This window comes from Bradyrhizobium sp. HKCCYLRH3061 (assembly GCF_051168015.1).
Classification (GTDB): Bacteria; Pseudomonadota; Alphaproteobacteria; order Rhizobiales; family Xanthobacteraceae; genus Bradyrhizobium.
This window is the reverse complement of record NZ_JBNPUE010000016.1, coordinates 1-113,617: the sequence shown is the minus strand read 5'-3', so window position 1 is coordinate 113,617 and position 113,617 is coordinate 1. Positions and strand designations below refer to the sequence as shown.

Genomic DNA, 113,617 nt, shown 5'->3' with positions numbered 1-113,617 from the left:
CCGCCGCACCGACCACAGCGTCACCTTCGCGGTCACCGATTCCGGCCCCGGCATTCCGCCCGAGGTGAAGGACAAGGTGTTCGAATGGTTCGAGAGCCATTCGCAGGGCTCGCGCCATCGCGGCGCCGGCCTCGGCCTGTCGCTGGTGCGCTCCTTCGTCGAGCTGCATGGCGGCAGGGTGCGGATGGATTCGGTGGTCGGCAAGGGCACCACGGTCACCTGTGACTTCCCGACCGACCACGTCGCGCAACGCAACGCCGCGGAATGACGGACCAGCTGACATTCACCACCGCGCTCGCGGACGAAGCCGCCACCGCCGCTCTCATGGCCGACCTCGCGCTGCTGATCGGCCCGGGCGCGCTGATCACGCTCACCGGCGATCTCGGCGCCGGCAAAACCGCGGCGGCGCGGGCGATGATCCGCTACCTCGCCGGCGACGACGAGCTGGAGGTGCCCAGTCCGACCTTCACTCTGGCGCAGAGCTACGACCTGCCGAGCTTCCCGCTGGTGCATGCCGATCTCTATCGCATCAGCGATGCATCGGAGCTCGAGGAGATCGGCCTGTCGCCGCTGCCGGAGGCGACCGTCGTGCTGATCGAATGGCCGGAGCGCGCCGGCAACGCTCTGCCGCTGGACCGCGTCGACATCGCGCTGCGCCACGATCCATCGCAGGGCGACACCGCCCGCAGCGCCGAGGTCACCGGCAGCGGCAAGGCGGCCGCGGTGGTTGCGCGGCTGAAAGCCTTGCGCGAATTCCTCGCCGAGGCCGGGCACGCCAAATCGCGCCGCGAGCGCATGGCCGGCGATGCCTCGACCCGCTCCTATGCGCGGCTCCACAAGGGCGAGCGCGTCTCAATCCTGATGAACTCGCCGAAACGCCCTGACGGCCCGGCGACCTACAACGGCAAGCCCTATAGCGGCGCCGTGCATCTCGCGGAGGACGTCCGCCCCTTTGTCGCGATCGCCGCGGCCTTGCGCGGGCGCGGCATCTCGGCGCCGAAGATCAACGACGCCGATCTCGGCCAAGGCTTTCTCATCACCGAGGATCTGGGACGCGAGGGCGTGATCGAGGGCGACCCGCCACGGCCGATCGTGGAGCGCTACGAGGCCGCGACCGATCTGTTGGCCACGCTGCACGCGCAGGACGTCCCCTCGGTGCTGCCGCTGGCGCCGCAGGTGACCTACGAGGTTCCGACCTTCGACGCCGAAGCCATGCTGATCGAGATCGGCCTGATGCTCGAATGGTACCTGCCCGACCGTGGCGTGGAGCTGTCGCAGGTGCTGCGGGCCGAATTCCTGGAAATATGGCGGGAGATGCTGGAGGCGCAGCTCGCGGCCAAGCCGACATCTAGGCCGACCTGGGTGATCCGCGACTACCACTCGCCCAACCTGCTCTGGCTGCCCGCGCGCGACGGCATCGCCCGCGTGGGCGTGATCGACTTCCAGGACGCGGTGATGGGACCACCGGCCTACGACGTGGTCTCCCTGGCGCAGGACGCCCGGATCGACGTGTCGCCCGAGATCGAGCGGGCGCTCCGAGAGCGCTACATCGCCGCGCGCCAAGCTGCGTCGACGGAGTTCGACGCCGACGAATTCAGCGCGCACTACGCGATCATGTCGGCCCAGCGCAACACCCGCCTGCTCGGCACCTTCGCCCGCCTCAACCGCCGCGACGGCAAGCCGCATTACCTCAAGCACCAGCCCCGCATCTGGGACTATCTCCACCGGTCGCTGGCCCATCCCGCACTGGAGCCGCTGCGCGACTGGTACGCGGCGAACGTGCCGCCGCCAGCGGGCATAGCTTGAAGCATCCTCTCATGGCACCGACGGTCCACTCCCCTCCCCCATGCGGGCAGGGGAGCCGACCGTCGCCATGGCAAGCTCGCACCATCGCTCTCACACCGTAGCTTTACCGGTTCTTAGCCATCCCCCCTTACCTTGCGCCCGCGGCGCCGGTTGCGCGCCGCGCGTGAATGGAGGTTGCGATGGCAGAGCGGATGAAGGGCGAACGCGTCGTCTTCGAGCGCGGCATCCCGGCTTTCATGATGGGCATCGACGGCACCTGGCGCCGCAACTGCACCATCGAGGACGTCTCGGAGACCGGGGCGAAGCTGACGGTCGAGGGCTCGGTCGAAGGCCTGCACCTGAAGGAGTTCTTCCTGCTGTTGTCGTCGACCGGCTTGGCCTACCGGCGCTGCGAGTTGGCCTGGGTCAATGGCGACCAGATCGGCGTCACCTTCCTGAAGCAGGGCAAGAAGAAGACCAACAAGCGCGCCACGGCCGAAGCCTGACCGAGCCACGACAGCCTGCGGCATCTTGCATCACGACGGCCGGGCAGCCGTCGCATATTCGTCATCGGCCCAGGCTATCGCAACCGGCCGAGACGATAGATGTTCTTGCGTGGTATGATTCGCACCACCGTTGATCGAGATGCCCTGAAGATGCCCGTCAAGCCGCACAAAGCCATGGTCCTCGCCGCCGGTCTCGGATTGCGCATGCGCCCACTGACCGAGACGATGCCCAAACCGCTGGTGCGCGTCGCCGGCCGCCCGCTGCTCGACCATGTGCTCGACCGCCTCGCCGAAGCCGGCGTCACCGAAGCCGTCGTCAACGTCCACTATCTCGCCGACCAGATCATCGAGCACACGGCCGCGCGCAGCACGCCCCGCGTGATCATCTCCGACGAGCGCGACCAGGTGCTCGGCACCGGCGGCGGCGTCGTCAAGGCGCTGCCGCTGCTCGGCCATGAGCCGTTCTTCCACGTCAACTCCGACACGATGTGGATCGAGGGCGTGCGCCAAAACCTGTCCCGGCTCGCCGACGCGTTCGATCCCGAACGCATGGACATCATGCTGCTGATGGCGCCGACCGCGACCTCGATCGGCTACGCGGGTCAAGGCGACTACGCGATGCTCGCCGACGGCACCTTGCGCAAGCGGCGGGAGCATCAGGTGGTGCCGTTCGTCTATGCGGGCGCCGCGATCATCTCGCCGGCGATCTTCGACGGCGCGCCGAAGGGCGAGTTCTCGCTGACGAAGATGTTCGACAAGGCGAACGAGCAGGACCGCCTGTTCGGCCTCCGCCTCGAAGGCGTGTGGATGCATGTGGGCACGCCGGCTGCTGTGATGGAAGCCGAAGAGGCGCTGCTGGAGAGTGCGGCGTAGACCCCCGGGCGAAGCCATCACCTCACACTCGGTGTCATCCGGAGCGCAGCGGCTTTTCTCCGTCATTGCGAGCGCAGCGACCCAATCCAGAGTCCCGTGCTCAGCCGTGGATTGCTTCGCCGCGCTGTCGGTGACGATGAAGGTGGGCGGATGGTTCCAGCAACTCAGCTCTCACCGCCCGCGAAAGCGGGTTACGACAGCTGAGATCGCGGCCGCAGAGGGGCTCCCCGCGTGCGGCGTCCAACATCGGAGCGGTCGCGGCGCTATCAACACCCATCCACACCCCGGATATGACCTCCGCCCGATCGCTCCCTATATAGATGGCCTGAGCAACCCGAATCGCAGGCCATGCGCGTCTTCACCGTTCCCATCTCGGCGCCGTTCCTGCGCAGCGTGATCGCGGCGCTGGTCGACGGCCGGCTGGTCGACGGCTTCGAGGCGCGCAGCGATCCGGCCCGACTCGCGACCGCCACGCTGTATCTGCCGACGCGCCGTTCGCTCCGTGTCGCGCGCGAAATGTTCCTCGACGAGCTGAAGACCGATGCCGCGGTGCTGCCGCGCCTCGTCGCGCTCGGCGACATCGATGAGGACGAGCTTGCCTTCGCCGAGGATCGCGACGCGTTCCTCGGGCCCGCGCCGCTGGAGATCCCGGAACGGCTCGACGACCTCCAGCGCCGGCTTACGCTGGCACGGCTGGTGGCGGCCTGGGCCAAGACGCCGGTGTCGGCGCCGCTGGTGATCGGCGGGCCCGCCTCGACGCTCGCGCTGGCCGGCGACCTCGCACGGCTGATCGACGACATGGTGACGCGCGGCGTGTCGTGGGACGCGCTCGACGCGCTGGTGCCGGATCAGCTCGACAAATACTGGCAGTATTCGCTCGAGTTCCTGCGCATCGCGCGGACCGCGTGGCCGGCCTATCTGCAGGAGATCGAGCGCATCGAGCCGGCGGCGCGGCGCGATCTGTTGATCGCGGCCGAAGCCGCGCGGCTGTCGGCGCATGCCGATGGTCCCGTCATTGCCGCCGGCTCCACCGGCTCGATGCCGGCGACGGCAAAATTCCTGCTCGCCGTCGCCAAGCTTCCGCATGGCGCGGTGGTGCTGCCTGGGCTCGACACCGATCTCGACGAAGCCGCGTGGAATTCGATCGGCGGTGCCAGGGACCGCGCCGGCCGCGTGTTGACGCCGCCCGCGGTCAACCATCCGCAATATGCCATGCACCTGCTGCTCAAGCGCTTCGGCCTGGAGCGGCGCGACGTGGTCCGTCTCGCCCCAACCGGCCGCGGCGGCCGGGAGGTGTTGATCTCAGAGGCGATGCGGCCGTCGGAGGCGACCGCCGTCTGGCACGAGCGGCTGCGCCAGTTCGACATCGCCGCCAATATCGGTGAGGCGATGGACAATCTTGCGGTGGTTGCCGCACCGAATCCGGAGATGGAGGCGCTGGCGATTGCCATCGCGATGCGCGAGGCGCGCCATCTCGGCAAATCCGCTGCGCTGGTGACGCCCGACCGCGCGCTGGCGCGCCGCGTGATGGCGGCGCTGACGCGCTGGCACCTTACGTTTGATGATTCCGGCGGTGATGCGCTGCTGGAAACACCCGCCGGCATCTTCGCGCGCCTCGCGGCGGAGGCCGCCGCGCGCGGCCTGGAGCCGCCGACCTTGCTGGCGCTGCTCAAGCACCCGCTGTGCCGGCTCGCCCGTGCTGCCAATGGCTGGAAGAGTGCCATCGAGACGCTGGAGCTCGCGGTGCTGCGCGGCACGCGGCCGCAAGCCGGAACCGGCGGGCTCGCGCGCGACTTCGCGCGCTTCCGCGACGAGCACACCAAGCTGCATCAGGGCGAAGTATCATCGCTGCACAAGGCCGAGCCGCGCGCGCGTCTCAGTCCCGAGCAGCTCGACCGCGCCGGCGCGCTGATCGCGCAGTTGCAGACGGCGCTGGCGCCGCTGGAAAACCTCGCCTCGCCGCGCCCGCAGGATTTCGCTGAGCTCGCCGCGCGGCATCGTGAGGTGTTGATTGCACTGTCGACCGACGATGTCGGTCTCAGCACCGCCTTCACCGATCGCGACGGCGCCGCGCTGGCACGCTGCTTCGATGACCTGCTCGCGTCCGGCGAGCGCTGCGGCCTGATGGCGCCGCTGGCGGACTATCCGGATCTGTTCCATACCGCCTTCTCCGATCGCGCGGTGCGCCGGCCCGAGCGCCACGGCGCACAGCTGCAGATCTACGGTCCGCTCGAAGCGCGGCTGATGCAGGCCGACCGCATGATCGTCGGCGGCCTGATCGAGGGCATCTGGCCGCCGGCGCCGCGCATCGATCCCTGGCTCAGCCGCCCGATGCGGCATCAGCTCGGCCTCGACCTGCCCGAGCGCCGCATCGGACTATCAGCACACGATTTCGCGCAATTGCTCGGCGCGCCCGAGGTGATCCTGACCCACGCCGCAAAGTCCGGCGGCGCGCCCGCCGTAGCCTCGCGCTTCCTGCATCGGCTCGAAGCCGTCGCCGGCGCCGAGCGCTGGAAGGCGGCGGAGGCGCGCGGTGACATCTACGTCCGCTATGCCGAGGTGCTCGACCAGCCCACGACCGTGAAGCCGATCGAGCAGCCGGCGCCGAAGCCGCCGCTGGCAGCACGGCCGCTGCGCATGTCGGTGACCGCGATCGAGGACTGGCTGCGCGATCCCTACACCATCTTCGCGCGCTACATCCTGCGGCTCGATCCGCTCGATCCCGTCGACATGCCGCTGTCGGCCGCCGATCGCGGCTCGGCGATCCACGAGGCGATCGGCGAGTTCACGCAAGTTTATGCCGATGCGCTGCCGCTGCATCCGGCGCATGCGCTACGCGTGATCGGCGAGAAGCATTTTGCACCATTAATGGAGCGTCCCGAGGCGCGGGCGCTGTGGTGGCCTCGCTTCCAGCGCATCGCCGGCTGGTTTGCGGCGTGGGAGAGCGCGCGACGCGCGCAGATCGGCGCGATCACCGCGGAGATCCGCGGCGAAATCGGCGTTCCGCTCGACAATGGCCGCACCTTCATGCTGTCGGCGCGCGCCGACCGCATCGAGCAGCGTGCCGAGGGCACCTACGCCATTCTCGACTACAAGACCGGGCAGCCACCAACGGCCAAGCAGGTGCGCATGGGCCTGTCGCCGCAGCTCACGCTCGAAGCCGCGATCCTGCGCGAGGGCGGCTTCGACGGCATCCCCGCCGGCAGCCTGATCAGCCAGCTCGTCTATGTCCGCTTGTCCGGCAACAACCCGCCGGGCGAGGAGCGTATCCTCGAACTCAAGATCAACAAGAGCGACCCGCCGCAACATCCGGACCAGGCCGCGCAGGAGGCGCGCGAAAAACTCGAGACGCTGATCCGCAGCTTCGAGGACGTCAATCAAGGCTACACCTCGCTGAACCTGTCGATGTGGGCGAACCGCTACGGCAGCTATGACGACCTCGCCCGCATCAAGGAATGGTCGGCGGCCGGCGGCCTGGGAGTGGAGGAATGGTGAAGGCGCCCCGCCCCATTCCGCAGGCCGTGCGCGAGGCGCAGACGCGCGCATCGAACCCGGCTGCCTCGGCGTTCGTGTCGGCCAATGCCGGCTCGGGCAAGACGCATGTGCTGGTGCAGCGCGTGATCCGGCTGCTGCTCGACGGCGTGCCGCCGGAGAAGATCCTCTGCATCACCTTCACCAAGGCCGCCGCCGCCAACATGGCCGAGCGCGTGTTCTCGACGCTCGGCCATTGGGTGACGCTCGACGACGACGCGCTGGATGACGCGATCCGATCCACCGGCATTCCCAACCCCGACAAGAAGCTGCGCGCCTCGGCGCGGAAGCTGTTCGCCAGCGCGCTGGAGACGCCGGGCGGGCTGAAGGTGCAGACCATCCACGCGCTGTGCACCCGGCTGCTGCAGCAGTTTCCATTCGAGGCCAACGTTCCCGCGCGGTTCTCGGTGCTCGACGAGCGCGACCAGACCGAGATGATGGAGCGCGCCAATCTCAAGGTGCTGCTCGATGCCTCCAGGGCCCCCGACAGCGCGGTCGGCCGCGCGCTGCAGGTGGCGATGACCAATGCGGCCGATTCGACCTTCAAGGACGTCGTCCGTGAGGCCTGTCTCAGCCGCGATCACTTCATGGCCTGGACCGATGGCGCCGGCCGCGTCGAGGTCGCCGCGCAGCATCTCGGCGAAGTACTTGGCATCGGCGCTGATGAGACGCTGGAGGCGATCGAGCGCGACATTCTTGACGGTCCAAACCTGCCGCGCGCGGACTGGACCGAGATCGCCGGTCGGCTGGATGGCGGCGCCAAGACCGACCAGAAGCAGGCGGAGCAACTTCGCGCTGCACTGGCGTTCTCTGGAGCCGATCAGGTCGACGAATATCTCCGGCTGTTTCTCACCGACGACAAGCAGCCGCGCAAATCGCTGCTGACCAAGAAGTTCGCCGACGCCAATCCGGGGTTGGCGGGTCTGTTCGATTCCGAGGCCGCCCGGCTCGACCGCCTGATCGAGAAGCGCCGCGCCGCTGTCGTGCGCGACCGCACCAAGGCGCTGCTGCAGATCGCGACAGCGGCAGCCGCGAACTATCGCCGCGAGAAGGAGGAGCGCGGGCTGCTCGACTATGACGACCTGATCGACAAGACACTGGCGATGCTCAACCGTGTCTCCGCCGGCTGGGTCCACTACAAGCTCGACCGCGGCGTCGATCACGTGCTGATCGACGAGGCCCAGGATACGAGCCCACGGCAGTGGGACATCGTTGCCCACATCATCGAGGAGTTCACCGCCGGCGCCGGCGCGCGCGACGGCCTGACGCGGACGATCTTCGCGGTCGGCGACGAGAAGCAGTCGATCTTCTCGTTCCAGGGCGCCGACCCGCACGAGTTCGATGCGCGCCGGCGGCAATTGCAGAAGCGCTTCACCGACGCCGGGCTGTTGTTCGATCCGGTGTCCTTCACCTATTCGTTCCGCTCCGGGCCGACGGTGCTGCACGCGGTCGACCATGTATTCCGCGAGCGCGAGGTCTACAGCAGCATCCACTCGCCTGACATCGGCCATCCCATCCACAACGCGCTGACCGATGCCGGGCCGAGCATGGTCGAGCTCTGGAGCCTGTGCGAACGCGACGACCGCAAGGAGATCGAGGGCTGGCGGGCGCCGTTCGACGGCGTCTCCGTCACCAGCCCCGAGGTGAAGCTGTCGCGCCGCATCCAGGCCGAGATCAAGCGGCTGATCCTGACAGGCACGATGACCGGCCATGACGGCGCGCGGCGGCGGCTCAGCTATGGCGACATGCTGATCCTGGTGCGCCGGCGCGGCAACGCCTTCGATGCCGTGATCCAGGCGCTGAAGCACGCCGGCATCCCCGTCGCCGGCGCCGACCGGCTCAAGCTGACCGAGCACATCGCGATCATCGACCTGATGAACCTCGCCGACGCGCTGCTGCTGCCGCAGGACGACCTGGCGCTGGCCACCGCGCTGAAGAGCCCGCTGTTCGGGCTCGACGACGACGATCTGTTCAAGCTGGCGTGGCAGCGCCGCGGCTCCTTACGCGACGCACTCACAGCCCATGCCGCTGACGACGAGCGGCTGCAGGCGGTCGTCCGACGCCTGCAGCAATGCGAGCGCCGTGCGTCTGAGGACACGCCGTTCGCGTTCTATGCCTGGCTGCTTGGCGGCGATGGCGGCCGGCGCCGTATCCTGGCGCGGCTCGGCCACGAGGCCAATGACGCGCTCGACGAATTCCTCGAGCTGGCGCTGTCCTATGAGCGCAAGGCGCCGGCCTCGCTGCAGGGATTCATCGCCTGGCTGCGCGCCGCCGACACCGAGGTGAAGCGCGACATGGAGATTTCGCGCGATGAGGTGCGCGTCATGACCGTGCACGGCGCCAAGGGCCTCGAAGCCTCCGTCGTCTTCCTGGTCGACACGACGTCATCGCCGGCGGATTCGCAGCGGCTGCGGCTGATCCACGTGCCGCATGGCGAGCAGGAGATCGTGGTCTGGGCCGGCCGCAAGGCCGACGATCCGCAAGCCGTGGCTGCGGCGCGCACGGCGATGCTCAAGGAAACCGAGGACGAATATCGGCGGCTTCTCTATGTCGCGATGACGCGCGCCGCGGATCGGCTGGTCATCGGCGGCTGCATGCCGGGCAACATGAACAACGTCCGCGGCGGCAGCTGGTACGACCTGATGGCGCGCGGCCTTGACGCGGCGGGCCTGCAGGTCGAGGTGACCGAAACCGAGGACGGGCCGGTCAAGCGCTACGCGCGGGCCGAGGACATCGCGGAAACCGCTGCTGACGAAACGCAGCGCATGGTCGAGACGGCCGTCGAGCTGCCGGCGTGGCTGCGCACGGCGGCGGCGGAGGCGCCCGGCGAGGTCGCCGTGCTCCGGCCATCCGATCCGTCCGCCGACGAGCGGCCGGTGCGCACGGGCGAATCGCTGGCCGCGCGCAGCCTCGCGATGCAGCGCGGCACGCTGGTGCATCGCCTGCTGCAGTCGCTGCCCGAGGTGCCGCCGGAGCGGCGGCGCGATGCCGCGCTGCGATATCTGATTCGCAACGCCGCCGACTGGCCGGAGGACGAGCGCGCGGGACTCGCGGAACGCGTGCTCGCCGTGGTCGAAGACCCGCGCTTTGCCGCGGTGTTCGCTGCCGGGAGCCGGGCGGAAGTCTCGATCGTGGGCCGCCTCGCACTGGCCGGCCAGCCTCCGGCGCTGGTCTCCGGCCAGATCGACCGACTGGTGGTGACTGAGGTCGAGGTGCTGATCGTCGACTTCAAGACCAACCAGCAGCCGCCCTCGGGACTCGCCGACGTGCCCCCGGCCTATGTCCGGCAGCTCGCGCTGTACCGCGCCGTGCTCGGCCAGTTGTACCCCGGACGAAACGTCCGCGCCGCGCTGCTCTGGACCGAAGCTCCTGAATTCATGGAGCTTCCGGCCTCCGCGCTGGACGCCGTGCTGCCATCCCAGCACGACTGAGTGAGCCCGCTTGACCCGGCATCACGCCATTCCTACTTTGACACCCACGCTGAGGCGGCGCGTCCGCGCCGCTCCCTCCAACCGAACGAGGTAATTCCATGGCCGTTGGCAAGGTTTCCGACGCCGATTTCGAAAGCGAAGTGCTCAAGGCCGACGGCCCGGTCGTGGTCGACTTCTGGGCCGAGTGGTGCGGCCCGTGCCGCATGATTGCGCCCGCCCTCGACGAGATCTCGAGCGCGATGGGCGACAAGGTCAAGATCGTCAAGCTCAACGTCGACGAGAGCCCGAAGACGGCCTCGAAGTACGGCGTGATGTCGATCCCCACCCTGATGGTATTCAAGGGCGGCGAGATGGCCTCGCGCCAAGTCGGCGCTGCGCCGAAGGCGAAGCTGCAGCAGTGGATCTCGTCGGCGGTCTGACGCTCCACGATCCAGGATTTTTGTCGAACGGCCGGCGGAATCGTCGGCCGTTTGCGTTGAGGGGGTGTGTTTCAACGTTTTGGATGTCGCCATGCCCGCCCGCGCCCATCGTTCGCCCTCCCGCAAAGCCGGTTTGCTGGCCATGGAGGCGCGCTCGGTGGATGCAATCCCGCGCGGCGAGGACTGGCAATACGAGCCGAAATGGGACGGCTTTCGCTGCCTGCTGTCGCGCGAGGGCGCAACGGTGACGATGCAGTCGAAGGCCGGCGAGGACCTCGCGCGCTACTTCCCCGAGGTCGTCGCTGCGGCGCGCGACCTCAGGGCAACCAGCTTCATCCTCGACGGCGAGCTGGTGGTGCCGCAGGCGAAGTCGTTCTCGTTCGATGCATTGCTGCAGCGGATTCATCCCGCCGCCAGCCGGGTGAAGAGGCTGTCGGTGGAGACGCCGGCGCTGTTCCTCGCCTTCGATCTGCTGGCGAGTGGCAAGAAGGACCTCGTGACGCACACGCTGCACGAGCGGCGGCCGGCGCTGGAGGCGTTCGCGGAAGCGAACTTCGCCGGGCACCCGACGTTCCGGCTGTCGCCGGCGACGACGCGTTTTGCGACCGCGCAGAACTGGCTGGCGCATTCTGGCGGCGGCTCGGACGGGGTGATCGCCAAGCGCATCGACCTGCCCTACCAGGCCGGCAACCGCGACGGCATGCAGAAGATCAAGCGCTATCGCTCGGCCGATTGCGTGATCGGCGGCTTCCGCTACGCCACCAACAAGGGCGCCCAGGGGCGCAAGCTGGTCGGCTCGCTGCTGCTCGGGCTCTACGACGATGACGGCCTGCTGCATCACGTCGGCTTCACCTCCGCGCTCAAGAAGGACGAGAAGCCCGCGCTGACCGACAAGCTCGAGCCGCTGATCTCGCCACCCGGCTTCACCGGCAATGCGCCGGGCGGGCCGAGCCGCTGGTCGACCGAGCGCTCCGCGGAGTGGTGTCCGCTGAAACCGAAGCTGGTGATCGAGGTCTGCTACGACCATTTCTCCGGCGAGCGCTTTCGCCACGGCACCTCGATCCTGCGCTGGCGGCCCGACAAATCGCCGAGGCAATGCACGTTCGAGCAGCTCGAGCAGAGGGTCGCCGATCCCTGGAAACTGCTCGCGTGAGCTCAGCGGATCCAGCCGGTCGCAAGCGCCGATGCAAATTCCTCGTCGCCATTGGCGCGCGCGAGCGCAGCCATGGATCGGTGATCATAGGGCACGTGGCGGAAGCTCACGCTCCAGCCGGACGACGTCAGCTCAAGGATCGCGTAGCGCGCATCAGGCGTGCCGGCCTGCACGACATGCGGATGCGGCACGTTGTAGGAATAGCCGGGGCTGCCGACGCTGCCCGGATTGACGATCAGCGGACCGTCACGCAAGCGCACCGCACGGGCCGTGTGGGTATGGCCACACAGGATCAATGATTGCGAAATGCCGGCGGCCAGTCGCTCGATGTCGTCGAGCAGCGCACAAGTGATCGCACCGTCCTGAGCGACGCGCTCGAGCCAGTAGACGTTGTCGTCATCGGGCGTCGCGTGACATAGAAACACTTCGTCGCGATAGACAGCGGTCGCCGGAATCGTGCGCAGCCAGTCGAGGTGCATGGCGTCGAGCTGTGGAAAGGCCGGCCGCTCCCAGGCTCCCATCTTATCGAATGGCCGGTCGATCAGCCAGCGATCGTGATTGCCGCGCACATGGACGGCATCGAGCGGCATCAGCAAGTCCATCGTCTTGCGCGCGTCGAGCGGGCCGCTCGCCATGTCGCCGAGGTTCACGATCTCGGTCACGCCCTGCGCACTGATATCCGCGAGCACGGCCTCCAGCGCAAGGTGGTTGCCGTGGACATCTGCGATCGCGGCAAAGCGCATGCGCCATTCCTCTCAGGTCGGCGGGGTGCCGTTGAGGTCGAGCACGTGGCCCGCGAGATAGAGCGACCCCGTGATCAGGATACGCGGCGGGACCTCATAGGCAAGCCGCGCGATGCCGGCGAGCGCGGACGCGACGCCATCGGCGATCTCGACGCGCATGCCGAGCGTGCGCGCGGCGGCGGCCAGATCAGCCGGTGCCATCGCCTTGCTCTCGTTCGGAATCGGCACGACGATGATGTGGCGCGTCAGGCCGGCGAAGTTGGCCAGGAAGCCCGCGGCATCCTTGTTGCCCATCATGCCGACGATGACGACGAGCTGCCGCGACACGCGCTCCTCGAGATCCCCGATCGCCGCAGCGACGACACGGCCGCCTTCGGCATTGTGGCCGCCGTCGAGCCAGATCTCCGCGCCCTGCGGCGCGATCGCGGTGAGCGCGCCGCTCGACAGCCGCTGCATGCGCGCCGGCCATTCGGCGCCGACGATGCCATCCTCGAACGCCTTGGTGGCGAGCTTGAACTGATCGACCGCGCGCAAGGTCGCGATCGCGAGGCCCGCATTGTCGAACTGATGCCGGCCGAACAGTTTTGGCGCCGGAAGATCAAGAAGACCACGGTCGTCCTGATAGACCAGCCGGTTGCGCTCGACACTGACGTGCCAGCTCTCGCCCGCGGCAAACAACGGCGCGCGCTGTCGCCTGGCCTCGCGCTCGATCACGGCCATCGCATCGGGCTCCTGCGCCGCCGAGATCACCGGGCAGCCGCGCTTGATGATGGCGGCCTTCTCGGCCGCGATCAGCGCGCGGGTGTCGCCGAGAAACTCCATGTGGTCCATGCTGATCGGCGTCAGCACGGAGGCCGCGACCTGCTCGACAACATTGGTGGAATCGAGCCGGCCACCGAGGCCGACTTCGAGCAGCACGACATCGGCCGGATGCCTTGCGAACAGCACGAAGGCCGCGACGGTCTTGACCTCGAAGAAGGTGATCGGCGCGCCGGCATTGACCCGCTCGCACTCCAAGAGCGCGGAGATCAGCTCGTCGTCCTCGACCAGGACGCCACCGCCGACCTGGCCGAGCCGATAGCTCTCGTTGATGCGCACCAGCCAGGGCGAGGTGAAGACGTGGACGCGCAGCCCCGCGGCCTCGAGCATTGCGCGCAGATATGCGACCGTGGAGCCCTTGCCGTTGGTGCCGGCGACGTGGATGACCGGCGGCAGCTTGCGCTCGGGATGACCGAGCTGCGCCAGCAGCCGGTGCATGCGATCCAGCCCGAGCGAGATCCGGCTCGGATGCAGGGCAGAAAGCCGCGTGATCAGCTCGTCGAGCGACGGTCTTGGCTGGGCGGCAGAATCGTTCACGCGCTCGTTGCGACCGCCGGCGCTTCCGCGGCTTCGGCGGGCTTGGCCGGCGGCGGCAGCTGCGGCGCGGGCTTGGCGTGTTCGATGGCCGGCGCCTTGGTCAGCAATCGGCACAGCCGCGCCAGCGTCGGGCGCAGGTCATGACGGTGCACGACCATGTCGACCATGCCGTGGTCGAGCAGGTATTCAGCGCGTTGGAAACCTTCGGGCAGCTTCTCGCGAATGGTCTGCTCGATCACCCGGGCGCCGGCGAACCCGATCAGCGCACCGGGCTCGGCAATGTGGACGTCGCCCAGCATCGCGTAGGACGCGGTGACGCCGCCGGTGGTCGGATTGGTCTGCACGACGATGTAGGGCAGCTTGGCCTCGCGCAGCATCTGGACCGCGACCGTGGTGCGGGGCATCTGCATCAGGGACAGGATGCCTTCCTGCATGCGCGCGCCGCCGGAGGCCGCGAACACGATGAACGGCGACTTCTTCTCGACCGCGAGCTCCAGGCCACGCACGATCGCCTCACCGGCGGCCATGCCGAGCGAACCGCCCATGAAATCGAAATCCTGCACGGCGATGACGACGCCCATGCCTTCGAGCTTGCCGAAGCCGACCTTCACCGCATCGTTCATGCCTGTCCGCGCCCGCGCATCCTTGATGCGGTCGGCATAGCGGCGCTCGTCGCGGAATTTCAGCGGGTCGGGCGTGACCTCGGGCAGCGCGACGTCGAACCAGGTCTCGTTGTCGAACATCGACTTCAGCCGCGCCACCGCACCCATGCGCATGTGGTAGTTGGAGCCGGGGATGACGAACTGGTTGGCCTCGACGTCCTTGTAGAACACGAGCTGTCCGGAATCCGGGCACTTGATCCAGAGGTTCTCCGGCGTCTCGCGGCGCAGGATGTTGCGGATCTTCGGCCGGACCACGTTGGTAAGCCAGTTCATGTGTCGCTCCGTGTTGCGGTCGCCCGGATATATGGCGGGACGGCGGGGTCACGGCAAGACGGCCGCGACATCCGCTCGGATAGTGGTTGACGGCCTATTCCGCGGCCTGTTGCGCGCCGCGCACGCCCTGGGCGAGAGCGGCGGCCAGATCGGCGACCGCGCTGACGGTCTTGGCGGTCGCGCGGCCCTCGGCATCGAGGCTGGCGCGGAGTGCGTCGACCAGGGCGGTGCCGACCACGGCGCCATCGGCATGGGCTGCGATGGCGCGGGCCGTCTCCGGTGTCCGGATGCCGAAGCCGACGCAGACGGGCAGCGCCGTATGGCGCTTGATGCGCGCCACGGCGGCGCCCACAGCCGACGAATCCGCGGCCGCCGCGCCGGTGATGCCGGTGATCGAGACGTAGTAGACGAAGCCGGAGGTGTTCGCGAGCACCGCCGGCAGCCGCTTGTCATCGGTGGTCGGCGTCGCCAGCCGGATGAAGTTGAGCCCGGCCTTCAGCGCGGGGATGCAGAGCTCGGTGTCCTCTTCCGGCGGCAGGTCGACGATGATCAGGCCGTCGACGCCGGCGGTCTTGGCATCGTCGAGAAACCGGTCGACGCCGTAGATGTAGATCGGGTTGTAGTAGCCCATCAGCACGATCGGCGTGTCGGCATCGCTGTCGCGGAAGCTGCGCACCAGCTGCAGCGTCTTCCTCAAGGTCATGCCGGCCTTCAGCGCGCGCAGGCCCGCCGCCTGGATCGACGGACCGTCGGCCATCGGATCGGTGAACGGCATGCCGATCTCGATGATGTCGGCGCCAGCCTGCGGCAGCGCCTTGACGATCGCCAGCGAGGTTTCAGGATCAGGGTCGCCTGACATCACGAAGGTGACGAACGCCGAGCGGCCTTCCTTTTTCAATTGCGCGAAACGCGCATCCATCCGGCTGGTCACGATGCCTTCGCCCTTCCTCGCAAGATGTCCCCCACCTGCGGCACGTCCTTGTCGCCGCGGCCGGACATGTTGACCACCATCAGGTGGTCTTTCGGCTTCTTCGGCGCGAGCTCCATGACCTTGGCGATCGCATGCGCCGGCTCCAGCGCCGGGATGATGCCTTCGAGCCGCGATAGCAATTGGAACGCGGCCAGCGCCTCCTCATCGGTCGCCGACAAATAGTTCACGCGGCCGACCTCGTGCAGCCAGGAATGCTCCGGTCCGATACCGGGATAGTCGAGACCGGCCGAGATCGAATGCGCCTCCTCGATCTGTCCGTCCTCATCCATCAGCAGATAGGTGCGGTTGCCGTGCAGCACGCCGGGACGGCCACCGGCGATCGATGCCGCATGCAGCTGCGTGAGGCCGTGGCCCGCGGCCTCGACGCCGTAGATCTCGACCGAGGGGTCGTCGAGGAAGGGATGGAACAGGCCCATCGCATTGGAGCCGCCGCCGATGCAGGCGATCAGCGAATCCGGCAGGCGGCCTTCGGCCTCCTGCATCTGCGCGCGCGTCTCGCTGCCGATCACCGACTGGAAGTCGCGCACCATCATCGGATAGGGGTGCGGGCCGGCGACGGTGCCGATGCAATAGAACGTGGTGTGGACGTTGGTGACCCAGTCACGCAGCGCCTCGTTCATCGCATCCTTCAGCGTCTTGGCGCCGGACTGCACCGGCACCACCTTGGCGCCGAGCATCTCCATGCGGATCACATTCGGCTGCTGCCGCTCGACGTCGACGGCGCCCATGTAGACCACGCAGTCCAATCCGAAGCGCGCGCACAGCGTTGCGGTGGCCACACCATGCTGGCCGGCGCCGGTCTCGGCGATGATGCGCTTCTTGCCCATCCGGCGCGCGACCATGATCTGGCCGAGCACGTTGTTGACCTTGTGCGAGCCGGTGTGATTCAGCTCCTCGCGCTTGAAGTAGATCTTGGCGCCGCCGAGATGCTCCGTCAGCCGCTCCGCGTAATACAGCGGCGAGGGCCGGCCGACGTAGTTCTTCAGGTAGCCGTTCATCTCGGCGTGGAATGCCGGATCGGCCTTGGCCTCCGCATAGGCCTTTTCCAGGTCGAGGATCAGCGGCATCAGGGTTTCGGCGACGAAGCGGCCGCCGAAGATGCCGAAGTGACCGCGGTCATCAGGACCGCTGCGGTAGGAATTGGGAATGGCTGTCGTCATTGAACGCTCAACTCTTCAGCGGCCCGCGCCGCGCGAATGAAATCCCGGATCATGTCGCAATCCTTCACACCCGGCGTTCGCTCGACGCCGGATGACACGTCGACGCCGCCGGCGCGCGTGATCCGCACGGCCTCGGCGACGTTGTCGGCGCTCAGGCCGCCGGACACCATGAACGGGCGATCGAGTTTCAGGCCCTGCAGCAGACGCCAATCGAAGGTAGCCCCGAGTCCGCCGGGACGGGTCGCATCCTTCGGCGCCCGCGCGTCGAACAGGATGCGGTCGCACACATCGGCGTAGCCCGCCAGCGGCGCAAGATCGGCCTCGGTCGCGACCGGAATGGCTTTCATGATGGGCAGGCCGAAGCGCTGCTTGAGGTCGCGGATGCGCGCGATGCTTTCGCGGCCATGCAGCTGCAGGAGATCAGGCCGCAGCGTCTCGACGATATTTTCGATCATCGCGTCGTCGGCATCGACGGTCAGCGCCACCTTGAGCGCGCGCCCCCTGACGCCACGGCCCAGCTCACGCGCGGCCGTCAGGTCGACATGGCGTGGGGACGGCGGAAAGAACACGAAGCCCACCATGTCGGCGCCCGCGTCGAGCGCCGAAGCGAGGGTATCGGGCGTGGTCAGGCCGCAGATTTTGACGAGCAGGGACATCGATGAACAACGCACGTCCGGGCGGAAAGGATCACCAGAAGCCGGCGGCTTCCAAGGCCGCCGAGCTTGGGCGCCTTCTACAACGCGGCGCCCTGCTTGTCTCGCCCATAAGGGGCGAAAAGCCGCGCCGGCGCCGCCGGAACCAGAGATTGTGCCGAGCCCTGATTTGCACGCGCCGCGGCGCTCAACTGCACCACCTGCGCACGGGCCGCTTCGGCATCGGCCTGATGACGGCGCGCGGCCCGCCGCCAGCGGCGCTGGCCGATCCAGGTGGCACAACCACCTGCGATCACGCCCAGGATCGCGACGGCGATGATCAAGGCGAACAACGGGACCGATACCGCGAGCGCCGGATCGGTCGCGTTGAACGGATCAAACGATACGGTAACGAAATGCCGATTGGCGACCGCGAAGATGACGAACAGCACCAGCAGCGGAAGGACGACCACGACAGTGAAGAATTTTCGCATGCGCTCGCTCGTGTCAGTCAGGCCGGATTCGCCTCGAAATCAGCCGCCGACGACTAGCACGGCCGGCGCGAGATGCTTCAATCGTCTGAGTCGTCAGCCGCAGCGCCCGCGGGATTGTCTCGGTTCAGCCGCTCGCGCATTTCCTTGCCCGTCTTGAAGAACGGGACGCTCTTCTGGTCCACCGGGACATGCGCCCCGGTCCGCGGGTTGCGACCGGCGCGGGCCGGCCGATGCTTGACCGAGAAGGCGCCGAAGCCGCGCAGCTCGACGCGGTCACCGCGGGCGAGCGCCGCGACGATCTCGTCGAGGATCGCGTTGACGATGTTCTCGACATCCCGCTGGTAGAGATGCGGGTTGTGCTCGGCGATACGCTGAACCAGCTCGGATTTGATCATCGAGAAAATGTACCCGGGGAGACAGGTCCCATTTCCGTGAAAATATGCTGGACTGTCAAGACGCTAAATCATTCATCGCGGCCGTGAATCGGGGGGCGAGGCCGGGTACGGGGCCTCGCCATGGCACACGCGAAACGGGAAGATCGTCCCAAGGATGGTCTTGGCGAGTTCAATTGCCCGGCGCGGGCGTCCAGAGCGCGAGCATGCCGTCGAGGCCGATGCGATCGACCGCCTGGACCACGCCGGTGTGCTCGAGCTGGCGGGCGATTCCGGACAGGCCGACGGCGTCGAGCGCGATCGAGGTGGCCGTTCGCAGGAAGGTGAGGTCGCCAAACCGCGGCGTGAGCTTGTAGTCACGCACCGGAAGGTCCTTCTTGACGTTCTTGTTCGCGACGAGCCATGCGACCGCGGTCTTCTCGTCGCCGAGCTCGTCGATCAGCTTCAGCTCGATCGCCTGCCGGCCGGTGAAGACGCGGCCGTCGGCCACCTTCTCCAACTGCTCATCATTCATGGCCCGGCGATCCTTCACCAGTCCGCGGAACCAGGCGTAGGAATCCTTGACCAGGGCGTCGAGCGCCGCACGCGCTTCCGGGCTGGTGGGCTCGTAGCCGTTGGGGGCGGCCTTCAGCGGCGAGGATTTGACCTCCTCGATCTTCACGCCGACCGTCTTCAACAGCTCGCCGACATTGGGGTACTGGAACAGCACGCCGATCGAACCGACGAGCGAACTCTGCTGCGCGACGATGTGATCGGCAGCGATCGCGCCGATATAGCCGCCGGACGCCGCGAGACCTTCAACGACGACGACCAGCGGCTTCTTCGCCTTCAGCCGGACCAGCGAATCGTAGAGCTGCTCGGAGCCGGCGGTGGTGCCGCCCGGCGAATTGATGTGGACGATGACGGCTTCGGCCGAGGAGTTTTCGAGCCGCTCCAGCGCCTCGACTCGCTCATGATCGCTACGGATCAGGCCCTCGATATTGACGCGGGCGATCGAGCCGGTGGTCGACAGCACGGTGCGGCCGCGCGGCGACATGGCGAGGCCGATGGCGGAAAGAGCCGCGACCGCGATCAGCACCGCGACCACCCGCCAGAACGTCAGCTTGCGGCGCAGCCTGCGGCGATCGACGATCACATCCGAATCAAGCGACATGGACAGCTCCTGGAAGTCTCGGCGCGTTTTGCATCCGCAGCCTGAATATCTCGTTATCCGATTACATCAATCGCGGCGCAATTTGAAGAAAGGAAGGCTCCGCCACGAAGCCGTCAAAGGGTCGACGGGCTCCGAGCAGGCCGCAGGGCTAGCGTATTCGATGATCGGAGTCTTGCTCTCATCTCTCCACGTCGTCATGGCCGGGCTTGTCCCGGCCACGACGGAGCAACTAAGTTGCAGGTTCGACCCTATCCACATATGCGATGGCGAGGGGCGGGTCGAAATGCCCTGGGGGCACAAAAAAGCCCCGGCCGAAGCCGGGGCTTTGATCTCGTCACGCGGATCGAAGGCTTACTTCGAGTCGCGGTTCTTGAGCGCGGTGCCCAGAATGTCGCCCAGCGTCGCGCCCGAATCGGACGAGCCGTACTGCGCGATGGCTTCCTTCTCTTCAGCGACTTCCAGCGCCTTGATCGACACCTGGACCTTGCGGGCCTTCTTGTCGAACTGGATCACGCGGGCATCGACCTTCTCACCGACGGCGAACCGCTCGGTGCGCTGATCGTTGCGATCGCGCGCCAGCTCGGAGCGCTTGATGAAGGTGGTGAAGTCGGTGCCGGTGATCTTGACGTCGATGCCGCCGTCCTTGACGTCGAGTACCTCGCAGGTGACGACCGCACCCTTCTTGACATCGCCCGGCTCGGCGAAGGGATCGCCTTCGAGCTGCTTGATGCCGAGCGAGATGCGCTCCTTCTCCACGTCCACGTCGAGCACCACGGCCTTGACCATGTCGCCCTTCTTGTAGTTGTCGATGACCTGCTCGCCCGGCTGCTTCCAGTCGAGGTCCGAGAGATGGACCATGCCGTCGACGTCGCCTTCGAGACCCAGGAACAGGCCGAACTCGGTCTTGTTCTTGACCTCGCCCTCGACCACCGAACCCGTCGGATGCTTCTCGACGAAGACCTCCCACGGGTTGCGCATGGTCTGCTTGAGACCGAGCGAGATGCGGCGCTTGACGCTGTCGACTTCGAGCACCTGCACTTCGACTTCCTGCGAGGTCGAGACGATCTTGCCGGGGTGCATGTTCTTCTTGGTCCACGACATCTCGGAGACGTGGATCAGGCCTTCGATGCCCGGCTCGAGCTCGACGAACGCGCCGTAGTCGGTGATGTTGGTGACGCGGCCATGGAAACGGGCCTGCAGCGGGTACTTCGCCTCGATGCCCTGCCACGGATCGTCGAGCAGCTGCTTCATGCCCAGCGAGATGCGGTGCGTCTCGTGGTTGATCTTGATGATCTTGACCTTGACCGTCTGACCGATGCTCAGCACCTCGGTCGGATGGTTGACACGGCGCCAGGCAATGTCGGTGACGTGCAGCAGGCCGTCGATGCCGCCGAGGTCGACGAACGCACCGTAATCGGTGATGTTCTTGACGACGCCGTCGATCACCTGACCCTCTTCGAGGTTCTGCACCAGTTCCTGGCGCTGCTCGGCGCGGGTCTCTTCCAGCACGGTCCGGCGCGACACGACGATGTTGCCGCGGCGACGGTCCATCTTGAGGATCTGGAACGGCTGCGAGTTGTTCATCAGCGGCGCGACGTCGCGGATCGGACGGATGTCGACCTGCGAGCGCGGCAGGAAGGCCACGGCACCGTCGAGGTCGACGGTGAAGCCGCCCTTGACCTGGTTGAAGATGACGCCGTTGACCTTTTCGTTGTTCTGGAACGCCTTCTCGAGCTTGCCCCAGCTCTCTTCGCGGCGCGCCTTGTCGCGCGACAGCACCGCTTCGCCGAGCGCGTTCTCGATGCGATCGAGGAACACTTCGACCTCGTCGCCGACTTTCAATTCACTGTCACGGCCGGGCCCGGCGAATTCGCGCAGCGCCACGCGGCCTTCGGTCTTCAGGCCGACGTCGATGACGGCCATGTCCTTCTCGATCGCAACAACCTTGCCCTTGACGACAGAGCTTTCCTGCAGGTTGCCCTTGGTGAAGGACTCATCCAGCATCGCGGCGAAATCATCGCGGCTGGGATTGTAGGAAGAAGCAGAGGTACTCGAAGCCATTTGTTCTCCAGATGCGGACATTCTCGCCAGCTTGGGTTGATCGGCGCATCGAATGGACAGTGCCTGGAGGTCCACAAATCCCCAGACGTCCGCGCTGTCAGCGCGATAAGCGCAAACGACGCGGGCCGGCAGTGCCTGCACATGCGATACGTATGAAGTGCGTCCGGCTGATCGGACTCGATTGAACCGCAATCGAGCTATCGACGGTCAAGGGCGGGAGCGGGCTTTCCTCCAATGACGCCGGCGGAAATCAAACCCGCTGGCGGCCCGCTCGAACGGCCTCGACGATGTCGATGGCGGCCCGGACGCCGCCTTCTATATCCAAATGGGAGTTGTCAAGCAAGTAAGCATCCGGGGCTTGTTTTAAAGGCGCGACGGCCCGGTTCTGGTCGCGCTCGTCGCGCGCCAGGATGTCGGCCAGAATGGCCGCCTCGTCGGCCGGTTCCCCCCGCGAAAGCGCCTCGAGCGTGCGGCGATGCGCCCGGATGCGGGGATCGGCGACGACGTAGATCTTCACCTCGGCGTCCGGGCAGATCACGGTTCCGATGTCACGGCCGTCGAGCACGGCACCGGGTGGCTGGCTTGCGAACTGACGCTGGAAGGCCACCAGCGCCTCGCGCACTTTCGGCAACGCCGAGACCACGGAGGCCGCGGACCCGACCTGGTGCGACCTCAGCGCCGGATTGTCGAAGGTCGAGGGATCCAGGCTCATGGCGACGTCCGCCGCCCGCACCTCGTCCTTGAGGTCGATGCCGGCGGTCAGCAGCGCATGGGCAACGGCCCGGTAGATCACGCCCGTATCCAGGTGCCTGAGGCCGTAATGCGCCGCGAGACGCTTGGCCATGGTGCCCTTGCCCGAGGCCGCCGGGCCGTCGATGGCGATGATCATGCGAAATCCGCGCCCGCCTTGCACATCAGCGGGATGAAATCCGGGAAGCTGGTGGCGATGAAGGCGGTATCGTCGACGGTGACCGGCTTGTCGGACGCGAGGCCCATCACGAGGGCGGACATCGCGATGCGGTGGTCCATGTGGGTCGCGACGATGCCGCCGCCCGGCACGTGACCGCGGCCCTCGACGATCAGGTCATCGCCGCTGATCTCGACCTTGACGCCGTTGACACGCAGCATCGCCGCGGTGGCCTCCAGCCGGTCGGATTCCTTGACGCGCAGCTCATGCAGGCCGCGCATCACGGTGGTGCCCTCGGCATAGGCGGCGGCGACGGCCAAGACGAGATATTCGTCGATCATCGACGGCGCGCGCTCGGGCGGCACCACGACGCCCCTCAGCTTCGAGGCGCGCACGCGCAGCCGGGCCATGGGCTCGCCGGCATCGCCGCGGACGTCGTCCTCCTCGATCGAGGCGCCCATCTCGCGCAGGGTCGTGAACAGGCCGGTGCGCAGCGGGTTGGTCATCACGTCCGACAGCACGAGGTCCGAGCCATCGACGATCAGCGCGGCGACCAGCGGGAACGCGGCCGAGGACGGGTCGGCGGGAACGATCACGGGGGCACCACACAGCTCCGGCTGGCCGGTCAGTGCGATGCGGCGGCCATGAGACCCTTCCGGCGTGGTCACGATCTCCGCGCCGAAATGCTTCAGCATCAGCTCCGTATGGTCGCGGCTGGCCTCCTGCTCGATCACGGTGGTCACACCGGGCGCGGCGAGGCCCGCGAGCAGCACCGCCGACTTGATCTGGGCCGAAGCCACCGGCGTGCGGTATTCGATCGGCACCGGGTTGCCGGCGCCCTGCAGGGTCAACGGAAGCTTGCCGCCCTCGGCGATCGACACCACCTTCGCGCCCATCAGCGCCAGCGGGTCGAGGATGCGCCGCATCGGACGGCTGCGCAGCGAGGCATCACCGTCGAAAACGGCCGTGATCGGGCAACCGGCGACGGCGCCCATCACCAGCCGGCAGCCGGTGCCGGAGTTGCCGAAATCGAGCGGTGTGCTGGGCTGGGCGAAGCCACCGACCCCCACGCCACGGACGGTCCACGCGAAGTCGCCGGTGCGCTCGACCTTGGCACCCAGGGATCGCATCGATTCGGCGGTGTTGAGGACGTCCTCGCCCTCGAGCAGGCCGGAAATCCGGGTCTCGCCGACCGACAGCGCCCCCAGGATCAGCGCCCGGTGCGAGATCGACTTGTCGCCAGGCACGCGAATCGTGCCCGAGAGGGGCCCGGAGGCGCGTGATTCCAGGGGAGTCGGGGCGGCTGACGTGCTCACGGCGGGATCCTCGTGTTTCGGACGCGGCAGGTATCACAGCCCCCGCCCTCCGTCACGAGCGGTGATTTTCCCGTTGACAGCGCTATTGACAGCGGCGCGGCAACTAGCCAAGTGAGACACCGCTTTTCAGACATTGCCAGGACGCCTGCACGTGGCCAAATCCGAGCTCGGAACCAAACGCATTTGCCCGACCACGGGCAAAAAGTTCTATGACCTCAACAAGAACCCGGTGATTTCGCCCTACACCGGCGAGGTCGTGCCGATCGCGCCCGTGGCTCCGACCCGCGCCATGCGCGGCGAGGCTGCGCGTGCCGCTGCGGCGGCCGACGTGGTTGAGCCCGCCGAGGCCGAGGAGTTGGTGTCGCTCGAGGAGGCCGATGCCGAGGAGAACTCCGGCAAGGTCAAGGCCGTCGTTCCCGAATCGGAGGACGACATCGAGATCGACGAGACCCTCGACGATGACGAGGATGATGACTCGACCTTCATCGCCGACGAGGAAGAAGGCGACGAGGACGTGACCGACATCATCGGTGATGTCGGCGGCGACGAAGAATAATCGTCGAAGACACTTGAGATCAGCCGCGAACTGTGGTTCACGGTGCTCCCCGGCGGTCACCCAGACCGCCGGTTCGGTTCAGGGGCCATAGCTCAGCTGGGAGAGCGCTTGCATGGCATGCAAGAGGTCGGCGGTTCGATCCCGCCTGGCTCCACCACGCTTCGCCCTTCAGGCTACGCGTGGCGCAGCCACGACGGAGCCTGAAGGGCGAAGCGTGGTGCCCGGCGAAGCCCCTTGGCGAAGCCGGGCTACTCGGAAGCAAACTCTCTCCGAAAATCGTGGCACCTGGCGAAGCCCGGGCTCGACGAGATGCCGCCTCTCCATGCCCGCAGGCCTGCTGATCACGCTCAGGTCCGGCCTTCGAACTTAGCCAGCGTGTAACGCCTGACGCAGCTCGGCTGACAACTCCGTTATCCAACTGCAGAATGCGCGCCTGCGATCTTTCGCGGCGAGCCCCTCACATGTGGTACGTCTACATCATCCGTAGCGTCGCCTTTCCCAAGCAGGAATACATCGGCGCGACCGCGGATATCCGGCAGCGCCTCAAGGATCACAACGCCGGCCACTCAGCGCACACATCCAAGTTCATGCCGTGGACGCTCGTCTGGTACTGCGCCTTTCCGGACAAACACCGTGCCTTGGCCTTCGAGGCCTACTTGAAATCGCATTCCGGCCGGGCCTTCGCGAAGAAGCGCCTCCTCGGTCCGGTCTGAACGGCCATCCTCACCCCTCCGCCGCCGCATCGAGCCGCTCCCGCAGCTTCACCAGCTTGCCGTGCAGATCCGTGAGCTCCGCGATCGAGCATCCCGTTGCGTCCAGGATCGCCGGCGGCACGATCGCTCTTGCCTTGTCGCGCAGGCTCGCGCCCTGGCTCGTCAGGGTGACCAGCACCTGCCGTTCGTCCTCGGCCGACCGGGTCCGCTTCACCAGATGCGTAGCCTCCATCCGCTTCAGCAGCGGCGTCAGCGTGCCGGAATCGAGGAACAGGCGGGCGCCGATGTCCTTCACCGTCAGGCCGTCCTGCTCCCACAGCACCAGCATGACCAGATATTGCGGATAGGTCAGGCCCAGGCGGTCGAGCAGCGGCTTGTAGACGCGGTTGAAGGCGTGCGCGGTCGAATAGACGGCGAAGCAGAGCTGGTTGCCGAGCTGGAGCGGCACGTCTGCCGCGGACTTCTTTCGCATCGAGGTCACCACAGGTCGATCCTATCGGCATCTTGAGCCTGCACGCCTCGCATCGACAACGGGCCCGGCGCACCGATCACGAATTTTCTACCGAACAATTATATTGTGTACAATCTAATTGTGTGCAATATAGACTCACTGAATTCGTCCAACCAGGAGACACTCCATGTCCGTGAACGTGCTCTACAAGACCAGCGCCAAGGCCACCGGCGGCCGCGACGGCGAGGCGGCGACCCTCGACGGCTCGCTCAAGGTCAAGCTCTCCACCCCGAAGGAGCTCGGTGGCGGCGGCGGCGCCGGCAACAATCCCGAGCAGCTGTTCGCGGCCGGCTACGCCGCCTGCTTCATCGGCGCGATGAAGTTCGTCGGCTCGCAGGGCGGCCCGAAGGTTCCCGCCGACACGTCGGTGACCTCCACCGTCGGCATCGGGCCGCGCTCGGAAGGCGGCTTCGGCATCACCGTCGAGCTCGCCGTCTCTCTGCCCGGCCTCGCCAAGGCTGACGCCGAGGCGCTGGTCGCCAAGGCGCATGAGGTGTGCCCCTATTCCAACGCCACGCGCGGCAATGTCGACGTCAAGCTGACCGTCGTCTGAGCTTCAATTCCGTCGTGCGGCAGGACGGCCTCCGTTGTCCTGCCGCATGGCAGCCCCCGTTTGCGCCACCGCCGCAGCAATGCTTAATGATCGCGAGCTGAAACCAACCTCGCGACATCCGATGACACCTCAATTTGCTCCCGGCGCCATGGCCGGACTGCGCGTGATCGATCTGACGCGCGTGCTCGGCGGGCCCTATTGCACGCAGATCCTGGCCGATCACGGCGCCGACGTGATCAAGGTCGAGCCGCCGGCCGGCGACGAAGTGCGCGACTGGGGCCCTCCGTTCCACGACGAGGACGCCGCCTATTTCGTCGGGATCAACCGCAACAAGCGCTCGATCGGCCTCGATCTCGCGTCCGAGGGCGGACGCGTCGTGCTGATGCGGATGCTCGAGACCGCCGACGTGCTGATCGAGAACTTCAAGCCCGGCACCTTGGAGAAATGGGGCATCGGCAGCGACACGCTGCGCGAGACATTCCCCAAGCTGGTGCACTGCCGCATCTGCGGCTTTGGTGCGGACGGCCCGCGCGGCGGCAATCCCGGCTATGACGCGATCATCCAGGCGATGACCGGCATGATCGCCGCGACCGGATCGCCGCAAAGCGGGCCGATGCGGATCGGGGTGCCGCTGGTCGACATCACGACCGGCCTCTATGCCGCGATCGGCATCCTGATGGCGCTGTCGGAACGGCAGCGTTCTGGGCTCGGTCAGTTCCTCGAGGTCACGCTGTATGAGACCGGCCTCGCGATCATGCATCCGCATACCGCAAACTACTTCATGCATGGCAAGCCGCCGTCGCTGACCGGCAACGAGCATCCGAACCTCGTGCCCTATGCGATCTTCCCGACCAGGACCGACGACATCTTCATCGGCGTCGGCAATGACGGCACCTTCCGCAAGCTCGCCAAGGAAATCGGCCGGCCGGAACTCGGCACCGATCCGCGCTTCGCCCGCAACAAGGATCGCGTCGCCAATCGCGAGGCTCTGCGCGCCGAGCTCGCCGCCGTGTTCAGCCAATTCGAGGCGGAGCCGCTGTGCGACCGGCTGCTCGCAGCCGGCCTGCCGGCGGGACCCGTGCAGAAGATCGACCAGGCGTTGACCAATCCGCACACGATCCACCGCGGCGATGTCATCGAGAAGGACTGGTACAAGGGCGTCGCCTCGCCGATCCGGCTCGAACGCACCAAGCCGAGCCTGCGCTCCACCCCGCCGAAGTTCAGCCAGCATGCCCAGGAGGTGCTCAGCGAGTTCGGCTACTCGGAGCCCGAGATCCAGGCCCTGCTGTCCGAGGGCACCGTGTGCGCAGAGCGCAAGCGGTGAAGCGCCATCAGCCTGTCGTCTCGCAACGCGAGCGTCGCCTCGGGCATCGCCCGGGCGCCGCGCCGTCTCGCACAACTCGCGGCGTTGCGCCGCAAAGCCGCGACGAACGCGCTTTCCGCTGACGATCCAACCGGTTATACATTCACAAAACTGTCATCTCGCGCTGCTACGGCCGCGACGCCGATGACGTTCCATGGGAGGAATTTTTTTAATGTCACTTCGACAATTCTGGACAGCCGCCGCTGCGGCAGCCACGCTGGTCCTTGGCGCCGCCGCACCCGCACACGCGGTGACGGAGATTCAGTGGTGGCACGCGATGACCGGCGCCAACAACGACGTCATCGTCAAGCTCGCCAACGATTTCAACGCCTCGCAGACCGACTACAAGGTCGTTCCGACCTACAAGGGCAACTACGCCGACACGATGAATGCCGGCATCGCCGCGTTCCGCGCCGGCAATGCGCCGCATATCATGCAGGTGTTCGAGGTCGGCACTGCCACGATGATGGCCGCCACCGGCGCCGTGAAGCCGGTCTACAAGCTGATGCAGGACGCCGGCGAGAAGTTCGATCCCAAGAGCTACCTGCCGGCCATCACCGGCTACTATTCGACCTCGAAGGGCGAAATGCTGTCCTTCCCCTTCAACTCGTCCTCCACCGTCATGTGGGTCAATCTCGATGAGCTGAAGAAGGTCAACGCCGAGATCCCGAAGACCTGGCCCGAGCTGTTCGAGACCGCCAAGAAGCTCCATGCGGCCGGCCACCCGACCTGCGGCTTCTCCGGCTCGTGGGTGACATGGGTCAATCTCGAGCAGCTCTCCGCCTGGCACAACGTGCCGCTCGCCAGCAAGGCGAACGGTCTCGACGGCTTCGACACCGTGCTGGAGTTCAACGGTCCGCTGCAGGTCAAGCATCTCGAAAACCTGGTCGAGCTGCAGAAGGACAAGACCTATGACTACGCCGGCCGCACCAACACCGGCGAGGGCCGCTTCACCTCGGGCGAATGCCCGATCTACCTGACCTCGTCGGCGTTCTTCGGCAACGTCAAGGCGCAGGCGAAGTTCGCCTTCACCGCCGCGCCGATGCCGTATTACCCCGACGTGAAGGGCGCGCCGCAGAACTCGATCATCGGCGGCGCTTCGCTCTGGGTCATGGGCGGCAAGTCGGCCGATGAGTACAAGGGCGTCGCCAAGTTCCTGACCTTCCTCTCGGACACCGACCGCCAAGTCTACATCCACAAGGCGTCGGGCTATCTGCCGATCACCAAGGCCGCCTATGCCAAGGCCAAGGCCGAGGGCTTCTACAAGGATCAGCCCTATCTGGAGACCCCGCTGCTCGAGTTGACCAACAAGGAGCCGACCGAGAACTCCCGCGGCCTGCGCCTGGGCAACATGGTGCAGCTGCGTGACGTCTGGTCGGAGGAGATCGAGCAGGCTCTGGCCGGCAAGAAGACCGCCAAGCAGGCGCTGGACGCCGCCGTCGAGCGCGGCAACCAGATGCTGCGCCAGTTCGAAAAGACGGCCGTGAAATAAGGCCAAGAGCCGGCAGGCCACCCGCGGCCTGCCGGCTCGCCGACCGATCATGCAGAAGAACGCCATCTTCCAGTCAAAGCTGCTGCCGTTCGTGCTGGTCGCTCCCCAGCTCGCGATCGTGCTGATCTTCTTCTATTGGCCCGCCATCCAGGCCGTCATCCAGTCGTTCCTGCTGCAGGACGCGTTCGGCCTGTCCACGAGCTTCGTCTGGTTCGAGAACTACGCCGACCTGCTCAGCCAGCCGGACTATTTTGAAGCCATTCTCCGCACCTTCGGCTTCTCCTTCGCCATCGCATTCTCGTCGCTGTCGGTCGCGCTGCTGCTCGCGGTCATGGCGGACAAGCCGCTGCGCGGCGTGACGCTGTACCGGACGCTGCTGATCTGGCCCTATGCCGTGGCGCCGCCGGTGGTGGGCGTGCTCTGGATCTTCATGCTGCACCCCTCGCTCGGCGTGATCTCGCGCTATCTGCGCGCCATGGGCATCGACTGGAATCCGCTGCTCGACGGCGACCAGGCGGCGCTGCAGATCATCCTCGCGGCCGCCTGGAAGCAGATCTCCTACAACTTCCTGTTCTTCCTCGCCGGGCTGCAGAGCATCCCCAAGAGCGTGCTCGAAGCCGCCGCGATCGATGGCGCACGGCCGATGCGGCGGTTCTGGACCGTGACCTTCCCGCTGCTGTCGCCGACCATCTTCTTCCTGCTGGTGATCAACATCGTCTACGCCTTCTTCGAGACGTTCGGCATCATCGACACGATGACCCGCGGCGGTCCTGGCAAGTCCACCGAGACGCTGGTTTACAAGGTCTACACCGATGGCCTGCTCGGCGGCAATCTCGGCTCCTCGGCTGCACAATCCGTCGTTCTGATGGTCATCGTCATCGTGCTGACGGCGATCCAGTTCCGCTTCGTCGAGCGCAAGGTGACCTACTGATGGTCGAGCAAGAAGGCATTCGACGCTACGTCGCGCATGTCATCCTGTGGATCGGAATCGCGATCGTCGCGTTCCCGGTCTATCTCGCATTCGTCGCCTCGACGCAGGACAATGCGGTGATCGCCAACGGGCAGATGTCGCTGCTGCCGGGCGGGCACTTCCTGTCGACCTACTATCAGACGATCTTCGTCGGCACGAGCGGCTCGACCCGCGAGCCGGTTGCGACGATGCTTTTGAACTCGCTGGTCATGGCGCTCTCGATCGCCGTCGGCAAGATCGCGATCTCGATCATCTCGGCGTATGCGGTCGTCTACTTCCGCTTCCCGTTCCGCATGCCGATCTTCTGGCTCATCTTCATCACCCTGATGCTGCCGGTCGAGGTGCGCATCTATCCGACCTACAAGATCGTCGCCGACCTCCATATGCTCGACAGTTATGCGGGGCTCGCGCTGCCGCTGATCGCGTCCGCCACTGCGACGCTGCTGTTCCGCCAGTTCTTCATGACCGTGCCGGACGAGCTGCTGGAGGCGTCCCGCATCGACGGCGCCGGGCCGTTCCGCTTCTTCTGGGACACCCTGCTGCCGCTGTCGCGCACCAACATGGCGGCGCTATTCGTGATCCTGTTCATCCTCGGCTGGAATCAATATCTCTGGCCGCTGCTGATCACGACGCGCGACGACATGCAGACCATCCAGATCGGCATCCGCAAGATGATCACGACGACCGACGCGCTGACGGAGTGGCCGATCGTCATGGCGACCGCAGTGCTCGCGATGCTGCCGCCGGTGTTCGTCGTCGTCGTCATGCAGCGCCTGTTCGTCAAGGGGCTGGTGGAGACGGAAAAGTGAGGACGGCGAATAGGGAGTGGCGAATAGCGAATAGAGACATCCGGGCATCAGAAGCCGTTCGCCTTCCCCTCCTCGCCACTCCCCATTCGCCATTCGCCTGCCACCGCCCGCTGCTCAACCTCTACCGGTAATCAGTCCATGGCCAACGTCACCCTCCGCAACGTCCGCAAGGTCTACCAGGGCGGCTTCGAAGCCATCAAAGGCGTCGATATCGATGTCGGCGACGGTCAGTTCTGCGTGCTGGTCGGCCCGTCGGGCTGCGGCAAATCCACCCTGCTGCGGATGGTCGCGGGGCTCGAGACGATCACCTCGGGCGAGATCGACATCGGCGGCCGCATCGTCAATGCGATCGAGCCGGCCGATCGCGACATCGCGATGGTGTTCCAGAACTACGCGCTCTACCCGCATATGACCGTCTACAACAACATGGCCTACGGCCTGCGCAATCGCGGCATGGCCGAGAAGGAGATCAGGACGCGCGTCGAGGACGCCGCACGCATCCTCGAGCTCGGCACCATGCTCGAGCGGAAGCCGCGCCAGCTCTCCGGCGGCCAGCGCCAGCGCGTCGCGATGGGCCGCGCCATCGTGCGCCAGCCCAAGGTGTTCCTGTTCGACGAGCCGCTCTCCAACCTGGACGCCAAGCTGCGCATCGCGATGCGGGTCGAGATCCGCAAGCTGCAGCGCCGGCTCAACACCACCGCGATCTACGTCACCCACGACCAGCTCGAGGCGATGACGCTCGCCGACATCCTGGTGGTGATGAACGGCGGCAAGGTCGAGCAGATCGGCAATCCGCTCGAGATCTATCAGAAGCCCGCCACCACCTTCGTCGCATCGTTCATCGGCGCGCCGCCGATGAACCTGATGCCGGTCGATGGCCTCCGTCCCCAGTTGCACGGTGCCGACGCGGTTCCCGCCGATGCCGGCCAGCTCGGCATCCGCCCTGAAGATTTCGAGCTCGGCGACACCGTTCCGGCGGGCGGGGTCGGGCTCGACCTCCGCGTCGAAGCGATCGAGCACGTCGGCGCCGAAACCTATGTCTACGGCGCGCGCCAGGACGCCGGCAGCGACGACCGGCTCTCCGCCACCGCCAACGACATCATCGTGCGGCTGCCGGGCACGGCCGCGCCGGAGATCGGCGCGCGGATTCGCGCCGTGGCGCCGCGGGCCAAGCTGCACCTGTTCTCGGCCGACGGCCGGCAGCGGCTATCGGCTTAAGCCCTTCCACAGGCTGACCGTTCCGGCGCATTCGGGGTGCTTGAACGCACCCCGGATCGTGCCCATATTGCTGCTCAAGGGGTGCCGACAGGGCCCTGATACATCAAAGTCGCTTCGAGAGGACTTTGTAAACCATGTCTCGTGTTCCTTCGCTCTCCAGTCCGTTTCTGCTGGGCTTCGACGAGATCGAGCGCGTGCTCGACCGCGTCGTCAAAGGTGCCGACGGGTATCCGCCGTACAATATCGAGCGGTTCGAACGCACCAATGGCCAGCCCGAGCGTCTGCGGATCACGCTGGCGGTGGCGGGTTTCACCCGCGACCAACTCGATGTCACCATTGAGGAAAACCAGCTGGTCATCCGCGGCCGGCAGCAGGACGACAAGACCAGGCAATACATTCATCGCGGCATTGCCGCGCGCCACTTCCAGCGCACCTTCGTGCTGGCGGAGGGAATGCATGTGCTCGGTGCGGACCTGAAGAACGGGTTGTTGTCGGTCGATCTGGCCAGGCCGGAGCCTGAGCGGATCGTTAAGACAATAGCGATCAATGAACACGAATAATGGTTTGATGGAACGAGTAGCGGACTCGACCGCTTGAGTCTCAGAAGGAGTCGAGACCATGACTGAAGGTAATGTTGCGTCGGAATCCCCCGTCTCCCTGGAGTCGCTGGCTACCTTGGGCGAGGGCCACATTGCTTATGTGAAGCAGATCCGCTCCGAGGACGTACCGGGACTGTTTCCGCAGGCACCGCACATCGCGCCGGGACTGAAGCTGTTCGCCTTGCATGCCGCTGACGGCACGCCGATCATGCTCACCGACAGCCGCGAAGCCGCGATTGCGAATGCTTGGAGCCACGAACTCCAGGCCGTGAGCGTGCACTGACGCAAAGGCCGCGCCGCAGCGCCTGCGGCAACCGCGTCTCGTGAGACTTGATGCTCACGAGATCCATGTGGCTCACGCACTGACACGAGGGCGGTCCCCGGAAACGGGGGCGGCCCTTTTTTCTGCCCGGAGCGAGCGCCGCGCATGACGTTGCCGACAACACCCCTGAGCGCCGCAGAGCTGAGCGCAGATCGCGCGCTCGCGGACGCACTGCTCGCGCTCAACAATGCGCATGCTTCGGAGCTGTCCTGGCTCTCGCCCGATGCGCTGGTGCAGTTGGTCGATCGAGCCTGGCGCGCCCAGCGCGTTGGTTGGGCCGACGCGCTGGTGATCGCGCTGGATCACGCCGCCGCCTATGACAATCCGAATCACCGCTGGTTCCGGGCGCGCTACGATCGGTTCGTCTATGTCGACCGCATCGTGGTGGCGCCGGCCGCCCGCGGCCGGGGCCTGGCGCGGCAGCTCTATGAGGAGCTGATTCGGGAGGCGACCGCGGCGGGCCACGACCACATCGTCTGCGAGGTCAATCTGGATCCGCCCAATCCGCAGTCGGACGCGTTTCATGCTGCGCTCGGCTTCGCGCCGTTGGCGACGGCCGGCATCCATGGCGGCGCCAAGACGGTGCGCTACATGGCGAGATCGTTGCGATAGCCGGCGTCAGACGACGCGGCTGCTGAAAGCGCCTTTGAGAAATTTGTTTCCATCGATGTCTGGAACGGTCGATTTGACAACCAGATACAATCCAACCGGGTTTAAGGCGAAGGTGTCCAATCCTTAAGTTGTCCCCGTTGCGGCACGCGCTAGTCCGATGTGTGACGAGCATGTGTAGGGATGGCAAATGCATGGATCACGGCTTGATGCAGGCGGCGTCTATCGAGAGCTTGCACGCGGGACCCTCCCCAACCGGCACGTCTTTGTGGACAGTCCTCCGCCGGGACCGAGCCCTTACTACGTCATCTGCAACAGCGTGCCGAAAGCAGGAACGTACCTGCTGGTCGAACTCGTCAGAGCGCTGGGTGGTCACGTCGATGTCGGCTATCACACCTACACGTCATCGATCAGCAGGCTGAATCCCGACGGCTCGCTCGACTACGGACGCGCGCTCCCGGCGCCGCTCTGGGCGTCGGCCCTGAGTTCCGGCTACTCCTGCGCCTCGCACACCGAGTACTGTCCGTATCTCGAGCAATACCTGCTGGGCAGACCGGACCACAAGATACTGTTCATCGTCCGCGACCCCCGCGACATCGTCGTGAGCTGGGTCGACTTCGTCTACCATTCGGCGGCCTACCCGAAGATGCGGAAGTGGAACGCCTATCTGCGGGCGGCCGGATCGGCTGCTCACCCCGACGACGCCTCCCGAATCACGTCGACCCTCCTCTCTTTGCCCCGGTCCGGCATCAAGAACTTCATGAGCTGGCTGGACTCGCCGGCCTGCCTGACCGTGAGGTTCGAAGAGCTCTATGCAGAGCTCGCGGCCGACGATGTGGCGCGGTCGTCGTTTCCCGTCCTTCACGGCATCTGTGACTATTTGGGGCTGCCGCGGAAGACGGCCGCGGAGCTCGATGTGCTCGGCCGCGGTCTGACGTCGTCGGGACGGGGCCGGAAGGTCGGCATCTACAAGGAGCGAATGATGCCGCATCATTTCGACCTGCTCCGCAGCGAGGCCTTCCAGGAGCTCGTCGTCGAGTTCGGCTACGAGCCGACGCCGTTGCACCCACCCGCGCGGACGAGCGGGTTCAGTGCGGCGCGGAAGCTGGCCAGCAGGCTTTCCCGGTCCTTGCAGGGCGGCGGCGCGATACGACGTCAGGCCGCGGAGGCGGGCGGCAGCGCCAGCACCGAATAGATCGCCTGGGCGTCGCGCGAGGCACGGAGCTTCTTGGCGACATCCTGGTCGCGGAGCAGCCGGGCGATCCGCGCCAGGGCCTTCAGATGGTCGGCACCGGCGCCCTCCGGCGCCAGCAGCAGGAACACCAGATCGACCGGCTGGCCGTCCATGGCCTCGAAATCGATCGGCCGCTCCAGCCGGGCGAACAGGCCGAACAGCTTCTCCAGCTTCGGCAGCTTGCCGTGGGGAATCGCCACGCCATACCCGACGGCCGTGGTTCCGAGCTTCTCCCGCTGCAGCAGCACTTCGAAGATGTTGCGCTCGTTCTGCCCGGTCAGCGCAGCCGCGCGGGCGGCAAGCTCCTGCAGCGCCTGCTTCTTACTGATGACCTTCAAAGCCGGCACGATCGCCTCGGGTGCGACCAGATCGGTAATCGGCATAGGGCGTTCCGAGGTGATTGAACCGTCAGGGTGCGAAATAGGTCGGGACAGACCGGCGTCAAGAAGCTGAGGCGGCAGGCGGGCTTAACCCGTGTCCGATGGGTGGGGCTTCTACCCCAACGCAACGGCCGTGCCAACACCCGCAAGCGTGTTCCCGCAGCCTATCCTTAAAGATCGCCGGAGCGTGGCGGCCTGAAGGCGCCAGCGCCCCAACCGCTTGGTCGCATCCCTTCATTGCCGTGGCGTGACGTCGCAACCCGTCCGCCAACCGCCTGATCGGGAACCGGTTTTCGCGCCGCCAGGAGATCCCTGGAACGCATCCGCGTGACTACGGTTTCACCGCCGGTGGATCGACCCAGCCGATATTGCCGTCGGCGCGGCGGTAGATGATGTTCACCCGGCCGCTGGAGCCATGCTGAAACACCATGCAGGGCGCCCCCGAAAGATCGAGCTCCATGACCGCTTCCGACACCGACAGCCGCTTCAGCGCCGTGGTGTTCTCGGCAATGATCACCGGACTGTAGCCAGTGATCTCCTCGTCGCCCTCGGCCGGCGCCTCGATCACGTAGCTCGGCGCATCCAGCACCGCGCCGTCGAGATTGGCGAGCGCCGCATTGGCCGCATGGGATTTGCGCCCCGAGCGGTCCTTCAGCCGGCTCTTGTAGCGGCGCAGGCGCTTCTCGATCATCAGGAGCGCCTGGTCGGCGCTGGCATAGGCGTCCGGCGCATTCGATTCGGCCTCGAGCGTGATGCCGGAATCGAGGTGCAGGGCGCAATCGGTCTTGAACCCGAAACCGTCCTTGGAGAGCGTGACATGGCCGGAATAGTTGCCGTCGAAGTATTTTCGCAAGACTTCGTCGGTGCGCTCGCTGACGCGCCCACGCAGCGCTTCGCTGACGCTGATGCTCTTTCCGGAAATCCGCAGGGTCATGTGTCGCCTCGATTCATGTGAACCAAGTGTGACACTAAGCCTATTTGGTTAAGGCGCAATCGCGGGGCACGGTCAAACTGACGCGGCATCCCGGGTGCGGTCGGCGCTGGCGGGGGCCGACAGGGCATGCGCCAGCATGCTCTGCTTGTCGCGGCGGCGCTGCACCGAGGACGGGATCCGCATCGCCTCCCGGTATTTCGCGACCGTGCGGCGGGCGATGTCGATGCCGGCGGTCCGCAGCTTCTCGACGATGGTGTCGTCGGAGAGAATTGCGGAGGGATCTTCCGCATCGATCAGCTGCTTGATGTGATGGCGCACGGCTTCCGCCGAGTGCGCCTCGCCGCCATCGGCCGATGCGATCGAGGCGGTGAAGAAATATTTCAGCTCGAACGTGCCGCGATTGGTCGCCATGTATTTGTTGGCGGTGACGCGCGAAACCGTCGATTCATGCATCTGGATCGCATCCGCAACGGCCTTCAAGTTGAGCGGCCGCAGATGCGCGACGCCGTGGGTGAAGAAGCCGTCCTGCTGGCGCACGATTTCGGTCGCGACCTTCAGGATCGTGCGGGCGCGCTGATCGAGCGCGCGCACCAGCCACGTCGCGTTCTGCAGGCAGTCGGTGAAGTAGGACTTGTCGCCGTCCTTGCGGATCGTCTTCGACAGCTCGGAGTAATAGTGCTGGTTCACCAGGACGCGCGGCAGCGTGTCGCTGTTGAGCTCGACCAGCCAGCCGCCGTCGGGACCCGGGCGGACGTAGACGTCGGGCACCATGGTCTGTGTGCGCGTGGTGCCGAACTTCAGCCCCGGCTTCGGATCGAGCCTGCGGATCTCGCCGATCATGTCGACGAGGTCCTCGTCGTCGACGCCGCACAGCTTGCGAAGGGCGACGAAGTCGCGCTTGGCCAGGAGATCGAGGTGCTCGACGAGCGCCTGCATCGCCGGATCGTAGCGGTCGAGCTCACGCAGCTGGATCGCGAGACATTCGCTCAAATTGCGGGCGCAGATGCCGGGCGGATCGAACGTCTGCAGCACGCCGAGCACGGCATCGACGTCGGCCTGCTCGGCGCCGAGCCGGTCGGCGGCCTGGCCGAGATCGGCGGGCAGATAGCCGGCCTCGTCGACGAGATCGATCAGGTACTGGCCGATCATGCGGTCGGCCGGCGCGGTGAAGGCCACCGCCGCCTGCTCGGCGAGATGATCCGACAGCGTGGTCTCGGCCGCGACGAAGGCTTCGAGATTGTAGTCCTCATCACCGGAGGCACCACCGCCCCATTCGGTGTAGGTGGTCGGCGCGGCGTCCTGCGCGGTCCGCGCGGCCGCTTCGGCGGGCTCTTCGGAGAACACATTCTCGAGCCCGGAATCGAGCGTCTGTTCGATCTCCGTACGGGTGCCGAGATCGCGGCTCATCCAGTCGTCCTGGGCGCCCTCGAAGCTCTCGCCGCCGCTCGCGCCCTCGCCGAAATCGTCGCCGCCGGCCTCGCCACCTTCCGAGAACTCGGCCCGCTCGGACATCTGCTGCTCGCCGACGACCGGCGCTTCCGGACCGTCGCTCGCGCGCTCCAGCAGCGGGTTGCGCTCCAGCTCCTCTTCGACAAACGTGGAGAGGTCGAGATTGGACAGTTGCAGCAGCTTGATCGCCTGCATCAGCTGCGGCGTCATCACCAGCGACTGCGACTGGCGGAATTCTAATCTCTGCGTCAACGCCATGGGAGCAAGAACATTCCCTTACTGGTCCAATTCTTGCTTATCCTAATCCGCGCGCGATGTACACGGCTTGACGAATAAGAAAAAGGGAGTATGGCGCGCGGAAGACGAGGTTACCGGCCCTCGCAAAGCAGTTGGAAACAGCGGTATTCGCAGCGTTTGCGTGACCTGTCCGGTGTCCGACAAAGCGGACAAACAGCGCGTCGGCAACCCTACAGCCGGAATTCCTCACCGAGATACAGCCGGCGCACGTCGGGATCGGCGACGATCTCCTCCGGGCTGCCTTCGGTGAGAATCTGCCCCGCGTACACGATGTAGGCGCGGTCGGTGAGGCCGAGCGTTTCGCGGACATTGTGGTCGGTGATGAGCACGCCGATGCCGCGATTGGTGAGATGGCGCACCAGCTGCTGGATGTCGCCGACCGCGATCGGGTCGATGCCGGCAAACGGCTCGTCGAGCAGCATGTAGTTCGGGCGCGTGGCCAGCGCGCGCGCGATCTCGACGCGGCGGCGCTCGCCGCCGGACAGCGCGATCGACGGCGACTTGCGCAGCCGCGTGATGGTGAATTCTTCCAGCAGCGCGTCGAGCTCGCGCTCGCGCTTCTTGCGCGAGGGCTCGACGACCTCGAGCACGGCGCGGATGTTCTGCTCGACAGTGAGGCCGCGGAAGATCGAGGCCTCCTGCGGCAGGTAGCCGATGCCGAGCCGCGCGCGCTGATACATCGGCAGCCGCGTCACGTCATGGCCATCGAGCTCGATGGCGCCGCGATCGGCCTTGATCAGGCCGGTGATCATGTAGAACACGGTGGTCTTGCCCGCGCCGTTCGGCCCAAGCAGCCCGACCGCCTCGCCACGGCGGACATAGATCGAGACGCCGCGCACGACCTGGCGGCTGCCAAAGCTCTTCTCGATCGAATGCACGGCCAGGAAGCCCGGCCGGCGCAGCAATTGCGGGCCACCGCCTGCGCCATTGTTGCGCGGCTTGGCCGGTGCCGGCTGTGAGGCCGGCCGCTTGCGCTGGATCTGCTCGGTGTTCTGCGGCGAGCGCGGATTGATGCGTGGCACCGTTTCATCGCGCACGGAGTCGGCGAGCGCGGCGAGCGGATCATCGCTGTAGGAATTGCCGAACGGATCGTCCATGGCCGTGATGTCGTCGCGCCGGCGCGCCGAGCCTCGCTGGCCGCGCTTGGCGGGACGCCCACGAAACATGCCGAGTAGATCCACCATCCCCGCTTCGCTTACGCCCTTCGAGGCTGCCCGTCACCGACCGCAGCGCTGGCTCGCCCGCTCACCGCGAGCGAACGCATCTCACCTCTCTCGCGGATCACAGGGAGCGCGAGGCCGGCCAAAGCGCGGCAGGCCGCGCTTCGGAGTTTGTCGTCTGACGGCGAAGTCGCAGTCGCCATGCTGGCGACCGATCGCAAGATCGCAATCGTGTCCGGCATCACTCTTTCGCAGCCATGCAACGGGCTCCACGGCCTCCCGTTACATCGGTCCTGCGACAGAACCGCCCACGCGCTAGATAGAGGCAGCAGCGGCGCGGTTCAACTGGGCCGCCAGCGTTTTGCTAAATAATTGAAGTCACTTCGTTTTGCCTGGACCGAGCTGCAGCGGCCCGGCGCTGCCCGGAGCCGAGGCGGTCGATGGACCGCAGCCGCCGCCCGCGCCAGCGCCGGCCTGCGGCAGCAGCACCTGCACGCCGCGCCCGCTGTCGGATTCGACCCGCGACACCCCGGTGGTCATGTCCACCGTCAGGCGGTCGCCACGCATCACGTTCTTGCACTGGGTCAGCACCACGCCGCCCTGCATCGAGATCATGTTGGTCTTGGTGTCGTAGACTGCGGTCTCGCCAGTCACGACCTGGTCCTTCTGGGTCACCTTGACGTCGCCGCGCGCCTCCAACCGGCGAATCGCCGAGCTGCCGTCCGGCCCAGGCGTCGCGGCCGGCGTGGCCTTGGTCGACTTGGCGCCGCCCGGCTGGGCGCCGCCGTCGTAGAACACCACCAGCGACTTCGAGGTCATGGTGGTATCGCCCTGCACGACCTTGACGTTGCCGGTGAAGGTCGCCTCCTTCTTCTTGTCGCGCATCTCGAGCGCAGCGGCCTCGATCTGGATCGGCTGGTCGCGGTTCTGCGAAAATCCCTGCAGCGCGTTCGGCACCCCGGTGGTCGCGCTCTGCGCCTGCAGCGGATCGGCGAACGCGATCAGCGCCAGCGCACCGAACGAGGCGCCGCGCCGGACCGCGGCAATCAAACGATACGTCGTCATGAGCTCACTTCACGTTGCGGGCCGGACGGCCGGGATCGGCGCTCGCGGTCGTGGCCGGAGCGGCATTCATGTTGTCGAGGTTCATCATCACGTTGCCCTCGAAGCGGATGACCTCGCCATTGTCGGTGATGCGCAGGCGGTCGGCGGAAAGCGTCCCGTTGGTGAGCTTGACGTCGACGCGCTCGTCCGAGCTCACGGTGCCCTTGGCCATGTCGACCGAGGCCCGGCTCAGCCGCGCCTCGTAGCCCGTCGACGTCGTCAGCAGGATGTCCTTCTTCAGCTCGAGCTGCTGCTGCTTGGTGTCGAACACGCCGGTATTGGCCTTCAACGTCACCGTCGACTGATCCTCCATCAGCACCTTGGCGCGGAGGATGTTGAGCTCAACGTGATCGGGATCGGTGAGGTCCTGCACCGCGCTCCGGGCGACGAGATCATAGGGCCGCTGGTCCGGCGTGAAGCCGGTCAGATGCGGCGTCTCCATCGTGATCTTGCGGCCGGAAATGACGAGGTTGCCGGTGAGATTGGGGGTGTTGATCTCCATGTGGAACGGATTGAACAGCGCGATGCCGATCACGACCGCCATCGCCAGTCCGACCGCCGCCGGCACCGCGACCCGCAGCACGCGCACGAAACGGCTGTGGCGCGCCGCGACCGCAAAGCGCGCCTGCAGGGTGGGATCATAGGCGGGGTTGTGGACCGAGTTCACCAGGGCTCCGACGGACACGGGATGCGCGTGAAACAGCGCCCATCCTACCATGGGGGGCCCCACCATTGCAGCCTGGAACTGGCGCGAAATCGCGACGCAAGGGCCTCGCGATCATTACGAGACATTAATGATCGTGAACACGTCTGCGATTCGCCCCCGTCAGGAATGCGCGAAGATGTCCTCGGCCTCGAATCCGCCCAGATCGAGGGTGGCCCGGTGGGGCAGGAACGCGAAGCAGGCCTGCGCCAGCGCCAGCCGCCCTTCGCGCGCGAGCATCACGTCGAGCTTCTCGCGCAGCGCATGCAGGTGCAGCACGTCGGAGGCGGCATAAGCGAGCTGCGGCTCGCTGAGCGTATCGGCGCCCCAATCGCTCGACTGCTGCTGCTTGGAGAGATCGACATTGAGCAGCTCGCGCACGAGATCCTTGAGGCCGTGGCGGTCGGTATAGGTGCGCGCCAGCCGCGAGGCGATCTTGGTGCAGTACACCGGCTGCGGCATCACCCCGAACGCGTGAAACAGCGCCGCGACGTCGAAGCGCGCGAAGTGGAAGATCTTGGTGATGTCCGGGTTGCCGAGCAGCGCCTTCAGGTTCGGCGCGTCGGTGTGCCCCTTCGGGATCTGCACCACGTCGGCCGAGCCGTCGCCGGGCGACAGCTGCACCACGCACAGCCGGTCGCGGTGCGGATTGAGCCCCATCGTCTCGGTGTCGATCGCGACCGACGAGGTGTAGCGGGAAAGATCGGGCAGGTCGCCGCGGTGCAGGCGTACGGTCATGGCTCTCAAAACCTCGGTCGAATCGAAATCGGACGCGACGGGCCGGAGCAACGCCGCGGGAAGCGCTCGGGAACCGGCTGTAGCCCGGCGCTGGTAACCAACCGGCAAACGCGCCGAGCCGGTCTGGTGATCAGCCGTGGGAATGCCAGCCCCGCCGCCCCGGCGCAAGGGCCGGACGGGCCAGGTGATCGCATCCGATGTGACGCCGGCAGGTCTGGCGCGGCCGTTCGAGGCGACTCCCTCCTCATGAGGCGGTCGAGCCGCCGGTTGCATCGCGCCAGATCGCACCCCGTCGATCGATGCAAGTCTTGCATTGATCGATGCCGCCTTTGGCTTGGACAGAAAATGCCACTGGCCGTACGCGTGATATTGTCGCATGACTTCGCATCTGAAGTGCAGCGACCCAAGGCGGCCGCAGCATCTGCCGACAACGACATAATCACATGAGGAGGAAGCCAAGATGAAGGCGCTTACAGGTATCATTGCGGCCGCTGTGCTGGCGGTCTCGTCGCCCTTGGCGACCGCGCGCGATTTCCGCTCCGCCGACGTGCACCCCGCCGACTATCCGACGGTCGAAGCCGTCAAGTTCATGGGCAAGCAGCTCGCTGCCGCGAGCGGCGGCAAGCTCGGCGTCAAGGTGTTTCCGAACGGCGCCCTCGGCTCCGAGAAGGACACGATCGAGCAGCTCAAGATCGGCGCGCTCGACATGATGCGGATCAACTCCTCGCCGCTGAACAATTTCGTGCCCGAGACCGTCGCGCTGTGCCTGCCCTTCGTGTTCCGCGACACGCAGCACATGCGCACCGTGCTCGATGGTCCGATCGGCGACGAGATCCTGGCCGCCATGGAGCCCGCGGGCCTGATCGGCCTCGCTTATTACGACAGCGGCGCGCGCTCGATCTACACGGTCAAGGCGCCGGTCAAGTCGCTCGCCGACCTCAAGGGCCTGAAGATCCGCGTCCAGCAGTCCGACCTCTGGGTCGGCATGATCCAGAGCCTCGGCGCGAACCCGACACCGATGCCCTATGGCGAAGTCTACACCGCGCTGAAGACCGGCCTCGTCGACGCCGCCGAGAACAACTGGCCGTCCTACGAATCCTCGCGCCATTTCGAGGCCGCCAAGTTCTACAACGTCACCGAGCACTCGCTGGCGCCCGAAGTCCTCGTGATGTCCAAGAAGGTCTGGGACACCCTGAGCAAGGAGGACCAGGCGATGATCCGCAAGGCGGCAAAGGACTCCGTGCCGGTCATGCGCAAGCTGTGGGACGAGCGCGAGCAGACCTCCCGCAAGGCCGTCGAGGCCGCCGGCGTCCAGGTCGTGACGATCGCCAACAAGCAGGAATTCGTCGACGCGATGAAGCCGGTCTATCAGAAGTTCGCCGGCGACGAGAAGCTCTCGAGCCTCGTCAAGCGCATCCAGGATACGAAGTAAGAGTAGCGACGTAGCAATCGCGACTTCAAAGACACCTACCAAGAACAATAATCACACGGTCCGGCGCCGCCATCAGGCGGCGCCGGAGGAAAGCCAGGGGAGGGACGGGAATGACAGACCCACATGTCGGCGACCACGAGCATGGGGAGGGACGCCCGTCACGCGGCCCGCTGACGCGGATCAACGCCGTCATCGCGCGGCTGGGCATGTATCTGTCCGTCGCCGGCCTGCTCGTCATCGTCACCATCGTGTTCTACCAGGTGTTCGGCCGCTACGTGCTCAACTCCAGCCCGACCTGGACCGAGAACCTGGCGCTGGTCCTGATCCTCTATGTCACCTTGATCGGCGGCGCCGTCGGCGTCCGCGACGCCGGACATATCGGCATGGATAGTCTCCTCGTGATGCTGCCGGACTCGACGCGCGAGAAGATCGAGATCGTGATTCACGTGCTGGTCGCCCTGTTCGGCATCGCCATGGCCTACAACGGCTGGATCCTCGGCGCCTCCGTCGGCACCGTGAAGATCGCCAATCTCGGCCTGCCCGAGCTCGTCCGCTACGTCCCGCTGGTCGTCTCCGGGCTCCTGATCGTCTCCTTCTCGATCGAGCACATCATTGCTCTCCTGCGCGGTGAAGAGGTCATCCCGTCATGGAACTGATCATTCTCGGCGTCACGTTCTTCGGCTTTCTCATCCTCGGCGTTCCCGTCGCCTTCGCCATCGGCCTCTCCGCGATCTGCACCATTCTGTATGAAGGCCTGCCGGTCGCCGTCATCTTCCAGCAGATGATGTCGGGGATGAACATCTTCTCGTTCCTGGCCATCCCGTTCTTCGTCTTCAGCGGCGAGCTGATGCTGCATGGCGGCGTCGCCGACAAGATCGTGCAGCTCGCCAAGAACCTCGTCGGCCACATCCGCGGCGGGCTCGGCATGTCCAACGTCGTCGCCTGCACCTTGTTCGGCGGCGTCTCCGGCTCGCCGGTCGCCGACGTCTCCGCGATGGGCGCGGTGATGATCCCGATGATGAAGAAGGAAGGGTTCGACACCGACTACGCCGTCAACGTCACCACCCACGCCTCGCTGGTCGGCGCGCTGATGCCGACCAGTCACAACATGATCATCTATGCGCTCGCCGCCGGCGGCAAGGTGTCGATCGGCGCCCTGATTGCCGCCGGTCTCCTGCCGGCGCTGGTGCTGATGGTCTGCATGCTGGTCGCCGCCTACGCGGTCGCCGTGAAGCGCGGCTATCCCGCGGGCAAGTTTCCCGGCTGGGCGGAAGTCTTCCGCTCGTTCGCGGCGGCACTCCCTGGCCTCTTGATCGTCGGCATCATCCTGACGGGCATCCTGTCCGGCGTCTTCACCGCAACCGAATCCGCGGCCGTCGCGGTGACCTACACGATCCTGCTGACGTTCTTCATCTACCGCACAATGACCCTGGGCAACTTCCTGCGCGCCGCCGCCAAGGCGGTCAAGACCACCGGCGTGGTGCTGCTGCTGATCGGCGTCTCCACCATGTTCCAGTACCTGATGGGACTCTACGAGGTCGCCGATTTCGCCGGCGACCTGATGAGCAAGGTCTCGACGCAGCCCTGGATGATCTTCCTCTTGATCAACGTCATCCTGTTCCTGCTCGGCACCTTCATGGACATGGCGGCGACCATCCTGATCTGCACGCCCATCTTCCTGCCGATCGCGATGAAGGCCGGCATGGATCCGGTGCAGTTCGGCATGCTGATGCTGATCAACTGCGCGCTCGGCCTCAACACCCCGCCGGTCGGCACCACGCAGTTCGTCGGCTGCGCCATCGGCGGCATCTCGGTCGGCGCCGTCATGCGCACCATCCTGCCGTTCTACGCCGCCCTGATCGCCGCCCTGATGTTCGTGACCTACGTGCCGGCCTTCTCGCTCTGGCTGCCGCGGCTGTTGATGGGGTATAAGGGATAGCCGTCCCGAGGATCGCCGGCTTCGGCCGGCGATCCTCCGCCCGCATCCCGATGCGTTCGGCCTCGACCTGCCGCGACTGCTCGCGGTACACTCGACACCTGTCGCCACAGCAATCCGCGTGAGCGAGGATGGCCGCACTCTCGCATTTCCTGAATCTCGATCTGGCGTTGAAGTCGACATTCGACTTCACGCCGCTGATCGCGCATCTGGATCAGAGCGTGTACATTCTGCATCATGCGGAGCATGAGCGGGAGTTTCTGTTGGTCCTGGAGATCAACACGACAGAATCCCCCGATCCGACCACATGCACCGAGCAATTCCTGACGCTGATCGAATCGCTGCTCCAACCCGCGAGGGCGCTGTGGAACGGCTGCACGTCGCGCACCTTTTCCTACGGCTTCGAGGGCGGCCGCGAATTCCCCGCGCTTGAGACCACGATCTCCGCCGACCTGCTGCTGCGCATCGCAACGCTCGGCGCAGCCATCGGCATCACGGTGTATCCTTTTCGCAAGTCCCGCGGTCCCGAAGGCAAGGACCAACCGGATTCGCTCCCCTGACGGTCAGATCGCAAACTCGGCAACGAGGTCCGTGCTGCCGGCAAGAGCGGCAGGATCGTCTGCTCGATCGACACCGGCGAATATTCAGACGACTATCCAGATCTGGACTGGGCTGCCCCGCAGAGCGGCACCATGGTCGATCGGACAGGCAGGTCCAATGAAAGGGAGCTTGCAATGGCGGCGATCGGATTCATCGGTTTGGGCGTCATGGGCGAGCCGATATGCCGCAATCTGGCTCTCAAGTCCGGCGCCACGGTGCTCGGCTTCGATCGCCTGGATGCGCCGCTGCAGCGACTCGCCGCGGTCGGCGTCATCAGGGCCACATCGCTCGCGGAGCTGGCGCGGGAGGCCGAATTGATCTTCATGGCGTTGCCGAGCGGCAAGCATGTCCAGGCCGTGTGCGACGGCGATGACGGCCTGCTCCGCCACGTCGAGGCGCGTCACACCATCGTGGACCTCGGCACCTCGCCGGTGCAGGCCAGCCGGGAGCTCGCCGCCCGTTTCGCCGCCAAGGGCGCGGCCTTCGCCGATGCGCCGATCGCCCGCACCCGGCAGGCGGCCGAGGACGGCACGCTGAGCGTGATGGTCGGGGCCGACGCGGCGACGTTCGAACGGCTGCGGCCGCTGATCGCGCTGTTCGCCACCGACATCACCCATTGCGGGGGCGTCGGCGCCGGCCAGGTCGTGAAGATCCTCAACAACATGGTGCTGATGCAGACCGTGGTCGCGCTCGGCGAGGCGCTGGAGACCGCCAAGCGTGCGGGCCTCGATCCCAAGCTGCTGTTCGAGACCCTCGCGAAGGGCTCCGCCGACAGCTTCGCGCTGCGCAACCACGGCATGAAGGCGATGCTGCCCGATACCTATCCCGAGCGCGCATTCTCGACCGAATATGCGCGCAAGGACATCAGCTACGCCCTCGATCTGGCCAAGTCCGTAGAGATCGATCTGCCGGGCGCGGAGCTTGCCGACAGGCGGCTTGGAGAGGCGATCGAGGCGGGCTATGCCGAACTGTATTGGCCCGTGCTCGCGCGCGTGATCGCGGCGTCACGCAAGACGTGACCTGCATGAGGATTTCGACTTGAGCCGCTCGGTGCACTCTGTCGCCGTAAGAATGAGGCGCTCGGCGAGCTGGGCTTTTTCACTATCGATTGCCACCGCCACTCGGCGAAACGTTCATGCTAGCGATGTGCTCGCCAACATTCGCTCAGGGTAACGACGTTGTCGGCGAACGTCAGTTGGGCCTGCTCGCGAAACGATGGCTTTAACGTTACCCAGCTAAAACGCCACTTTGCGTTTTCGCGATGCCGGCGACCCAATGCTCCGGCCCAACAGCCCACATCGTTTGGTTCCGAAAGCCACCGCGCAAACCAATCGTGAACAGGCGCACATCTTGCGTGAGAAGAGCAAAAAGGGACTCGTCCGCAGATATGCCGCCTGGAGCTCGCATACTATTAGGGCTTGAATCGATCTATCTCTTGCAACCGAAAGTTCTATTTGTTTCTATAGTGACATTCGAACAGAAACACACCAACAATTCGGGATCCGTTGATTTTCAACTAATCGCGCCTTCCACCACATCATTTTCCGGAGCGCTTCATGAAGCTAAGTCCGCAGCATTTGACTTTGAACCAACTTCTGACCGGCCGACTCTTTCGAATTCCAGATTACCAAAGAGCATATGCTTGGGGAACCAAGCAGCGCCGCGATCTGTTCGACGACATCGTCGAGGTTCAAAAGACCGGCCAGGAGCACTTCCTTGCCACAGTCGTTTGTCTTGCAAAAGACAGACGTCTAATAGTCGCGAACGAATTCACCGTTGTTGACGTCGTTGACGGTCAACAACGGCTAACAACGTTCGTGATACTTCTGAAAGCGATAGAGAAGCATCTCACCGACTCCGTGAACGATCTTAGGATCAAGGCTGAGCTGCAGGAGCTCCTCGTGAAGGGCGACGACCACTCGCTCGTACTACTGCAGACGAACCACGACAGCAGCAACGTCTTCGTCGACTATATACGCAAGGGCTCCAACCACAAAGGAGCCGGACTCACGCGGGCCGACCAAAACCTCATCGACGCCGCGGCCGAATGCGAAGAGTTCGTATGCGCTTGGGCAAAGAGCTCATCTCTCGTCGAATTAGTTGCAATACTTCGCAACCGCCTTTCCATGATCTATCACGAACTGAACGAGGAAGCCGTCGTATACAGAGTCTTCGAAGTACTGAATAGCCGCGGGCTGGATGTACGATGGATCGATAAATTCAAGAGCCAGCTCATGGGACTTATCTTTCTAAGAGGGGATCACAACGCCGAACACCTCAAGGAGATGCACGTCATCTGGCAAGCCATATACCGGACTCTCGGGCTGAGAGAAACGTTGGGAGATCAGGCGCTACGGTTTGCGGGGACACTTCGCAGCAGCTCCAAGCCCAATCGGTTACAATCCGAAGAAGATGCAGCCGGAACTCTCATCGGACTTGCAGCAGGCGGCCTCAAGAACATTGCCGACCAAGCTAGATGGCTCGAAGCGGTGGTATCGGCGCTAGACCAACTCGATCGCAATGTTCGATTGCGAGCGGTGACCGGGATCGTTCACGCAAGGCTCGTCGCAGCATCGATTCTGCTACGAGGGCTTCCGTCTGTCGACGAAAAAGCAGCGCTCGGGAAATGGGAGCGAGTGACCTTTCGGATCTTCGGGCTGGGAGGAGCGGACTCGAGACACAAGGTGGGCGACTACGTGAGGCTCGGCTATGACATCGTGGCGAGCAAGCTCGATTTGACCGACATCGAGAGTCGATTGAACGAGATTGGCAACGACTACACGATCGATAAGGTTCTCACCCGCGCCGAGGATTACGACAATTGCTATGAAGGCTGGACCGAAGAGCTTCGCTATCTACTGTTTCGTTATGATGAGTATTTGGCCAGTTCAGCGGGAGAAAAGATTAACGAACTACAATGGAATAAGATCTGGCAGGCAGATCCGTCAAAATCGATCGAACATATAAGACCGCAGAGTTCAGAGACGAATTACATGCATCACCTGGGTAATCTGACGATGTTGCCCCCCCTTATCAACTCCAGCCTGCAGGACAAGCCGCCAGCAGAGAAAGCAAAGGTCTATAAGACGTGTGGAATTCGCGGAACCATGATGGTCGGGGAAATGATAGAGAACGGCAAATGGGATAAGGCTGCAGTCTATAAACGCGCCAAGATGATCGAAGATTTCGTACGCAAGGAATGGGCTGACTAATATTCACCCTCGGCGCCTGAGCCGCTCACGGAAGGGGACCCGTCGCAAGATGCCACCCATCCCCAAATTGCCCGTCGTGCCAGTCTGTCGCAGCATTCAGCCTTGCACCGTCGGGCAAATCAGCTGCACATTTCCGCGCGTCCCTGCTGCCGCATGAGGGGCGTGTCGCGACCGTCACGAGACGTTGGCAGTGGGATGCGATGGGCGTGTGTCGGCGCAGCGTGACGTAGGTCGCGCGGACGAACGGCGATGCACGCACGGTCAAGTCGCGCGGTCCTGATATCCCGACGCTGATATCAACTCACGGCGGAGCCTCGCTCCGCGTGGGGATGGTGGCCAGCAAGCCGGCGCACCAGGGAGAACGCGAAGCAGCCGTTAAAACCGTTGCGCAGGGAAGGCCGGATGCTCCGGCGCGTACCTGTGGTTCCTGCCGCCAGCATTTTTTCTCGCTGGCGGGCCATGGGTGCGACCGGCACCCGGCCTTCCCTGCGCCCTCATGATTTGGAGGGCGAGACGATCAGCATGACTCGGGCGCGGATGCGTCGCGAGGCCGAGGAGGCTCGTCCGGAATGATTTCCGATAAGCGCACGAGATCCGAGACGATGAGGACGACTGACACAGATGCATCTTCGTGCAGGAGGCGCCTCGCCTTTCTTCGTTACGCGATCGGATCAAAGTCTCACCAAGGTCTCGGTCCACTCCCCTCCCCCTTGCGGGGAGGGGTCGGGGGTGGGGGTCTCCGGGCGATGAAGCAAGCGACAGGCACCACCTCTCTGAAGCAAGAGAAGCGACGTGCGCCTCATTTGCAGCGGAGCATGCGGACCCCCACCCCCAACCCCTCCCCGCAAGGGGGAGGGGAGCTGACCGTCGCTGCGGCGAGATCGAGAATGACACGAGGTGTTGGCATGGCCGAAACGGAGCTCACGGCGAAAACCGCCGATGCGCGGCGAAGCGTGTCTGCGACCGACGGGATGCGTGGTCCGGCGACTTCGGAGCTACAGCGATGTCAGGGAAAATCAAAACCGAGCGTCAGCTCGGCGGCGCCACGCGGAGCTCGATGAGCGTAGCGTGGTGCCCAGGAAAGGACTCGAACCTTCACGGCCGTTAAGCCACTGGCACCTGAAGCCAGCGCGTCTACCAATTCCGCCACCTGGGCATGTGGAGGCGGTGTGTACGGATCGAACGGCGGCTTGTCAAACCGCTGAACGCCCAAGATGACAATTTTTCTGAAGCCATGCGCAAAAACACGGCCACTTTTCCGCGGTGCGGACGATGGGCTATACAGCGGGCCAGGATGGCGGCCCGCGGGATGCGAATCGCCGCTCAGAGCCCTCTCGTCGGGGCGGCCCGACCGCCCGATGCAATCCCAGGAAGCATTCCATGGCATCGAATCTGGACACATTGGTTACCGTCTTCGGCGGCTCCGGCTTCGTCGGGCGCAACGTGGTCCGGGCGCTGGCCAAGCGCGACTACCGCATCCGCGTCGCGGTGCGCCGGCCGGAGCTCGCCGGCCACCTGCAGCCGCTCGGCCGGGTCGGCCAGATCCACGCCGTCCAGGCCAATCTGCGCTATCCCGACTCCGTCGCGTCAGCGATACGCGACAGCCATGTCGCGATCAACCTCGTCGGCATCCTGACCGAGAGCGGCGCGCAGACCTTCGACGCCGTGCAGGCCGAGGGCGCCGCCACCGTCGCCAAGGCGGCCGCCGCTGCTGGCGCCCGCATGGTGCATGTCTCGGCCATCGGCGCCGATCCGGAGTCGGCGTCTGCTTACGCCCGCGCCAAGGCGGCCGGCGAGGCCGCCGTGCTGGCCGCGGTGCCCGAGGCCGTGATCATGCGCCCGTCGGTCGTGTTCGGCCCCGAGGACCAGTTCACCAACCGCTTTGCGGGGCTCGCCCGGATCTCGCCGTTCCTGCCGCTGATCGGCGGCGGCGAGACCAAGATGCAGCCGGTCTATGTCGGCGACGTCGCCACTGCGGTGGCCGATGCGGTCGACGGCAAGGCGCAGCCGGGCGCCACCTACGAGCTCGGCGGGCCGGAGGTGCTGAGCTTCCGGGAGATCCTGAAAATCATCCTCGAGATCACCGACCGCGACCGCGCGCTGCTGCCGGTGCCGTTCGGACTGGCGAAGCTGAAGGCAACCTTCCTGCAGTTCGCGCCGGGGCCGTTGAAGCTGACGCCCGACCAGGTCGAGCTGCTGCGCCACGACAACGTCGTGTCGGAGGCGGCGAAGGCGGCCGGCCTGACCTTTCAGGGCCTGGGCATCACGCCGGATTCACTCGAGGCGGTCGCCCCGCAATATCTCTGGCGCTTCCGTCCCGCCGGGCAGTTCCAGCGCAAGAACGCGTAAGAAGGGCCCCCCTGCTAAACGCCGTCATTGCGAGGAGCGAAGCGACGAAGCAATCCAGAGTCCCGCCCACCACACTGGATTGCTTCGCTTGCGCTCGCAATGACGAGCGGAGAGAGACGGGCCGACTTACTTCCCCAGCGCCAGCGCGATCAGGCCGAGGGTGCCGACGATGACGCGCCACCAGGCGAACAGCACGAAGCCATGGCGGGTGACGTAGCCGAGGAACGCCTTCACCACGATCATCGCGGTGATGAAGGACACGACGAAGCCGATCGCGATCAGGCCGAGGTGATCGGACGTCATCTCGGCGCGGCTCTTGTAGAAGTCGTAGACGAAGGCGCCGACCATGGTCGGGATCGCCAGGAAGAAGGAGAATTCCGCCGCCGAGCGCTTGTCGCCGCCGAGCAGCATCGCCGCCACGATGGTGGCGCCGGAGCGCGACACGCCGGGGATCATGGCGAGGCACTGCGCGACGCCGATCCACAGATACATCATCAGCGGATAGCGCGTGGCGTCGTGCTCGCGCGGCTTGAGATCGATCTGATCGACCCACAGCAGGATGGCACCGCCGACGATCAGCGAGAAGCACACGACCCACGGATCGAACAGGAGCGCCTTGATGTACTTGCCGGCGATGAGGCCGACAACGACCGCGGGCAGGAAGGCGACCAGCACGCCGATGATGAAGCGGCGATCGTCAGCGTTCGACAGCGCGCCGATGGCGACGCGGTACAGCTTGAAGAAGTACAGCGCGACGATGGCGAGGATGGCGCCGAGCTGGATCAGGATCGCGAAACTCTTCCAGAACCCCTCGTCACCGAGCCCGAAGAAGCGCTCCGCCAGCAGCAGATGGCCGGTCGAGGATACGGGAAGAAACTCGGTGACGCCCTCGACGATGCCGAGAAGCACCGCCCGCAGCGTATCTGACATCATGGATCGGATCCTGGATTGCCGGCAAAACGCCGCCCTTCTCGCCTATTCGGCCCCCGCCCGCAATTGCAAAAAGCGGCATGGGCGGTCCTATCGGATGAATGAACCGGCGCGTGAGCGCAGCTTACGAATCAGAACGCGACGGGTCCGGAGGGCCGATCCAGCTCACCGACGCGTGTTCCCCGAACGTCGTTTCCCGCATGCTGACCCGTCGCCCTACTGCTTACACTTTCGCCGACCATGCGCTAATGGTCCGATTCGCGAGCGCAACCGGGCGCCGGTATCGGGACGAGGCATCGGTGCGAACCGATGGTTGATTGTTCGTTAAGCGCCGCAGCCGCGGAATCGTCGAAAGGCTCCATGTACACGCTCTTCCACCATCCCTTCTGCCCGCATTCACGCTTCGTCCGGCTGGTGCTCGGCGAATACGGGCTCGATCTGCGCCTGGTGGAGGAACGCGCCTGGGAGCGCCGCGAGGCGTTTCTCGTGCTCAATCCCGCGGCCACCACGCCGGTGCTGTCGGTCGAAGGCCTGCCGCCGGTGCCCGGTGTCGGCGTGATCGCCGAATTCATCGATGAGACCTGCGGGCTTGAGATGGGCGATCGCCGGCTGATGCCGGGCACGGCGGCCGAGCGCATCGAGGTGCGCCGGCTGATGGACTGGTTCAACACCAAGTTCTTCGAGGAGGCCTCGAACCTCTTGGTCACCGAGCGCATCTACAAGCGCTTCATGAGCGAGGAGGATGGCGGCGGGCCGCCGTCGACCGACGTGATTCGCGCCGCCAAGACCAATGTGCGCTATCATCTCGCCTATATCGGCTGGCTCGCGCAGCGGCGCAATTTCCTGGCCGGCGACCGCCTGACCTATGCTGATTTGGCCGCCGCCGCGCATCTGTCGGCGATCGACTATCTGGGCGACGTGCCATGGATCGAGGACGACGCCGCGAAGGCGTGGTACGCGCGGGTCAAGTCGCGGCCGTCGTTCCGGCCGCTGCTGAGCGACTGGCTGGCCGGCGTGCCGGCGTCGCGCACCTATGTGGATCTGGACTTCTGAGCGCCGATAGGCCCACGCCGGAGACGTTGAAGGCGGCGCTGGCCGCCGAGGCGCAGCGGCTGGGCTTCGATGTCATCGGTCTCACCGCCCCGGTCGTGAGCGCCGAGCGGGCCGCCGCGTTCGAACGCTTCCTCGCCGCCGGCCAGCACGGCGACATGGACTGGCTGGCGCGCGAGCCGTCCCGCCGCACCGATCCCACAACGCTGTGGAGCGAGGTCCGCAGCATCATCATGCTGGGCGTCAATTACGGCCCCGACGAGGACCCGCGCGCGGTGCTGTCCCAGCGCAGCAATGCTGCGATCTCGGTCTATGCCCGCGGCGACGACTATCACGACATCATCAAGAAGAACCTCAAGACGCTCGCGCGCTGGCTGGTCGCGCAGGCCGGCTGTGACGTGAAGGTGTTCGTCGACACCGCGGCCGTCATGGAGAAGCCGCTGGCCGAAGCGGCCGGGCTCGGCTGGCAGGGCAAGCACACCAACCTGGTGTCATCAGGCTTCGGCTCCTGGCTGTTCCTCGGCGCCATCTACACCACGCTGGACCTGCCGCCGGATGCGCCGGAGCTCGATCATTGCGGCTCCTGCCGGGCCTGCCTCGACAGTTGCCCGACCGCGGCCTTCCCGGCCCCCTACAGCCTCGATGCACGGCGCTGCATCTCGTATCTGACGATCGAGAACAAGGGGCCGATCCCGCGCGAGTTCCGCAAGGCCATGGGCAACCGCATCTACGGCTGCGATGACTGCCTCGCCGCCTGTCCGTGGAACAAGTTCGCGCAGGCTGGACGCGAGGCGAAGCTGGCGGCGCGCGACGCGTTGCGCGCGCCTTCACTGGCGGAGCTGGCCGCGCTCGACGATGCCGCGTTCCGCGCGCTGTTCGCGAAATCGCCGATCAAGCGCATCGGCCGCGACCGCTTCCTGCGCAACGTGCTGATCGCGATCGGCAACTCCGGCGATGTGGCGCTGACGCCGTCCGCCGAGCGGCTGGCCACCGATCCGAGTCCGCTGGTGCGCGGTGCCGCCGCCTGGGCCTTGGCGCAACTGCTCGACCCGGGGGCTTTTGCCCAACGTGCGACGATTGCGCTGGCGACCGAGGCCGCCGAGAGCGTCCGCGCGGAATGGCAAGTCCGATGCTGAAGCAGGCCGCCTCAGCCCATCTCGCCAACGGCGGCCAGCATGCGCGCGATGTCCTGCGGACGCGACAGCCGGTGGTCGCCGTCCTGGATCATGGTCAGCACCACGTCTTCGGCGGGCAGGCGGTGGGTGAGCGCGAACGCATGCTGCCAGGGGACGTCCGGGTCCTGCGCGCCCTGCAGGATGCGCACCGGGCAGCCGATCTTGATGGCACCGCCGAGCAGGAGATGATGACGCCCGTCCTCGATCAGCGCCCTGGTGATGGGATAGGGCTCGCCGTACTCCGACGGGCGCATCCAGACGCCGTTGGTCTCGATCTCGGTCCGGACCGCCGGCGAGAAGCCCTTCCACATCAGCTCCTCGGTGAAATCGGGCGCCGGAGCGATCAGGACCAGGCCCGCCAGCGTCGCTTCGGCCGGCTCATCGAGCAGCGCGCGCGCCAGCAGCAGCGCCATCCAGCCGCCCATCGAGGAGCCGACCACGACCTGCGGTCCGCGGCAGAATTGCCGGAACACGGCAACGCTCTCCTCGAGCCAGCGGCTGATCGTGCCGTCGACGAAGCGTCCGCCGGATTCGCCGTGCCCGGAATAGTCGAAGCGGACGCAGGCGCGGCCGCGCCCGGCGGCCCAGGCATCGAGGGCCAGTGCCTTGGTGCCTTTCATGTCGGAATTGAAGCCACCGAGCCAGAACAGCCCGGGCGGATGGCCTGGCCGCGCCCGCACCGCGATCCGGCGCGACGATTCGCCCGCGCCGACGGTGATGAAGACAGGCGGATCGGCATTCTCTGCAGCAGGGTTCATGGATCGTTACTCGCTGTCGGGTGTTGTGTGGGCGAACCGGCCGTTTCCGTCAATCGGCCAAGCTTGACGCTGCCGCTTGCGAAAGCGCGCGGCGCACTCTATGTCCCCCGGCGGAACCACGAGGGCCCGAAAAAGCGCGAGTTTGATCGCAATTCTCGGCCGTGTGGCTTCCTTGGGGGAATGCATCGACGCACGAGTCTCGCGCATGCGTCGCAGGAGCCGCGACGGCCGGGCGGAATTTCGACGCACCGGACAGTTGCGACCTTGCCCGCGAAAGCATCTTCCTTCAAACTAGCCGCCTTCTTCCACAACCTTGGAGAACTACCCATTCGCCGCCCCAATCGAGCCCCGCCCGCTGCCGTCAAAGACGGGCCGCGCACCAATGATGAGATTCGCAATGCGCAGATCCAGCTGATCGATGCCGAAGGCACCAACCGTGGTGTCGTCGAGACCGTTGTCGCGATCAAGATGGCCGCTGACGCCGGCATGGATCTGGTCGAGATTTCGCCGAACAACACGCCTCCCGTCTGTAAGATCATGGACTACGGGAAGTACAAATATTCGGCGCAGAAGAAGGCCGCCGAGGCCCGCAAGAAGCAGAAGGTCGTTGAGATCAAGGAGATCAAGCTCCGCCCGATGATCGACGACCACGACTACGACGTGAAGATGCGCGCGATGCAGCGGTTCTTCGAAGAGGGCGACAAGGTCAAGATCACGCTGCGCTATCGCGGCCGCGAAATGGCGCACCAGGAGATCGGCACCAAGCTGCTCGACAAGGTGAAATCCGACGTCGCAGCGTTCGCCAAGGTCGAGCAGGACGCCAGGTTCGAGGGCCGTCAGGTGGTCATGGTTCTGGCGCCGCGCTAGGTCCAGCACACCGACACCTGAAGCCGGGCCGCCACGCGTTTGGCGGGCTTTTCTCTTGAAGGGCGCCCGCCAGGACCGCTCTTGCGGGCCGGGGTCAGGACCGCGTCGCCTGCCACCGCCCCCGGCAGGTTCCGGACGAGCCTTTGCCGCTCCAGCGACCGAAACCTGAGGTGGCGCCGAGCCGGCCGGTGCCACTGGCCGAGGCGCCACCCTGGGATACCCGCACGGTGACGGCGCCGCCGCGGCCAACCGAGCCGGTGATGTTGGCGGTGCTGTTCGAGAGGACCCGGCCCCTGCTGATCCGGATCGGGAAGCTGTAGCCCTGGTCGCAACTGCCGGCCTCGGTAATGATCAGCACGGTCCAGGCGCCATCGAAGCCGGCAGCGTGCGCAGGCCTCGCCGGCAGGCCTGCGAGGCCCGTCAGCAGCGCGGTCGTAAGGGCGGCGGAGATGGCGCGGCGAATGAGGCGGGTCATGGTCGATCCTCGACTGTCATGGTCGGCTGATCATGGGTCGGAATAGCCGATTCCGTGGTTCGACGTTGCCAACTGGCTTTGTCTCTGGCATAAGCGCGGCCTTCGTCGCCCGGCTGATCAAGGGCTGCCGTGGCGATGTTTCTGTGCGGGTGGATCCTCGTTTGGACCCAAAACCTGAGCACAACCAACGCTCTAACGAGCATTTTCGCCGGATGGCGCCGCTTTTGCGGGCGGCTTGCCGTTGGCATCAAGGAGAGCCAAATGCCCAAGCTGAAGACCAAATCCGGCGCCAAAAAGCGCTTCAAGGTGACTGCCACCGGCAAAGTGATGCACGCCCAGCGCGGCAAGCGCCACGGCATGATCAAGCGGACGAAGAAGCAGATCCGGCAGCTGCGCGGCACCCGCGTGCTGTTCAAGACCGACGGCGACAACGTCAAGAAGTACTTCTTGCCGAACGCCTGACCGGCCTCTCGCTTCCGAACCCCTGGCCGCCTCAAAGCCGCGGCTGATCGTCATCTCTGAATCCAAGGATTTCCGGCATGTCTCGCGTCAAACGCGGTGTGACCGCCCACGCCAAGCACAAGAAAGTCTTCAAGGCCGCCAAGGGCTATTACGGCCGCCGCAAGAACACGATCCGCACCGCCAAGCAGGCCGTCGAGAAGGCCGGCCAGTATGCGTTCCGCGATCGCAAGCGCAAGAAGCGCACCTTCCGCGCGCTCTGGATCCAGCGCCTGAACGCCGCCGTGCGTCCGTTCGAGCTCACCTACAGCCGATTTATCGACGGCCTGTCCAAGTCCGGCATCACCGTCGACCGCAAGGTGCTGTCGGATCTCGCGATCAACGAGCCCGCCGCGTTCGAGGCGATCGTTGTGAAGGCCAAGGCGGCGCTCGCCGCCTGATCGCCCAGCGCATCGTGAGGATTTCAAAAGCGGCCGATGCTCTCGGCCGCTTTTTGCTATCCGGCGACATGCCGGTTTGCTTGCCTGCTTTCGCTTGACCGCTGTCGCCGGCGCGGCGACAACCCAGCCGCCTTTTGTCCCGCGGAGATTTTGCCCGTGTCCGACCTCGCCTCGCTCGAAACCTCGATCCTCGACCAGATCGCCGCCGCCGGCGATGAAGCCGCGCTGGAAACCGTCCGCGTCGCAGCGCTCGGCAAGAAGGGCTCGATCTCGGCGCTGCTGGCGACGCTCGGCAAGATGTCGCCGGACGAGCGCAAGACGCAGGGTGCGGCCATCAACCTCGCCAAGGACAAGGTCACGCAGGCGCTGACCGCGCGCCGCGAGGTGCTCAGGGCCGCGGCGCTCGATGCTCGCCTCGCCGCCGAGACCATCGACGTCACCCTGCCCTTGCAGGATTCGCCGGCCGAGACCGGGCGCATCCATCCGCTCAGCCAGGTGATGGACGAGCTGACCACGATCTTCGCCGACATGGGCTTCTCGATCGCCGAAGGTCCCGACGTCGAGACCGACGACTACAACTTCACCAAGCTGAATTTCCCGGAAGGCCATCCGGCGCGGGAGATGCACGACACCTTCTTCTTCAACCCTAAGCCTGACGGCTCGCGCATGCTGCTGCGGACCCACACCTCGCCGGTGCAGGTGCGCACGATGCTGAGCCAGAAACCGCCGATCCGCGTGATCTGTCCGGGCCGCACCTACCGCATCGATTCGGACGCGACGCACACGCCGCAATTCCACCAGGTCGAGGGCCTCGTCATCGACAAGGGCTCGCATCTCGGCCACCTCAAATGGATCCTGCACGAATTCTGCAAGGCGTTCTTCGAGGTCGACCACATCAACATGAAGTTCCGGCCGTCGTTCTTCCCGTTCACCGAGCCGTCGCTCGAGGTCGACATCCAGTGCCGCCGCGACAAGGGCGAGATCCGCTTCGGCGAGGGCGAGGACTGGCTGGAGATTCTCGGCTGCGGCATGGTGCATCCGAACGTGCTGCGCGCCTGCGGCATCGATCCCGACGAGTACCAGGGTTTCGCCTGGGGCATGGGCATCGACCGCATCGCGATGCTGAAATACGGCATGAGCGATTTGCGCCAACTGTTCGAAGGCGACGTCCGCTGGCTGTCGCACTACGGCTTCAAGCCGCTGGAGGTGCCGACGCTGGCCGGGGGATTGAGCACGTGACGATTGTCGGCCCCAATGTTTCCCAGCAAACGCTAGGACTCCCTCTCCCGCTTGCGGGGGAGGGCTGGGATCTGCGCGCTCTTACTTCGACAACCATCGGTCTCTCCGTTCCCTCCCCCCTTGTGGGGGAGGGTCAGGGAGGGGGGTAGCCCAGGATGCCGCACGCCGTTGTCAGCAACCGCCAGCGCAACCGAGCGAAGCAACTTCGCCAGGCGATGACGCGCGCCGAGACGCTGCTGTGGCGCTACATCAAGGCCGACCGAATTGACGGCGCCAGCTTTCGCCGCCAGGTGCCATTTCGCAACTACATCGCAGACTTCGCCTGCTTCTCGGCCAAGCCCGTGATCGAGCTCGATGGCGAGTCGCACGATTTCACCGAATGGCAGGCAAGAGACGCCGAGCGTGACGCCTTCTTCGCAGCCGAAGGCTTCGAGGTCCTCCGCTTCACTAATGAGCAGGTGACCTCGAATCTGGAAGGTGTTGTTGCGGCAATCCGCCAAGCCATTGCCGACCGCGCCCGCGGCTTACCCCCCTCCCCACCCCTCCCCCACAAGGGGGGAGGGAGCGGAAAGAGCGTCGCAAGCGACCAAGACAGCGAACACGACCACACTCACGATACAAACACCAGCAAGATCCGAGGCATGCAGCCATGAAATTCACGCTGTCCTGGCTGAAGGACCATCTCGACACCGATGAGTCGGTCGAGACAATCGCCGACAAGCTCACGATGATCGGCCTCGAGGTCGAGCATCTCGAGGACAAGGCGAAGCTGCTCGCGCCGTATAGGATTGCGCGCGTCGTCTCCGCCGAGCAGCACCCGAACGCCGACCGGCTGCGCGTCTGCATGGTCGACACCGGTGACGGTGGCGCGCCGGTGCAGGTGGTCTGCGGCGCGCCGAATGCGCGCGCGGGGCTGGTGTCGGTGTTCTCGCCGCCCGGCACCTACATCCCCGGTAAGAACATCACGCTCTCGGTCGGCACGATCAGAGGTGTCGAGAGCCGCGGCATGCTGTGCTCGGCGGCCGAGCTTGAGATCTCCGACGATCACGACGGCATCATGGAGCTGCCGGCGGATGCGCCGATCGGCACCCCCTATGCCGAATGGGCCGGGCTCGGCGATCCCCAGTTCGAGATCAATCTGACGCCGAACCGCCAGGACTGCACCGGCGTGCACGGCATCGCACGCGACCTCGCTGCCGCCGACATGGGTAAGCTGAAAGACCCCGGCATCAAGCCGATGAAGGGCGAATTCCCCTGTCCCGTGAAAGTCGTGCTCGAAGACGAGAAGCTGTGTCCCGGCTTCGCGCTGCGGCTGGTGCGCGGCGTCAAGAACGGCCCGTCGCCGAAATGGCTGCAGCAGCGCCTGACCTCGATCGGCCTGCGCCCGATCAACGCGCTCGTCGACATCACCAACTACATGACATTCGACCGCGCGCGTCCGCTGCACGTGTTCGATGCCAAGAAGGTCAAGGGCAACCTGGTCGTCCGCCGCGCCCGCGACGGTGAGACGCTGCTGGCGCTGGACGGCCGTACCTACACGCTCGACGATTCGATGTGCGTCATCGCCGATGACGCCGCTGTCGAATCGCTCGCCGGCATCATGGGCGGCGAGGCGTCGGGCTGCGATGAAGACACCACCGACGTGCTGATCGAATCGGCGCTGTGGAACGAGATCAACATCGCCCAGACCGGCCGCAAGCTCGGCATCAACTCCGATGCGCGCTACCGCTTCGAGCGCGGCGTCGATCCGGCCTTCATGGTGCCGGGCCTGGAGATGGCGACCAGGCTGGTGCTCGACCTGTGCGGCGGCACGCCATCGGAAATCCTCGTCGTCGGCAATCCCTTCGGCGATGACCGCATCGTCGACTTCCCGCTCACCGAGGTGAAGCGGCTGGCGGGCATCGAGGTGCCACTGACCGAGATGCGGCGGATCCTGACGCATCTCGGCTTCGTGGTCGCAGGCAATGGCCCGGTCGTGAAGGTCGCGGTGCCCTCCTGGCGCAGCGACGTCCACGGCAAGGCTGACATCGTCGAGGAAATCGTGCGCATCGTCGGCGTCGACAAGGTGCCGATGACGCCGTTCGAGCGCGGCGATGCGCCGCGCAAGCCGGTGCTGACGCCGCTGCAATTGCGCACGCGGCGCGCCAAGCGCGCGTTGGCGGCACGCGGCATGGTCGAAGCCGTGACGTGGTCATTCATCTCGAAGCCGGCCGCCGAATTGTTCGGCGGCGGCAAGGCCCAACTCGCACTCGCCAATCCGATCGCGGCCGATCTCTCGGACATGCGCCCGAGCCTTTTGCCGGGCCTGATCGCGACTGTGCAGGCCAACGCCGATCGCGGCTTCGGCGATGCCGCGATCTTCGAGGTCGGGCAGGTCTTCAAGGGCGACGGCCCCACGGATCAGTTCGTGGCCGCGAGCGGCATCCGCCGTGGCATCGCCTCGGCGAAGGGACTCGGCCGGCATTGGACGGGATCGCAGTCGGCCAGTGCCTACGACGCCAAGGCCGATGCGCTGGCCGTGCTGGCGGCGGCCGGCGCGCCGATGGCGTCGCTGCAGATCGTTGCCGGCGGTCCGGCCTGGATGCATCCGGGTCGCTCCGGCACCATCCAGATGGGACCGCAGAACGTGCTCGGACATTTCGGCGAGCTGCATCCGCGCACGCTGGAGGCCCTGAAGGTCGACGGCCCGCTCGTCGCTTTCGAGGTCATCCTCGATCGCATTCCGGCCGCCAAGGCGAAGCCGACCCGCGCCAAGCCGGTGCTCGAGCTCTCGGCATTCCAGCCGGTGTCGCGCGACTTCGCCTTCATCGTCGATCGCAAGGTCAAAGCCGGCGACATCGTGCGCGCCGCGCAGGGCGTCGACAAGAAGCTGATCACGGATGTTACCGTGTTCGACGTCTACGAGGGCAAGGGCATCGAGGACGGCAAGAAGTCGGTCGCGATCGCCGTGACCCTGCAGCCACGCGACAAGACCATGACCGACGAGGAGATCGACGCAGTCGCGGCGAAGATCACCGCCGACGTCGCCAAGAAGACCGGCGGCACGTTGCGCGGATGAGCCTGTCCGGGCTCATCCCTGCCGACCTCAGCTCGTTCGCGACGGTCGCGCTGGCGATCACGGCTTTTATCGCTGCGACCGCGCGCGGCTTCTCCGGCTTCGGCTCGGCGCTGATCTTCATGCCGCTCGCGAGCAGCTTTGCGACGCCCCGTCTGGTCGCGCCGCTGCTGCTGGTGATCGATTTCGTCTCGATGGCCCCGATGGTGGCGCCGGCCTGGCGCGAGGCCGACCGTAAGGCCACCGCGGTGATCGTTGCGGGCGCGTTGGTCGGCGTGCCCGTGGGCACCTATTTCCTCAGCCGGCTGGACCCGGTCACCGTCCGCTGGATCATCACCGGTTTCGTGCTCGCGCTGCTTGCGCTGCTGCTGTCCGGCTGGCGCTATCGCGGCAGGGAGTACACCGCACTGTCGGTCGCTGTCGGCTGTATCTCCGGATTTTGCAGCGGACTGGCGCAGACCGGGGGCCCGCCGATCGTCGGCTACTGGCTGGGACGCCCGATCCCGCCAAAGATCGCGCGGGCGAACATCGTGCTGTTCTTCGGCGCATCGGACTTCTTCGCGATGGTGAGCTACGCGATGAGCGGGCTGATCACCTGGGATTCGCTGAAGCTCTCGCTGCTGATCGGGCCGATCTACGCGCTTGGCGTTGCGTTCGGCGCGTCGCTGTTCGGCCGCGCCAGCGAGCAAGTGTTCCGCGCCATCTGCTATGCGCTGATCGCAATCGCCGTGATCGCCGGCCTGCCGGCCCTCGACGGCGTGCTCGGGCGAGGCTAGCCTCCCCGCAACGAGACCGACCGGGAGGACACCATGATCAATCGCCGCAGGATGTTGTCGCTCGCGCTGGGCACAGCCGGAGCTGTCGCAGCGCGCTCGGTGTTCGCGCAAGGCGCCAAGACCGGCACGCGCATCGTCTTCCTCGGCACCAAAGGCGGACCACGCGTCGGCGTCGGCGCCTCCAATCCGGCCAATCTCGTCGTCGTCAACGGCACGCCGTTCGTGATCGATTGCGGCATGGGCGTCAGCCGTCAGCTCGTCAATGCGGGCGTTCCGATCCCGTCGGTCAAGTACATCCTAATCAGCCATCACCATTCCGATCACAATCTCGAATACGGCAACCTGTTCTACAACGCCTGGGCCGCAGGATTGTCGACGCCGATCCAGTCGTTCGGACCCAAGGGCCTGGAGGCGATGACCAGGAGTTTCTGGGAAACCAACAAGTTCGACGTCGACACCCGCATCACAGATGAAGGCAGGCCTGATCCTCGGCCGCTCCTGGTCGCGAAGGACATCGACGCGGACGGCGTCGTGCTGAAGACGGCGGATGTGACGGTGACCGCGTTCCGCACGCCGCATCCGCCGATCACCGACAATTTCGCCTACAAGTTCGAGACCCCGGACGGCACGATCGTGTTCTCGAGCGACACCGCCTACAATCCCAAGCTCGCCGAGTTCGCCAGGGGCGCCGACGTGCTGGTGCACGAATGCCTGTATGTGCCGGCGGTCGATCGCCTGGTCGCGAAAACGAAGAACGGCTCGACGCTGAAGAAGCACCTGCTCGACAGCCACACGACGACCGAGGACGTCGGGCGTATCGCTGCGGCGGCAGGCGTGAAGGTGCTGGTGCTCAGCCACTTCGTGCCCGGTGATGATCCCGAAGTGACCGACGAGGATTGGACCCGGGACGTGAAGAAGAACTACTCGGGCCGGATCATCGTGGCGAAGGATTTGATGGAGCTGAAGCTGCCGGTGTAAGCTAGATCAGCAAAGCTGCAAATAGCGAGCACAACGACTGTACATTTCAAGGCCCTCTCCCCTTGTGGGTCCCACAAGGGGAGAGGGCGCAGTCACGGGCACCGCATCCATGTTGCGATCTTAGCGCGACGATCGAATGTCAATCCTCAGGCGAGGCCGACCGCACCTTGCCGCGACGGCGTGGTCGTTGCCGCTCACTGCTCGGCTCCGGCTCGGGATCCTTCAGCGCGCCGATCCGCCGCAGCGCGGCTTCGGCGGCACGTTCGCCGGAGTCCCAGGCGCCGTCGACCGTGCCCCACAGCGTTTCGTGCGTCGCCTCGCCCGCCAGGAAAAGCGGACCGAGGGGTTCGCCGAGGATCTTGCGCGCCCCCTGGCTGCCGGGCGTGGCCGCCGACATCGCGCCGAGCACGCCCGGCGCCTGGTTCCAGCGCGTGGCTGCGGACGATTTCACCGCCGCGGCGGCCTCGCTTCCAAACAGCTTGCCGATCCAGTCCCTCGCGAAGTCGACCATCGCCGCCTCGCCCTGCGCTGAGAGTTCGCGGCCGAAGGCGCCGGCAACATCGACGGCGCAGAGCGACGATCCGCCGATATTGGCCAGCAACAGACCCGTGCGGTTGGAATTGCTCTGCTCGATGATGACCTCGTCCCGCGACAGGCCGAGCGGATTGCCCGCCAGCATCAGCGCAATGTGATCGTAGCTGCCGAGGCTGAGCTTGGCGGCGGCGTCGAGCTGCCGCTTGGGCAGCTCGGGGGCGAACTTGATGGCGCCTGATGTCAGCACGTTGGTCGACACCGTGAGGATGACGGCGCGCGCCACGATCCGCCCCGCCGGCGTTTCCACCGCGACGTCGCGGTTGGCCCACACGACGCGCGTTGCCGGCGTCGACAGCGACAACGGCAACGCTTCGCCGAGCCTGGCGATGAACGTGCCCAGCCCCTGGCGGCAGGCCAGCGGCGCGCTGCGATCCTGCGCACGCGCCTTGTCGATCGCGGAGAGATCGGCGAGATCCTTCCCGGTCGCGCTGGCGCCGAGCACGAACGCGGTGGTGCTGGTCCAGTCGCCCAGATCCTTCGGCAGCGCCGCGGCGCAGGAGGTGTCGAGCTTGCCGCGCGCCGCCTCGTCGATGGCGCGATTGGCGCGCACCAGCCCCGCCAGGAACTGCTCGGTCTCACCGGGCCGCGCATTGCGCCGACCGACCCGGATCTTCTGCCCGACGGGGGCCGCGACGAGATCGAGCCCGAGACCCCGCGCGAGCCTGCTGATGGGATTGCCGTCGGCATTGAGCAGCCAGCGGGCGCCGCGATCGAACGGCACGCCGAAGATGGCAGTATCCGTGCTGCAACGGCCGCCGGGCTGCGGCGCGGCCTCCAGCACCACGACCTTGCGGTTGGCCGCGACGATCCGACGGGCCGCGGCGATTCCCGCCGCTCCCGCCCCGATCACGACAATGTCAGCCTCGCGTGGAACAGCCGCCTGCGCGGCGCGGCCGGCAATAGGCAGCGCGGCCAGCGCCGCGGAAGCGGAGAGGAAGCCGCGGCGCGTGACATTCATGACATGGTTTCCGAAAGCTTTTGAATCAAACGAATACCCGCCGAATTTGCCGCATCTGCCGCGCTGCGGCAACCGGGATGGTAAACGTGATACCGTGCAGAACGCATCGACTATGAACCAAATTGCAACCGCAATCGACCATCATGGAAGAAGGGAAAAAGCCGGCGACCGGCCAAGGTCGCCCGGGGAGCGTTATGGGTATCGTGCTCGATCACATCGGCAAGCTGATTGCCGCCTATCTCCAGAAGGAGATCCCGGGCTATGAGCCGTTCACGCCGAGCGATCCGGACTATCTGCGCAAGGATGTCCAGCCCGGCGACGTGCTGCTCGTCGAGGGCAACAGCCGTATTTCCGGCATCATCAAATACCTCACGCAGTCGACCTGGTCGCATGCCGCGCTCTATGTCGGACCGATCGACGGCGCCGTCGAGCCCGATGGGGAGCCGCACGTGCTGGTCGAGGCCTATGTCGGCGATGGCGTGATCTCGGCGCCGCTGTCGAAATATTTCGCCTATCACACCCGTGTCTGCCGGCCGGTCGGACTAACGTATGAGGACCGGCACACGGTGTGCCGCTACGCCATCAATCGCATCGGCTTCGGCTACGACACCAAGAACATCATCGACCTGATGCGCTATCTGATCCCGATGCCGATTCCGCAACGCTGGCGGCGGCGCATGATCGCGCTGGGCTCGGGCGATCCGACCAAGATGATCTGCTCGGCGCTGATCGCGCAGGCGTTCGATGCGGTGCGCTATCCGATCCTGCCGAAGATCACGCGGGCGCCATCGCGGCGCGCCAAGCGCGAGATCCTGCACATCCGCGATTCGTCGCTCTACATGCCGCGCGACTTCGACATCTCGCCCTATTTCGAGATCGTCAAGCCGACCATCGTCAATGGATTCGACTACACGACGCTGCATTGGGCCGACAAGCAGAAGCCGCTCGCGGAGGTAGCGGGCGAGTTCGCCGTGTTTCCAGGAGCCATCACAGCGCCGCCGCTCGTTCCTGAGACGGCTGACGAAGAAGCGACGCAGCAGGCTGCGGCTGAGGAAATAGTTGCGAAGCTCGGCGAGCGGCTCGTGGTCAGCGAGCATTTTCTCGTCGCCGAGCCGGTACGAAACGTCGCGCCACGTCCGACCGCACGACGCCGCAAAAAAGTGGCAGTCTGACCCGGGCTGGCCTCAGCGATCCGACCGGCTGATCACATCCATCAACTCCGCGATCTTCTGCCGTTGATCGGCCTTGTCGCCCGATGCGATGGCGTGCTCGACGCAATGGGCGACGTGGTCGCGTAGAATCTCCTCCTCGACCCGTCGCAGCGCCGCCCTGACAGCGGAGATCTGGGTCACGATGTCGATGCAGTAGCGGTTGTCCTCGACCATTTTCGACAGGCCCCTGACCTGCCCTTCGATCCGGCTCAAACGTTTCTGACAGGATGTCTTGATGTCCTCGCGCATACGGCCTATATACCCCTACAGGGTATAGGTTTCAAGAGGCGAGGCTGGGCAATGTCGGGAACCGAACACGGACATGGCGCCGCAGCGGTCAAGGCCAGCGGATGCGGCTGTGGACCACAGGCGAGCGCGGTGGAAACCGGACAAGAGACCGCGGCTGCAGAGGGATGTTGCAGTGATCGTGCCGATGCGACACCAGCGCACAACCATGGTGGCTGCTGCGGCGGCCGTGACGAGGCGCCGCCGCCGAGCGCGAAGGTGAAGGATCCCGTCTGCGGCATGTCCGTCGATCCCGCGATCTCCAAGCACCGCTTCGAACATCAGGGACAGACCTTCCATTTCTGCTCCGCGAGCTGCCGCACCAAGTTCGCCGCCGATCCCGCCAAGTATCTCGTGACGGCCGCGCCTGCAGCCGCGGCGTCGTGCTGTGGCGGTCATGACCATCACGCGCATCAGCATGACGACGCGAAGGTGATCGATCCCGTCTGCGGCATGAGCGTCGATCCCGCGACCTCGAAACATCGCTTCGAGCACGCGGGTCACACGTTCCATTTCTGCTCGGCCGGCTGCCGCACCAAATTCGCGGCCGAGCCCGACAAATATCTCGGCGAGCGCGAGCCGCCGCCGGAGATGCCGGCAGGCACGATCTACACCTGCCCGATGCATCCCGAGATCCGGCAGGAAGGCCCAGGCACCTGCCCGATCTGCGGCATGGCGCTGGAGCCCGACGTCATCAGCCTCGACGATGCGCCCAATCCCGAGCTCGCCGACATGATCAGACGATTCTGGATCGGCGCGGTGCTGGCAGCTCCCGTGGTCGTGCTGGAGATGGGCGGGCACCTCGTCGGCGGCCACGGCCTGATCGATCCCGTGCTGTCGAACTGGATCCAGTTCGCGCTGGCGACGCCGGTGGTGCTGTGGGCCGGCTGGCCGTTCCTCGTGCGCGGCTGGCAATCGGTCCAGACCCGCAATCTCAACATGTTCACCTTGATCGCGATGGGTACGGGCGTCGCCTATGTCTACAGCGTGATCGCGACCCTGGCGCCGCAGGCGTTTCCGCCGGCGTTCCGCGGCCATGGCGGCGCGGTGGCGGTGTATTTCGAGGCGGCCTCGGTCATCACCATCCTCGTCCTGCTCGGCCAGGTGCTCGAGCTGCGCGCACGCGAGGCGACGTCGGGCGCGATCAAGGCGCTGCTGCAGCTGGCGCCGAAGACGGCGCGGCGGCTCGATGCCGACGGCACCGATCATGAGGTGGAGATCGTCGAGCTCGCGGTCGGCGACCGGCTGCGCGTGCGTCCCGGTGAGAAGGTGCCGGTCGACGGCGTCATCCTCGAAGGCCGCTCGTCGCTCGACGAATCGCTGGTCACCGGCGAATCGATGCCTGTCACCAAGGACGAGGGCGAGCGCGTCATCGCCGGCACGTTGAACCAGACCGGCAGCTTCGTGATGCGCGCCGACAAGGTCGGCCGCGAGACGCTGCTGTCGCAGATCGTGCAGATGGTCGCCGATGCGCAGCGCTCGCGCGCGCCGATCCAGCGCCTCGCCGACCAGGTCGCGGGCTGGTTCGTGCCGACGGTGATCGCAGCTGCCATTGCCGCCTTCGTCGCGTGGTACGTCTTCGGCCCCGAGCCGCGCTTCGCCTTCGGCCTCGTCGCCGCGGTCAGCGTGCTGATCATCGCCTGTCCCTGCGCGCTCGGCCTGGCGACGCCGATGTCGATCATGGTCGGGGTCGGCCGCGGCGCCCAGGCCGGCGTGCTGATCAAGAGCGCCGAATCCCTCGAGCGGATGGAGAAGGTCGATACGCTGGTCGTCGACAAGACCGGCACCTTGACCGAGGGCAAGCCGAAGGTCACCAGCATCGTCACCGCTCAAGGCTTCGACGAGTCTGAGGCGCTGCGGCTGGCCGCCAGCGTCGAGCGCGCCAGCGAGCATCCGCTCGCCGAGGCCATCGTCCGGCGCGCCAGCGAGCGCAACCTCAAGCTCGCCGACGTCAAGAACTTCGACGCACCGACCGGCAAGGGCGCGCGCGGTGAGATCGACGGCAAGTCGGTCGTGCTCGGCAATGCCACCTATCTCGCCTCGCTCGGCATCATCACCGATACGCTGGGGGTCGAGAGCAAGCGGCTGCGCGAAGAGGGCGCGACCGTGATCACGATGGCCGTTGACGGCAAACCGGCCGCGTTGTTCGCGATTGCCGATCCGGTCAAGGCCTCGACGCCGGAGGCGCTGAAGGCGCTCGCGGCCGACGGCATCAAGGTGATCATGCTGACCGGCGACAACCGCACCACGGCCACCGCGGTCGCGCGCAAGATCGGCATCACCGAGGTCGAGGCCGAGGTGCTGCCGGACCAGAAGAGCGCCGTGGTCGCCCGGCTGCGCGCCAGCGGCAAGGTGGTCGCGATGGCCGGCGACGGCGTCAACGACGCACCGGCGCTCGCCGCGGCCGATGTCGGCATCGCGATGGGCACCGGCACCGACGTGGCGATGGAGAGCGCCGGCGTCACGCTGCTGCAGGGCGATCTCGGCGGCATCGCGCGGGCGCGAAAACTGTCGGCGGCGACGATGCGCAACATCCGCCAGAACCTGTTCTTCGCGTTCATCTACAACGCCGCAGGCATCCCGATCGCGGCCGGCATCCTCTACCCCGTGTTCGGCATCCTGCTGTCGCCGATCATCGCCGCTGCCGCGATGTCGCTGTCGTCGGTCAGCGTGGTCGGCAACGCGCTGCGGCTGCGGGCGACCGATCTTTGAGACGATGCCGGCGGACTTGCCGAAGCCCGCCGGCATGTCTACCTCTGCCGCGGGCTTTGCAGCGAGGGACCCCGCCATGATCGACGCCGCCATCAAGGCGATTTCGCAGATTCTGTCGCCACCGATGCGCTCGATCCTGTGGCGCTCGATCGGGCTGGCGCTGGTGCTGGTCACGGTGCTCGCGATCGGGCTGCAGCGGCTCTTGACCTGGCTCGCGACCGCCGGCGAGGGCTGGGCGGAAGCCATGCTCGGGCCGAACTCGCACGGCACGCTCGAGGTGCTGACCTGGATCATCTCGATCGCCGCCGGGTTCGGCGTGGTGTTCGGCGGCATCATGCTGATGCCGGCGATCACGTCGCTGATCGCGAGCCTGTTCGTCGACGACGTCGCCGACCTGGTCGAGCGCGAGCACTATCCGGCCGAGCGCCCCGGCGTCGCGCTGCCGTTCGGCGTCGCGATCGCGGAAGGCCTCAAGGCCGCCGGCCTCACCATCCTGGTCTATCTGATCGCCCTGCCCTTCGTGTTCCTGGCCGGCGCCGGCTTCGTGATCTTCTTCCTCGCCACCGCCTGGCTGCTCGGCCGCGAATATTTCGAGCTCGCCGCGATGCGCTTCCGGCCGCCGGCGGAAGCGAAGGCGATGCGGCGCGACAATGCGGTGACCGTGTTCACCGCGGGCCTGATCATCGCGGCCTTCGTCACCATCCCGATCGTGAACCTGGCGACGCCGCTGTTCGGCATGGCCTTCATGGTCCACCTGCACAAGCGCCTATCCGGACCGCGGCCCGAGCTGATCGAGCCGTCGCCGGAGCGCCGGCTGCGCAGCCTCTAGCGCCATCATCCGCGGCGACAGGCTCACGGCCTTGTTGCGCGCGAACGGGATCAGCAGGAAGCCGAGCAGGGCTATGCCGGCGAGCAGCGACCAGGCCTCGTTGACGCACAGCGCGAGCGAGGCCTTCTCCACCAGCGGCCGGACATAGGCGATCGCCTGCTCCTCGGAGACGCCGCGCGGCCGGTTGCGCAGCAGCTCCGGGGCCAGCCCGATCGCCTTGGCGGCGGCGGTGTCGCCGGCCATCAGGCGGTCGCGGAACGCCTGCGCATGGAGCGCGACGCGGCCGTAGATGATGGTGTCGATCAGCGCGATGCCGATGGCGCCGCCGAGATTGCGCATCAGGTTGAACAGCCCGCTGGCATCGGCGACCTCGGCCGGCGGCAGGTCGCCGAGCGCGATCCGCGTCGGCGGCAGCAGGCAGAACATGATGCCGACGCCGCGCACCACCTGCGGCCAGAACATCTCCTGATAGTCCGCCGTCGGCGGCTGGAACGCGCTGGCGGCGAGCCCTGCGCCGAACAGCACGAAGCCGAACGCCGTCAGCAGACGCGCATCGACCTTGCCGTCCAGTGCCGTCACCAGCGGAGCCGCGATCAGCTGCGCCACGCCGGTCACCAGCATGATCTTGCCGATCTCGAACGCATCGTGGCCGCGCACGAAGGCGAGGAACACCGGCATCAGATAGACCGAGCCGAACAGCCCGATGCCGAGGCAGAAGCTCGACAGGCAGCCGAGCGTGAACGACCGCCGCTGGAAGCTGCCGAGCCGCAGGATCGGATATGGCGCGGCGAGCAGGCGCTGGATCAGCAAGGTGAGGCATGACGCGCTCAGCACCAGGAACGCAATGCAGTTCGACGACAGCCAGCCGCCCTTCGGCGCCTCCTTCAGCCCGAGCTCGAGGCTGGCCAGGGACACCGCGAGCAGCAGCAGCGCGAACAGGTCGAGCTTGTCGAGCTCCGCGAGGTCCATGCGCTGCTTCGGCAGCAGGCCAGGCGTCACCAGCGCGGCAATGACACCCGGCACGATGTTGATGAGGAACAGCCAGGGCCACGACCAGGTGTTGGTGATGAAGCCGCCGACCACAGGCCCGATGGTCGGCGCGAGCACCGCGACGACGCCGCCGATGGTGGTCGCGACCGCGTGCAGGCGTGGCGGAAACAGCAGGAAGACGGAGGAGAACACGACGGGGATCAACAGGCCGCCGAAGAAGCCCTGCAGCACGCGGAACGCCAGCAGCGTGTGAAAATCGCCGCTGAACGCGCAGCCGAGCGAGGCGGCGGTGAAGATGCCGACGGCGCCTGTGAACAGCCAGCGCAAGGTGAACACGCGCGTGAGCAGGCCGGTGAGCGGAATGGCGATGATCTCGGCGATCAGATACGCCGTCTGGATCCAGCTCATCGCCTCGGGCGTGATGCCGAGCGCCTCCTGGATGGTCGGCAGCGACGTCGCCACCACCTGGATGTCCAGGATCGCCATGAACATGCCGACGCACATCAGGATGAAGCCGAGCCAGGTGGCGAGGCTCGGACGATCCTGCGGCGCGGCCGACCCGCTCATGCCGTCTGGCCGCCGCCGATGCCGGTGAGTGCTTCCGATTCGGCGCGGATGCGGATGAACAGCACCGCCGCATTCAGGCCTGAGAAGATCAGCGCGATCAGCGGCAGATGCAGCGCCAGCGGCAGCAGCGCGATCTCGGCGGCGACCACCAGGTAGTTCGGATGCGAGATGTAGCGATAGGGACCATCGGTCACCAGCGGCGCACCGGGCAGGATGATGATGCGCGTCGTCCAGCGCGGACCGAGCGTCGCGAGCACCCACCAGCGCAGCCCCTGCAGCAGCACGAAGCCCGACAGCAGCCACGGATCGACCTCCTGGTCGGCGCCGAGCAGCCACAGCGAGACCAGCCAGGCCGCGTGCATCGAGATCATCAGCGGATAATGGTCTGCGCCGACCTCGACCGCGCCCATGGCGCGCAGACGCTTGGTGTTGTGGCGGGCGAGCACGAGCTCGCCGAGCCGCTGCATGGTGACGAGGGCGAGGACGAAGGCGGCGAAGGTCATGCGGCGTGCCTCAATGAAACGCAGCTTGCGGTGAAACCGGGTCCGAGCGCCGTCAGCACCGAGCGCGGCGGCAGTCCGCGGGCGCGCGCGCGCTCCAGCACGAACAACACCGTCGGCGCGGACATGTTGCCGTAGTCGGCGATGATCTCGCGCTCATGATCCAGCGTGCCCTGGCCGATCGACAGCGCGCGCTCCAGCGCCGTGATCACCTTGGCGCCGCCGGGATGGCAGACGAAGCGGTCGACGTCGCCGGCCGACAGCTTCATGTTGCCGAGGATCTCGTTGACCGCGGGGCCCATGTTCTCGGTGACGAAGTCCGGAATGGTGCGCTGGAAGATCACGCCAAAACCTTCGGGATCGACGCTCCAGCCCATGATATCAAGCGTATCCGGCCACAGCTTCTCGCCGGTCGCCTCGACGCGCGTCTGGCCGCCATCGCCGGCGCGCAGGATCGCGGCCGCCGCGCCGTCGCCGAACAGGCTGAGCGCGACGATGTTGGCCTTGCTCAGCTCGTCGTGGCGCACCGCGAGGGTGCACAATTCGAAGGTCACGAACAGCACATTGGTGCCGGGCCGCGCCTGCGCCAGCCGCGCGGCAATCGACAGACCCGAAACGCCGCCGGCGCAGCCGAGGCCGAACACCGGCACGCGCGAGACGTCGGAGCGGAAGCCCATGCGGCCGGCGACGCGCGCTTCCAAGGTCGGCGTCGCGATGCCGGTCGAGCTCACGCTGACGATGGTGTCGATCTCGGCAGCGGTGAGATCGGCCTGCGCCAGCGCCTTGTTCGTCGCGTCGACGAACAGCGCCTCGGCGCCTTCGAGATAGGCTTCGGTCCGCTCCGGCCAGCCGCGCCGCTCCATGTACCATTCGATCGGCTTGACGCCGTAGCGCTGGCGGATGCCGGTGTTGGCGAACAGGCTCGCCATCGTGTCGAACTGCGGAAAGCGCGGCGACAGCACCACGCGCGCCGCTTCCATCACTTCGTTCTGACGGAATTGATGCGGCGGCACAGCGGTCGCGAGCGACACGAGGGCGGCGGTATGGTCCATGCGATCGATCCTTCCACGTCCCGGCGCAGAAAGTCCGAGAACGCGGGAATTCTCACGCGCCACTCACATCGCCCGGATTACTGTTCCATCTTATGACCAATGCGGGCGGCGATGTGGCCCGGCGATGGTGAGAGCGCGTCGGCGCGTGACGTAAAGGTGACTGTCAATCGCACGCGCGCGTGCAACCGTTCGTCGTCCTCAACGTATCAGGCGGTCTTCTCCGGCCAGCGGCAGAGGTCCTTGATCAGGCACAGCTCGCAGCGCGGCTTGCGCGCCAGGCACGTGTAGCGACCGTGCAGGATCAGCCAGTGATGGGCATGCAGCATGAACTCGGCCGGGATCACCTTCTCCAGCCCGAGCTCGACCTCGAGCGGGGTCTTGCCGGGGGCCAGGCCGGTGCGGTTGCCGACGCGAAACACATGGGTGTCGACTGCCATCGTATGCTCGCCGAACGCCATGTTGAGCACGACGTTCGCGGTCTTGCGGCCGGCGCCGGGCAGCGACTCCAATTCCGCGCGCGTGCGCGGCACCTCGCCGCCGAACTCGTTGATCAGCTTGTGCGACAGCGCGATCACGTTCTTGGCCTTGGTGCGATAGAGGCCGACGGTCTTGATGGTGTCGCGCAAGGTCTCCTCGCCGAGCGCGATCATCTTCTGCGGCGTGTCGGCGACCTGAAACAGTGGTCGCGTCGCCTTGTTGACCCCGGCATCCGTCGCCTGCGCCGACAGCACCACGGCGACCAGCAGCGTGTACGGGTTGAGGTGCTCGAGCTCGCCCTTGGGCTCCGGATTGGCCGCCGCAAAGCGGCTGAACGCCTCGCGCACCTCTTCCGGGGTCCAGGGCTTGGTCGCCTTCAAGGTTTTCTTGACCGGCTTGACCGCGCCGGCCTTGGACTTCGCCGCCGGGCTCGGCTTGGCGGCCTTTTTCGCTGCCGGCCTGGAAGCCGTTTTGGGCGCGGACTTCGCGGCCTTTTTGGCGGCCTTCTTGGCAGGCTTGCGAACCGGCGCCGGCTTGGCGCGTTGGGGGCGGGTGATTTTGGCCATGATCCGGGTATACTGAGGCCCCATGACGCCAGGCAATGCTTTTGCGTATCAGGAGACCGGCACCGACGCCGCTGATCCCGAGCTGTTCTCGGCCCGGCTGACGCCGCATCGCTCGCTCGGCCGCACCGGCTTTCTGGTCCTGATGGTCGTGGTCTGCGCCATCAGCTTCATCGGCGGCCTCGCCTCGCTGCTGATGGGCGCCTGGCCGGTGCTCGGCTTCTTCGGCCTCGACGCGCTGGCGATCTACTGGGCCTTCAAGGTCAACTTCCGCCGCGCCAACGCCTATGAAGACGTGACGATCACCCTGACCGAGCTGCGCCTGCGCCGCGTCAGCCACAAGGGCCACGTCATGGAATGGCGCTTCAACCCGCTCTGGGTTCGGCTCGATACGGAGAGCCACGAGGAGTTCGGCATCGAGCGCCTCTACCTCGTCGCCCGCGGCCAGCGCGTCGCCATCGCGAGCTTCCTCGGGCCGGAGGAGAAGGCGAGCTTCGCCAAGGCCCTGACGGCCGGGTTGCAGGCTGCCAAGCGCGGGCCGGTGTATAATCCGCTGTAGGCTATGTAAGCCCGTTGGAGCCGAGCTGCCGCCCGAACGGCAGCGCGCTCCCTCTCCCCGGGAGAGGGTTGAGGTGAGGGGCCGCCACAACCACCGACCGCGCCGAAAGCCCCCCCACCCTCGCCGCCCAGGCGGCAGCAGCGCCATCACCTCCGCTGTCGTTCCGGGGCGCGCGGAGCGCGAGCCCGGAACCCATACCCACAGGGCGTCGTGTGGGGCACGCGGGTCATGGGCATCTCGCCTCACACGTCTTCCTGTGGGTATGGATTCCGGGCTCATTCGCGCTTGCGCGCGAATGCCCCGGAATGACGGAGCAAACAAGGAAGGGCACGGGCCGAGGCCACTCACATCCGCCCCTAGCCCCGCAATCAGAAATCGGGTGGAGTCCCCGCCCCGGCCGCCCTACATCCGGACCCATGATGACCCTTGCCATTCACGATTCCGCCCTGGCCAAGCCGGGCCCGCAACAATCGGCCGCGCTGCGCGACTACGACGCGGTGCGCCGCGCGATCGCGTTCATTTCCGAGCACTGGCGGCGGCAGCCGACCATCGAGGACATGGCCGACGCCGCCAGCCTGACGCCGGACGAGCTGCACCATCTGTTCCGGCGCTGGGCCGGGCTGACGCCGAAGGCGTTTATGCAGGCGCTGACGCTCGACCATGCCAAGGGCCTCTTGAAAGGCTCGGCCAGCGTGCTCGACGCCGCGCTCGACTCAGGCCTGTCGGGCCCCGGCCGCCTGCACGATCTGTTCGTCACCCACGAGGCGATGTCTCCCGGCGAATGGAAGACCGGCGGCGCCGGCACCACGCTTCGTTACGGCTTCCACCCCTGCCCGTTCGGCATGGCGCTCGTCATGGCCACCCCGCGCGGCCTCGCCGGCCTCGCCTTCGCCGACCCCGGCGAGGAGGCCTCCGCGCTCGCCGACATGAAGAGCCGCTGGCCGCGCGCCGCTTACGTCGAGGACGTCCCCGGCACCGCCGGCCTCGCCCAGCGCATCTTCGATAAGAGCCTGTGGCGTCCCGACCAGCCGCTGCGCGTCGTCCTGATCGGCACCGACTTCGAGGTCCGCGTCTGGGAAACCCTGCTCAAGATCCCGATGGGCCGCGCCGTCTGCTACTCGGACATCGCGACACGGCTCGAGTCGCCGAAGGCCTCGCGCGCAGTTGGCGCTGCCGTCGGCAAGAACCCGATCTCCTTCGTCGTGCCGTGCCACCGCGCGCTCGGCAAGACCGGCGCGCTGACGGGCTATCACTGGGGGCTGACGCGCAAGCAGGCGATGATCGGCTGGGAGGCTGGGCAGGTGGGGATGGGTTAGAGGTTCGCTGGTTCACCAACGGACGGAACTCGCCACAGTAGCCATCGCCCACAAGTGTAACATTGGAAGACCGGGGGAAAAGAACCGAGCTTTCCGCCGCCCCGATGTGAGTCTCTTCCCCGGCACCTCTCACGAATCAACGACTCCGCGGGTCTTTTTTGCGTCGCAGCAGTACTATTGAAAGGCGAACGGATCAAGCGAACTCGCTGAGCTTGTATCCGATGCCCTAACTTGCAATACTCTTTTCTATAGTTCGTTGCGGCTCGGTGCCAATGGTTTCGTTTCCAGTCTTTCAGACACTGACGATTGAGAACTACGGATTATTTCCTTCCTCCTACGACACACCGTTCAACGTCAGTTTCAACCCCGGTCAAACAGTGATTGTCGGTGTCAATGGCTCCGGCAAATCAACGATGGTCGCCCTATTGCTGAGGATGATAACAGGCCCTTTCGACCTGCCCGGCAGTCGGTCAGAAGAGGAACTCGGACAGATCCGACCAGAAGCTGCGCGATTTGATAGACATCAACGTTCCTATTTTGCATTGCGAGTTGCTGATGGCGCCACGAGCGCCAAGGCCCGGCTAGTCGTGAAGTTTGGCGCCAGAGCGCTCGTCATCCAACGCCGATTGTCTGACCTCAGTCTTATATCCGCTAGTTTCGCCCGTGATGCGGTGGAGCTTGATGATGATGAAAATAGCTACCAGAAGCTGATCGCAAACTGTTTTGGAGTCGACACCTTCTTCGATGCACTAATCATTTTACGATATCTAATATTTATGCTCGAAGATCGTCGCAGTTTGGTTTGGGATAAAACAGCTCAACGGCAGATTTTTCGCGTACTAGTTCTACCGCCCGAAGAGGCTACACGCTTAGCCGTTGCTCAACAGCTTCTAATCTCAACAGATAGCGCCTACCGAAATACGTTCAATATGATTACACGCCGGCGAAAGGAACAGGAGCAGGCATCTAATAGAGTACAGAAGCTACACGACGTAGAAGCAGAACTACGCATTAAGCAAGCCGAGGTCAATGCAAACAGAGATCAGCTAGAACGGATCGGACTTCTTCGCATTCGCGCGGATAAAGAACGTCGTGATGCTCGCCTCGAAAAGCTAGGCGCCGGTGAAGCTCGCGAGGCATCTCTGCGTGAACTTGAACGCATCAAGATGCGGTCGCTGCAGCACTGGTTCGAGCCATCAAAGCAGACTGCGCATTACATCATCGCCCATCTACTTGCAGAACAGAAGTGTCTGGTTTGTGGGACCGATCCAGCCCCAAACGTCGCGGATCTGGAGCAGAGGATAAATGAAGGGAAATGCCCAGTTTGTGGATCACTTCACGCGCTCGCGGAGCGGGACCCTTCTTTCTCAAGGCTCGACACCGCGAGGATAAAGCGGCTGGAGAAAGAGATAAGGCTCGCAGACGAGCAGATGACCGAGGCAGAAACGAAAGAAATCGCAGCAACAAGAGAGTTCGCAAAACTTGAGAACGACTACGAGCAGACTAAGCAGCGATCAATTTCTCTAGATCAAGAGATAGTTCAGCTTCTCAAGAGAATGCCAGCTGAACGCGCGGCCCTCTCACGATCCGAAACGGAGTTGGACGTTCTCGACAACATACTCCGTAGCGATCACAGCAAGCGGGAACGGGCAGCCCAAAACTTCCAAAAACAAACCGTTCGAGTCACCGAAAATGTTCAGCAGCTCCAAGACAGGATAGCGGGAGCCTTCCAGCGATTTATTATGCTTTTCGTCAAGGAAGAAGCCGCCCTCGTTTATCAGACTGTCCAAGAAAAAGTAGCACAGGGATTAGCGACATTCGCCTTTCCGGTGTTTCGTCTCGCGATGACTGGGGGATCTGTTGCTGGACTAATGGTCCGAGAGGGGCCGGACTCAGTCTCGCAGTCACAGGCCGAATTCGTCGACCTCGCTTTCCGAATGGCGCTAATGACCGTAGCAGCTCCTCGTTCGGCGACTTCCCTAGTCGTGGATGCTCCCGAAGCATCGCTTGACTTCTTGTTTGCCACTCGAGCAGGCAACCAGCTTTCGACCTTTGCTAATTCAAATTCGAATAACAGAGTAATTGTTACCTCTTATCTACCAAGCCAACATTTCGTATCCGCGTTTATCGCCGGAATAAAGGGACAACAGAAGCGCCGGGAGCGAATTGTAAATCTGATCAACAATGCAGCTGCCAACGCCGCGATGCGCGATGATCGAGCGAAATACACCGAGTTTCTTGAGAACATTATCAAGGGCCGGAGACCGTAGAGATGCGAATCAATCGGCCGAAGCACTCGGACACCTTAAGACTGATACTCTTGCTCGATGCGTGCGAAGCTGCAGATTTGACGCCAATACCGGTAGCAAGGTTTCATGCACTGGCATTTCTCGCAAATGTCCTCGCTCCGGTCTGGGCCGAGAACAGTTTTGACGGAAAGATACTAAAGCGCCAAGCGGGTCCATTCTATCCGGAGATACAACGGGAACTTGATAGACTGGTGGGACTTGGCCTCGTCGCAGTTCACAATGTTGGCCATGTCAAGGATCGGAATCGATGGCGTCTCGATGGTTCTTTTTCTTTGGAGGATCAGCGCGCGAAGGACATCATTGAGTTTGCTGAAGCGTTCGAAGCAGAGCGAGCTACAAAAGAGTTCTTTCGTCGGTTAGCATTTGCCAGCACGCGACTGAAGCAACCTATCGAGCAACTTGTTTTCGAAGACGTAACTTGGGCCGACAAACGAACTGGCACCGGAGATGTTATCGACTTCTCCGAATGGCAAACCGCAAATTATAGCGCTTCGGCCGCGCAGTATTTCGATAGATTATCTCCTAGGGGATTGCGACTGTCGCGAGGAGACCGATTGCAGTTGTATATGCATCTTTTAGAGCGGAGGTCTGATGCCTCTAACTAAAAAGAGTGTCGAAGAAACCTCCTCCGCCGAACCTTCCGCATCGGAGAAGCTGCCGACGTTGTTTCAGGCGCCTGAGGATCCTCAACTGCCTGCCCGGGAGTTGGTCTCGTCGGGCGACCCGGCTCCCTTTGGGGCAACTAACGTTGATCAACTCGCCGGCGTTGCGCAAGATTTTTATGGCGCGGAGCCCGACCTGGACGCATCTGCCATAGAAATCGCGCTACAAGCGCTAGCGAAGGTAATCGGACAGAGGGTTCAGAACCCGGGAGCACGCGGTGATAAGAAGGCCGTTGCAATTTTCATAATCTCAGAACGACCTCGGGCGCTAGCGAGCACTGTGGGAGCGAAACACCAGCCCATAATAGACGATGGTTCGGAGGCACTAACGGGAAAGCTTTGGATTTCTCCGGCAACCTTTGTGAGCGGCTATTCGGTCGAACTCGAAACGGCCGACACTGCGTCAGCCTTCGAAAAAGTAAGCCAGCTCGGGCTCGGATCACTTGCAGCGTGCGTATACAATCCGGCCGCTACACAAGAGGAGATTCGCTTTTACGCCAGAGGGATTGATTACGATACCCACGTCATAAAGTTCCCCGTCTCAAACGTCGCTCTCGACTTTGATACGCTCGACAATGTTCTCGATACATTTCATAAGCAAAACTTCATTACTCCAGATGCGACGCACGATATCCTTGATCCTTGGAAGGATGCTAGGAAATACCATCCCAGAGCTAACACGGAAGCGTTTTTTCAGGCGTGGCTCAAGACCGCACTTACCATTGTCTTCTGGAAGACGGTCGTTGTTCGAGTTGAAATTCCGGGCACAGAAGGGCGTTGTGATGTGCTATTGATGTCCAGACGTGGCGAAGCTTGGCTTTGCCAGGCTGTCCTAGAACTAAAGGTTCTGCGATCGCTCACATCAACGGGCAAGGCGGTGCCACAGACTGTCACCGTACGGTCTATTGAAGACGGGCTGCTCCAAGTCGTGTCCTATAAGACGCAGAACTCGGCTAAACTTGGAATGCTTTGTTGCTACGACATGAGAAAGCCAAGCCACTGCAATGACGACAAGTGTTTTGATCCGGTGCGGGGTCTCGCCACCACCAACGCTATTCACTTGCGTAGATACAGAGTTTACAACTCGTCCAAACAACTGCGTACTGCAAAGTATAAGGGATGAAGCTAGCGGCCAAAGACTAATAGGGTTTCCGCAAGACTATGCTGCCCGCCTTGCTGCGGCGAAGAACGCATGGAGCGGAAAGGTTCGTGATTGAGAACAGTGGCACCAGCTTCCTCAGTAAGCTCAGCAAGGATCTTTCCAACGGGAATGGAAATTCCTGCATAGCGACTATCTCCGACCACCATCCAAATCTGAGCGTCGGCGGATAGTCTTCTCCAAAGGCTGTTCAGGACAACGGCCATATCCGCGAAGTATCCCCCGACCATCTCCGGTATAGATCGGTCCCACAAATCGGCCCGAACGGCGTCTAGGTCACGCAACGTTGCTGCCAACGTCGGCGCGCCTTGTGGCGCTGGCGCAAAATCCCGTTTGATCTGTACATGAGAGGAGAGGGTGGACGCACGGAGCTCGGCATTTCCGCGATAGCTTTTCAGATAACCGAGCGCCCATAGCTCGACATTGTAAACGTCGGTGTAGTCAAAAGAGTTTGGATAGGGGGGCGAGAAAACGGCGAGATCAAATTTCTGCATGCGCTCTTTTAGGATCGACCTACAGTCGCCCCTGAGCGCGGTATATTTCATCAACCTGCGCGTGCCATGTCGAACGATGTCGCCCACAGCCGTCTCGACTGCCCTGCAGAAGGCATCGTCCAAATCTCGAACCGTTTTCCTTTGACTTTCCCAGTTGCGTCGATAGCGGCGTCCCTTCCCGCTGATGACGACATTGCTCACCTCGATCACGACTCCACCGAGCAGGACCCTGAAAAGTCGGCGATTTACTGGGTCTTTGATGCTTCTCAGGGCAACGCGAAAAGAAGCCAGCCTGTCCGCGACCTTCTTATCAAAGATCCAACGTCCATTTTGTCCCGGTTCTATTAAAGTGGGAGGAGCATTCTTGAAAACCGCTTGCGTAACCTTGCCTACGGTATTCGCGTTTCTCACCAATTTCGAGAAATCGCGCGTGATCGAGGCGACGTCGTAAGCTGAGAGCTTAGCCTCCGCTAGATCGGCAAGATATGGATTCACCTCCACGAAAGTGGGATGAACCCCCAAGAATTGGCACGCCAAAGCTGTCGTGCCTGAGCCCGAAAAAGGGTCGATGCAGCGGCCGACGGGTATAGCGCTCTCTCTTATGGCCTTCGCAATTAGCTCTGGAGCAAAGGCCTCTTTAAAGTGACGCCATCCTTGAAATGGAATGGATTGTGCACCCGCATTGGTACCCAATGCAGCGATTTCGCGCCCGTTAATCCAATTGTCGAACGTTACCAGCAATTTAACAAACCCCTGGCGCTCCGGGGAAGCGACCGACCAAGACGACTATCGAGTCAGATAGTTAACACCGTCATAAGGTAGAAAAACGCCCCTCCATGAAGAGTCGGGCTAAAACAATCAATACGTGCAAAGATACCGTATTGCATAGATTTCGAGCAATTGGAAGCAGGTCGGGTACAGCCGTCCTGCCGAGACAATACTGATCGAAGGTTGAACGTGGCTGCGGACCGCCCGGATCGCAAAAGATCGTCGAAGTCTCGCTTGCGCCAAACCGCACCATGAGCCCCTGTCGCGAGCGAGAGCAACTGATCTAATCAGCGGCTGACGCCCCTCTCACAGAGACATTTCCGATAACGATAAATTTCTTGCTTTTTTTCAGAATCCATGATTATCTCTTCGCATCCCGCCTCAACGAGAGGGGCGTTGCGCGCGATCGTCACGACACGCGAGGTGGGGAGGCGATGGCCGCGGTCTGCCGCAGCGTGTCTTCGGGCGCGCCGACGAACGGCTGGATTGCGGACGTGAAGTCGCAGGGTCCTGATACCCCGACGCTGGTATCAACTCACGACGAAGCTTCGCTTCGCGTGGGGATGGTGGCCAACAAGCCCGGCGCACCAGGGAGACTGCGTATAAGCGTGAAGACCATCGCGCAGGGAATGCCGGATGATCGGCAGCACCTGTGGTACCTGCCGCCTGCATTTTTTTCGCAGGCGGGCCATGGGTGAGGCCTTCACCCGGCATTCCCTGCGCCCTCTCGATTTTTCGGAGGGACACGTCTGATGCAGGACTCGGGCGATGACGCCGCGAGATCGCGGGGCTGTGTCCAAGGGCTGTTTGAGATGTGAATCGGGGAAGAGGCGATCGGCGGGTCTGTGTTGGACGGATCGCGTCTGGCGCACCGGCGCCAATCAGCGCTCAGTCGCGTTGGATCCCTCAGACCGTCATGGCCGGGCTTGACCCGGCCATCCAGCTTCTTGGAGAGAGTTCGTTGAAGAGGATGGATGCCCGGGTCAAGCCCGGGCATGACGAGCGAACTTACCGGCTTGGGCGCGGCCGCGCCGCCGATCAGCCCGCCAGATCCAGCTTCGACTCCACCGTCGAATCCGCGTTGAGGCGGTAGATGATCGGCACGCCGGTCGCGAGCTCGCGCTTCAGGATGCCTTCCGGGGAGAGCTTCTCCAGCACCATGATCAAAGCGCGGAGCGAGTTGCCGTGGGCGGCGACGAGGGTGCGCTGGCCGCGGAGGACGCCGGGGAGGATCTCCTGGACGTAGTAGGGCAGCGCGCGGGCGAGCGTGTCCTTGAGGCTTTCGCCGCCGGGCGGGGGCACGTCGTAGGAGCGGCGCCAGACGTGGACCTGCTCCTCGCCCCATTTGGCGCGGGCGTCGTCCTTGTTGAGGCCCGAGAGGTCGCCATAGTCGCGCTCGTTGAGCGCGAGGTTCTTCTGTGTCGGCAGGCCGGTCTGGCCGAGCTCGGTCAGGATCAGGTCGAGCGTGTGCTGGGCGCGCGTCAGCACCGAGGTGAAGGCGACGTCGAAGACGAGCCCCTGCGCCTTCAGCTTGCGCCCGGCCTCCTTGGCCTCGGCCACGCCCTGCTCGGTCAGGTCCGGATCCTTCCAGCCGGTGAACAGGTTCTTCAGATTCCACTCGCTCTGGCCGTGGCGCACCAGCACCAGGAGACGTTCGCTCATCAGTTCGCTTCCATCGACGTTGAACTAGAACAGATCCTTGAGGCCGAGCACGTCGTCCATCGTGTAGTAGCCCGGCGGCTTGCCGTGGGCCCACAGCGCCGCCTTGAGCGCGCCATGGGCGAAGATCATGCGGTCCTCGGCCTGGTGCGACAGGACCAGGCGCTCCGAAGGGCCGGCGAAGATGACGCTGTGATCGCCGGCGGCGGTGCCGCCGCGCAGCGAGGCGAAGCCGATGTCGCCAGAGCGGCGCTCGCCGGTGATGCCGTCGCGGCCGCGCGCGGAGTGCTGGTCGAGCGTGATGCCGCGGCCGTCGGCAGCCGCACGTCCCAGCATCAGCGCGGTGCCGGAGGGCGCGTCGACCTTGTGCTTGTGATGCATCTCGAGGATCTCGATGTCGAAGCCGGCGTCGAGCGACTTCGCCACCTGCCTGACCAGCGCCGCCAGCAGGTTGACGCCGAGGCTCATATTGCCGGACTGCACGACGATGGCGCGCTTGGTGACGCTCTTGATGACGGCGTCGTCCGACGACGACAGGCCGGTGGTGCCGACGACGTGGACGATGCCGCGCTCGGCGGCGATGGCGACGTTGGCGATGGTCGCGGCCGGGACGGTGAAATCGAGGATGCCGTCGGCCTCGGCGGACATGGTCCAGAGGTCGCCCGACAGCTTGATGCCGTTGGCGGGCAGCCCGGCGAGGGCGCCGGAGTCCTTGCCGATCAGCTCCGAGCCGGGGGCTTCGAGCGCACCCGCCAGCACGGCGCCGTCGGTCTCGGCGATTGCACGCACCAGGGCACGGCCCATGCGGCCGCCGGCTCCGGCAACGATCAAGCGCATCTTGGACATCTCAGCTCCTCCGCTCCTTCAAGGGCTATAGCCGGGGCCGATGGCGGCGGCAACCGAGCGAGGCCAGGTCGCGCGTGGTGCGGGGCGGGCGGCGATCAGGGCTGCGGGCCGTCATAGCCCTCGATGATCACCAGATCGCCCTGCGAATGCGGCGCGCGCATCGCGACCAGGCGCTGGTATTCAGGAGAATTGTAACACGCCAGCGCGGTCGCGTAGTCCTTGAACTCGATCACGACGTTGCGCGAGCGCGAGGTGCCCTCCCTGGTCTCGTACTGGCCGCCGCGGACCAGGAACTTGGCGCCGTACTGGTGGAACACCGCGCCGTTCTGCGCGACGTAGTCCTTGTAGCCGTCCATGTTGTGCACGTCGATCCGCGCGAATCCAATAGGCCTTGGGCATCCCTGTCGTCTCCCTGTTCTCGGTCGCTGTTGCTTACGTGCGATTGGTCTTGCCGGCCAGCGCCACGGCGCCGGCGATGTCGGCGACGATGCTCTCGGCGGCCGCAGCCGGATCGGCAGCGCCGGTGACGGGACGCCCGACGACGAGGCGGTCGGCGCCGCCGGCGATCGCCAGGGCCGGGGTCATGATGCGCTTCTGGTCGCCAACGTCGGATCCCGCCGGACGGATCCCGGGGGTCACGAGCTGCATGTCAGGGCCGACCAGCGGGCGGACCAGCGCCGTCTCCTCGGGCGACAAAATCAGGCCGTGGATGCCGATCTCCCGCGCCTGCACGGCGCGCCGGGTGACGAGCTCCTTGACGCCCATGGCATAGCCGGCGGCGGCGAGGTCGGCATCATCGTAGGACGTCATCACGGTGACGGCGAGCAGCTCGAGGCTGGAGCCGGCGGCGCCGGCGAGCGCCGCTCGCATGCTCTGCGAGAAGCCATGCACGGTAAGGAAACGGGCGCCGAGCCGGGCGATCTGCCTCGTGGCGCGCTCGACCGTGGTCGGGATGTCGTGCAGCTTGAGGTCCATGAAGACGTGCTTACCCTCGGCCGCGAGGCGCTCGGCGAGGCCGAGGCCGCCGGCATAGGTCAGCTCCATGCCGATCTTGTAGAACGTCACGGCTTCGCCCAGCCTGGCGATCATCGCCTCGGCCTCGGCCACGCCGGGCAGGTCGAGCGCCACGATCAGGCGGTCGCGCGGAGCAATCTCGGTCGGCATGTCACCTCACATCGTATGTTGCGCTGTTGCGATCAGCTCCCGCACCAGCGCGTCGAGCGCAGTGACGTCAGCGGGCAGTTTGAGCCGGTCCATGTCGTTGTAGGCCTTGTCGGCGAAGGCCAGCGCGAGCTGGCTCGGGATCACCGTCGCATTGCAGGCGGTCAGCACCAGCCGCAAGGCGGCGAGCGCGCGGATGCCGCCGAAGCGGTTCTCGGAGGCGGCGGCGATCGCGAACGGCCGGCTGCGAAACACCGCGCCGCGGCTGCCGGGCGGCTCGTCGACCCGCGAGATCCAGGTGATGGCGTTGGTCAGCAGCGGCGGCACCGAGGCGTTGTATTCCGGCGTCACCAGCAGCACGGCATGATGAACGCCGATCATGCGCGTCAGATTCACGGCGTGATGCGGAATGCCCGATTGCGCCTCGAGATCGGCGTCGTAGATCGGCAGCGGGAAGTCGGCGAGCGAGATGCGGGTGATGTCGGCGCCAGCCTGCACGAACTGATAGGCGGCAGCCGCGGCGAGCTTCGCGTTGTGCGAGCCGGCCCGGGTCGAGCCGGGAATGATGAGGATCTTCAGCGCGGACATCGTGAGGTCGGTCAGCGACCCGCCACGAAGGATCGCGGCCGCCGGTCAGGGCTTGCGATACACCCAGACGCGCGCCGGCGGAAGGTTCATCCAGATGCGCTCGGAGGCCTGCGTGGTGACGCCGGGCAGCGACTTCGGAATCGGCGGCACGACGGAATAGGTGAACTGCACGAACGGCGCATTCGGCGACATCGCCGCGAACGCGTCGCGGATCAGCTTCATGCGGGTCAGCATCGGCTTGGTCACGAGCGGCAGGCCGGAGACGACGGCGGCGGCAGGGGCGCTGAGCACGTTCCAGAGTGTGTCGCGGAGGCGATAGGCGTCGCCCTGGACCACCTTGGCCTGCGGGTAGCGGTCGCGCAGCAACGCGCAGAAGCCCGGATTGTACTCGACCAGCACCAGCCGCTTCTGATCGACGCCGCGCTCGACCAGCGCGTTGGTGATCGCGCCGGTGCCCGGTCCAAGCTCGATGACGGGGCCTGTGCCGTGCGGATCGACGTACTGCGCCATGGTGCGGGCCAGCAGCCGGCCCGACGGCATGACGGCGCCCATATGCAGCGGCTTTTCGATCCATGAGCGGAGGAAGCGCACTTCGTCGTCCAGACGGAGAGGCTTTTTCGACGCACGCACGGACGTTTGCAGGGGCATCTCGGTACCAGACGGGACCGCTTTCACGGCGATGTCAGAAAAGAGTCACAAAGACGTATAGGGCGCAGGCGGGACGGTCAAGCCGAACCGTAACGTACGATTAAGGCTGGCGGGTCCGCGCTCTTACAGTTGCATTCGATAATTTTTTGCATGTGCAGAGCAGCAAATTCGCTCGACCTCTGAATCTGAATCCCGAAATCATTCGGCGAAACCACGAGGCCGTGCTTGCTTGAACTCACGGCTCAGCTCGCCGCCTTGCCGAAGAAGTCCTTCACCTTGGTGAAGAAGCCGGCCGCCTCGGGCTGGGTCGCTCCGGACGACAGCTTCTCGAACTCGGCCAGCAGCTCCTGCTGCTTCTTGGTCAGGTTCTGCGGCGTCTCGACCACGATCTGGACATACATGTCGCCGGTCTGGCGCGAGCGCAGCACCGGCATGCCCTTGGCCGCGATCCGGAACCGGCGCCCGGACTGCGCTCCGGCGGGAATCTTGACCTTGGTCTTGCCCTTGTCGATCGTCGGCACCTCGAACTCGCCGCCGAGCGCCGCCGTCACCATCGAGATTGGCACGCGGCAGTGCAGGTCGGCGCCGTCGCGCTGGAAGAACTCGTGGGCCGTCAGCGACAGGAAGATGTAGAGATCGCCGGGCGGCCCGCCGCGCAGGCCCGCTTCGCCCTCGCCGGCGAGACGGATGCGGGTGCCGTCCTCGACGCCCTGGGGAATGTTGACCGACAGCGTGCGGTCACGGGTGACGCGGCCCGAGCCGGAGCATGACGGACAGGGGTCCTCGATCATCTGGCCGCGGCCGTGACAGCCGGGACAGGTGCGCTCCAGGGTGAAAAAGCCCTGCGCCTGCCGGACGCGGCCGGCGCCGCCGCACATCGCGCAGGTCTTCGGCTTGGTGCCGGCCTTGGCGCCGGTGCCCGAGCAGGATTCGCAGGTCACCGAGACCGGAATCTCGATCTGAGCGGTCTTGCCCTGGAACGCCTCTTCCAGGGTGATTTCCATATTGTAGCGCAGGTCGGCGCCGCGCTCGCGCCCCGTGCCGCCGCGCCGCTGGCCGGCCATGCCGAACAGGTCTTCGAAGATGTCGGAGAACGAGGAGGCAAAGCCGGCGCCGAAGCCGTGCGCGCCGCCCATGCCGCCCTGCTCGAAGGCGGCGTGGCCATAGCGGTCGTAGGCGGCGCGCTTGTCGGCGTCGCGCAGCACCTCATAGGCCTCGTTGATCTCCTTGAATTTCACTTCGCTGGAGGCATCGCCCGGATTCTTGTCCGGATGCCACTTCATGGCCAGCTTGCGGAAGGCGGCCTTGAGCTTGCCCTCGTCGGCGTCGCGTTCGACTTCCAGGGTCTCGTAGTAGCAGCGCTTGGTGGACATCAATCAAACCCGCCCGAACTTCGCCCAACAGGAACGGCTGGCGCGATCGCCGCGCGCGTTCCGGGTCAATGAAAATGACCCCCATCCAACGAGCCGCTGAGAGCGCTCTTTGGCATGGGGGTCATGGTCACTACCTCTGCCTCAGTTAAGCAGATTTCTTCTTGTCGTCGTCGACCTCGGTGAACTCCGCGTCGACCACGTCATCCTTGGCGGCGTCGCGGGCCGCATCGCTCTCGGCCTGCTGCTTGTACATGGCCTCGCCGAGCTTCATCGACGCCTGGGCCAGGGTGTTGGTCTTGGCCTTGATCGCCTCGGCATCGTCGCCCTTCAGCGCTTCCTTGAGGTCGCTGACGGCATCCTCAATGGCGCGACGCTCGGTGTCGGCGACCTTCGAGCCATGCTCGGCCAGCGCCTTCTCGGTGGAATGCACCAGCGCGTCGGCATGGTTCTTGGCGTCGACCGCCTCGCGGCGCTTCTTGTCCGCCGCGGCATTCGCCTCGGCGTCCTTGACCATCTTGTCGATGTCGGCTTCCGACAGACCACCCGAGGCCTGGATGCGGATCTGCTGCTCCTTGCCGGTGGCCTTGTCCTTGGCCGACACGTTGACGATGCCGTTGGCGTCGATGTCGAACGTCACCTCGATCTGCGGCATGCCGCGCGGGGCCGGCGGAATGCCCATCAGGTCGAACTGACCGAGCATCTTGTTGTCGGCCGCCATCTCGCGCTCACCCTGGAAGACCCGGATGGTGACCGCGTTCTGATTGTCCTCGGCGGTCGAGAACACCTGGCTCTTCTTGGTCGGGATCGTGGTGTTGCGGTCGATGATGCGGGTGAACACGCCGCCCAGCGTCTCGATGCCGAGGGACAGCGGGGTCACGTCGAGCAGCAGCACGTCCTTGACGTCGCCCTGCAGCACGCCGGCCTGAATCGCGGCACCGATCGCCACCACCTCGTCGGGGTTGACGCCCTTGTGCGGCTCCTTGCCGAAGAACTGCTTCACCATCTCCTGGATCTTCGGCATGCGGGTCATGCCGCCGACCAGCACCACTTCACCGATCTCGCCGGCGGTGAGGCCGGCATCCTTCAGCGCCTTGCGGCACGGCTCGATGGTCTTCTCGACGAGGTCGGCCACCAGCGCCTCGAACTTGGCGCGGGTCAGCTTCATCGTCAGATGCTTCGGACCGGACTGGTCCGCGGTGATGAAGGGCAGGTTGATCTCGGTCTGCGTGGTCGACGACAGCTCGATCTTGGCCTTCTCGGCCGCTTCCTTGAGGCGCTGCAGAGCGAGCTTGTCGTTGCGCAGGTTGATGCCCTGCTCCTTCTGGAATTCGTCGGCGAGGTAGCTGACCAGACGCATGTCGAAGTCTTCACCGCCGAGGAAGGTGTCGCCGTTGGTCGACTTCACCTCGAACACGCCGTCGCCGATCTCCAGGATCGAGACGTCGAAGGTGCCGCCGCCGAGGTCGTACACGGCGATCGTGCCGGCCTTGGTCTTGTCGAGGCCGTAGGCGAGCGCCGCCGCGGTCGGCTCGTTGATGATGCGCAGAACCTCGAGGCCCGCGATCTTGCCGGCGTCCTTGGTGGCCTGACGCTGGGCGTCGTTGAAATAAGCGGGGACGGTGATGACGGCCTGGTCGACCTTCTGGCCGAGATGGGCTTCCGCGGTCTCCTTCATCTTCTGCAGGATGAAGGCGGAGACCTGCGAGGGCGAATAGGTCTTGCCGTCGGCCTCGACCCAGGCGTCGCCGTTGCCGGCCTTGACGATCTTGTAGGGGACGAGCTTCTTGTCCTTCTCGACCATCGGGTCATCATAGCGGCGGCCGATGAGGCGCTTGACCGCAAAGAAGGTGCGCTCGGGGTTGGTCACGGCCTGGCGCTTGGCCGGCTGGCCGACCAGACGTTCGCCGTCGTCACTGAAGGCGACGATCGACGGCGTGGTGCGCATGCCCTCGGCGTTCTCGATGACCTTCGACGTTTTGCCGTCCATAACGGCCACGCACGAATTCGTGGTGCCGAGATCGATCCCGATGACCTTTCCCATGGTCTCATATCCTTCTTTTTGCGGCAGGTTGGGTGGGGCCCTGACGGCGCCCCCATCCAAAACCCCCTCAGATCAAATGCTCGCGATATTGCGACGATGAGCGTCATATAGGAGGGGGGGAGTGGCCCGCAAGGACCGGACCAGGGGTTCGACCCCACGAAAATCACGGCCCTCGCCGAACGACCTCGCGGAGTCATCAAGAAGGGCCAATCGACCTTGGCAGCGCCCTAAACGGGAGGGTGCGATCGCGGGCAGGGAGCAACGAATCCGGTACTCCGGATCTGCCCCGATGACCGAAATGCGTTGTTAACCCACGGGCCCTAGCCTGCCGCACTCCTGGGACGGGAATGAGGCATGGTCATCGACACCGATTGGGGCTTTCCGCAGCGTGCGCGCGAAGCCGGCCAGGCCACGTTCCCCGGACTGCTGATCTGCGCCATCGTGGTTGCAGCGGCGTGGCTGCGATACACCCTTCCCCTCAATGTCGATGTCAGCTGGTGGCTCCTCGTCAGCGAGCGCATGCTCGATGGCCAGCGGCTCTACGTCGACATCCTCGAGACCAATCCGCCGATGGCCGGATCGGTCTATCTGCTGGCCGTCGCGCTGGCGCGTGCGATCCATCTCAGGCCCGAATTGGCGACGAACATCCTGATCTTCGCGCTGGCCGCGGCATCCCTGACGCTGGTGTGGCTGGTGCTGCGGACATCGGCGCTGCGCCATCGCCTCGCCGACGGTTGGCTGGCGGCGTGGACGGCCGCCCTGCTCCTGATCGCGCCGATGTATGATTTCGGCCAGCGGGAACACCTGGCCCTGATCACGATCCTGCCGGCGATCGCGGTGTACATCCTGCGCGCCAGGGGCGAGCGGGTGGGCCCGGCCGCCGTGCTCATCGCCGGGCTCAGCGCCGGCCTCACGATGAGCTTCAAGCCCTATTTCGCCTTCAGCGCCGGCTTCTGCATTCTCGCCGCCGCCGCTCAGGCGCGCGACTGGCGCGTGCTGTTCGCGCTGGAGAACTGGATCGCCGCGGCGCTGGTGCTGCTCAACGCGGCCTGTATCTACCTGTTCTTTCCCGAATATTTCACGCTCATCTATCCGCTGGTCCGCGACGTCTATCTGCTCCTGAAGGCGCCGGTGCCGACCATCCTCGTGACCCTGCCGATGGGCCTGTGGCTTGCCGCAGCGATCACCATTCTCCTCCTCCAACGCCGGCAGCACGCGCGCGACGCGGCGTCTTTCACCACGCTGGCCGGATCGCTCGGATTCCTGGTGTCGTTCGTCGCGCAGCAGAAGGGCTGGGGCTATCACGCCTATCCCATGGTCGCGCTGGCGTTGCTCGCCGCCGGCCTCGCCGCGTCGGCGATCGACACCCGCCGCGACATGCGGCGCTGGCCGCAGGTCGCCACCGCTCTCGCCGGCGCCGTGCTGTTCGTGCAGACCTGCCTCTGGTTCAATGGCAGCGTCGACGTCCGGCAGATCGAAGCCCAGGTGGCGCGGCTCGGACCGCGCCCGAGCATGCTGGTGCTCAGCGCGGCCGCAGTCATCGGCCACCCGATGGTGCGGACCCTCGGTGGCACCTGGATCTCGCGCCAGGAGGCATTCTGGGTCCGGGAAATCGTCCGCCGCTCGCAACAGGACGGAACCATCGATTCACAGACGGCGCAGCGGCTCGCGCCCTATGTGGAACGCGAACGCGCCGGGATCATCGCCGACTTCCGGAAGCAGCCGCCCGACGTCGTCCTGATCGACAATCAGAACAGCGACTGGGGCGATTGGGCGCGTTCCGACCCCGAGCTCAGGGCCCTGCTCGCGCCCTATGTGCTGGTACAGACCGTCGACGGCGTCGAAATCCTGAAGCGCGGCTAGCGCTGCACCATCCTGAATCCGCCTTTTGAGGCAAAATGTGCCCCGCCGGAGCGCGCCGACCGCCGCAGGCGATCAAAACCGCGCGCCCGGCCTGTTGCGGGGGGCGCAAAGCCGCTAAAAGCGTGCCCGCCGAAGACCACGCTGGCGAGGACCCCCGACCGCCTCGGCGCGCGGCCCCGGTCAACGAGGCAATGTTTGATGATGATCGTTCGACTCTTCACCGCGGCCACCCTGCTGATCTCGCTGCTGCACCCCGCATGGGCCACTGACGCCGTATTTCCGCCCGGCGTCCGCATCGGGCTCGCGCCGCTGGTCGGGCTCGCCAAGGCCAAGACGTTCTCCGGCTTCGAAACCGAGGACCAGAGCGTGAAGGTGCTGCTGACCGAACTGCCCGCCGCCGCCTATGGCGAGGTGAAGAACGCGTTTACCGCCAATCCCGCCGGGACCGGCAGCGTCAAGCCGGAGAGCATCGAGACCGCCGCCGGCACCGCCTACTATACCGTCGAGAACGGCCGCGATGGCACCACGCCGGTGCGGCGCTACTCGATGATCCTGCCCGGCAACGGCTTCTCCGGCTACGTGGCCGTGCAGATCCCGGAGACCGCGAGCCGGATCTACACCGACGATGCCGTGCGCCAGATGTTCGCCTCCGCCGTCGTCCGCAAGGACGTTCCGGTCGACGAGCAGCTCGCGATGATGCCGTTCAAGGTCACCGACCTCTCCGGGTTCAAGACCATCCGCACGCTCGGGCCGGGCGCCCTGATCCTCGCCGACGGCGAGGAGGACAAGGGATTCGAGGCCGCGCCCTTCGTGGTGATCGGGCTGGTGGCCGGCGTGGCCCCGGAGGCGGGCGACCGCGCGCGCGTGGCGCAGCAGGCGGCCACCACCATTCCGGGCGTCCGCGAAGCGCGCATCACGATGTCCGAGCCGATCCGCATCGACGGCCAGCCGGCCTATGAGACCCGGATCGACGCCACCAGCGGCAAGGACAATACGCCGGTGACGGTGGTGCAGTGGCTGCGCTTCGGCGGGCCGAACACGTTGCGGATCATCGGCAGCGCGCCGCGCGACCAGTGGTCGGCGGCCTTCCCGCGGTTCCGTGCCGTCCGCGACGGCATCCAGCCAAGAGGCTGAGACCAGCCCGGCATCGGACGGCGTGATCACGCCGGCTGCTCGCCGCGAGACGAACTACAAGGTCGCGCCGACAAACAAGAAGCCACGGGCATCGCTGCCCGTGGCTTCTTCGTTCGACAACAGGACGGCCGCAGAATGCGTGCCCGTGCTCGCCGTCAGGCGGCGCTGTTCGACTGATCGTTGCTCGCCGCGGGCGCCGCCTTGGCGCCGCCCTTGGACACGCCGACCAAAGCGGGGCGCAGCACGCGCTCGCCGATCATGAAGCCGGCCTGCACGACCTGCACCACCGTGCCGGACGGCACCGACGGATCCGGCACCTCGTACATCGCCTGCTGGAAATTGGGGTCGAACTTCTGTCCCGTTGGATCGAACTTCTTGACGCCGTTCTTCTCCAACGTGTTGAGCAGCGAGCGCTCGGTGAGCTCGACGCCCTCGATCAGCGACTTCAGGCCCGCATCGGCATTGTCGCGCGTCTCCGCCGGCACGGCATCGAGCGCGCGCTGCAGATTGTCGGCGATGTCGAGCACGTCGCGGGCGAAGCCGGTGATGCCGTACATGCGCGCATCGGCGACCTCGCGGGCGGTCCGCTTGCGCAGATTCTCCATCTCCGCCAGCGTGCGCAGCATCTTGTCGCGCGCGTCGGCCGCCTCCTTGGCAAGGGCCTCTGCCGAGCCGGCCTCGGGATCATCGGGCATGATGTAGGGCTTGGAGACGACGGGTTCGCTGGCCTGCGCCGGGTTTTCCGGATCATTCTTATGCAGGTCGGGATCGGTCATGGACAGACTCGCAAGTTCGGCTGACGGGTTTGGGGATATGGGGCGGGATATCGTGCTTTGGGCGTCGAAAATCAAGCGCAGCCTGACCGGCTCGCCGGAGACGCCGTCCGCGGATTAACCATCTCACGCATCAGCCACCCAGCAGCCGGCTGACCAGGCGCGCGGCATAATCGACCGTCGGAATCACCCGGGCATAGTTGAGCCGGGTCGGACCGATGACGCCGAGCACACCGACGATGCGGCCCGTGGCGTCGGAATAGGGCGACACGATCGTCGACGAGCCCGACAGCGAGAACAGCTTGTTCTCCGAGCCGATGAAGATGCGGACACCTTCCGCGCTCTCCGCGCGCCCGAGCAGATCGACGACGCCGCGCTTGGTTTCGAGATCGTCGAACAGCCGCCGGACACGCTCGAGATCTTCGAGCGCATGCAGGTCCTCGAGCAGGTTGGCGTGGCCGCGCACGATGAGCTGCCGCTCGTCGCTGTCGCCGCCGGACCAGCTCGCGACGCCGGCGGCGATCACCTTCTGCGTCAGCTGGTCGAGCTCGGCACGGTCGTGCGCCAGCGCGGTCTCAAGTTCGAGCCGCGCTTCCGCCAGCGTCCGCCCTCTGATCCGGGCGTTGAGGAAATTGGACGCCTCGGTCAATGCCGAGGACGGCACGCCCGGCGGCAGGGTCAGGACCCGGTTCTCGACCTGTCCTTCCTCGCCGACCAGAACGACGAGCGCGCGCTCGGGCTCGAGCCTGACGAACTCGATGTGCTTCAGCCGGGTGTTGGATTTGGCGGTCAGAACCACGGCGGCGGCACGGGTCAGACCCGACAGCCGGGTCAGCGCTTCATCCAGCGCCGCCTCGACCGATTGCGCCCGGCCGACGGCCGCGAGCTGGCTCTGGATCGACTGCCGCTCGGCCTCCGTCATGTCGCCAACCTGCATCAGGGCGTCGACGAAGAAGCGCAGGCCGGCTTCGGTGGGCAGCCGGCCGGCCGAGGTGTGCGGCGCGTAGATCAGGCCGAGCTGCTCTAGATCGGCCATGACGTTGCGCACCGAGGCCGGCGACAGCGGAACCGCGATCAGCCGCGAAATGTTGCGCGAGCCGACCGGCTCGCCGGTCGCCAGATAGCTTTCGACGATCTGCCGGAAGATCTCGCGCGAGCGCTCGTTCAGCTGCGCCAGACCGGCCGGCGGTGTCATCAGGTTGATCGGATCGTGGTGGGCCACCAGATGCACTCCTCCCAGCTGCCTATAATGTGTCCATGCGGCGGCTCGGTGGCAAGCCGGTCATGAGGAGGGGGCTCCGGGAGCGACGGGCCCTTGATAAACCCTTGCCGCTGCCGGTCGCGGCTCCTACAAGGCCGTCAAACACCCTCTTTCGCCTCTTTCACGGAGAGAATCATGCGGCCGAGCCGCCGTGCACCGGATGAACTGCGGGCCGTGAGCCTGGAACGCGGCGTCGTCAAATACGCCGAGGGCTCCTGCCTGGTGAAGTTCGGCGACACCCATGTGCTGGTCACCGCCACGCTCGAGGACCGGCTGCCGCCCTGGCTCAAGGGCCAGGGACGCGGCTGGATCACCGCCGAATACGGCATGCTGCCACGCGCCACGCTGGAGCGAACCCGGCGCGAGGCCTCCGCCGGCAAGCAGACCGGCCGCACGGTCGAGATCCAGCGCCTGATCGGCCGCTCGCTGCGCACCGCGATCGACCTGGAAGCGCTCGGCGAGCGCCAGATCACGGTGGACTGCGACGTGCTCCAGGCCGATGGCGGCACGCGCACGGCGTCGATCACCGGCGCCTGGGTCGCGCTGGCCGACTGCATCAAGTGGATGAAGTCGCGCAACATGATCAAGACCGAGGTGCTGCGGGCCAACGTCGCCGCGATCTCCTGCGGTATCTACAACGGCACGCCGGTGCTCGATCTCGACTACGCTGAGGATTCCGAGGCGGAGACCGATGCCAATTTCGTCATGACCGGCGACGGCCGCATCATCGAGGTGCAGGGCACGGCGGAGAAGACGCCGTTCACCGAGGCCGAGTTCCTGGCGCTGATGGCGCTCGCCCGCAAGGGCGTCGCGCGGCTGGTCGACCTGCAGAAGATGGCGGTCGCGTGAACGGTCCGCACCGCAGGCTCACCGGTCGCATCGTCATCGCGACCCACAATCCCGGCAAGCTTGCCGAGATGCGCGAGCTGCTCGCCCCCCATGGCGTCGAGGCGGTGTCGGCCGGCGATCTCGGCCTGGGCGAGCCGGACGAGACCGGCGAGACCTTCCAGGCCAACGCCCGCATCAAGGCGGTCGCCGCGGCCAAGGCCGCACAGCTTCCGGCCTTTGCCGACGATTCCGGCATCGTGGTTCACGCCCTCGACGGTGCGCCGGGGATCTATTCGGCGCGCTGGGCCGGACCGGACAAGGATTTCACCGGCGCGATGACGCGGATCGAGCGCCTGCTGCAGGAGCGCGGCGCCGCGGGTGCCGACCAGCGCGGCGCTCATTTCGTCTCGGCGCTGTGCGTGGCATGGCCGGACGGCCATGTCGAGGAGGTCGAGGCGCGGGTCGACGGCACGCTGGTCTGGCCGCCGCGCGGCACGGCCGGCTTCGGCTACGACCCGATGTTCCTGCCAGAAGGGCACGATCGCACGTTCGGCGAGATGACCAGCATCGAGAAGCACGGCCTGCCGCCGCTCGGCCTCGGCCTGTCGCACCGGGCGCGCGCCTTCGTGAAGCTCGCGGAGATCTGCCTTGACCAGCGCTGACAGCGAAGTGTTCGGCGTCTATGTGCACTGGCCGTTCTGCCTGTCGAAATGTCCGTATTGCGACTTCAACAGCCACGTCCGGCACGCGGCCATCGACCAGGAGCGCTACGCCCGCGCCTTCGCCCAGGAGATCGCGACCACCGCCGCCCGCATTGGGCCGCGCACCGTCAGCTCGATCTTTCTCGGCGGCGGCACGCCGTCGCTGATGCAGCCGCAGACCGTCGGCGCCATTCTCGACGCGATCGGAAAGCACTGGCATGTCGCCGCTGACGTCGAGGTGTCGCTCGAAGCCAATCCGACCAGCGTCGAGGCGACGCGCTTTGCCGGCTATCGCGCCGCCGGCGTCAACCGCGTCTCGCTCGGCGTCCAGGCGATGGACGATGCGTCGCTCAAGATGCTGGGCCGACTGCACACGGCCGAGGAGGCGATGAAGGCGGTGGCGATCGCGCGCAATGCCTTCGAGCGCTATTCGTTCGATCTGATCTATGCCCGGCCCGACCAGACGCCGGCGATGTGGACCGAGGAGCTGACGCGCGCGATCGGCGAGGCAGCCGAGCATTTGTCGCTGTATCAACTGACCATCGAGGAAGGCACGCCATTCTTCGGCCTGCATGCCGCGGGCAAGCTGAAGACGCCGGATGAAGGCCTGGCGCGCACATTGTACGACGTCACGCAGGAGATCTGTGGCCGTCACGGACTGCCGGCCTACGAGATCTCCAATCATGCCCGCCCGGGCGCGGAGTGCCGGCACAACCTGCTCTATTGGCGTGGCCAGGAATATGCCGGCATCGGTCCCGGCGCCCATGGCCGTCTCGACATCGGCGGCATCAGGCACGCGACCGCAACCGACAAGCGGCCCGAGGCCTGGCTGATGCGGGTCGAGTCCAACGGTCACGGTGTGATGACCGACGACGAGCTCAATCGCGAGGAGCGCGCCGACGAATTCCTGCTGATGGGGCTGCGACTGGCCGAGGGCATCGACCCGCAGCGCTACGCGAGGATCTCCGGCCGCACGCTCGATCCGCGCCGCATCGCGCTGCTGCGCGAGGAGGGGGCCATCGCGGTCGATCCGGATGGACGGCTGCGCGTGACCCAGGACGGCTTTCCGGTGCTCGACGCGGTCGTCGCTGACCTCGCCGCCTGAAGGATGCTGCGACTCACGTCGCGCTGAAGCTCTTCGGTGCGCCGGCGACAGCCTGTCCGCCCCCCGAACCGACACGCATCACGGCAAGCCCGCGCTCATTGGTGCCGTCGCTGCGGAACCGGAACAGGCCGTCGATGCCGGCGAAGCCGGAGGCATTGGTCAGGACATCGGGCGCGAAACGCTGGTTGCCCTGGGTGCGCGCCAGCGCGGCCACGAGCGCCACCGCATCATAGGCGAGGGTCGCGGTGCGTACGGGATCGCCGCCGAATCGCGTCCGGTAGCGTCCGGCGAAAGCGCGGAAGCCGGACGGATCCGGCGCGGCATAGAGGCCGCCCTGCAGGCTGGCGCTGGCATAGACGCGCGGATTGTCCCACAGCCCGGTGCCGAGCAGCTGGATGTTGCGCAGATTGGCGCCGGCAGCGGTCAGCGCATCGGCCGTCGCCGCGACCGATTCGCCGTCGTCGGCCAGCAGCAGCGCATCGGCGCCGCCGAGCGCCTGCGCCACCGTGCGCGCCGGCCCGGTGCGGTCGCCGGAATATTTCTCGAATGCCACGATGCGTCCGCCGCGGCGGCTGACCGCAGTCTTGAACGCCCCCTCGACGACGGTGCCATAGGCATTGTCGGGCAGCAGCGCCGCGAACGAGCGTTTGCCGACGCTGGCGGAATATTCGACGATGCGGCTGGCATCGGACTCCGGCAGGAAGCTGAGCAGATAGACGCCGCGCCCCGCTACGCTCGAATCCGTCGAGAAGGCGATGACCGAGATGTTGCGCGTGCGCGCCACCTGGGCCGTCGCCGGCACCGAGCCGGCGAACAGCGGGCCGAGGATGATCTCGGCGCCTTCGTCGCAGGCCTGTTGCGCGCCCTGCTGCGCGCCTTGCGGGCTGCCGGCGTCATCCTTGATCAGGAGCTGGATGTTGGGGTTCTGAAACTCGGCCAGCGCCATCTCGGCCGCGTTCTTCATCGATTGCGCGGCGACGCCGGCATTGCCCGACGCCGACAGCGGCAGAATCAGCCCGACCTTGACCTGGCCGTTGCCGGCCACCGCCGGCTGCTGCGGCGGTCCGGCCGGCGCCGTCGGCTGCTCGAACGGATTGAAGCCCTGCTGCACGTTGGAGCACGCCGACAGCAGCGGCGCGCCGACGATCAGGCCCAGCGCCGTTCGCCGGGCGACCCCATGGGGTCCCGGACCGAGAGAGTTGGGATGACGCGGGCCCACCATGGCATCTCTTCGTTCGGCCGAGACCGGCCAGAAGTTCCCCAAACGCACGTCCGCAAGGCCGTGCCGATTCACTCATATTGTCGACGAATAGTTAAGCAAAACAAAAGGCTGTCAGCGCCACACCGCCGATCAATTCGACGTTTTGCACGGCCTATCCCCTGCTCGTCCACACCCCCATCGATGTGCCGTTTCGGACTTGAATCGGCGATGAATGGCGACGCGGCGATGCCGATCCCGGAACTTCAAATCGCCGCACGGCTGTTCCCCTGTGGCAATCCCGCGGCAGGCCCTTTAAATTACCTCGATGGGCGCGAAGGCAATCCCCAAGACGTCGCCGGACGACGGCAAATCTTCCACCACGTCGACCTATCTGGTGGCGGGGCAGATCGTTGCGGCGCCCAAGGCCCGGCCTGGATTGCATCTGGTGGCGACGCCGATCGGCAATCTCGGCGACATCACGCTGCGCGCGCTGGAAACCCTGGCCGGCGCCGATCTCATCTTGTGCGAGGACACGCGAATCACGCGGCGCCTGACCGAGCGCTACGGCCTCAGCGCGGAACTCGCAGCCTATCATGAGCACAACGCCGAAGCCGTCAGGCCCAGGATTCTGCAGCGCCTCGCCGAAGGCACGGCCATCGCGCTGGTGTCCGACGCCGGCACGCCGCTGATCTCCGATCCCGGCTACAAGCTGGTGCGCGAGGCGTGCGAGGCCGGGCATGACGTCACAGCGCTGCCGGGCCCGTCCGCCGTGCTCGCGGCGCTCAGCGTCGCGGCGCTGCCGACCGACCGCTTCTTCTTCGAGGGTTTCCTGCCGGCCAGGCAGCAGGCGCGGCGCGCGCGGCTGGCCGAGCTCGCGCGCATCGATGCGACGCTGGTGCTGTTCGAGGCCGGCAGCCGGGTTCAGGAGACGCTGGCCGATCTCGCCGAGGCCATGGCTGGCCGCCAAGCCGCGATCTGCCGCGAGCTCACCAAGCTGCACGAGGAGGTGCTGCGCGGCGCCATCGGCGATCTCGCTGCAGCGGCTGGCGATCTCGAAACCCGCGGCGAATTCGTGCTGGTGATCGGTCCGCCGCCGCGCGGCGCCGGGGTGCTGACGCCGGATGCGCTCGATGCCGTACTGAAGGATCTGCTGCAGCGATCGAGCGTCAAGGATGCCGTCATGCATGCGGTCGAGCTCTCCGGCCGGCCGCGCCGCGAAGTCTATGCGCGCGCGCTCGAGCTGGCGAAGGACGCGCGGTCAGGGTCGGCCGATGGCGAAGACTGAGCGCGCGTCCGCCGACAAGCCGGCCAAGACGGCTGCGCCGGAGCGCGTCGCCGCCTTTCGCACCGGACTATCGGCGGAGGCCCGCGCGGCAGCGCTGCTGATCGCCAAGGGCTATCGCATCCTCGCCAAGCGCTTCCGCACGCCGCATGGCGAGATCGACATCATCGCGCGCAAGCGCGGCCTCGTGGCGTTCGTCGAGGTCAAGGCGCGCGCCTCGCTCGACGATGCCGCCTATGCGGTGACGCCGCGCCAGCAGCAGCGCATCATCAATGCCGCGCAGGCGTGGCTGATGGCGCATCCCGACCATGCCGAATTGGAGCTGCGCTTCGACGCGATTCTGGTTGCGCCGCGCAGCCTGCCGCGCCATCTGGTAGCGGCGTTCGACGCCAGCACCTGACATGAACTGATTGCAGAGAGCAGGGACCTGCCCATGAAACTGAACGTCGCCGTCCAGATGGACCCCATCGCGCGCATCAACATCCGCGGCGACTCCACCTTCGCGATGCTCCTCGAAGCGCAGAGGCGCGGCCATGGCCTGTGCTATTACACGCCGGACAAGCTGTCGCTGCGCGGCGAGGAGCTGTATGCGCCGGTGCAGGCGCTGACGGTGCGCGACCAGGTCGACGACCACTTCACGCTCGGCGAACCGAAGCCGACCGCGCTGACCTCGTTCGACGTCGTGCTCCTGCGCCAGGATCCGCCGTTCGATCTCGCCTACATCACCTCGACGCATTTCCTCGAGCGCATCCATCCGAAGACGCTGGTGGTCAATGATCCCGCGAGCGTGCGCAACGCGCCGGAAAAGCTGTTCGTGATGAACTTCCCGCAACTGATGCCGCCGACTTTGATTTCGCGCGACCTCGACGAGATCAACGCCTTCCGCGATCAGCACGGCGCCGTGGTGATGAAGCCGCTGCATGGCCATGGCGGCGCGGCGGTGTTCCGCGTCATGCCGCAGGACATGAATTTCGGCTCGCTGTTCGACATGTTCTCGGTGACGTTCAAGGAGCCCTGGGTGATCCAGCGCTTTCTCCCCGAGGTGAAGCATGGCGACAAGCGCATCATCCTGGTCGACGGCGAGTTCGCCGGCGCCGTCAACCGCGTGCCGGCGGCGGACGATCTGCGCTCCAACATGGTGCGCGGCGGCGCCGCGCAGGCCACCGATCTCAGCGCCCGCGAGCGCGAGATCTGCGACACGCTGGGTCCGGAGTTGCGCGCGCGCGGGCTATTGCTGGTCGGCATCGACGTGATCGACGGCAACCTCACCGAGATCAACGTGACCTCGCCGACCGGCATCCGGGCGATCTCGCGGCTCGGCGGACCCGACATCGCGGCCCGCGTATGGGACGTCATCGAGAGCAAACGGCGCTGATCAAGCGCCGTCCCACTTCGCTGGGGATCAGGCCAACCAACGCGATCGGTCCGATGCGTCAGAGGCAAGGCGGAATCGCTGACATCGGCGCAATTCATGCTATGACGCCATTCTCATGCGTCTCGTCCTGACCACCTGGAACATCAACTCGGTGCGCCTGCGCATCGACCTCGTCGCCAAGCTCATCAAGCAGGTCAGGCCCGATGTCCTGTGCCTGCAGGAGACCAAGTGCATCGACGACGCTTTCCCGCTGAAGCGCTTCAAGCGGCTCGGCTATGAGCACGTCGCACTGAACGGGCAGAAGGGCTATCACGGCGTCGCCGTGATCTCGAAATGGCCGTTCGACGAGACCAACGTCCGCACCTTCTGCGACAAGGTGGATTCGCGCCACATCACGGTGGCGTTCGGCGAGAAGGCGCAGCTCACCCAGCCGCTGGTGCTGCACAATTTCTATGTGCCGGCCGGCGGCGACATTCCCGATCCCGCGCTCAATCCCAAATTCGAGCACAAGCTGCAATTCCTCGACGAACTGAAGGCGTGCGAGCCGCTGCATCCGCGCGGCGACGACCGGCATATCCTGGTCGGCGACCTCAACGTCGCGCCGCATGAGCACGACGTCTGGTCGCACAAGCAGCTCCTGAAGGTGGTGTCGCACACGCCGATCGAATGCGAGAAGCTGCTGGCGGCGCAGACCCATGGCGAATGGGTCGACGTCGCCCGCGAACGCATCCCGATGTCGGAGAAGGTCTACACGTGGTGGAGCTACCGCGCCGCCGACTGGACCGTGGGTGATCGCGGCCGAAGGCTCGACCACATCTGGGTGTCACGCGCCTTGAAGGACCGGGTCAGCGACTTCAGGATCCTGCGCGACGCCCGCAGCTGGGAGCGGCCGTCCGATCACGTGCCGGTCACGGTGACGCTGGACGTTTGACGGCGCGACCAGACAGACCCGTCAGTGCCGAGTTTGTCATTCGCCTGTCCCCACATCGTGATGCCCGGGCTTGTCCCGGGCATCCACGCCGTTCTTAGCACGCCGGACGACGTGGATGGCCGGGACGAGCCCGGCCATGACGGCGGGGAAGGAGCCAAACTCAAGCGAGACGATCGTGCTGCATCGGCAAGAGGTCCGCGTAGACCTCGGGCGGCCGCCAGCCCCGTCACGACGTCAGCTTGGCCCCGGCCGCCATGATGTCGTTGGCGATTCGGCTGGCGCGGTGGGCGAACTCGTCGCGCAGCCGGCGCGCAGCCTTGGCGTCGCTCTCCAGCACACGCTGAAACAGGCTGCGCGAGATCCGCACCACGGTCGAATATTCCAGGGCCGTCGCGGTCGCCGGACGCCGCATCTCGACCAGCAGCGCCAGCTCGCCGATCAGCATGGTCGGCGTCGCGACGATCTCGGCACCGACCTCGTCGCTGATGCGCAATGACCCGCGCTGGACGACATAGCCGCAATCGGCCGTGTCGCCCTCGCGGAACAGGGTCTCGCCACTCTGGATGTTACGCTGCTCGGAGCCGATGGCGATCATGCGAAGTGAGTCGCTTCCCAGCAGGCGCAATGTTGGGACGCGCTCCAAAAGCGCAATATCGTCTTCGATCGACATCAAGGGCCCGGGGAAGGCTGAATGGAACCAACATCATAAATGGCGAAACCGCCATCCCCGAACCTATCACGGTACCAACTTGTAGCCACCGGCCTCCGTCACCAGAATCTCCGGATTCGCGGCATCTTTCTCGATCTTCTGCCGCAGACGGTAAATGTGCGTTTCCAAGGTGTGGGTGGTGACGCCGGAATTGTAGCCCCACACCTCCTGGAGCAGGGTCTCGCGCGACACCGGCTGCTGGCCGGCGCGGTACAGGAAGCGCAGGATCGCCGTTTCCTTCTCCGTCAGGCGGACCTTGCGGGCATTGGCGCCGGTCAGCATCTTCGAGCCCGGCCGGAAGCTGTAGGGACCGACCGAGAACACCGCGTCCTCGCTGGCCTCGTGCTGGCGCAGCTGGGCCCGGATGCGGGCCAGCAGCACGGCGAAGCGGAAGGGCTTGGCGACATAGTCGTTGGCGCCGGATTCGAGCCCGAGAATCGTATCGGAATCGGTATCGTGCCCAGTCAGCATGATGATCGGCGCCTTGAAGCCGCCCTTGCGCAGGGACCGCACCACTTCGCGGCCATCGGTGTCGGGCAGGCCGACGTCCATCAGAACCAGGTCGGGTGAATTGGCCTTTGCGGCGGTGGCGCCTTTGGCGCCGGTATCGACGGCCTGGGCTTCGAACTCGTCATGCAGCGAGAGCTGCTCCATCAGGGCATCGCGCAGATCGGTGTCGTCATCCACGATCAGGATCTTGCGGGCATTGGCCATTGTACAATCCTCTAGGTGGCGCCGGCGGGATCGGATGGGTGGCGCCGTCAACGGTGGGCAAACAGGCTCATCAGCCCTGTTCCGTCTTGAAGTAGGGGGCTGTTACCGATTCACAAGCGCCCGGGACTCTACTCCAGAATTGAGCAGGGATTGAGATGATTGTCCTGTTCGACCCTCGCGGCGGACCATTTGCCGACATTAAGGCAATTACCGGGCAATCCGTGGCAATGAAAAGGCACGTTGTTTCATGTCGTTATCGAAGGTGAAGCCTGGCATGCCAGCATCGCGAATCTTGATTCGCGCCAAAGCCGGGTCGCGGCAGCGCGGCTGGCTCCATGTCTGGGGCCATGCCATCCCGGTGGCGCTCGGCCGCGGCGGCGTCCTGGCCAACAAGCGCGAGGGCGATGGTGGCACCCCCCGGGGGACCTTCCGGCCCCGGCAGCTGTGGTGGCGGGCCGATCGTCATCCGCGTCCGCGGACCTTTCTTCCGATCCGAGGGATCGGTCCGGAGGACGCCTGGTGCGAGGACCCGGCCGACCGGCACTACAATCGGGCGATCCGGCTGCGCGGCGACCGGCCCGGGGACCGGCTGGCGCGCCAGGACCATCTCTACGACTTCATCATCGAGATCGATCACAACACGCGACCGCGGATCGCGGGCCGCGGCAGCGCCGTGTTCCTGCATCTGGCGCGGCCGAATTTCGGCCCGACCGCAGGCTGCGTGGCCATGACCCGACCGGCGATGCTGCGTCTGTTGCAAAGGATCGGCCCGCGCACCAGGATCGTCATCCAATAATGTAAGGGAGGACGACGTCATGCGCGCACCGGATCAGCCAGCCAGCGCCTCGGGCATCCTGCGCCAGCATTGGAGCGAAGGCCGGAAGCTGGCGGCGCTGCCGCCGGAGCTGCGTCCACGCGACCGCGCAGAGGGCTATGCGGTCCAGGCCGAGCTCGAGCGCCACTCGCCCAAGCCGCTATTTGGCTGGAAGATTGCGGCGACCAGCGAGGCCGGCCAGCGCCATATCAATGTCGCCGGTCCGATGGCCGGGCGAATCCTGGCCGAAACGGTGCTGCCGGTCGGCGGCACCGCGTCGATGGCCGGCAACGCGATGCGGGTCGCCGAGCCGGAATTCGCCTTCCGCCTCGGACGCGATCTGCCGCCCCGGCCGACACCCTATAATGTCGCGGAGGTGCTGGCCGCGGTCGACACGCTGCACCCCGCGATCGAGATTCCCGATTCGCGGTTCGCCGACTTCGTCAGCGCCGGCGAGGCGCAACTGATCGCCGACAATGCCTGCGCGCATCTGTTCGTGCTGGGCGAGGCCAGCACCGCCGACTGGCGCAGCCGCGACCTGATCGCGGAGCGGCCGCGGATCGCGCTGCGTGGCGAGACCTTCATCGGCCACGGCCGCAACGTGCTCGGTGATCCGCTGATCGCGCTGGCCTGGCTGGTCAACGAGCTCAGCGCGCTCGGCGTGCCTGCGCGGGCAGGGCAGGTGATCACGACCGGCACCTGTCATCCGCCGCTGCCGATCGACAGCGGCGACCACATGGAGGCCGATTTCGGCGATCTGGGGCAGGTATCGGTGCGGTTCGAGTAGGGACCTGCCGCGACCGCACCCTCTTCAGCGATGCCCGAAGATCGCCGAGCCGACACGGACATGCGTGGCGCCAAACTGGATGGCGATGGCGAAATCGGCGCTCATGCCCATCGACAGATGCGCGAGGCCGTTGCGGGCGGCGATCTTGGCGGTCAGCGCGAAATGCGGCCCGGGTGCTTCGTCGACCGGCGGAATGCACATCAGCCCTGAAATCGTGAGCCCGTAATCCGTGCGGCAGGCGGCGATGAAGGCGTCGGCGTCGCCGGGCGCGATGCCCGCCTTCTGCGGCTCCTCGCCGGTGTTGATCTGGATGAACAGTTGCGGATGCCGGCCCTGGGCGGAAATCTCCTTGGCAAGCGCCACGCACAGGCTCGGCCGGTCCACCGAATGGATGGCGTCGAACAGCGCCACCGCCTCCTTGGCCTTGTTGGATTGCAGCGGCCCGATCAGGTGCAGCGCGAGTCCCGGATGCGCGGCCATCAGCGGCGGCCACTTGGCTTTGGCTTCCTGAACGCGATTTTCACCGAACACGCGCTGTCCGGCCGCGATCACCGGCTCGATCGCGTCGGCATCGAAGGTCTTCGACACAGCGATCAGCGTGACCGAGCCGCGATCACGTTTGGCGTCGCGGCAGGCCCGCAGAATCTCCTGCTCGACGGCGGCGAGCGCGGACGGCGAGGACGAGGTTGAGGCGTTCGATTCATCAGGCACGATGGCGTCCGTCGGTAGATTACGGGTTTGGCTGCAATTTTACGCAGTTCGAGAAAAGGTTCTTGAGCCCTTCTCCTTACCCTCCACGGCCGGGGGTAGGGGGAAGAAATGCCAAGCATCCGGTTCAATCGCAATAGAGTGAAGCTGAACCGGCTGATGGGGATCCGCGCCCGGCTGGCGCTGCTCGCCCTGATCCTGGTGGCGCCGCTGATGCTGGAACGTGCGCGCTCGCTGGAAGGCGCCAGGACAAGGCAGATCGCGCTCGCATCGGAGGAATTCTCCAGCCTCGCCCGGCAGAGCGCCGACATGCAGCGCGAGGTCATCATGTCGGTGGAGACGGTGCTGAAATCGACGGCCTATGTCCGGGCGTCGAGCACCGGCGTGAGCCGCAGCTGCGACATGATGCGCGCCAGCCTGCCGGCGACCCTGCCGTGGATCCGCACCCTGATGATCGCCGGCCGCGACGGCCGCATCCAGTGTTCGACCAACAACCAATATGTCGGGCTCGATTTCAGCGACCGGCCATATTTCCGTGGCGCCCAGGAATCACGTGATTTCGTGTTCAGCGACTACCTGCTGTCGAAACCGTCGCACGTGCCGATCGTCATGGCCGCCTATCCGGTCGGCGCCATCACCGGCGAGCCGGACGCGGTGATGCTGGCGAGCGTGAACCTGGAATGGATGTCCAAGATCATGAGCAATCTTGGCGGCCGTCCCGGCATCACGGCGGTGCTGATCGACAGCGAGGGAACCGTGCTGGCGGCGCCCGCCGACCGCACCGAGCTGATCGGCCGGCCGCTCGACAGCGTGCCGTTGTTGTCGGCCGTTGCCGAGACCGCGCTGAGCTCGGGCAAGCCGTCCGAGACGATGAGTTTCACGGCGGCGGATGGCTCCAAGCGCGCGATCACCTTCACCCGGATCGCCGACACCGGCTCGCGGCTGATCGTCAGCATCGATGAGACGCGCGTCACCGCCGCCATCGACCGCGAGATCCGCAATGCCTATCTGCAGGCTGGCCTCGTCTGCCTGATCGTGCTGCTCGGCGCGCTGATCGCCGCCGAGAAGCTGATCGTGAAGCCCGTCAGCATGCTCGCCGCGACCGCCAAGCGCTTCGGCCACGGCCACTGGTCGGCGCGCGTCACCACCAAGCATCTGCCGTCGGAGTTCGTTCCGCTGGCAAAGTCCTTCAATGCGATGGCCGCCAAACTCGGCCAGCGCGAGCGCGAGCTGGTCGCCGCCAATGACCGGCTGACGGTGATGGCGTCGATCGACATGCTCTCGGGCCTCGCCAACCGCCGCGGCTTCCAGAACCGCATCGACGTCGAATGGAGCCGCGCGCAGCAGGCCGGCACCGAGTTGTCGCTGCTGATGATCGACGTCGACCACTTCAAGCTCTACAACGACACCTATGGGCACCCTGAGGGCGACGCCTGCCTGTCACGTCTCGGCGAGACGCTGTCGCAGATCGCCGGTGCAATGACGGCTTTCGCCGGCCGCTATGGTGGTGAGGAGTTCTGCCTGTTGCTGCCGGGCATGGGTGCGAGAGAGGCGCTCGCGGTCGGCGAGCAGGTGCGCGCCACGGTGCTGGAGCTCGAGCTGCCGCACGCGACGTCGGCGCATCGATGCGTCACCGTGAGCGTCGGTGTCGCCTCGACCCGGCCGAACGAGTCGCTGATGCCCTCCGACCTGATCGAAGCCGCCGATGCCGCGCTCTATGCGGCCAAGCATCGCGGCCGCAACACGGTCATCGCGCATGGCTTCGCGGATGTCGCGGATGACAGGAGCGGCGTGGCACGCGCCGGATAGGGCTGCGCCGCGGCCAGCGATCAGCCGACCGCGAGCTTCCGGTCGAGCTCGAGCTCGGTGACCACGCGGTTTCGGCCGAGCTTCTTGGCGAGATACAGCGAGCGGTCGCAACGGTCGATCAGATCAGCCATCGATTCGCCGAACTGGAACTGGCCGACGCCGATCGACACCGTGATCTGCGGCAGCACCTCGCCGGTCGAGCGCCGCGTGAACTGACAGTCGGCGATGGTGCGCCGGATGCGCTCAGCGATGACGGTGCAACCTTCGAGGTCGGTCTGCGGCAGCACCGCGATCAGTTCCTCGCCGCCGTAGCGCGCCGGAAGATCCTTGTCGCGGACGCGCTCGCGCAATGCCTTGGCGACGAGGCGCAGCACCTGATCGCCGACGCCATGGCCGTAATTGTCGTTGAACTTCTTGAAGTGGTCGACGTCGATCAGGAGAATGCTGAGCGGTTCGTCGCGCTCCATCGCCTCGACCTGTGCATGGCGGAAGAACTCTTCGAGCGCGCGCCGGTTCGGCAATCCGGTCAGCGTGTCGGTGCGGGCGCGCTGCTCCGACTTGTTGAGCGAGTCCCGGATGGTGTCGAGCTCGCGTGACTTCTCGGCAAAGCTCGCTTCGAGTTTCGCCGCACGCGCGGTTGCCTGGGCGAGCTCACTGACCAAGTTCTCGATCAGGATCTTCGGATCGACACCCTGCTCGCTGCGTTCGGCGACGCCATCGATCGCCGCCATGTGCGTGCGGTTGTCGGCGATCGCGGCCGTCAGATACTGCTTGGCGGAGTCCATCACGCCATGCAACTGCTGCGAGACTTTGTGGACGACAGCCGCTTCCGTACCCTGCTGGCCGATATAGGTGTCGAACAGCGCCTGGTTGGTGGTCTTGTCGAACTTGCGCTTGTTGCTGACCAGGATGTCGACGGCGCGCTTGAGATCCGACGCCGAGCCCAGTGAGTACTTGAACCACAGATGGAAGTTGTTAGGCGTCGGTGGCACGCGCTGTTGAGCCATGGATTTCATGGCCTTTTCCGCGACCGTCGTCGCGTACTCGAAGTCAAGCTCGTCGAACGTAGCGCCGGACACGATGTGGAGTGATCCCAGATGCGGGCTGATGCCTGGATGTATGCACTCAGTCTCCCATTCAAGTCTTAACCGTGCCTCAATCGGACCTTCGACACAGCCGGCGGAGGCTGCAAAAAAACTCGCGATTACCGTCGCTTAGCGGATGCCCAAAATGGTATCATCATCTGTCGCCCCATTGACCGGGCTGCCGCTTTTGTGGCCTAGTCCGCCGTCTTCAAACGACGCGAATCCTCGAAAATTATAAGCGATTCCATGACATCCGAACGCTACAACGCCCGTGAAGCCGAGCCGCGCTGGCAGCGCCAGTGGGACGAGAAGGCGATCTTCGCCACCAGGAACGACGATCCGCGTCCGAAATACTACGTACTCGAGATGTTTCCCTATCCGTCGGGACGCATCCATATCGGCCATGTCCGTAATTATACGCTCGGCGACGTGCTGGCGCGCTTCATGCGCGCCAAGGGCTTCAACGTGCTGCATCCGATGGGCTGGGACGCGTTCGGCCTGCCGGCGGAGAACGCCGCGATCGAGCGCAAGGTCGCGCCGAAGGCATGGACCTACGACAACATCGCCGCGATGAAGAAGCAGCTGCGCTCGATCGGCCTGTCGCTCGACTGGGCGCGCGAATTCGCGACCTGCGATCCGTCCTACTACAAGCACCAGCAGAAGATGTTCCTCGATTTCATGCAAGCCGGGCTGGTGGAGCGCGAGCAGCGCAAGGTGAACTGGGATCCGGTCGACATGACCGTGCTCGCCAACGAGCAGGTCATCGACGGTCGCGGCTGGCGGTCCGGTGCGGTGGTCGAACAGCGTGAGATGAACCAGTGGGTGTTCAAGATCACGAAGTACTCGCAGGAGCTGCTGGACGCGCTCGATGGTCTCGACCGCTGGCCCGACAAGGTCCGGCTGATGCAGCGGAACTGGATCGGCCGCTCCGAAGGCCTGCTGATCCGCTTTGCGCTGGATCCCAAGACGACGCCGGCGGGCGAGACCGAATTGAAGATCTTCACGACGCGGCCCGACACGCTGTTCGGCGCCAAGTTCATGGCGATCTCGGCGGACCATCCGCTGGCGCAAGCCGCGGCCGCCAAGAACCCGGAGCTCGCCGCGTTCATCGCCGAGATCAAGCGGATCGGAACCGCGCAGGAAGCGATCGACACCGCGGAGAAGCAGGGCTTCGACACCGGCATCCGCGCCGTGCACCCTTTCGACCCCAGCTGGACCTTGCCGGTCTATGTCGCGAACTTCGTGCTGATGGAATACGGCACCGGCGCCATCTTCGGCTGTCCGGCGCACGACCAGCGCGACCTCGACTTCGTCAACAAATACGGCCTCGGCAATGTCCCGGTGGTCTGCCCCGAGGGCCAGGACCCGGCGAGCTTCGTCATCACCGACACCGCCTTCGACGGCGACGGCCGGCTGATCAATTCGCGCTTCCTCGACGGCATGACGATCGCGCAGGCCAAGGACGAGGTCGCCAAGCGGCTGGAGACCGAGCAGCGTGGCGGCGCTGCCGTCGGCGAGCGCCAGGTCAATTTCCGCCTGCGCGACTGGGGCATCTCCCGGCAGCGCTACTGGGGCTGTCCGATCCCGGTGATCCACTGCGCCAAGTGCGACGTCGTGCCGGTACCGCCGAAGGACCTGCCGGTGGTGCTGCCGGACGACGTCAGCTTCGACAAGCCAGGCAATGCGCTCGATCACCATCCGACCTGGAAGCACGTCACTTGCCCGACATGCGGGGGCAAGGCGACGCGCGAAACCGATACCATGGACACCTTCGTGGACTCGTCCTGGTACTTCGCGCGCTTCACCGATCCGTGGAACGAGACCTCGCCGACCACGCCGGCGGTGGCCAACCGGATGATGCCGGTCGACCAGTATATCGGCGGCGTCGAGCACGCGATCCTGCATCTGCTCTACAGCCGCTTCTTCACCCGCGCGATGAAGGCCACCGGGCACGTCGCCATGGACGAGCCGTTCGCCGGCATGTTCACGCAGGGCATGGTGGTGCACGAGACCTACCAGAAGGCCGACGGCACTTATGTGAACCCGGCCGAGGTCAAGATCGAGGTTGGCGGCAATGGCCGCCGCGCGGTGCTGAGCGCGACCGGCGAGGACATCACGATCGGCCCGATCGAGAAGATGTCGAAGTCGAAGAAGAACACGGTCGACCCCGACGACATCATCGAGAGCTACGGCGCCGACGTCGCGCGCTGGTTCATGCTGTCGGACTCGCCGCCGGACCGCGACGTGATCTGGAGCGACGAGCGGGTGCAGGGCGCGGCGCGCTTCGTCCAGCGTCTCTGGCGGCTGGTCAACGAATCGGTCGCGGCGTCCGCCGAAACCCCCTCCCCCCGTCCCGCCGCCTTCGGCGCCGACGCGCTGGCGCTACGCAAGGCGGCCCACGGCGCCCTCGACAAGGTGACCGGCGGCATCGAGCGGCTGCACTTCAACGTCTGCCTGGCGCATATCCGCGAATTCGCCAACGCGCTGGCCGACGTCCTGGCGCGGCCGGCCAAGCCGGCCCCCGACCTGGCCTGGGCGATTCGCGAGGCTGCGGGGATCCTGGTGCAGCTTTTCTCGCCGATGATGCCGCATCTGGCCGAGGAATGCTGGCAGTTGCTGGGCCACACTGGGCTGATCTCGGAGGCGTCCTGGCCGCAAATCGAACGAGATTTGCTGGTTGAGGACAGCATGAGCCTGGTCGTCCAGGTCAACGGCAAGAAGCGCGGAGAAGTCACAGTCGCCAGCAACGCGCAGAATCCGGAAATTGAGGCTGCCGTTTTGGCCCTCGATGCAGTAAAACTGGCGCTGGATGGCAAACCCGTCCGCAAGGTGATCATTGTTCCCAAGAGGATCGTGAATGTCGTCGGCTAGGTTTCGGATCGCTGCTCGGCTTGTTGCCGTGGCCGCTTTGGCCGCGCTGACGGCAGGCTGCTTCCAGCCGATGTATGCGGAGCATACCGACGGCACGCCCGGCCTGCGTGAAAAGCTTGCCGGCATCGAGCTGCCGCCGGTCGACAAGCCGAACGCCTCGCCCGAGGCGCGCATCGGCGTCGGCATCCGCAACGCGCTCGCCTTCAAGCTGTACGGCACCGCAACCGGCACGGCGCCGACCCACAAGCTGGTGCTGCGATTGCAGACCAGCCGGTCCTCGCTGATCGTCTCGCAGACCACCGGCCTGCCGACCACCGAGAATGTCGGCCTCGACGTGCAGTACAATCTGGTCGAGCTGGCGACCAACAAGTCGGTCATGACCGGAACGACCTTCGCGCGCACCTCCTACGACATCCCCGGCTCGTACCAGCGCTTCGCCCGGCAGCGGGCCTTCCGTGACGCCGAGGATCGCGCCTCCGAGGAGGTCGCCGAGAAGATCAAGACCCGGCTCGCGGCCTATTTCACCGCGGGCACCTGACGCACGGCTGACATCGCCGTGGTCGCGCTGCGCGGACGAGACATCGATGCCTTCCTGGCCAAACCGGACGCCGCGCGTCCGCTGATCCTGTTGTACGGACCTGATACGGGCCTGGTTCGCGAACGCGCCGAGGCGCTTATCGCTTCGGCCGTCGACAACCCCGATGATCCGTTCTCCGTGGTCAGGCTCGATGGTGACGAACTCGCCGCGGAGCCGTCGCGCCTCGTCGACGAAGCCATGACCGTGCCGCTGTTCGGCGGCCGGCGAGCCATCCGAGTCCGCGCCGGGTCGCGCAATTTCGCCAGCGGCGTCGAGACGCTCAGCGAGATGAACGTGCGGGATTGCCGCATCGTGATCGAGGCCGGCGACATCCGCCCCGATTCGCCACTGCGCAAGATCTGCGAGAAGGCCAGAACGGCGGTCGCGATCGGCTGCTACCCGGACACCGAGCGCGATCTCGCCAAGCTGATCGACGACGAATTGCGCATCGCGGCCCTGCGCATCGCGCCCGACGCTCGCGCCTATCTGATGGCGCTGCTCGGGGGCGACCGCCAGGCCTCGCGCAACGAGCTGCGCAAGCTGACCCTGTTCGCCCATGGCGAAGGCGAGGTGACGCTCGACCATGTGATGGCCGTGGTCGCGGACGCCTCGGAGATGAAGCTCGACCCGATCGTTGACGGCGCCTTCGGCGGCAAGCCCGAAATTGTCGAGACCGAGTTCGGCAAGGCGATGATCGCCGGCACCTATCCCGGCGTCATCATCTCCGCTGCGCAGCGACATGCGGCATGGCTGCACAAATCGGCGCTCGCCGTCGCTTCCGGCACGCCGGTCTCGTCCATCCTCGAAGGCGGCTTCCCCCGGCTGCACTTCTCGCGCAAGCCGAGCGCGGAAGTCGCACTGCGCAATTTCTCCCCTGCCCGGCTGCTGCCGATCATCGACCAGCTGGCGACGGCCGCGCTCGACATGCGCAAGCAGCCGGGGTTGGCGGCGGCGATCGCGCAGCGGACATTGTTGTCGATCGCGGTGGCCGCGCGGCGGAAGGGGTAGTGGTCGAGACGCGGCCGCGCTGAAGGCCGCGTCGCGAGCTTCAGCCCGCGTGGACCCTTCAGGCCGTCGGGATCCGAGACCGCTCTTCAACCTCCGCCGTCATTCCGGGGCGCCCGCAGGGCGAACCTGGAATCCATCGGACTACAACATCTGCCGTGAAATGGATTCCGGGTTCGTGCTGCGCACGCCCCGGAATGACGGCGGAGAGAGCCGGGAAATCGCCTTGGGCAATCGCGATCAGGACAGGCGATCGCACGCGTCGTCGTTAGTTGAGTAGCTCTTTCCAGTTAGTAGCTCGTCATGGCCGGGCCTGACCCGCCTGCGCGGCCGAAGCCGCTTCGGCGCGGCGAAGCCCCGGCATCCGTCATCCTCGGAAGGAGTTGCCACAAAAGATGGATGGCCGGGTCAAGCCCACGGCTGTCCGGTTCAGCTTCCGCATATTGCGAGGCTCAACTGTTGTGGGTTTTTGGCAAGTTG

Annotated in this window: 105 protein-coding genes, 2 tRNA genes and 1 pseudogene (1 of these 108 cut by a window edge); 62 read left to right on the top strand and 46 right to left on the bottom strand. The window is 65.6% G+C overall.

Annotation, left to right across the window (positions count from 1 at the left end; genetic code table 11):
- The 8 genes from ACQR2C_RS24215 to ACQR2C_RS24180 form a co-directional block, all read left to right on the top strand.
- On the top strand, positions 1-268 hold the end of the coding sequence (locus ACQR2C_RS24215; protein ID WP_434882294.1) for a PAS-domain containing protein. It extends 2,240 nt beyond the left edge of the window; only the last 268 of its 2,508 coding nucleotides appear in the window; its start codon lies off the left edge, out of view; the stop codon is at positions 266-268.
- On the top strand, positions 265-1,806 hold the full coding sequence (tsaE, locus tag ACQR2C_RS24210) for a tRNA (adenosine(37)-N6)-threonylcarbamoyltransferase complex ATPase subunit type 1 TsaE (RefSeq protein ID WP_434882293.1): 1,542 nt from the start codon (positions 265-267) through the stop codon (positions 1,804-1,806). The genes ACQR2C_RS24215 and tsaE overlap by 4 nt, the downstream gene beginning before the upstream one ends.
- A gap of 179 nt (positions 1,807-1,985) precedes the next feature.
- Complete coding sequence (locus ACQR2C_RS24205) at positions 1,986-2,291, top strand: PilZ domain-containing protein (protein WP_008963143.1); 306 nt, start codon at positions 1,986-1,988, stop codon at positions 2,289-2,291.
- A 150-nt stretch (positions 2,292-2,441) separates the two neighbouring features.
- Positions 2,442-3,164, top strand: coding sequence for a nucleotidyltransferase family protein (locus ACQR2C_RS24200; RefSeq protein WP_315803957.1), 723 nt, complete (start codon positions 2,442-2,444; stop codon positions 3,162-3,164).
- Positions 3,165-3,512: 348 nt separating this feature from the next.
- The gene (addB, locus tag ACQR2C_RS24195) at positions 3,513-6,659 is read left to right on the top strand and encodes a double-strand break repair protein AddB (protein WP_434882292.1); all 3,147 of its coding nucleotides are present in this window, start codon (positions 3,513-3,515) and stop codon (positions 6,657-6,659) included.
- On the top strand, positions 6,653-10,126 hold the full coding sequence (gene addA / locus ACQR2C_RS24190; protein ID WP_434882291.1) for a double-strand break repair helicase AddA: 3,474 nt from the start codon (positions 6,653-6,655) through the stop codon (positions 10,124-10,126). Before addB ends, addA begins: the two co-directional genes overlap by 7 nt.
- Before the next feature lie 98 nt (positions 10,127-10,224).
- Complete coding sequence (trxA, locus tag ACQR2C_RS24185; RefSeq protein WP_015663255.1) at positions 10,225-10,545, top strand: thioredoxin; 321 nt, start codon at positions 10,225-10,227, stop codon at positions 10,543-10,545.
- Positions 10,546-10,687: 142 nt separating this feature from the next.
- Positions 10,688-11,698, top strand: coding sequence for an ATP-dependent DNA ligase (locus ACQR2C_RS24180; RefSeq protein ID WP_434882310.1), 1,011 nt, complete (start codon positions 10,688-10,690; stop codon positions 11,696-11,698).
- A 2-nt stretch (positions 11,699-11,700) separates the two neighbouring features.
- Here the strand turns inward: ACQR2C_RS24180 and ACQR2C_RS24175 are convergent, their stop codons facing one another.
- The 12 genes from ACQR2C_RS24175 to aroA all read right to left on the bottom strand — a co-directional run bounded on the left by ACQR2C_RS24175 (position 11,701) and on the right by aroA (position 23,838).
- Positions 11,701-12,441: a metallophosphoesterase family protein gene (locus tag ACQR2C_RS24175; protein WP_434882290.1), complete on the bottom strand. Its 741-nt coding sequence runs from the start codon at positions 12,439-12,441 to the stop codon at positions 11,701-11,703.
- A 12-nt stretch (positions 12,442-12,453) separates the two neighbouring features.
- Positions 12,454-13,797 (bottom strand): bifunctional folylpolyglutamate synthase/dihydrofolate synthase, encoded by a 1,344-nt coding sequence (locus ACQR2C_RS24170; RefSeq protein WP_315803961.1) that lies wholly within the window; start codon positions 13,795-13,797, stop codon positions 12,454-12,456.
- A complete protein-coding gene (gene accD / locus ACQR2C_RS24165) occupies positions 13,794-14,732 on the bottom strand; it encodes an acetyl-CoA carboxylase, carboxyltransferase subunit beta (protein WP_315803962.1) in 939 nt (312 codons plus the stop codon). Before accD ends, ACQR2C_RS24170 begins: the two co-directional genes overlap by 4 nt.
- Positions 14,733-14,826: 94 nt before the next feature.
- Positions 14,827-15,663: a tryptophan synthase subunit alpha gene (trpA, locus tag ACQR2C_RS24160; RefSeq protein WP_434882289.1), complete on the bottom strand. Its 837-nt coding sequence runs from the start codon at positions 15,661-15,663 to the stop codon at positions 14,827-14,829.
- Positions 15,660-16,883: a tryptophan synthase subunit beta gene (trpB, locus tag ACQR2C_RS24155; protein WP_434882288.1), complete on the bottom strand. Its 1,224-nt coding sequence runs from the start codon at positions 16,881-16,883 to the stop codon at positions 15,660-15,662. Before trpB ends, trpA begins: the two co-directional genes overlap by 4 nt.
- The gene (locus tag ACQR2C_RS24150) at positions 16,880-17,539 is read right to left on the bottom strand and encodes a phosphoribosylanthranilate isomerase (RefSeq protein ID WP_434882287.1); all 660 of its coding nucleotides are present in this window, start codon (positions 17,537-17,539) and stop codon (positions 16,880-16,882) included. Before ACQR2C_RS24150 ends, trpB begins: the two co-directional genes overlap by 4 nt.
- Positions 17,540-17,616: 77 nt before the next feature.
- Positions 17,617-18,009, bottom strand: coding sequence for a lipopolysaccharide assembly protein LapA domain-containing protein (locus tag ACQR2C_RS24145; protein ID WP_315803966.1), 393 nt, complete (start codon positions 18,007-18,009; stop codon positions 17,617-17,619).
- A gap of 77 nt (positions 18,010-18,086) precedes the next feature.
- Positions 18,087-18,404: an integration host factor subunit beta gene (locus tag ACQR2C_RS24140; RefSeq protein WP_315803967.1), complete on the bottom strand. Its 318-nt coding sequence runs from the start codon at positions 18,402-18,404 to the stop codon at positions 18,087-18,089.
- A 169-nt stretch (positions 18,405-18,573) separates the two neighbouring features.
- Positions 18,574-19,554 carry a signal peptide peptidase SppA gene (gene sppA / locus ACQR2C_RS24135; protein ID WP_315803968.1) on the bottom strand — a complete coding sequence of 327 codons (981 nt, stop codon included), beginning with the start codon at positions 19,552-19,554 and terminating at the stop codon, positions 18,574-18,576.
- Between the two features lie 351 nt (positions 19,555-19,905).
- Entirely contained in the window at positions 19,906-21,615 is a 1,710-nt protein-coding gene (gene rpsA / locus ACQR2C_RS24130) for a 30S ribosomal protein S1 (RefSeq protein ID WP_315741235.1), read from the bottom strand.
- Positions 21,616-21,865: 250 nt separating this feature from the next.
- On the bottom strand, positions 21,866-22,504 hold the full coding sequence (cmk, locus tag ACQR2C_RS24125; RefSeq protein WP_434838703.1) for a (d)CMP kinase: 639 nt from the start codon (positions 22,502-22,504) through the stop codon (positions 21,866-21,868).
- A complete protein-coding gene (gene aroA / locus ACQR2C_RS24120) occupies positions 22,501-23,838 on the bottom strand; it encodes a 3-phosphoshikimate 1-carboxyvinyltransferase (RefSeq protein WP_316178984.1) in 1,338 nt (445 codons plus the stop codon). Before aroA ends, cmk begins: the two co-directional genes overlap by 4 nt.
- Before the next feature lie 151 nt (positions 23,839-23,989).
- Here aroA and ACQR2C_RS24115 point away from each other — a divergent pair, with 151 nt between their 5' ends.
- The 3 genes from ACQR2C_RS24115 (at position 23,990) to ACQR2C_RS24105 (ending at position 25,107) form a co-directional block, all read left to right on the top strand.
- Positions 23,990-24,394 carry a TIGR02300 family protein gene (locus ACQR2C_RS24115; protein ID WP_315805660.1) on the top strand — a complete coding sequence of 135 codons (405 nt, stop codon included), beginning with the start codon at positions 23,990-23,992 and terminating at the stop codon, positions 24,392-24,394.
- A gap of 81 nt (positions 24,395-24,475) precedes the next feature.
- Positions 24,476-24,551: transfer RNA gene (locus tag ACQR2C_RS24110), tRNA-Ala, on the top strand.
- Positions 24,552-24,855: 304 nt separating this feature from the next.
- Positions 24,856-25,107 carry a GIY-YIG nuclease family protein gene (locus ACQR2C_RS24105; protein ID WP_434882286.1) on the top strand — a complete coding sequence of 84 codons (252 nt, stop codon included), beginning with the start codon at positions 24,856-24,858 and terminating at the stop codon, positions 25,105-25,107.
- A 10-nt stretch (positions 25,108-25,117) separates the two neighbouring features.
- Here the strand turns inward: ACQR2C_RS24105 and ACQR2C_RS24100 are convergent, their stop codons facing one another.
- Positions 25,118-25,579, bottom strand: coding sequence for a MarR family winged helix-turn-helix transcriptional regulator (locus ACQR2C_RS24100; RefSeq protein WP_316239369.1), 462 nt, complete (start codon positions 25,577-25,579; stop codon positions 25,118-25,120).
- A gap of 166 nt (positions 25,580-25,745) precedes the next feature.
- Between ACQR2C_RS24100 and ACQR2C_RS24095 the strand changes: the two genes are divergently transcribed.
- The 10 genes from ACQR2C_RS24095 to ACQR2C_RS24050 all read left to right on the top strand — a co-directional run bounded on the left by ACQR2C_RS24095 (position 25,746) and on the right by ACQR2C_RS24050 (position 34,748).
- Positions 25,746-26,171 carry an organic hydroperoxide resistance protein gene (locus tag ACQR2C_RS24095; RefSeq protein WP_315741241.1) on the top strand — a complete coding sequence of 142 codons (426 nt, stop codon included), beginning with the start codon at positions 25,746-25,748 and terminating at the stop codon, positions 26,169-26,171.
- 121 nt (positions 26,172-26,292) lie between these two features.
- A complete protein-coding gene (locus ACQR2C_RS24090) occupies positions 26,293-27,495 on the top strand; it encodes a CaiB/BaiF CoA transferase family protein (RefSeq protein ID WP_434882285.1) in 1,203 nt (400 codons plus the stop codon).
- A 211-nt stretch (positions 27,496-27,706) separates the two neighbouring features.
- Positions 27,707-29,026: a sn-glycerol-3-phosphate ABC transporter substrate-binding protein UgpB gene (gene ugpB / locus ACQR2C_RS24085; RefSeq protein WP_316178976.1), complete on the top strand. Its 1,320-nt coding sequence runs from the start codon at positions 27,707-27,709 to the stop codon at positions 29,024-29,026.
- A 49-nt stretch (positions 29,027-29,075) separates the two neighbouring features.
- A complete protein-coding gene (gene ugpA / locus ACQR2C_RS24080; RefSeq protein WP_315805654.1) occupies positions 29,076-29,957 on the top strand; it encodes a sn-glycerol-3-phosphate ABC transporter permease UgpA in 882 nt (293 codons plus the stop codon).
- Positions 29,957-30,805, top strand: coding sequence for a sn-glycerol-3-phosphate ABC transporter permease UgpE (ugpE, locus tag ACQR2C_RS24075; protein ID WP_315805653.1), 849 nt, complete (start codon positions 29,957-29,959; stop codon positions 30,803-30,805). Before ugpA ends, ugpE begins: the two co-directional genes overlap by 1 nt.
- A 138-nt stretch (positions 30,806-30,943) precedes the next feature.
- Complete coding sequence (locus tag ACQR2C_RS24070) at positions 30,944-32,023, top strand: sn-glycerol-3-phosphate import ATP-binding protein UgpC (RefSeq protein WP_315805652.1); 1,080 nt, start codon at positions 30,944-30,946, stop codon at positions 32,021-32,023.
- 134 nt (positions 32,024-32,157) lie between these two features.
- Entirely contained in the window at positions 32,158-32,583 is a 426-nt protein-coding gene (locus ACQR2C_RS24065) for an Hsp20 family protein (protein WP_006613108.1), read from the top strand.
- Positions 32,584-32,641: 58 nt separating this feature from the next.
- A complete protein-coding gene (locus tag ACQR2C_RS24060) occupies positions 32,642-32,905 on the top strand; it encodes a DUF1150 family protein (protein WP_009026315.1) in 264 nt (87 codons plus the stop codon).
- 144 nt (positions 32,906-33,049) lie between these two features.
- Positions 33,050-33,556, top strand: coding sequence for a GNAT family N-acetyltransferase (locus ACQR2C_RS24055; RefSeq protein WP_434882284.1), 507 nt, complete (start codon positions 33,050-33,052; stop codon positions 33,554-33,556).
- A 187-nt stretch (positions 33,557-33,743) separates the two neighbouring features.
- Complete coding sequence (locus ACQR2C_RS24050; RefSeq protein WP_434882283.1) at positions 33,744-34,748, top strand: sulfotransferase domain-containing protein; 1,005 nt, start codon at positions 33,744-33,746, stop codon at positions 34,746-34,748.
- Here the strand turns inward: ACQR2C_RS24050 and ptsN are convergent.
- The 7 genes from ptsN to ACQR2C_RS24015 all read right to left on the bottom strand — a co-directional run bounded on the left by ptsN (position 34,709) and on the right by ACQR2C_RS24015 (position 41,552).
- Positions 34,709-35,170 carry a PTS IIA-like nitrogen regulatory protein PtsN gene (ptsN, locus tag ACQR2C_RS24045; RefSeq protein WP_315805649.1) on the bottom strand — a complete coding sequence of 154 codons (462 nt, stop codon included), beginning with the start codon at positions 35,168-35,170 and terminating at the stop codon, positions 34,709-34,711. The genes ACQR2C_RS24050 and ptsN overlap by 40 nt on opposite strands.
- A 328-nt stretch (positions 35,171-35,498) precedes the next feature.
- Positions 35,499-36,101 carry a ribosome hibernation-promoting factor, HPF/YfiA family gene (gene hpf / locus ACQR2C_RS24040; RefSeq protein WP_315741249.1) on the bottom strand — a complete coding sequence of 201 codons (603 nt, stop codon included), beginning with the start codon at positions 36,099-36,101 and terminating at the stop codon, positions 35,499-35,501.
- Positions 36,102-36,173: 72 nt separating this feature from the next.
- A complete protein-coding gene (gene rpoN, locus ACQR2C_RS24035) occupies positions 36,174-37,808 on the bottom strand; it encodes an RNA polymerase factor sigma-54 (RefSeq protein WP_434882282.1) in 1,635 nt (544 codons plus the stop codon).
- A 209-nt stretch (positions 37,809-38,017) separates the two neighbouring features.
- A complete protein-coding gene (lptB, locus tag ACQR2C_RS24030; RefSeq protein ID WP_434882281.1) occupies positions 38,018-39,031 on the bottom strand; it encodes an LPS export ABC transporter ATP-binding protein in 1,014 nt (337 codons plus the stop codon).
- Between the two features lie 354 nt (positions 39,032-39,385).
- Positions 39,386-40,072: an LptA/OstA family protein gene (locus tag ACQR2C_RS24025; RefSeq protein ID WP_434882280.1), complete on the bottom strand. Its 687-nt coding sequence runs from the start codon at positions 40,070-40,072 to the stop codon at positions 39,386-39,388.
- Between the two features lie 4 nt (positions 40,073-40,076).
- The gene (lptC, locus tag ACQR2C_RS24020; protein ID WP_316215388.1) at positions 40,077-40,778 is read right to left on the bottom strand and encodes an LPS export ABC transporter periplasmic protein LptC; all 702 of its coding nucleotides are present in this window, start codon (positions 40,776-40,778) and stop codon (positions 40,077-40,079) included.
- 159 nt (positions 40,779-40,937) lie between these two features.
- Complete coding sequence (locus ACQR2C_RS24015; RefSeq protein ID WP_315805644.1) at positions 40,938-41,552, bottom strand: ribonuclease D; 615 nt, start codon at positions 41,550-41,552, stop codon at positions 40,938-40,940.
- 460 nt (positions 41,553-42,012) lie between these two features.
- Between ACQR2C_RS24015 and ACQR2C_RS24010 the strand changes: the two genes are divergently transcribed.
- The 6 genes from ACQR2C_RS24010 to ACQR2C_RS23985 all read left to right on the top strand — a co-directional run bounded on the left by ACQR2C_RS24010 (position 42,013) and on the right by ACQR2C_RS23985 (position 48,732).
- Positions 42,013-42,984, top strand: a complete 972-nt coding sequence (locus ACQR2C_RS24010; RefSeq protein WP_316178966.1) for a TRAP transporter substrate-binding protein — start codon at positions 42,013-42,015, stop codon at positions 42,982-42,984.
- A 110-nt stretch (positions 42,985-43,094) separates the two neighbouring features.
- Positions 43,095-43,640, top strand: coding sequence for a TRAP transporter small permease (locus ACQR2C_RS24005; protein WP_434838710.1), 546 nt, complete (start codon positions 43,095-43,097; stop codon positions 43,638-43,640).
- Positions 43,631-44,923, top strand: a complete 1,293-nt coding sequence (locus tag ACQR2C_RS24000; RefSeq protein WP_434882279.1) for a TRAP transporter large permease — start codon at positions 43,631-43,633, stop codon at positions 44,921-44,923. Before ACQR2C_RS24005 ends, ACQR2C_RS24000 begins: the two co-directional genes overlap by 10 nt.
- Positions 44,924-45,051: 128 nt before the next feature.
- Positions 45,052-45,480 carry a hypothetical protein gene (locus ACQR2C_RS23995; RefSeq protein WP_434882278.1) on the top strand — a complete coding sequence of 143 codons (429 nt, stop codon included), beginning with the start codon at positions 45,052-45,054 and terminating at the stop codon, positions 45,478-45,480.
- Positions 45,481-45,612: 132 nt separating this feature from the next.
- Positions 45,613-46,539 (top strand): NAD(P)-dependent oxidoreductase, encoded by a 927-nt coding sequence (locus ACQR2C_RS23990; RefSeq protein WP_434882277.1) that lies wholly within the window; start codon positions 45,613-45,615, stop codon positions 46,537-46,539.
- A 537-nt stretch (positions 46,540-47,076) separates the two neighbouring features.
- Positions 47,077-48,732, top strand: coding sequence for a DUF262 domain-containing protein (locus ACQR2C_RS23985; protein WP_434882276.1), 1,656 nt, complete (start codon positions 47,077-47,079; stop codon positions 48,730-48,732).
- Between the two features lie 1,069 nt (positions 48,733-49,801).
- On the opposite strand, the gene ACQR2C_RS23980 is transcribed toward ACQR2C_RS23985, so the two are convergent.
- Positions 49,802-49,888, bottom strand: a tRNA-Leu gene (locus ACQR2C_RS23980).
- A gap of 224 nt (positions 49,889-50,112) precedes the next feature.
- On the opposite strand from ACQR2C_RS23980, the gene ACQR2C_RS23975 reads away from it, so the two are divergent.
- A complete protein-coding gene (locus ACQR2C_RS23975) occupies positions 50,113-51,081 on the top strand; it encodes a complex I NDUFA9 subunit family protein (protein ID WP_434882275.1) in 969 nt (322 codons plus the stop codon).
- Between the two features lie 126 nt (positions 51,082-51,207).
- On the opposite strand, the gene ACQR2C_RS23970 is transcribed toward ACQR2C_RS23975, so the two are convergent.
- Complete coding sequence (locus tag ACQR2C_RS23970) at positions 51,208-52,014, bottom strand: undecaprenyl-diphosphate phosphatase (protein ID WP_434874521.1); 807 nt, start codon at positions 52,012-52,014, stop codon at positions 51,208-51,210.
- A 357-nt stretch (positions 52,015-52,371) separates the two neighbouring features.
- Between ACQR2C_RS23970 and ACQR2C_RS23965 the strand changes: the two genes are divergently transcribed.
- Complete coding sequence (locus tag ACQR2C_RS23965) at positions 52,372-53,064, top strand: glutathione S-transferase family protein (protein ID WP_316182999.1); 693 nt, start codon at positions 52,372-52,374, stop codon at positions 53,062-53,064.
- A complete protein-coding gene (gene queG, locus ACQR2C_RS23960) occupies positions 53,013-54,197 on the top strand; it encodes a tRNA epoxyqueuosine(34) reductase QueG (RefSeq protein ID WP_316183049.1) in 1,185 nt (394 codons plus the stop codon). The genes ACQR2C_RS23965 and queG overlap by 52 nt, the downstream gene beginning before the upstream one ends.
- A gap of 11 nt (positions 54,198-54,208) precedes the next feature.
- On the opposite strand, the gene ACQR2C_RS23955 is transcribed toward queG, so the two are convergent.
- Complete coding sequence (locus ACQR2C_RS23955) at positions 54,209-54,994, bottom strand: alpha/beta hydrolase (RefSeq protein WP_316239380.1); 786 nt, start codon at positions 54,992-54,994, stop codon at positions 54,209-54,211.
- Positions 54,995-55,321: 327 nt separating this feature from the next.
- Here ACQR2C_RS23955 and infC point away from each other — a divergent pair, with 327 nt between their 5' ends.
- Entirely contained in the window at positions 55,322-55,861 is a 540-nt protein-coding gene (infC, locus tag ACQR2C_RS23950; protein WP_315805664.1) for a translation initiation factor IF-3, read from the top strand.
- Between the two features lie 94 nt (positions 55,862-55,955).
- On the opposite strand, the gene ACQR2C_RS23945 is transcribed toward infC, so the two are convergent.
- A complete protein-coding gene (locus tag ACQR2C_RS23945; RefSeq protein WP_315805634.1) occupies positions 55,956-56,336 on the bottom strand; it encodes a hypothetical protein in 381 nt (126 codons plus the stop codon).
- A 261-nt stretch (positions 56,337-56,597) separates the two neighbouring features.
- On the opposite strand from ACQR2C_RS23945, the gene rpmI reads away from it, so the two are divergent.
- From rpmI to ACQR2C_RS23910, 7 genes are all read left to right on the top strand, one after another.
- Positions 56,598-56,798, top strand: a complete 201-nt coding sequence (gene rpmI / locus ACQR2C_RS23940; RefSeq protein WP_008539890.1) for a 50S ribosomal protein L35 — start codon at positions 56,598-56,600, stop codon at positions 56,796-56,798.
- A gap of 77 nt (positions 56,799-56,875) precedes the next feature.
- Positions 56,876-57,235, top strand: a complete 360-nt coding sequence (gene rplT, locus ACQR2C_RS23935; protein ID WP_172113603.1) for a 50S ribosomal protein L20 — start codon at positions 56,876-56,878, stop codon at positions 57,233-57,235.
- Between the two features lie 156 nt (positions 57,236-57,391).
- The gene (gene pheS / locus ACQR2C_RS23930; protein WP_315805633.1) at positions 57,392-58,474 is read left to right on the top strand and encodes a phenylalanine--tRNA ligase subunit alpha; all 1,083 of its coding nucleotides are present in this window, start codon (positions 57,392-57,394) and stop codon (positions 58,472-58,474) included.
- 155 nt (positions 58,475-58,629) lie between these two features.
- On the top strand, positions 58,630-59,127 hold the full coding sequence (locus ACQR2C_RS23925) for an endonuclease domain-containing protein (protein ID WP_434882274.1): 498 nt from the start codon (positions 58,630-58,632) through the stop codon (positions 59,125-59,127).
- Positions 59,124-61,532 (top strand): phenylalanine--tRNA ligase subunit beta, encoded by a 2,409-nt coding sequence (gene pheT / locus ACQR2C_RS23920; protein ID WP_434882273.1) that lies wholly within the window; start codon positions 59,124-59,126, stop codon positions 61,530-61,532. The genes ACQR2C_RS23925 and pheT overlap by 4 nt, the downstream gene beginning before the upstream one ends.
- Positions 61,529-62,305, top strand: coding sequence for a sulfite exporter TauE/SafE family protein (locus ACQR2C_RS23915; protein WP_434882272.1), 777 nt, complete (start codon positions 61,529-61,531; stop codon positions 62,303-62,305). Before pheT ends, ACQR2C_RS23915 begins: the two co-directional genes overlap by 4 nt.
- A gap of 33 nt (positions 62,306-62,338) precedes the next feature.
- Positions 62,339-63,283 (top strand): MBL fold metallo-hydrolase, encoded by a 945-nt coding sequence (locus tag ACQR2C_RS23910; RefSeq protein ID WP_434882271.1) that lies wholly within the window; start codon positions 62,339-62,341, stop codon positions 63,281-63,283.
- Between the two features lie 139 nt (positions 63,284-63,422).
- Here the strand turns inward: ACQR2C_RS23910 and ACQR2C_RS23905 are convergent, their stop codons facing one another.
- Entirely contained in the window at positions 63,423-64,835 is a 1,413-nt protein-coding gene (locus tag ACQR2C_RS23905) for a flavin monoamine oxidase family protein (RefSeq protein ID WP_434882270.1), read from the bottom strand.
- Positions 64,836-65,029: 194 nt separating this feature from the next.
- Between ACQR2C_RS23905 and ACQR2C_RS23900 the strand changes: the two genes are divergently transcribed.
- Positions 65,030-66,007, top strand: coding sequence for a YiiX/YebB-like N1pC/P60 family cysteine hydrolase (locus ACQR2C_RS23900; RefSeq protein ID WP_434882269.1), 978 nt, complete (start codon positions 65,030-65,032; stop codon positions 66,005-66,007).
- A 12-nt stretch (positions 66,008-66,019) separates the two neighbouring features.
- Here the strand turns inward: ACQR2C_RS23900 and ACQR2C_RS23895 are convergent, their stop codons facing one another.
- Complete coding sequence (locus ACQR2C_RS23895; protein WP_315805626.1) at positions 66,020-66,295, bottom strand: metal-sensitive transcriptional regulator; 276 nt, start codon at positions 66,293-66,295, stop codon at positions 66,020-66,022.
- 51 nt (positions 66,296-66,346) lie between these two features.
- On the opposite strand from ACQR2C_RS23895, the gene ACQR2C_RS23890 reads away from it, so the two are divergent.
- Positions 66,347-69,043, top strand: coding sequence for a heavy metal translocating P-type ATPase (locus ACQR2C_RS23890; RefSeq protein ID WP_434882268.1), 2,697 nt, complete (start codon positions 66,347-66,349; stop codon positions 69,041-69,043).
- A 76-nt stretch (positions 69,044-69,119) separates the two neighbouring features.
- Positions 69,120-69,872: a sulfate transporter family protein gene (locus ACQR2C_RS23885; RefSeq protein WP_316183009.1), complete on the top strand. Its 753-nt coding sequence runs from the start codon at positions 69,120-69,122 to the stop codon at positions 69,870-69,872.
- Here ACQR2C_RS23885 and ACQR2C_RS23880 read toward each other — a convergent pair.
- From ACQR2C_RS23880 to nth, 4 genes are all read right to left on the bottom strand, one after another.
- Positions 69,810-71,429: a DHA2 family efflux MFS transporter permease subunit gene (locus ACQR2C_RS23880; protein WP_434882267.1), complete on the bottom strand. Its 1,620-nt coding sequence runs from the start codon at positions 71,427-71,429 to the stop codon at positions 69,810-69,812. The genes ACQR2C_RS23885 and ACQR2C_RS23880 overlap by 63 nt on opposite strands.
- On the bottom strand, positions 71,426-71,932 hold the full coding sequence (locus tag ACQR2C_RS23875; RefSeq protein WP_315716838.1) for an isoprenylcysteine carboxyl methyltransferase family protein: 507 nt from the start codon (positions 71,930-71,932) through the stop codon (positions 71,426-71,428). The genes ACQR2C_RS23880 and ACQR2C_RS23875 overlap by 4 nt, the downstream gene beginning before the upstream one ends.
- On the bottom strand, positions 71,929-72,981 hold the full coding sequence (locus ACQR2C_RS23870) for a type III polyketide synthase (protein ID WP_434882266.1): 1,053 nt from the start codon (positions 72,979-72,981) through the stop codon (positions 71,929-71,931). The genes ACQR2C_RS23875 and ACQR2C_RS23870 overlap by 4 nt, the downstream gene beginning before the upstream one ends.
- Before the next feature lie 206 nt (positions 72,982-73,187).
- On the bottom strand, positions 73,188-74,024 hold the full coding sequence (nth, locus tag ACQR2C_RS23865; protein WP_434882265.1) for an endonuclease III: 837 nt from the start codon (positions 74,022-74,024) through the stop codon (positions 73,188-73,190).
- Positions 74,025-74,046: 22 nt separating this feature from the next.
- On the opposite strand from nth, the gene ACQR2C_RS23860 reads away from it, so the two are divergent.
- From ACQR2C_RS23860 to ACQR2C_RS23840, 5 genes are all read left to right on the top strand, one after another.
- Positions 74,047-74,580 (top strand): DUF2244 domain-containing protein, encoded by a 534-nt coding sequence (locus ACQR2C_RS23860; protein WP_434882264.1) that lies wholly within the window; start codon positions 74,047-74,049, stop codon positions 74,578-74,580.
- 416 nt (positions 74,581-74,996) lie between these two features.
- A complete protein-coding gene (locus ACQR2C_RS23855; protein WP_434882263.1) occupies positions 74,997-75,896 on the top strand; it encodes a methylated-DNA--[protein]-cysteine S-methyltransferase in 900 nt (299 codons plus the stop codon).
- A gap of 272 nt (positions 75,897-76,168) precedes the next feature.
- Positions 76,169-78,166 carry an AAA family ATPase gene (locus tag ACQR2C_RS23850; RefSeq protein ID WP_434882262.1) on the top strand — a complete coding sequence of 666 codons (1,998 nt, stop codon included), beginning with the start codon at positions 76,169-76,171 and terminating at the stop codon, positions 78,164-78,166.
- Positions 78,167-78,168: 2 nt separating this feature from the next.
- Entirely contained in the window at positions 78,169-78,810 is a 642-nt protein-coding gene (locus tag ACQR2C_RS23845; protein ID WP_434882261.1) for a hypothetical protein, read from the top strand.
- Positions 78,797-79,990, top strand: a complete 1,194-nt coding sequence (locus ACQR2C_RS23840; protein WP_434882260.1) for a hypothetical protein — start codon at positions 78,797-78,799, stop codon at positions 79,988-79,990. The genes ACQR2C_RS23845 and ACQR2C_RS23840 overlap by 14 nt, the downstream gene beginning before the upstream one ends.
- Before the next feature lie 2 nt (positions 79,991-79,992).
- On the opposite strand, the gene ACQR2C_RS23835 is transcribed toward ACQR2C_RS23840, so the two are convergent.
- A complete protein-coding gene (locus tag ACQR2C_RS23835; protein ID WP_434882259.1) occupies positions 79,993-81,261 on the bottom strand; it encodes a DNA methyltransferase in 1,269 nt (422 codons plus the stop codon).
- Between the two features lie 365 nt (positions 81,262-81,626).
- Between ACQR2C_RS23835 and ACQR2C_RS23830 the strand changes: the two genes are divergently transcribed.
- Positions 81,627-81,986 carry a hypothetical protein gene (locus ACQR2C_RS23830; protein WP_434882258.1) on the top strand — a complete coding sequence of 120 codons (360 nt, stop codon included), beginning with the start codon at positions 81,627-81,629 and terminating at the stop codon, positions 81,984-81,986.
- Between the two features lie 340 nt (positions 81,987-82,326).
- On the opposite strand, the gene ACQR2C_RS23825 is transcribed toward ACQR2C_RS23830, so the two are convergent.
- From ACQR2C_RS23825 to dnaK, 8 genes and pseudogenes are all read right to left on the bottom strand, one after another.
- Positions 82,327-82,950, bottom strand: a complete 624-nt coding sequence (locus tag ACQR2C_RS23825) for a 2,3-bisphosphoglycerate-dependent phosphoglycerate mutase (protein ID WP_316215411.1) — start codon at positions 82,948-82,950, stop codon at positions 82,327-82,329.
- A gap of 24 nt (positions 82,951-82,974) precedes the next feature.
- Positions 82,975-83,793: a 4-hydroxy-tetrahydrodipicolinate reductase gene (gene dapB / locus ACQR2C_RS23820; RefSeq protein WP_316183016.1), complete on the bottom strand. Its 819-nt coding sequence runs from the start codon at positions 83,791-83,793 to the stop codon at positions 82,975-82,977.
- Positions 83,794-83,888: 95 nt separating this feature from the next.
- Positions 83,889-84,192, bottom strand: a pseudogene (locus ACQR2C_RS23815) (DUF1330 domain-containing protein).
- Between the two features lie 33 nt (positions 84,193-84,225).
- Positions 84,226-84,957 carry an orotidine-5'-phosphate decarboxylase gene (gene pyrF / locus ACQR2C_RS23810; protein WP_434882257.1) on the bottom strand — a complete coding sequence of 244 codons (732 nt, stop codon included), beginning with the start codon at positions 84,955-84,957 and terminating at the stop codon, positions 84,226-84,228.
- Between the two features lie 6 nt (positions 84,958-84,963).
- Positions 84,964-85,542, bottom strand: coding sequence for an NADPH-dependent FMN reductase (locus tag ACQR2C_RS23805; RefSeq protein ID WP_315805614.1), 579 nt, complete (start codon positions 85,540-85,542; stop codon positions 84,964-84,966).
- 45 nt (positions 85,543-85,587) lie between these two features.
- Positions 85,588-86,190 carry a class I SAM-dependent methyltransferase gene (locus ACQR2C_RS23800; RefSeq protein WP_315805613.1) on the bottom strand — a complete coding sequence of 201 codons (603 nt, stop codon included), beginning with the start codon at positions 86,188-86,190 and terminating at the stop codon, positions 85,588-85,590.
- A 242-nt stretch (positions 86,191-86,432) separates the two neighbouring features.
- On the bottom strand, positions 86,433-87,563 hold the full coding sequence (gene dnaJ / locus ACQR2C_RS23795) for a molecular chaperone DnaJ (protein ID WP_315805612.1): 1,131 nt from the start codon (positions 87,561-87,563) through the stop codon (positions 86,433-86,435).
- A gap of 145 nt (positions 87,564-87,708) precedes the next feature.
- Complete coding sequence (gene dnaK, locus ACQR2C_RS23790) at positions 87,709-89,604, bottom strand: molecular chaperone DnaK (protein WP_315805611.1); 1,896 nt, start codon at positions 89,602-89,604, stop codon at positions 87,709-87,711.
- A gap of 354 nt (positions 89,605-89,958) precedes the next feature.
- Between dnaK and ACQR2C_RS23785 the strand changes: the two genes are divergently transcribed.
- Positions 89,959-91,467, top strand: coding sequence for a hypothetical protein (locus ACQR2C_RS23785; RefSeq protein ID WP_316183020.1), 1,509 nt, complete (start codon positions 89,959-89,961; stop codon positions 91,465-91,467).
- 198 nt (positions 91,468-91,665) lie between these two features.
- Complete coding sequence (locus ACQR2C_RS23780) at positions 91,666-92,601, top strand: hypothetical protein (protein ID WP_434882256.1); 936 nt, start codon at positions 91,666-91,668, stop codon at positions 92,599-92,601.
- A gap of 155 nt (positions 92,602-92,756) precedes the next feature.
- Here the strand turns inward: ACQR2C_RS23780 and grpE are convergent, their stop codons facing one another.
- Positions 92,757-93,377, bottom strand: a complete 621-nt coding sequence (gene grpE / locus ACQR2C_RS23775) for a nucleotide exchange factor GrpE (protein ID WP_315805608.1) — start codon at positions 93,375-93,377, stop codon at positions 92,757-92,759.
- Positions 93,378-93,507: 130 nt separating this feature from the next.
- Positions 93,508-94,596 carry a heat-inducible transcriptional repressor HrcA gene (hrcA, locus tag ACQR2C_RS23770; RefSeq protein WP_315805607.1) on the bottom strand — a complete coding sequence of 363 codons (1,089 nt, stop codon included), beginning with the start codon at positions 94,594-94,596 and terminating at the stop codon, positions 93,508-93,510.
- A 174-nt stretch (positions 94,597-94,770) separates the two neighbouring features.
- Here hrcA and rph point away from each other — a divergent pair, with 174 nt between their 5' ends.
- From rph to hemW, 3 genes are read left to right on the top strand one after another with little or no spacing between them, the layout of a single operon-like run.
- Positions 94,771-95,484 carry a ribonuclease PH gene (gene rph, locus ACQR2C_RS23765; protein ID WP_315716822.1) on the top strand — a complete coding sequence of 238 codons (714 nt, stop codon included), beginning with the start codon at positions 94,771-94,773 and terminating at the stop codon, positions 95,482-95,484.
- On the top strand, positions 95,481-96,125 hold the full coding sequence (rdgB, locus tag ACQR2C_RS23760; protein WP_315805606.1) for an RdgB/HAM1 family non-canonical purine NTP pyrophosphatase: 645 nt from the start codon (positions 95,481-95,483) through the stop codon (positions 96,123-96,125). Before rph ends, rdgB begins: the two co-directional genes overlap by 4 nt.
- Positions 96,112-97,269 (top strand): radical SAM family heme chaperone HemW, encoded by a 1,158-nt coding sequence (gene hemW / locus ACQR2C_RS23755; RefSeq protein WP_434882255.1) that lies wholly within the window; start codon positions 96,112-96,114, stop codon positions 97,267-97,269. The genes rdgB and hemW overlap by 14 nt, the downstream gene beginning before the upstream one ends.
- A gap of 13 nt (positions 97,270-97,282) precedes the next feature.
- Here the strand turns inward: hemW and ACQR2C_RS23750 are convergent, their stop codons facing one another.
- Positions 97,283-98,491, bottom strand: a complete 1,209-nt coding sequence (locus tag ACQR2C_RS23750) for a penicillin-binding protein activator (RefSeq protein ID WP_316183022.1) — start codon at positions 98,489-98,491, stop codon at positions 97,283-97,285.
- Positions 98,492-98,795: 304 nt separating this feature from the next.
- Between ACQR2C_RS23750 and rsmI the strand changes: the two genes are divergently transcribed.
- The 4 genes from rsmI (at position 98,796) to ACQR2C_RS23730 (ending at position 102,058) form a co-directional block, all read left to right on the top strand.
- Positions 98,796-99,755 carry a 16S rRNA (cytidine(1402)-2'-O)-methyltransferase gene (rsmI, locus tag ACQR2C_RS23745; RefSeq protein ID WP_434882254.1) on the top strand — a complete coding sequence of 320 codons (960 nt, stop codon included), beginning with the start codon at positions 98,796-98,798 and terminating at the stop codon, positions 99,753-99,755.
- The gene (locus ACQR2C_RS23740; RefSeq protein ID WP_434882253.1) at positions 99,742-100,152 is read left to right on the top strand and encodes a YraN family protein; all 411 of its coding nucleotides are present in this window, start codon (positions 99,742-99,744) and stop codon (positions 100,150-100,152) included. The genes rsmI and ACQR2C_RS23740 overlap by 14 nt, the downstream gene beginning before the upstream one ends.
- A 33-nt stretch (positions 100,153-100,185) precedes the next feature.
- Positions 100,186-101,127, top strand: coding sequence for a glutathione synthase (gene gshB, locus ACQR2C_RS23735; protein ID WP_316239401.1), 942 nt, complete (start codon positions 100,186-100,188; stop codon positions 101,125-101,127).
- 115 nt (positions 101,128-101,242) lie between these two features.
- On the top strand, positions 101,243-102,058 hold the full coding sequence (locus ACQR2C_RS23730; protein ID WP_316239402.1) for an exodeoxyribonuclease III: 816 nt from the start codon (positions 101,243-101,245) through the stop codon (positions 102,056-102,058).
- Between the two features lie 226 nt (positions 102,059-102,284).
- On the opposite strand, the gene ACQR2C_RS23725 is transcribed toward ACQR2C_RS23730, so the two are convergent.
- Together ACQR2C_RS23725 and ACQR2C_RS23720 are read right to left on the bottom strand one after the other, a co-directional pair.
- Positions 102,285-102,728, bottom strand: a complete 444-nt coding sequence (locus tag ACQR2C_RS23725; protein WP_315716814.1) for a cyclic nucleotide-binding domain-containing protein — start codon at positions 102,726-102,728, stop codon at positions 102,285-102,287.
- 66 nt (positions 102,729-102,794) lie between these two features.
- On the bottom strand, positions 102,795-103,481 hold the full coding sequence (locus ACQR2C_RS23720) for a response regulator transcription factor (RefSeq protein WP_315716813.1): 687 nt from the start codon (positions 103,479-103,481) through the stop codon (positions 102,795-102,797).
- A gap of 274 nt (positions 103,482-103,755) precedes the next feature.
- Here ACQR2C_RS23720 and ACQR2C_RS23715 point away from each other — a divergent pair, with 274 nt between their 5' ends.
- Positions 103,756-104,277 carry a L,D-transpeptidase family protein gene (locus ACQR2C_RS23715; RefSeq protein WP_434882252.1) on the top strand — a complete coding sequence of 174 codons (522 nt, stop codon included), beginning with the start codon at positions 103,756-103,758 and terminating at the stop codon, positions 104,275-104,277.
- A 19-nt stretch (positions 104,278-104,296) separates the two neighbouring features.
- On the top strand, positions 104,297-105,082 hold the full coding sequence (locus ACQR2C_RS23710) for a 2-keto-4-pentenoate hydratase (RefSeq protein ID WP_434882251.1): 786 nt from the start codon (positions 104,297-104,299) through the stop codon (positions 105,080-105,082).
- 24 nt (positions 105,083-105,106) lie between these two features.
- On the opposite strand, the gene ACQR2C_RS23705 is transcribed toward ACQR2C_RS23710, so the two are convergent.
- Positions 105,107-105,793, bottom strand: coding sequence for a YggS family pyridoxal phosphate-dependent enzyme (locus ACQR2C_RS23705; protein WP_315800891.1), 687 nt, complete (start codon positions 105,791-105,793; stop codon positions 105,107-105,109).
- Positions 105,794-105,901: 108 nt separating this feature from the next.
- On the opposite strand from ACQR2C_RS23705, the gene ACQR2C_RS23700 reads away from it, so the two are divergent.
- Positions 105,902-107,599: a sensor domain-containing diguanylate cyclase gene (locus ACQR2C_RS23700; RefSeq protein WP_315800890.1), complete on the top strand. Its 1,698-nt coding sequence runs from the start codon at positions 105,902-105,904 to the stop codon at positions 107,597-107,599.
- 20 nt (positions 107,600-107,619) lie between these two features.
- Here the strand turns inward: ACQR2C_RS23700 and ACQR2C_RS23695 are convergent, their stop codons facing one another.
- Positions 107,620-108,606, bottom strand: a complete 987-nt coding sequence (locus ACQR2C_RS23695; RefSeq protein WP_315800933.1) for a GGDEF domain-containing protein — start codon at positions 108,604-108,606, stop codon at positions 107,620-107,622.
- 324 nt (positions 108,607-108,930) lie between these two features.
- Here ACQR2C_RS23695 and leuS point away from each other — a divergent pair, with 324 nt between their 5' ends.
- Genes leuS through holA form a run of 3 tightly spaced genes read left to right on the top strand, consistent with a single transcriptional unit; the run spans position 108,931 to position 113,140 of the window.
- The gene (gene leuS, locus ACQR2C_RS23690; RefSeq protein ID WP_316238610.1) at positions 108,931-111,555 is read left to right on the top strand and encodes a leucine--tRNA ligase; all 2,625 of its coding nucleotides are present in this window, start codon (positions 108,931-108,933) and stop codon (positions 111,553-111,555) included.
- The gene (gene lptE / locus ACQR2C_RS23685) at positions 111,542-112,093 is read left to right on the top strand and encodes an LPS assembly lipoprotein LptE (protein ID WP_315800888.1); all 552 of its coding nucleotides are present in this window, start codon (positions 111,542-111,544) and stop codon (positions 112,091-112,093) included. The genes leuS and lptE overlap by 14 nt, the downstream gene beginning before the upstream one ends.
- 18 nt (positions 112,094-112,111) lie before the next feature.
- The gene (gene holA / locus ACQR2C_RS23680) at positions 112,112-113,140 is read left to right on the top strand and encodes a DNA polymerase III subunit delta (RefSeq protein WP_315800887.1); all 1,029 of its coding nucleotides are present in this window, start codon (positions 112,112-112,114) and stop codon (positions 113,138-113,140) included.
- Positions 113,141-113,617 lie beyond the last annotated feature (477 nt).

Bases quoted from the DNA above. Each gene is read 5' to 3' on its own strand.
- tsaE (WP_434882293.1), top strand. From the start codon at position 265: ATGACGGACCAGCTGACATTCACCACCGCGCTCGCGGACGAAGCCGCC.
- ACQR2C_RS24205 (WP_008963143.1), top strand. From the start codon at position 1,986: ATGGCAGAGCGGATGAAGGGCGAACGCGTCGTCTTCGAGCGCGGCATC.
- ACQR2C_RS24200 (WP_315803957.1), top strand. From the start codon at position 2,442: ATGCCCGTCAAGCCGCACAAAGCCATGGTCCTCGCCGCCGGTCTCGGA.
- addB (WP_434882292.1), top strand. From the start codon at position 3,513: ATGCGCGTCTTCACCGTTCCCATCTCGGCGCCGTTCCTGCGCAGCGTG.
- addA (WP_434882291.1), top strand. From the start codon at position 6,653: ATGGTGAAGGCGCCCCGCCCCATTCCGCAGGCCGTGCGCGAGGCGCAG.
- trxA (WP_015663255.1), top strand. From the start codon at position 10,225: ATGGCCGTTGGCAAGGTTTCCGACGCCGATTTCGAAAGCGAAGTGCTC.
- ACQR2C_RS24180 (WP_434882310.1), top strand. From the start codon at position 10,688: ATGGAGGCGCGCTCGGTGGATGCAATCCCGCGCGGCGAGGACTGGCAA.
- ACQR2C_RS24175 (WP_434882290.1), bottom strand. From the start codon at position 12,441: ATGCGCTTTGCCGCGATCGCAGATGTCCACGGCAACCACCTTGCGCTG.
- accD (WP_315803962.1), bottom strand. From the start codon at position 14,732: ATGAACTGGCTTACCAACGTGGTCCGGCCGAAGATCCGCAACATCCTG.
- trpB (WP_434882288.1), bottom strand. From the start codon at position 16,883: ATGACGACAGCCATTCCCAATTCCTACCGCAGCGGTCCTGATGACCGC.
- ACQR2C_RS24150 (WP_434882287.1), bottom strand. From the start codon at position 17,539: ATGTCCCTGCTCGTCAAAATCTGCGGCCTGACCACGCCCGATACCCTC.
- ACQR2C_RS24145 (WP_315803966.1), bottom strand. From the start codon at position 18,009: ATGCGAAAATTCTTCACTGTCGTGGTCGTCCTTCCGCTGCTGGTGCTG.
- ACQR2C_RS24140 (WP_315803967.1), bottom strand. From the start codon at position 18,404: ATGATCAAATCCGAGCTGGTTCAGCGTATCGCCGAGCACAACCCGCAT.
- sppA (WP_315803968.1), bottom strand. From the start codon at position 19,554: ATGTCGCTTGATTCGGATGTGATCGTCGATCGCCGCAGGCTGCGCCGC.
- rpsA (WP_315741235.1), bottom strand. From the start codon at position 21,615: ATGGCTTCGAGTACCTCTGCTTCTTCCTACAATCCCAGCCGCGATGAT.
- cmk (WP_434838703.1), bottom strand. From the start codon at position 22,504: ATGATCATCGCCATCGACGGCCCGGCGGCCTCGGGCAAGGGCACCATG.
- ACQR2C_RS24105 (WP_434882286.1), top strand. From the start codon at position 24,856: ATGTGGTACGTCTACATCATCCGTAGCGTCGCCTTTCCCAAGCAGGAA.
- ACQR2C_RS24100 (WP_316239369.1), bottom strand. From the start codon at position 25,579: ATGCGAAAGAAGTCCGCGGCAGACGTGCCGCTCCAGCTCGGCAACCAG.
- ACQR2C_RS24095 (WP_315741241.1), top strand. From the start codon at position 25,746: ATGTCCGTGAACGTGCTCTACAAGACCAGCGCCAAGGCCACCGGCGGC.
- ACQR2C_RS24090 (WP_434882285.1), top strand. From the start codon at position 26,293: ATGACACCTCAATTTGCTCCCGGCGCCATGGCCGGACTGCGCGTGATC.
- ugpB (WP_316178976.1), top strand. From the start codon at position 27,707: ATGTCACTTCGACAATTCTGGACAGCCGCCGCTGCGGCAGCCACGCTG.
- ugpA (WP_315805654.1), top strand. From the start codon at position 29,076: ATGCAGAAGAACGCCATCTTCCAGTCAAAGCTGCTGCCGTTCGTGCTG.
- ugpE (WP_315805653.1), top strand. From the start codon at position 29,957: ATGGTCGAGCAAGAAGGCATTCGACGCTACGTCGCGCATGTCATCCTG.
- ACQR2C_RS24070 (WP_315805652.1), top strand. From the start codon at position 30,944: ATGGCCAACGTCACCCTCCGCAACGTCCGCAAGGTCTACCAGGGCGGC.
- ACQR2C_RS24065 (WP_006613108.1), top strand. From the start codon at position 32,158: ATGTCTCGTGTTCCTTCGCTCTCCAGTCCGTTTCTGCTGGGCTTCGAC.
- ACQR2C_RS24060 (WP_009026315.1), top strand. From the start codon at position 32,642: ATGACTGAAGGTAATGTTGCGTCGGAATCCCCCGTCTCCCTGGAGTCG.
- ACQR2C_RS24055 (WP_434882284.1), top strand. From the start codon at position 33,050: ATGACGTTGCCGACAACACCCCTGAGCGCCGCAGAGCTGAGCGCAGAT.
- ACQR2C_RS24050 (WP_434882283.1), top strand. From the start codon at position 33,744: ATGCATGGATCACGGCTTGATGCAGGCGGCGTCTATCGAGAGCTTGCA.
- ptsN (WP_315805649.1), bottom strand. From the start codon at position 35,170: ATGCCGATTACCGATCTGGTCGCACCCGAGGCGATCGTGCCGGCTTTG.
- hpf (WP_315741249.1), bottom strand. From the start codon at position 36,101: ATGACCCTGCGGATTTCCGGAAAGAGCATCAGCGTCAGCGAAGCGCTG.
- rpoN (WP_434882282.1), bottom strand. From the start codon at position 37,808: ATGGCGTTGACGCAGAGATTAGAATTCCGCCAGTCGCAGTCGCTGGTG.
- lptB (WP_434882281.1), bottom strand. From the start codon at position 39,031: ATGGTGGATCTACTCGGCATGTTTCGTGGGCGTCCCGCCAAGCGCGGC.
- ACQR2C_RS24025 (WP_434882280.1), bottom strand. From the start codon at position 40,072: ATGACGACGTATCGTTTGATTGCCGCGGTCCGGCGCGGCGCCTCGTTC.
- ACQR2C_RS24015 (WP_315805644.1), bottom strand. From the start codon at position 41,552: ATGACCGTACGCCTGCACCGCGGCGACCTGCCCGATCTTTCCCGCTAC.
- ACQR2C_RS24010 (WP_316178966.1), top strand. From the start codon at position 42,013: ATGAAGGCGCTTACAGGTATCATTGCGGCCGCTGTGCTGGCGGTCTCG.
- ACQR2C_RS24005 (WP_434838710.1), top strand. From the start codon at position 43,095: ATGACAGACCCACATGTCGGCGACCACGAGCATGGGGAGGGACGCCCG.
- ACQR2C_RS24000 (WP_434882279.1), top strand. From the start codon at position 43,631: ATGGAACTGATCATTCTCGGCGTCACGTTCTTCGGCTTTCTCATCCTC.
- ACQR2C_RS23995 (WP_434882278.1), top strand. From the start codon at position 45,052: ATGGCCGCACTCTCGCATTTCCTGAATCTCGATCTGGCGTTGAAGTCG.
- ACQR2C_RS23990 (WP_434882277.1), top strand. From the start codon at position 45,613: ATGGTCGATCGGACAGGCAGGTCCAATGAAAGGGAGCTTGCAATGGCG.
- ACQR2C_RS23985 (WP_434882276.1), top strand. From the start codon at position 47,077: ATGAAGCTAAGTCCGCAGCATTTGACTTTGAACCAACTTCTGACCGGC.
- ACQR2C_RS23975 (WP_434882275.1), top strand. From the start codon at position 50,113: ATGGCATCGAATCTGGACACATTGGTTACCGTCTTCGGCGGCTCCGGC.
- ACQR2C_RS23970 (WP_434874521.1), bottom strand. From the start codon at position 52,014: ATGATGTCAGATACGCTGCGGGCGGTGCTTCTCGGCATCGTCGAGGGC.
- ACQR2C_RS23965 (WP_316182999.1), top strand. From the start codon at position 52,372: ATGTACACGCTCTTCCACCATCCCTTCTGCCCGCATTCACGCTTCGTC.
- ACQR2C_RS23955 (WP_316239380.1), bottom strand. From the start codon at position 54,994: ATGAACCCTGCTGCAGAGAATGCCGATCCGCCTGTCTTCATCACCGTC.
- ACQR2C_RS23945 (WP_315805634.1), bottom strand. From the start codon at position 56,336: ATGACCCGCCTCATTCGCCGCGCCATCTCCGCCGCCCTTACGACCGCG.
- rpmI (WP_008539890.1), top strand. From the start codon at position 56,598: ATGCCCAAGCTGAAGACCAAATCCGGCGCCAAAAAGCGCTTCAAGGTG.
- rplT (WP_172113603.1), top strand. From the start codon at position 56,876: ATGTCTCGCGTCAAACGCGGTGTGACCGCCCACGCCAAGCACAAGAAA.
- ACQR2C_RS23925 (WP_434882274.1), top strand. From the start codon at position 58,630: ATGCCGCACGCCGTTGTCAGCAACCGCCAGCGCAACCGAGCGAAGCAA.
- pheT (WP_434882273.1), top strand. From the start codon at position 59,124: ATGAAATTCACGCTGTCCTGGCTGAAGGACCATCTCGACACCGATGAG.
- ACQR2C_RS23915 (WP_434882272.1), top strand. From the start codon at position 61,529: ATGAGCCTGTCCGGGCTCATCCCTGCCGACCTCAGCTCGTTCGCGACG.
- ACQR2C_RS23910 (WP_434882271.1), top strand. From the start codon at position 62,339: ATGATCAATCGCCGCAGGATGTTGTCGCTCGCGCTGGGCACAGCCGGA.
- ACQR2C_RS23905 (WP_434882270.1), bottom strand. From the start codon at position 64,835: ATGAATGTCACGCGCCGCGGCTTCCTCTCCGCTTCCGCGGCGCTGGCC.
- ACQR2C_RS23900 (WP_434882269.1), top strand. From the start codon at position 65,030: ATGGGTATCGTGCTCGATCACATCGGCAAGCTGATTGCCGCCTATCTC.
- ACQR2C_RS23895 (WP_315805626.1), bottom strand. From the start codon at position 66,295: ATGCGCGAGGACATCAAGACATCCTGTCAGAAACGTTTGAGCCGGATC.
- ACQR2C_RS23890 (WP_434882268.1), top strand. From the start codon at position 66,347: ATGTCGGGAACCGAACACGGACATGGCGCCGCAGCGGTCAAGGCCAGC.
- ACQR2C_RS23885 (WP_316183009.1), top strand. From the start codon at position 69,120: ATGATCGACGCCGCCATCAAGGCGATTTCGCAGATTCTGTCGCCACCG.
- ACQR2C_RS23880 (WP_434882267.1), bottom strand. From the start codon at position 71,429: ATGAGCGGGTCGGCCGCGCCGCAGGATCGTCCGAGCCTCGCCACCTGG.
- ACQR2C_RS23875 (WP_315716838.1), bottom strand. From the start codon at position 71,932: ATGACCTTCGCCGCCTTCGTCCTCGCCCTCGTCACCATGCAGCGGCTC.
- ACQR2C_RS23870 (WP_434882266.1), bottom strand. From the start codon at position 72,981: ATGGACCATACCGCCGCCCTCGTGTCGCTCGCGACCGCTGTGCCGCCG.
- nth (WP_434882265.1), bottom strand. From the start codon at position 74,024: ATGGCCAAAATCACCCGCCCCCAACGCGCCAAGCCGGCGCCGGTTCGC.
- ACQR2C_RS23860 (WP_434882264.1), top strand. From the start codon at position 74,047: ATGACGCCAGGCAATGCTTTTGCGTATCAGGAGACCGGCACCGACGCC.
- ACQR2C_RS23855 (WP_434882263.1), top strand. From the start codon at position 74,997: ATGATGACCCTTGCCATTCACGATTCCGCCCTGGCCAAGCCGGGCCCG.
- ACQR2C_RS23850 (WP_434882262.1), top strand. From the start codon at position 76,169: ATGGTTTCGTTTCCAGTCTTTCAGACACTGACGATTGAGAACTACGGA.
- ACQR2C_RS23845 (WP_434882261.1), top strand. From the start codon at position 78,169: ATGCGAATCAATCGGCCGAAGCACTCGGACACCTTAAGACTGATACTC.
- ACQR2C_RS23840 (WP_434882260.1), top strand. From the start codon at position 78,797: ATGCCTCTAACTAAAAAGAGTGTCGAAGAAACCTCCTCCGCCGAACCT.
- ACQR2C_RS23825 (WP_316215411.1), bottom strand. From the start codon at position 82,950: ATGAGCGAACGTCTCCTGGTGCTGGTGCGCCACGGCCAGAGCGAGTGG.
- dapB (WP_316183016.1), bottom strand. From the start codon at position 83,793: ATGTCCAAGATGCGCTTGATCGTTGCCGGAGCCGGCGGCCGCATGGGC.
- pyrF (WP_434882257.1), bottom strand. From the start codon at position 84,957: ATGCCGACCGAGATTGCTCCGCGCGACCGCCTGATCGTGGCGCTCGAC.
- ACQR2C_RS23805 (WP_315805614.1), bottom strand. From the start codon at position 85,542: ATGTCCGCGCTGAAGATCCTCATCATTCCCGGCTCGACCCGGGCCGGC.
- ACQR2C_RS23800 (WP_315805613.1), bottom strand. From the start codon at position 86,190: ATGCCCCTGCAAACGTCCGTGCGTGCGTCGAAAAAGCCTCTCCGTCTG.
- dnaJ (WP_315805612.1), bottom strand. From the start codon at position 87,563: ATGTCCACCAAGCGCTGCTACTACGAGACCCTGGAAGTCGAACGCGAC.
- dnaK (WP_315805611.1), bottom strand. From the start codon at position 89,604: ATGGGAAAGGTCATCGGGATCGATCTCGGCACCACGAATTCGTGCGTG.
- ACQR2C_RS23785 (WP_316183020.1), top strand. From the start codon at position 89,959: ATGGTCATCGACACCGATTGGGGCTTTCCGCAGCGTGCGCGCGAAGCC.
- ACQR2C_RS23780 (WP_434882256.1), top strand. From the start codon at position 91,666: ATGATGATCGTTCGACTCTTCACCGCGGCCACCCTGCTGATCTCGCTG.
- grpE (WP_315805608.1), bottom strand. From the start codon at position 93,377: ATGACCGATCCCGACCTGCATAAGAATGATCCGGAAAACCCGGCGCAG.
- rph (WP_315716822.1), top strand. From the start codon at position 94,771: ATGCGGCCGAGCCGCCGTGCACCGGATGAACTGCGGGCCGTGAGCCTG.
- ACQR2C_RS23750 (WP_316183022.1), bottom strand. From the start codon at position 98,491: ATGGTGGGCCCGCGTCATCCCAACTCTCTCGGTCCGGGACCCCATGGG.
- rsmI (WP_434882254.1), top strand. From the start codon at position 98,796: ATGGGCGCGAAGGCAATCCCCAAGACGTCGCCGGACGACGGCAAATCT.
- ACQR2C_RS23740 (WP_434882253.1), top strand. From the start codon at position 99,742: ATGGCGAAGACTGAGCGCGCGTCCGCCGACAAGCCGGCCAAGACGGCT.
- gshB (WP_316239401.1), top strand. From the start codon at position 100,186: ATGAAACTGAACGTCGCCGTCCAGATGGACCCCATCGCGCGCATCAAC.
- ACQR2C_RS23730 (WP_316239402.1), top strand. From the start codon at position 101,243: ATGCGTCTCGTCCTGACCACCTGGAACATCAACTCGGTGCGCCTGCGC.
- ACQR2C_RS23725 (WP_315716814.1), bottom strand. From the start codon at position 102,728: ATGTCGATCGAAGACGATATTGCGCTTTTGGAGCGCGTCCCAACATTG.
- ACQR2C_RS23720 (WP_315716813.1), bottom strand. From the start codon at position 103,481: ATGGCCAATGCCCGCAAGATCCTGATCGTGGATGACGACACCGATCTG.
- ACQR2C_RS23715 (WP_434882252.1), top strand. From the start codon at position 103,756: ATGCCAGCATCGCGAATCTTGATTCGCGCCAAAGCCGGGTCGCGGCAG.
- ACQR2C_RS23710 (WP_434882251.1), top strand. From the start codon at position 104,297: ATGCGCGCACCGGATCAGCCAGCCAGCGCCTCGGGCATCCTGCGCCAG.
- ACQR2C_RS23700 (WP_315800890.1), top strand. From the start codon at position 105,902: ATGCCAAGCATCCGGTTCAATCGCAATAGAGTGAAGCTGAACCGGCTG.
- ACQR2C_RS23695 (WP_315800933.1), bottom strand. From the start codon at position 108,606: ATGGCTCAACAGCGCGTGCCACCGACGCCTAACAACTTCCATCTGTGG.
- leuS (WP_316238610.1), top strand. From the start codon at position 108,931: ATGACATCCGAACGCTACAACGCCCGTGAAGCCGAGCCGCGCTGGCAG.
- lptE (WP_315800888.1), top strand. From the start codon at position 111,542: ATGTCGTCGGCTAGGTTTCGGATCGCTGCTCGGCTTGTTGCCGTGGCC.